This window comes from Paenibacillus diazotrophicus (genome assembly GCF_042610465.1).
In genome coordinates, this window is sequence record NZ_JBGJZN010000004.1 from 1 (window position 1) to 115,343 (window position 115,343).

Sequence of the window (115,343 nt, forward strand, 5' to 3'; positions counted from 1 at the left end):
TACAGTTACTCCCCATGCTCCAGGACTGCAGGCTCCATTAAATCTTTTTGGATCAGCAGGGAATAATCAGATTAATCTGACTTGGGAGGCTTCAATAGGTGCAACTAGTTATCATATAAAACGTGCAACTACTCCAGGCGGTCCTTATATAACAATTGCAAGCAGTGTTACTGGAACAACCTATACAGAAGCTACAACTGGAACCTATTACTATATAGTTACGGCTGCTGATTCTGTTAGTGAGAGTGCAGATTCCAACGAAATATCGGTTACGGCGTCAAATAGTCCCGGACCTGTCGTAACACCCGCACCGGCACCAAGTGCGGCACCGGTAACAAGCACTGCGCCGGCACCAAGCACCACACCAGCACCAAGCACTACGCCGGTACCAAGCACCACACCAGCACCAAGCACTACGCCGGCACCAAGCACCACACCAGCACCAAGCACAACACCGGCACCAAGTGCAACACCAGTAACAAGCAATACATCTGTACCTACCCTAGTGGTATTTGTAGATCTGGGCAAGGTATCCTGGGCCCAATCAGCAATCGAGAACCTGGTAGCCCAAGGTATTATACAAGGTAGAAGTGTATATAAATTCGCACCGACCCAAAATATATCACGGGCTGAATTTGTAACACTACTGGTACGTGCGTTGAATCTCACCAGTACTGGTTCATCTGCAACATTCAGTGATGTTAACTCAGGTGCATGGTACTCGGATGCCATATCAATAGCTGTGAATGCTGGTCTCGTCCAGGGTTCAGGAAGCGGAAAGTTTGAACCGGGCCGTGAGATCACTCGTGAAGAAATGGCGATTATGGTTGCAAATGCCCTGAGAACGAAAGGGCAACTGCAGTCAGTGGATAACAGTGCGGTGCTGCATAAATATGACGATCAAAGTAAAATTGCTTCCTACGCACAGGAGTCTGTAGCACAGCTGACTAACCTGGGGATCATTAATGGAATTAGTACTGATCAATTTGAGCCAAAAGGCAACACTAATCGTGCTCAAGCTGCAGTTATTATCTACCGCATTCTAAATCTGGCATCTTGATCATCTAGAAATGAGTCATGAAAAATTAGCAAAGCAGCGATTCTCCCGTTACTTGGGAAATCGCCGCTTTGCGTTACTGCTGATGTGATATGTATACGCATACCTGAATGTGAAATAATTCGGAGGCCCCGTAAGGATTTGCTTCCTCGGCTGAGCGTCCTCCAGGCAGCTGGAATGCCCGGGTCATCGCTGCAGCCGTCCGGCTGCTGGACAGCTCACCTGAGAGAACGCCAGAGCAATTGGCGGAAGAATCCGAGCTTCGGCTATTTCTCTATTATCATTTTGCAGACAAACAGGAACTGGATAAAGCTCTGTCATACATCAGGCCTATTGCTGTGTCTGGGCATCTATCCGGTCAAATACCAGCTACCCGTCATATGATTGACAGCTTCTACGCAGGGCATCTTCTCTTGCACTGCCCGTTCGATGACACTTCCTATATTGAAGCTGAGAAATTAATCAGGTCAATATCTAAGCAGGAGCCTTACAGCTACCACAAGGCTTGGGCAGTCCTGCTGACCAAGCAGGGCAAGAAAGCCGAAGCTGCACAACATTTGTCTCAATCCAGATTGTTGCTGGATCGCTGGTTCAGTCCATTCGGCACCTACCGGCTTGAACAAAGCGTATTATCACAAATTGAAAATCTGCTGCTATAACCCTCTTTAATGTTTTACGCAGTTTTATGCCAACTTTCTAATGGAATCCAACCATCCCAACTGTACTAAGAACGCCAGACGGGCTGGATTATTTCCTCTATCCTTGGAAACAACAAAAGACACCTCCAAGGGGTGTCTTTTGTGTCTAAAGCTCATCTGGATTTTAGGCTCAGCCGTTGTTACTCATTAACCCCTTCAGTCCATTGAAAAAAGGTCTAATGGTTTTGATCATCCCGTAGCCCATTTTCATCACCGGCATCGCTCTCCGGATCAGGCCCAGAAACCGTAAACCCCCGCTGAGCCCCGACGCCCCTGCACCGGAACCTCCTCCAAAAAGAGATCCCAGCAGCGGCATAAACGCAGAGACTTCTGCCTTTTGCCGGTGGCTGGGCCGTTTTTTACCGGATGTGCGGGTTGTACTGGTATAGGGTCTGGAGAGAATCAGAACGTCCTTTTGAACCCCGGTTATATAGCCTACATACGAACGTCCGTCATGAAGTGTAATGCAGACCGGCTTGCCCTTCAGCGCCTTGGCCCGCTTGCGGATTGTAGTTGGTTGTCCCATGGTATTCACCTCTTCGCTCTATTTACTCCTATATTACTCAGTGAATGGTGCGGGGCTTGTGCGAACGGGAAAATTTTATGGGAGTAAGTGATGGAGGACAGAAGAGGACTTCTATAGAATTAAGGGGTAAAGCACTGCAATTCAAGTCAAAACTACAGCAGCCGACTTTGCTAAGATCAATTGTGGAAGGAGGGAGCACCGCATGTACGAATGGAATGAGATGGTTCAGCTCATGGTGGATTGGGTCGACGGGGATATTGCCACCGTGCCTTCGCTTCTGGAAATGTCAGAGCAGCTTGGTTATTCGCCATATTACTGTACGAAGCAGTTTCACTCACTGACCGGAATGACGCTGCGGGATAACATCTGGCAGCGAAGAATCAGCCGCGCCGCTCTGGAGCTGCGGGACACGGATACCCGTATTCTGGACATTGCCGTGAAGTTCGGCTTTACGTCACAGGAAGCGTTCACACGGGCGTTCGTGAAAGCTTTTAAGATTACACCACATGTTTACCGGAAGGCACCGAGGCCTATTCCGCTCGCGATTCGCTCTGAAGTGTTCTCTCCTTATCATTATTTGATCAAGGAGCGGGGTAAGATGAGACAGGTGCATTTGCAGGAAGCGGATATCTTTATTGAGCGCATCCCGGCCCATAAGTTCATTGGGATCTGGGATGCTGAGGTGTCAGACTATGGACAGTTTTGGGGGAACGGCCACGATTGCGATGAGGTAGCGGGAACGCTGGAAAGTATGTCCCATCATACGCTGCCTGGACAGCTTGGCCAAACGGCAGGCTGGTTCTATCAGAATGGACACAAAGGATATCTGTACGGAATCCCTGTGACGGCGGACTACAGCGGGGAGATCCCTGAGGGAATGGAGGTCAAAGATATCCCGGAATCCGAGTACCTGGTCTTCTTCCACCCGCCGTTTGATTATCTGAAGGACAACGGTGAAGTAATGCGTACCGTCGAAGAGGTAGCCTGGAACTATATTCCGGAGAGTATGGGTTACCAATGGGATGAGGACACCAAGCAGGATTATCAGCGCCATTTCCCTGAGGGATACGGGTATGCGGTGCTGCGGCCGGTGAAGAAGCTGGGGTGAATTGCTTGAATAAAAAGAGAAGCGCTCCTGCGCTTCTCTTTAAGTACTCTATAATCTTTCGGTCTATGCTCCAAGTACTGCCTTGGCAAGGGTTCCCCCCCCCCCGGAAGTCCAAGAACATGGATTAACAGTTGGGTGGAGAGATTAAGATGCAGTATTATTCCATCTGTATCACAACAACAGCTCCAGCTTAATGGAGTTCCCCTTTTCAGGTCTCTTTTACTTTGCTTTCCTAGAAGAAGATCATAGTATTGGGGAGCTAAGCCAAATCCCGGACGGATCACGCTTATATTATCCACCGTCAACACTTCACCAGCCTGTATATCCTTGGCAACATACACCGATCGTCTGAATTGGAGGGAATGTTCTTCCTCCTTAGTAGGACCGATTGAAACCCAGCTACACCAAGGGTTTCTAAAAATTCAATGTTTTTCTACGGTATAATAAACATCTTTAATATGATCATAATTTGCTGCAATCTGCCGTAAAGTATCATTAGCGTTTAAATCAGCGGCAATTACTGTATCAAAATGCTGACTAATTCGAATCAATTCACTTTTATCTTCGTAAAACATAAAATGAACCGCTTGATGTGGATATATTTTTGTAAGATATTCTTTAAAATGAAAAGGTACAGCCAATTTTAGTAGTAAATTATCTCTATACATTCTTTTTGTTTCTTTTATCATCGTTTCAAGGTTGCTACTTTTTTCCGGTTCAGAGCAAAAAAGCAAAATAGCCCTATTGTAATCATACATACAACTGCTATTAATTAGCGCTAGATCAATTTCTTCCCTTATTCTTGCGAGTTCAATGTTATTTTTTATTTCAGTGTAATGATGTTTAACAATTGTTGGTGTATGTTTTTCCCGTAGAAGTCTTCCTGCATTTTTCCTTTTCTCGTTTTTTTCTTCTGTATTATAACTTTTGGATTTATAATGATAAATATAGCAGTCATCGGCAACCTTTAGTTTAAACCCTGCATTGACTGCCCGAATACAATAATCATCCTCTCCCCCATAGCAAGGAAAGTTTATTTCATCCTGAACACCTATTTTTTCAATGACGGAACGGTTAATCATATAACAAAACCCATTCACTTGATTAACAACTGGAAATATTCTTTTTGATTGTTGTTCTATAAAATAGGCCATTTGTTCAATGGTTAGCTCTTTACCGCCTAATTTTTCCAATTCGTTTACCGTGCCTCCATTTCCATTGACATCCTTAGGTACTGACTGATAGCTGGCCGAATTTGATAAAGGTCCAACAATCCCTGTACTGCTTTCAGATTCCATACAATCCATCAGTTTTTCTAACCAATGAATAGATACGATTGTGTCACTATTTAATAACACACAATATTTTGATGTGAACAATTTCAGTCCTTGATTTGATGCAATTGTGTAATCAGTCTTTGAGTGATTAGTTTTTAATATACAATCATATTTCCTTGCGAAAGAAGCTAAATAGTTTTTTGTTTCTTGTTCACTCCCACTATCCACAATGATTAAATTGAATGGAATGGTTTTTTTTGCTATTAAGGATTCTAAGCACAATTTGACATACTCCAACGCGTTATATACACAGACTACTACATCTATAGTATGTGATCTGTTTAAATTACCACTTTCCAATAACCTCACCTCTACCTCTATTTTTTCTCCCCTTTGAAGGCTAAAAGTTCATTCTATATAAGCGATTTCGCATTTTAATAATTTCTGGACGTCTTTTTGAAAGACTTAATGATTCAACAATAAAAGTTGAATTAGCAGTTGGAATTAGTTCATGCTTAAACCCCTGTGAATGAGTGCGTTTAAATATTTCTTGTGTTGCCCCACCATATTCATCAACACGCTCACAGAACATGCCAGCTCTGATTAGATCATTTCGGTAAACACAGGAGAAGTTCTCAACAAAGCCTTTTATTATTCCTTTTGTACCAAATAACCATTTTTTAGGCATTAGATTTTTGACAAATTCACTGATAGCATTGGAATGCATACTTATACGCTGATCGCAAAATACTAAAATATCACCACTTGCCTCTATTATCCCTACATTACGAGCTCTAGCTAGCCCGTAATCATTTTCCTTTCGGGATGTGTTTCGATATACAACTGGAAAAGAGACTGAACGTGCAAATTCCTCTATAACTGACTGATTTTCACTATTTGGATTGTCATCACAGATAATTAACTCTTTATTAACATAATCTTGAGCGGCAATAGATTGTAAACAATTAAGTATTGTATGATGATATTCATAAATTGTTACAATTACAGAGACTGGGGTTCCAGGAAAAAGGGACCTGTAAAGCTTTTGATAATTGTATGCTCTGCGTTCGTCTGCTTGTTTTGAGCCAATTTGCCAAGCTCTCTCGCGCATAACTAAGAGCTCTTGCTCGTTGCTCAGAAGATTCTCAATAGCATTCGTCAATGAAGCGACATCATTTAATGGAGACTCTAATAATCGCATACAATTCTTTTTGTTGAGTTCTGGCACATGTCCGACTAAACGGGAAAGAATTGGCACCCCAGAGTTCATGGCCTCTAATATTGAAACAGGTCCAATCTCACTTTCATCCGAGTTACACACGAATAAGGTGGATTGATAATACAATTGTTGAAGTTCTTCCTTACTCATCTCTTGCCGGTAAGTAACGCGTCCAGTTTCTAACACTTTAGTTAAATAACTTTCATCCGATTTTCGACCAACCAATAAAAGGTTTAGCCCAAGGTTACGGCATGCAACTGCTACTTCAAAGACTCCCTTTTCTTGCTTTATTTCATCGGTAACCATAATCAAATTTTTATTATTCGTCCACTTATCATTAAAAGTCCAGAAATTAGTATCCACTGTTAAAGAAATAAACACGCTGCCCGGTATTCTTCTTTGCATCGTTTTATTTGAAGAGACTACTTTATCAAACATGCTATATTGACTGTTATTTAGATAATCAGGAATATGGTTGGTTAATATTTTTTTCTTTTCTGAAAGCCAGGAATACCTGTTTAATAGCAAAAGCGCAATATGAGGATGTTGAAAATCAATAATGTCTGCATCCTTACCGTATTTTTCGAATCGCATAAGTTGAGAAGTACTTGGGGTTGTAGGATGTACATCGAAAACTTGGTAATCATAGCGATCCATATAGGGCAATAAACCATTAGCTAAATAATCTATATTTGAACCGATCTGGTCAATTACGCTAACTATTTTTAGCAAGATTATATCCCATCCTTTCCTCCCACTATAAAATAATAAATGCTCTGGATCCTTTCGTTCCTAGGATTTGCGCGAGTAGATTTTCCACTCACATCCTCAATTAACTTATGTCTCAAATTTAATCATTGTCACTTCATTTGAAAGAAAAGGCTACTGATTGTATTCCCCCCCCACCGGCCGCATCAGCGGGTATATCTTAAAAATTTTGATGGGTTACCAACAACTACATTGTTTTTCGGAACATCACGCAAAACAGCACTATTCATCCCAACATTCGAATTTTTCGATACCGACTTTCGTCTTTGCTATAATAGATTCTTTTTTTCAAAAATTTCGAGGACTTCCTATACCGTTCACAATAAAATGCGATGGAGGAAGATCTTTGGCAGTGGGAAGCGGGCCAAGAATGGGTAACCCTGCAATCCTTTGTCTCAATGATCTGGGTTATCATCAAGAAATCCGACACATTATTACACACTCCTTGAAAGTCTATTAGTTATATTAATGTATGAGACATTACAAATGTGTGTAATCGGAAGTTCCATTCATGTCTATGGAATGTTAAACATCCAATGCATAATATAGTTTTGAAACTTGTAGATGGATTTTTCATGAGTTGATTGTATGGACTAAATTGAAAGGAGTAACTTTTGGGAATCCGATTTCTTCTATTCGAAAACACCCGTCAAGGCTAAATGACCGCTTCGTGGCCCTGACGGGTTTACGGTCCTGGACAACTACTCCAGCTATTTTCGGACAACCCGTCCCATCCTCTTTTGGACATTATCTGGTACGTAGTTATCTTAAGCGATCATTCGCTAATAGACTCGAGGAGGGCATGCTATGAAGGTAGTTGTGTATACTTCTTTATTTGGTAATCATGATTCCGTTAAAGAACCCTTATGTATAGATAAAAGTGTGGATTATATTCTGTTTACGGATGACCCGAGCATAAAGTCTGAAAATTGGACGATTAAAGTATTGGAAAAACAATTTGAAAGCCCAAGAAAAATGGCTCGTTTAACCAAATTGTTATCTCATAAATTTCTACCAGAACATGACCTAAGCATTTATTTGGATGCAAATTTTAGATTAAAAGCAAAAGATATTTATGAAATGATAGTGGAATGTCTAGAGGGCCAAGATATTGCCTTATACAAGCATCCAAGACGAAACTGCACCTATCAAGAATTAGAACACTGTTTAAAGGTCAACAAAGTAAGCACCGAAATTGCGGACCGTGTAAAAATAAAGTATCTAAATGAAGGATTTCCTCGTGATTATGGATTATTTGAGAGTGGATTTATTATTAGAAAGAACACGGAAAAAATAAACCGATTGAATGAACTTTGGTGGAACGAAATCGCTACTGGAAGCGAACGAGATCAGTGTTCTCTAGTGTTTTGTCTGTGGAAAATGGGAATCACTGCAAATGAAATCAAAATTGGCCAACAAATTCGTATAAATCCCTATATCATTGGGTATAGACATAAAAATAATTCATAAAACTTTTGACACGGAGCCCCTGCGAGCACGATTTTCTTGCGATCGGACGATGCATTACCATTAGCTGAATGCATCCACTCGTCCCCCCCTACAAGATAAAAACGCACATCCTTCCTGCCTTTTTCTTGAATCTATTTTGCAGACCGTTTAGGCATTTTAATTAAGCATAAAAAAATTTAATGCATATTATGATATGAGACTATTTTGGAAGGGGAGTAAAAGTGGAAGAAAATCCGATTAAGATAACATTTATCCCCAAAAGAAGGCCTTTTATAAAAAATGCCACATCAAGACTTCGGGCTTTATATCTAATAGATCATCTTCAAAAGTTATTTCCCAACAAGTATATAGCTAATCTTGATGATCCGGAGAATGCTGACATTATTGTTGTGAATCAATCCGCTTCACAAGAAAATTTAATGAAAATTCTAGATCAAAAAAAGAAACGAAAGGTTTTTCTCATCTATGATGTGGTAGGACGGCAGTACGATGATGCCAGAGAATCATTTAACCAAGTTGCGCAGCAAGCTGATGTTATTACTGTTGCAAATGAAACTCAAAAAGCGCGGATAGAGGAATTGAAGCTAGGTAAACCTTGTTGCATTTTGAATGATGGTATCGATTATGTGGAACAATTGAACCCTTCCCTTTCACCGTTTAACGGAAAAGTAGTTTGGTTTGGTAATCACCAACTAGGTAATTTAGAATCAGCAATGTGGGCAATTGATTATATATCCGCACAACCTAAATATTCAGTAGGTGTTATAGGCAATAAAGAAATTAAATTAGACAATGTTGAGTTAATAGAATGGAAATATGAAGGATTTATTAATAATCTAAAACGTTATAGTCTATGCTTTTTGTCTCACGATAGTTTGGAAAAACAAAAGAGCAATAACAGATTGCTAGTGACGATTGCAAATGGTATTCCCACAATTGTATCAAATTCTGCTGCTTATTCTGAGTTACTTCGTAAGTTCAAGTTAGATTATGCCATTGTCGAAAATGAAAATGAATTACAAAGGGCTCTTTCCATCCTTAGTGATGAGGAACAAAGACAAAAGTATTTAAGTGAGATACAGCCTTATATTTTAGAGAACTACAATTATAATGCTGTAGCAAAAAAGTTTGATCAGATATTAAATCTCTACTACTTAAAAGGTATATAAGAGGTGTAATAAATGTCCAGAATTGCAGTAGTAGGTACAGGTTATGTTGGTTTAGTGTCGGGAGCAATCCTGTCAGACTTTGGACATAAAGTTACATGTGTTGATATTGATCAAAACAAAATTGCTCGTTTAAAACAAGGTATTATTCCAATATATGAGCCAGAATTAGAAACAATGGTCGAAAAAAATTATTATTATAAACGACTATGTTTTACAACTAATATCCAGGATGCTGTAGAAAAAAATGACATTATCATCATTGCGGTTGGAACACCGCCAGCAGATGACGGAAGTGCTGATCTTCAATATGTTCTTACTGTTGCCGAGAGTATAGCTACTTACATGAATGGATATAAGGTGATTGTCAATAAGTCGACTGTACCCGTAGGAACAGGACAAAAAGTCAAGTCACTGGTGCAAGATGCTCTAAACGAAAGAGGGGTGAACTATACTTTCGACGTAGTTTCAAACCCTGAATTTTTAAGAGAGGGATCTGCAGTTAGAGACTTTACTCATCCCGATAGAGTAGTTATCGGTGCTGAAAATGAAAAAGCCATCAATCTAATGAAAGAAGTATATCGAGTCCTATATATCAATGAAACTCCTTTTGTCATAACGAACATTGAAACGGCAGAAATCATTAAGTACGCATCAAATGCTTTTCTTGCCATGAAAATTACCTTTATTAATGAAGTAGCTAATCTTTGTGAAAAGGTGGGGGCTGACGTTCAAAAAGTAGCTAAAGCAATGGGAAAGGACGGACGCATCTCCCCCAAATTTTTACATGCAGGTCCTGGTTATGGAGGAAGCTGTTTTCCAAAGGATACCAGATCTCTCGTAAAAATTGCCCAAGATAGCGGTGAACCTCTCTCTTTAATAGAAGCTACTATAAAAGCTAATGAAAGACAAAAGCTTAAAATGGTAGATAAGATCGTGGATGCTCTGGGTGAAGTTGAAGGAAAAACTATAGCGGTTCTAGGGATTACTTTTAAACCTAATACAGATGATATGAGGGAAGCACCTTCATTGGTCATCTTACCAGAATTAGTAAGGTATGGTATAAAGCTAAAGGTATATGATCCAAAAGGACGTGAAGAAGGTACATGGCGTCTTCATGATATAAAAGATAACCTGATTTGGTGTGAAGAAACTTATGAGGCTATTACAAATACGGATGCTACTTTGATTCTCACTGAATGGAATGAATTCAGAAACCTGGATTTTGATAAATATGATGAACTAAATAGTGGAAAGTATTTCTTTGATTTTAGAAATATTTACGATAAACAAGAATTAACTGGAAAAGGATTTAAATACTATGGTGTAGGTGTGTAAAATGAATTTAAAACCTGTAGATAGCACAAAAACATATCTTGTTACAGGTGCAGCCGGCTTTATTGGTATGCACCTTTCCAAAAAGTTATTGAGCATGGGTTGCAAAGTAATAGGATATGACAACATGAACGATTATTATGACGTGAACCTTAAACTCAGCCGTTTAAACATATTGAAGAAATTTGATCATTTCACTTTCCATAAAGCAGATTTAATTGACAGGGACTATCTTGAAAACATATTTTCAAAAAACAATATTGATATAGTAATCAACCTGGCGGCACAAGCAGGCGTAAGATATAGCATCGAGAAACCAAATGTTTATATACAATCCAATGTTGTGGGATTCTTCAATATTCTCGAGATGTGTAGACACCACAGAGTAAGCCACCTGCTTTATGCTTCCTCAAGTTCTGTGTATGGTTCTAATCAAAAGATACCATTTTCAACAGAAGACATGGTTGATCAACCAGTTAGTTTATATGCAGCTACAAAAAAGTCTAATGAACTAATGGCACATACTTATAGTCACCTATATAAAATACCTGCAACCGGATTGCGTTTCTTCACAGTTTATGGTCCGTATGGAAGACCTGATATGGCATATTACTCTTTTACAAAGGCTATTATGGAAGATAAAATGATAAAAGTGTTTAATAATGGAGATATGTACCGGGATTTTACTTTTATTGATGATATTATTGAAGGTGTCACTAGACTTATAGAAAACTCTCCTGCAATAGTTAATAAAACCTTACCCTACAAGGTTTATAATATTGGGAATAATAAACCTGAAAGATTAACAGATTTAATTCAAGCGATTGAACATTCAACTGGTAAAAAAGCGATTAAAAAATATTATCCAATGCAAGCTGGGGATGTGTACCAAACCTATGCTGACATAAAAAATTTATTTGAAGATGTAGGCTTTAAACCAAATACATCAATTGACGACGGTATCAACAAATTTATAACCTGGTATAATCAATATTACAATCAAGTGGACATGAATTAGGGAATTGACTTATGTGTATTCTGTCAATTCCCTTTTTCTTTATTATTTAACAGTTTATCGAAAAATTGATATTGCGAAAGACTTGCTTTTTCTATTGAATAGTTTTTAGCGGTTTCTATTCCATTTAAGTGAAATTTATTTCTTATACTTTTATTTTCTACTAAGCAACTTATAAAATGAATAACCTCTTCGTTATTAGCAGTATCAACTAAAAAACTGTTGTATCCATGTACCGCATATTCATATATTCCGCCTATCTTTGGAAGGATAGTAGAGCAACCAATTGCCATTGCCTCTAATCCTGAACGTCCAAAAGCTTGATAAGTTGATAAATCAATAAAAATATTGGAGTCTTGTAAAAGCTTTGCAACTTGTTCCCTAAGGAGTATCCCCTGATTTTTAAAATCAAAATTCAAAGGAACATTTAAAGAGTTCAATTCATTATCAGAGCAACCAAATATAGAAATTTCTATTTTTGAATTATATTTTTCTTTTATCGCTTTCAACACATTCATTGTTTCTTTAGGCGATCTTCGAGGAGTTTTTGGCCTGACCATTGCCACAATATGAACAACATCTTTTTTACTATTATTTATTGTCACTGCAGGTTTAAAAAGCATGGTGTCTAAACTCGGAGCAATTTTATAAACCTCAATTCCATGATTTTCTTTTATTATATTACGGATCCAATTCGTTTTGGCAAAAGCATTATTATTTTGAATTAATGTATAAGATTCTATCGCTTCTTTATACCGATGATGATCTTTATCAAACATCAATGGTTCATAATCTTGTATATAGTAGGAGGGTTTTATATAGGGGTGACATTCGATGATGTTTTTTAACATTTTCACCGTTGTAAATACGGTAGCTACTACGATGTCAAAGTGTTGAGAAAGGCGAATTAATTCATCTTGATTTCTATAATAAACACAAAATTCATCAGAATTTAAGTATTTTTCAGAAAATGAAATCTTATAATTAAGGTTGTTGGCTATTTTTGCATTTACATTCAATGTACGAAGTCCCATTGTTTCCTGTACAACTGAGTGTGATCCCCCATCTCCTCCTTTTGTTGGCAAAATAAATAAAATCGAGATATTACTTCTTTTTAACTTTTCACCGTTTTCTATCGCATTTTCAACTTTTTTCCTCAAAGTGTTTAGTTCCTTATTTTCTTTTAAAACAGTCATACAATCTTTTATTTCTTTACTGGAATACTTTCTGCAAATTAGCTTATCTGCTTGTTTTTTTAACAATTTTTTTTGGTCACTCGTGTAACTGCTAGATTTATAATGATACACGTAACAATCGTCGGCTACTTTTAGTTTGAAGCCAGCATTTTTTGCTCGGATACAATAATCATTTTCTTCGCCATATCCTTCCGAAAAAGTCTCCTGATCAAAATAACCAATTTTATCTATAACCTCTCTTTTAACCATTAAACAAAATCCATTTAAAAGTGGAACTTCTGGATAACATTTATCTGACTGGTTTTCCACTAAATTTGAGATCTGTTCCAAGTTCATTTTTTCTGGGAGTGAATTTTTTGCCCAATCATTTTGTTCAAACAATTTTGGTACGGATTGCCAAGAAGCTGCATTGGAAAGAGGACCTGCTATACCTACAGCTTCCTCAGATTCTATACATGCAATTAGCTTTTCTAACCAGCGAAGTGTAACGATTGTATCACTATTAAGTAACACACAATGTTTAGAAGATGATGCCAGCAACCCTATATTAGCGGCAATTGTATAACCTTGTGCATAATCATTTCTAATAAGCTTACAATTATAGACTTCAGCATATGCCCTTAAGAATCTACTTGTTTCCTTGTTACTGCCATCATCAACTATAATAATATTAAAGGTTAATGTTCTCTTAGCAATTAATGACTCGAGACATACTTTTACTTCCTCTAAAGCATTATGCACACAAATGATTACATCAATTTCTTCAGTATTAGTTTCATTACGTTCATCATTACTTAATAGATTTTGCTTATTCAGTCTGTCTTCTTCTAAAATAAAACATATTAAGCCCGGTTTTTTTTCAGTCATTCCATTATTTATATTCTCGTAAATTTGTCTCCTTGTTCTGGCGTAATCCCAAATTCTGATATTAGTAATTTCACCAATAAAAAAACCGTAATTACTCAGACCCCCGATTATCCCTGAGGCAAAAACATTTGTTTTCAGGCTTTTCAAACCCATTTTTCTAATCTCACCATTAATAAAAAGATATGGGGTTTTATCACGATAAACAATTGCAATGTGAGTCCAGTCAGTAATACTTGTTTCATATACTAAAGTAGCTGGCAGATGATTTGCTGTATGTTCAAAAACTGAAACACCATTCGTCCCTACTGACACTCCTGTTCCAGCATACTCATGATCGCCCCCATAACCAGCCGCAATAACATACCTTTGATCTGAAATACCTGAAGCACCTATAACTGACTCTTTACTAATTTTATGAGCTGCTTCAGGCTTAACCCAGAATTCATATGTGAAGTTATTCTTTACTTCCTTAAATATGGATTGAATTGTTAATAAATCGCTACCACCGAACCTCATTTTAATATCACCCTTTTCTTTGAACATTAGCATTGTATCGAGCTGTCAATGTTCACGGAATACCGGAAAATACCACATGAATCGGCGTCTAGACCAAGCACAGATCCTACGGTTATCTACCTGCAGTTTATGCACGCCGTAACCTGTTCACCACCAAATATATCCGCTTACCTAGCTAAGTAACAGTCACTTTCGCTTAGAGAGCCCCCTCCCCGGGTGGCTCTCAATTATTACCTCAATGGCTCTATCCCACCGAAATATTCTTTCTTCGTGACTTTAATACTTCGTATTAACATTAGATCAAAGATTTTTTTTGATTTGTCTGATGATCGTGAATTCTCCATTTGAAGTATTTATTATCCCTAATATAATCATCGAGAATAGAAAAAGGGGTATTATACTTCCAAGCGATATAATTAAAGCTCATCTGATCTCTTTTACTGAAGTTTTCAACTTCATTCCACCAAGCGTCCATTGTTTCTATAATTTTTGGATCCTTGTGTCTCCTTAAAATTACTCCAGTAGAAATAAGGCCATTATTTTCTGGATATCTCTCTTTTTCATATCTTTCAGCTTGGGCAAGGATGACATTTTTATCATCTTTGTTTCTCCTTATACAAGCTTCTGCTTCTTGGTATATACAGTTTCTTCCATCGGAGTGCCTAAAAAAGACAAGTGAAGATTCCTTCAAATAACTTTGCAGCAACTCGTATAGATCTCCAACGATAGTAATATTTGCATCTACCCATACACTGTAGGTATAGTCTTGAAAAAACAAGTGAGGTAGTATTTTTACATATCTTGCCTTTCTTGTCGAATCAAGATTATTATGTGGTAGTGGTATTACTTTCCAAAAATTAGACTTTATATCCGGATTGTCAGTAAAGCATACATAATCAAATTTATCGGATTTATACCGGGGTTCATAAAGATTGTCATAATTAGCTGTGATAGCAGTATATACGACAACTTTATTTTTATTAATTTGACCGACTGAAGTACCTACATCAGATTGTATTATTTTGTTTTGCTCCATTAGTAAATACCTCCAGTGTAAAAGTTCTGAGCCAGGTACCTGTTATGCTGAATGAAGCTCAGCAACCTGGAGGAGAATCTCCGATCCTTACAATGTTAGGTGTATCTATATTTTTAAAGGCATTTCTTGTATCTATAATTAAGTTAGAATTTTCCGAGATCTCTTGGTAGTTATAAACATTATGGTTTGTTAATAAGATAATACAGTCAAAATTACGAAGATTAGGATGATCCAATTCAATTGAATGTACAATATTTCCTTCATTATCTGTAAACTGGGTTGCATAAGGATCATTGTATTGCACTAAAGCGCCCATTTCCTTTAATGTATGATAGATAGAAAGACTAGGAGATTCCCGTAAATCATCAATATTCGGCTTATACGCCATGCCTAGTAATAATATTTTAGAGTTTCTGACAGATCTATTAACATTATTAAGTGCTGTTTCAACTTTATTTAACACATACTCCGGCATATAATGATTTATTTCATGTGCTAATTCAATGAAACGGCTATAAAAGTTTAATTCTCTTGCTTTCCACGATAAGTACATAGGGTCAAGAGGAATGCAGTGTCCTCCAACACCAGGGCCAGGAGAAAATGGCATAAAACCAAAGGGTTTTGTACTCGCTGCTTTAATTACTTCCCATATATTTATTTCTAATTTTTCGCATAACATCGCCATTTCATTAATAAATGCAATATTCACACTGCGAAATGTATTTTCTAAAAGCTTACTCATTTCGGCTATCTTAGGGGAAGAAACAGTCACAAGTGATTGAATGGCATCCTTATATAACAAGGTTGCTATTTCAGTACATAATTGTGTTTTCCCTCCAATTACTTTTGGTATGTTTTTTGTAATATATTTTCCATTACCAGGATCTACTCTTTCTGGGGAAAAACAAAGAAAATAATCCTCACCAGCTTTATATCCTTTTTTTGTCAATTCATATTCGATCAATTCCTCTGTTGTACCCGGATAAGTAGTACTTTCTAAAATAATGAGTAATTCTTTATGCATATATTGTTTTATTTCTTCAACTACTGATTTTATATACGACATATCCGGGATGTAATCTTTTGTTAAAGGAGTAGGAACACAAATGTTAATAGAATCTAAAGATGAAATTACTGAAAAATCATTTGTAGGAATGAATTTTTTACTGTTTATCACTTCGTGTAAATCTTCTTTATTTACTCCTGTAATATAGAAATCCTTGTTCTTTAATCTACTGATTTTTTCTACATTAATATCAATTCCATAAACTTGGTAACCTTTTTTTGATAATTCAATTGCTAAAGGCATCCCTACATAGCCAAGTCCAATTACGCCAACTTTAGCCTTTAGAGAAATTAATTTTTCTTTTAAATTAGAATATGGTGAGTTCATCTCCAATTCTAAGACCTTCCTTCTTTCTGCATTTTTTACTTATAATTACATTATATTTCAGTAAAAATGGATTGAATGGACTTCGTGATATAACCCTTGTCAATCAATATCGCCCCCCAAGTGCTGTATACTTTCATACTATGTATTGATAATCAAAACGTAATAGGATATAAGACTAAATTTAGCGTGTGAATTAGTCTCATCTAATTCGCATGTTGTTTTTAATGTGGCAAATATCATCGGATCCCCGCTTAAATACCGCAAAGAAGGAAAGCTGGCATTTTACTCCCTGGTAGATGAACATGTGCGGCAGCTGATTCAGCTTGCTTCTAAACATAGTCAGGAGTTGATGGAAGTTGGAAAAGAATACACAAAACGAAGATGAAGAAGGACTGGCGGAAGTCAAAGTCACGGGGGGAGGTGGGGATTTTTGGAACTGGAAGAGGGAAAGCGTCCGCTCGAAAGCTTTCCGAAGGAAAGCTCGCATCGGAGCATATGCTGTCTCCGGATTTTATCCGCTAGAAGTGGTATAAATCAGGAAATCCGGAGACAACAGCGGCTGGATGTCCAAAACATTCGCCGTAGTTACGGCAATTTAAGATTGAACCTTCATCAGCAAATGATCGATTCGATGTTGAAAGGTGTGTGAAGTCAACACGCGTATTCTTGCTTGTATAGCCATTTGTCTGCGTTCCTCGCCGTGTGCCATATAATAATGAATCTTCTCAAGTAAATCATTCTTATCTTTGAAAGAAACCATTTCCTTGCCTTCCTCAAAATGTTTCCCCAGCTCTTCCTTATAATCCATAAGTTGAAAGGCTTCACAACTGGCAGCATCAAAGGTTCGATTGTTGATACTTTTGGCAATCACACCGATACGGTTTTTGTTGTATTTCTCATCAGAAGGACGATGGATATTTAGAACGATTTTTGAACCATTATAATAATTCACAACCGTTTCGGGCTTTACCCAGGCATTCACTACATGTAAATTCCGATTCCGATTTTTCCATTTATTATAATGTTGTGCCCATCCTCTCCCGACGATTTGGATACGGTAGTCTGTTCTCGTTAACAGGAATTCTATAAGTTCAATTCGATTGCTATAGGGTACTCCTACTAAACAGATATCACTTGTAAACTCTTCAGAGACGGGTGTGGAATGAAATACCTCCGGGTCTGTTCCTAGCGGAAGATGATAGACATATGGATGTCCAAGTCTTTGATATTGTTCTACTGCAGCTTGGTCGATGGTGAAAATGTAGTCGAAATAAGGGATAAGCGGTAAAGTCCAATCCATATAATATGGATCTTCCGTCATCCAAATGGCCGACTTTACGTCAGCTTGTTGCAAGAATTCCAATATGGGTCTGGAGATCTTCAATCCGGTCATGGCTACAATAAGATTAGGCTGCAAGGTTTGTGTCATGAGTTTTAATGCAGTTATATCATGGTTTAATGTAAATATTTCACAGTAGTGGCCTGCATTCTGAAATGCTGTTATAACACGTTGTTCGAAAAAGGAATAAATGGCTCTAAAACCTGAAGTAATAAAAATGATTTTCACATTTCTTCCTCCCTTGTACAGGTAAGAGTTTTTAGTTCATAGGACAATGTACAAACACTTAATAATTTATGCCATATGATGATTAATAAATAATTGGAGGTGAACAAATGTCACATGTCTTAGTTGAATTTGCTAGAAGCTCCCAGACAAACCTGGACAATGGGGTGAGTATTCCCATTAATGCATCCCCAACGTTGATATTAGAATTTGGTATTAATGTTCCGACTGCAACTAACATCATAGAACTTCATACGACAGTAGGTTGGGAGGTGATAAACGTTTTTACTACACCCCCGGATCAACCCAAGCTCTCTCTTCAAATCCGTTTGGATGGAGTCGTTGTCAGTAGTGCTGAGCAAGGGGCTATCTCAAACGATGAAGAAGCACCGCTGTCAATGACCACCTCGTTCCAGTCGATTCTTGCAAATTTATCTGTTGGATTTCATGTCATTCAAGTGTTTGCCTCAAACCCGGAGGATCTCCAAGGGGATGTAACAATAACCGGCCCAGCCCACATTTCTGCAAAAGTATACGCGCCTTAATAGAAAAAAACTCCTTTTGTAGAAGGCTTCCTTCTACGAGAGGAGTTTTTTCTAATATACTATTCATCTGTATGGCAGCATATGCTAAGTAGTTGAACATGAAAACATCATTTCATAAAAAAAATATTGCCCTCCCACCAGATTCATGATATATTACTTCTTGCGTTGCATTTCTTAATTTGCGGTCATGGCGGAATTGGCAGACGCGCTGGCTTCAGGTGCCAGTGGTAGCAATATCGTGGAGGTTCGAGTCCTCTTGACCGCATAACAACACAAAAGCTTCTGTACTGCTCATCCGGGCAGCGCAGAAGCTTTTTTGGTATGTTTTGTCTAGTAAGACAGCGCGGTTGAGGCTGAATGGGATGAGGTCTGCTGCTTGCGAAACCCGGAGGGAGATATGCCGCTCAGCTTATGGAATACCCGGTTAAACTGGGAGAAGCTGTTGAAGCCGCACTGTTCGGCGATTACGGAAATCTTCAGCCGGGTGCTGATCAACATCTGCTGGGCATTGCGGACACGTATCATTTGGATATACTCGGTCAGTGTAGAGCCGGTAACCGACTTGAACTGATGGGATAAATAATAAGAGCTGATGTAGAACTCCCTGGAGATCGAATCCAGAGACAGTTCGCTGCTGAAGTGACTGTGGATGTATGCAGTAACTGAATATATTTTTTGCATAGTGGAATTCCCTACTTCCTCCAGGACATAGCTGTTTCGCTCTCTTTGCTGGTACAGGGCACACAGAAATTGCTGAAACAAACTGTGAACCCATACAGGATTCAGGGGGGAGGCGCCGTGTGATAAGGTGAAGATCGAGTTCAGGGGATCAAACACAGCTCTCCGTGACTCGCCACTCAAACGGTAGATAGGCACTTCCTCTTCAAAAGAGAGAAACATATTTTTGTAAGCGGTTTCTAATCCAGGTATATTCTTGGGCATAGCGAAGTTAATGATCAGTCTCTTGTGGGGCGGACCTACCGGATATTGTGTCTTGTGCAGACGGTGCGGACGAAGCAGAACGATATCATATTGCTGAAGAGCATACGCATTCCCTTCGATCATATGGGTCGCTCTGGAATCCATTAAGATATGAATCTCATAAAAATCATGAAAATGCTGAAATTCCATATTGATGTCGTGGGACCGCTGGTCATAATCAAAGTAATAAAACAGCGAATCAGCCGGTGTATTAATGCTTACGCTATATCCTTGCTCATACAACAAGTCGCTATCGAGCATGTCCTGTCGCCGCCTTAGTCTGTAAGATGCCCTTATTATAAATCCAGAAAAGCAATATATGCAATATAAATGGGGGATAACAGCAAATATAACGTAGTTTTTGAGGGGAGGGATTTGCTATATTGACAGTATGAAAGCGGATACAAGGAGTGAAGATAATGTTTTTGACAGAAGAAAAGCTGATCCGGCGTCAGACGGAGATTGGAAAGTACAGATACCGCAGGCTGCTGGAGATTGAAGAACTGGAATTCGCAGAGGATGAAGACGGGGCTAACGGTGTGTATCCGGAGGCTGTCACCTTTGATGGCAAGATCAAGCTGCAGGAGCACTGGCGCGGGCGTGACCGTTATGTCTGGTTGCGTACGGTGGTCGAGATGCCTATAAGTAAACCGGGCTTCAAAATAGCCGGAAGATTTGATTTTGGCAAGTCGGGGAGCTTCAATAACTCCGGGTTTGAATCCCTGCTGTTTGTGAACGGGGAGCCTTATCAGGGTGTGGATAACAACCACAGGGAGGTTATCTTTGGGCCGGAGCTAAGCGGGCAGACCGTGGAGCTGGTTTTCCGGCTGTGGTCAGGCCTTGAGGGCGGAGGCCCTGCGGTTATTCAGGATCACCGGATTAGCGAGGCGATGATTGGTTACCTGGATGAAACGATTGATGATCTGTGCTATCTGTCGCAGGCGGCGCTGGACACGTACCGGTATCTGGGCAGTGACCAGCCGGAGAAGCAATGGCTCAAAAAAGCACTGAACGACGCCTTCCGTGAAATTGACTGGTCTGAACCTGGTTCAGAGGCCCATGAAATGTCGCTGTACCGTGCCGGGGCCAGCTTGAACCATGCTGTGGATGCTATGCCCAAAACCTTTGATGTGACGGTTACAGCCGTTGGCCATACCCATATTGATGTTGCATGGCTGTGGCAGCTCAAGCATACACGGGAGAAAATAGCCCGGTCCTTCTCTACCGTACTGCGGTTGATGGAGGAGTTCCCGGAATATCAGTTCCTGCAGACACAGCCGCAACTATACGACTATCTGAAACGTGATTACCCTGAACTGTTCGGGAAGATTTCAGACAAAATCAAGGAAGGCCGCTGGGAAGCTGAAGGAGCCATGTGGCTGGAGTCGGATTGTAACATCCCGTCCGGTGAATCACTGGTCCGCCAGATTGTGGCGGGCAAACGCTACTTCCGGGAAGAGTTCGGCATCGAGAGCAAGTATTTGTGGCTGCCGGATGTATTCGGATACAGCTGGGCTTTGCCGCAGATTTTACGCAAGTCGGGGATTTCGACCTTCATGACAACCAAAATTAGCTGGAACCAGTTCAACCGGATGCCGCATGATACGTTCTGGTGGCGCGGGCTGGACGGTTCCGAAATATTGACGCACTTCATTACCACCTCGGAGAAGAACGGAGATGCGTACACATACAACGGCCGGATGACAGCCGCAATGCTGCGCGGGATCTGGAATTCGTATCAGGACAAGGAGATCAATGATAATCTGCTGTTCACTTATGGCTGGGGTGATGGAGGCGGCGGGCCTACACGGGAAATGCTGGAGCTTCGGCGGCGGTTCGATAAGCTTCCAGGGATCCCCAAGCTGGAGATGGGGAGCGCAGGAGCGTATTTTGACGGGCTGCATGAACGGATCGAAAATTCGGATGCCTATGTGCATACCTGGAATGGCGAGTTATATTTTGAATGCCACAGGGGGACATATACCTCTCAGGCCAAGAACAAAAAATACAACCGGCGGCTGGAATTGCTGCTACGGGATGCAGAGTGGCTGCATACGCTCACCAGTGTCCGGCGAGGTGATCTTGCAACCGGTTACCCTGCGGAAGAGCTCAGAGGGATATGGGAAATCCTCCTCCGCAACCAATTCCATGATATTATCCCCGGCTCATCGATTAAAGAGGTATACGAGGATAGTGACCTTGAATATGCAGAAGGAGAGGCGCGGTCGCTGGCTTTAATTAACGGCTGCGGTGAAAAGGGAGAGCGGACGGAAGGACAAGGAAGTCTTACCCTGCTGAACAGCTCCATCTGGGATCGTCCACGGTATGCTGAGTTACCGGGTGGAACAGCGAGTAATGCTGTCATCTGTGATACGGCCGGGCAACCTCTGGAGCAGCAGCGTACAGCAGACGGGGGAAGGCTTGTGTATATTCCTTCTGTACCTGCTCTTGGTACGGCTGTTCTGCAATATGGCCAGGGGGAACTGGCTATTGCCCGCTCGGAGGAAGAATCACCGCTGGCTGATGCTGCCGGCAACCGCCTGACAACACCTCTGGTTGAGGTGGCCTGGAATGACCAGGGACATTTCACCTCGATCTATGATCGCCGGAACGGCCGTGAGCTCCTGGCACCTGGAAAGCGCGGCAATGTGCTTCAGGTGTTCGAGGACAAACCGCTGGATTTTGAAGCCTGGGATATTGATATTTTCTACCAGGAGAAAATGACAGAAATCTCGCAGCTTGAAGAATGCAAGCTGATCGAGAACGGTCCGCTAAGAGCGGTCCTGCGTATGGTCTGGACGTACCATCGCTCAACCATCACCCAGAGAATCGTGTTCTACCGCGACACGGCAAGAATTGACTTCTGCACAGAGATGGACTGGCATGGCCATAATCAATTACTGAAGGCAGCGTTTCCGGTGGATATCCATGCTGTGGAAGCTACCTACGATATTCAGTTCGGCAATGTGAAACGCCCGACGCACTGGAACACGAGCTGGGATTATGCCCGTTTCGAGACGGTAGCCCACCAGTGGGCGGATCTCAGCGAAAGGGGATATGGTGTAGCCCTGCTCAATGATTGCAAATACGGCTATGACATCAAGGACGGCGTGATGCGGCTGACGTTATTGAAATCGGCGGTCCATCCTAATCCCGATCAGGATCAGGGCCAGCATGCCTTCACTTATGCGCTCTATCCGCATACCGGTGATTTTGTGGATGGCGGGGTTGTCCAGGAGGCTTGGGAATTGAATAATCCTCTGCGGTCGATTCCGGGAGAGCTGGAGGGTGAGGCCCTGTTCTCGATTGAGGGCAAACATGTGCTGGCCGATGCTATTAAACGTTCGGAGGATGGCAGCCATGTTCTGTTGCGCCTGCATGAATACGCTGGTTCCCAGACCCGGGTCCGTGTGGAGAGTGCCTATCCTATTGAATCCTGGCAGGAATGTGATCTGATAGAGGAGCCGCAGGGGGATTGGCAGGATGGTGATTTCTCTTTTCTGATCAAGCCTTATGAGATCAAGACTTTTAGAATAAATATGGGATAAGAGCAAACTGAGGAAAGATCAATATACAGCAGAAAAGGGAGCGGAGTAGAAGATGGGGAACTACCGGGTGAACAAGGACGAAATCGTTGACAAGCTGAGTCTAGTGACAAATAAACTGCTGAAGCTGGAACGGCCAGATAACGAAGCGGAGCTGCAGAACTTAGGGGCGGATGCGGGGCGGCGGGGATATTTTGCCCGTGATTTCGGGATGGAGGAATGGGACTGGCCCCAGGGAGTAGGGCTATACGGCCTTCAAAAGCTGGAACGGTATTTCGGAGACGACCGTTATAGCAGTTACGCGAAGCCATGGATGGCACGTCAACTGGAGAAGGGGCTGCCCAGCCGGAACATTAATACCACTGCCCCGCTGTTGTCACTAATGGAACTGGAGGAAGCGGAGGGGCTAAGCCTTGAATGGGTCCGGTGGTTGATGAATGGTCTGCCGCGGACGAAGGAACTTGGTTATCAGCATGTCACAACGGGAGCAAGCAAGCATGAAATTACGCTCCATGACAATGAAATTTGGATTGATACGCTGTTTATGGCTATTTTGTTCACAGCCAAAATGGGTGTGAAGTATGATAACGCCGAGTGGAGGCAAGCATCGCTGCATCAGCTGCTGCTGCATATCAAATATTTGTATGACAAAAAGACGGGGCTGTTCTTCCACGGCTGGCATTTTGGTAGCCGCCATAACTTCAGTGAGGCCTTCTGGTGCCGCGGCAACGGGTGGTTCACGCTTGGCCTGCCGGAGTACCTTGAGCTGATGCGCCCGTATCTGGACAGTGGTGTATTCACTTATCTTCAACAGATTCTGCATGCACAGGCAGAGGCGTTATTGGCCTGCCAAAGCGGGGATGGACTGTGGCATACCCTGTTAGATGACACGGGCAGCTATACCGAAACTTCAGGGTCAGCAGCCATCGCGGCGGGTATTCTGCAAGGTGTCCGCAAGGGACTGCTGCCAGAGCAGTATGCGGATCAGGCCATGGGAGCAATCCGGGCTGTCCTTGGCAAAATTGACAGGGAAGGTACGGTGCTTGGTGTATCCGGCGGTACGCCGATTGGCGCGGCTAAGGAGGATTATAAGCAGATCCTTATTGCCCCTATGGCCTATGGCCAGGCGATGGCCATCGTCGCGTTGGGAGAAGCACTGCATTACTGCTGATAGTGTTCTGCATGCAAAAATAGACGAAGAAATTTTACTTGTAGTAGTGTCATTGCTTGGAGTATACTGATTTCGGGAAGGTTAAGCGCTTACCCTTGAGGAGGATAAGCGAAAATGGTACATCCGATCGTAGTAGGAATTATCGGCGCTGGCAGAATCGGTCGCCTTCATGCAGATAATCTGCGTGTAATGCCGTCGTTTAAACTGAAATCAATTGCTGAAGCTATGGTAAGTGAGGAGCTGCTGGATTGGGCAGAAAGCCGGAACCTGGGTTCTGTATTTACAAATGGGGAAGATCTGCTGAATGACCCCGAGATTGAAGCGGTGTTCATCTGTACGCCGACGGATACCCATGCTTACTGGATTGAGCAGGCTGCCCGCGCCCACAAGAATATTTTCTGTGAGAAACCGATCAGTCTCTCTTCGGAGCAGACCAGCCGGGCTCTGCAGATTGCAGAGGAAGAAGGGGTGCTGCTTCAAGTCGGCTTCAACCGCCGGATGGACCCGAGCTTCCGCAAGCTCAAGCAGCTGGTTCAGTCCGGACAACTGGGCACCCCCCATATCGTGAAGATTACTTCGCGTGACCCGCAGCCGCCCGGTGAGGCTTATGTTCTTTCTTCCGGCGGGATGTTCATGGATATGACGATTCACGATTTTGATATGGCCCGCTACCTGATGGGTGAGGAAGTGGCTGAAGTGTATACAAGGGGCGCCAATCTGGTCGACCCAATGTTCGGGCGCTGTGGTGATGTGGACACAGCCGTCATCACGCTGACCTTTGTAAGCGGCGCCATCTGTGTGATTGATAATAGCCGGAAGGCCGTCTACGGCTATGATCAGCGGGTAGAGGTGTTCGGTTCACACGGATCAGCCACGGCAGACAACTGCCGTCCGACTACGGTGGAAGTGTCTACCGCAAGCTCTGTTACACGCGATCAGCCAGAGCATTTCTTCCTGGAGCGGTATAATCAGGCGTTCACAGATGAGGTTGCCGCGTTTGCACAGGCGATACGCTTGCAAGAGCCGCTTATTTGCAGCGGCATAGACGGCCAACAAGCGGAACGGATTGCTGAAGCCGCGAAGAAGTCGCATCTGACCGGACTTCCGGTCAAGCTGTCACACCATGCAGGAGAGAGTATGACAGCAACGAGCCAGGCATTGTAAGCGGATGCACAACCTGAAAACAGAGGAGGCCGGTGAAGATGTCTGATTTGATCATTAAGGCTGGAGCCCCCGGCAAGGATGGACTGGTGGCGGCAGTAAGCAAGGAAAGCGCCGGGTGGAAATATGTAGGTTTTGAGGTGTACCAGCTGCAGGCTGGGGATACATTGAGCCGCAGTGCAGAGGACAACGAGATCTGCCTGGTACTGCTGTCAGGCAAGGCGGATGTTAAGGTGGATGGCATAGTGTTCTCCGGCATTGGCGAGCGCATGTCTGTGTTTGAGGATCTGCCGCCGTATGCGGTGTACGTTCCAGCAGGTGCGCATTATGAAGTTACCGCCCTGACAGAGCTGGAGCTTGCCGCCTGTCTGGCACCAGGGACGGGCAAATATGCCCCAAGGCTGATATCTCCTTCAGACGCTGTGGCCGAGAACCGGGGGTATGGCAGTATGTCGCGCCGGGTGGTCAACATCCTTCCGGAGCAGAGTGAAGCCGAGAGCCTGCTGGTGGTCGAGGTGCGTACGGGCGGCGGCAACTGGTCCAGCTATCCGCCGCATAAGCATGACCAGGACAATCTGCCGGCAGAGTCCTACCTGGAAGAAACGTACTACCACCGGGTTAATCCAGCGCATGGCTTTGTGGTGCAGCGGGTATATAATGACGACCGTAGCCTGGACGAGACACTGGCCGTGGCTGACCGCAGCATCGTACTGGTCCCTGAAGGCTACCATCCGGTGTCTGCGCCGCCGGGTTATGATTCCTATTATCTTAACGTGATGGCTGGCCCCATCCGTACCTGGGTTTTCCACAATGATCCGGATCATGAGTGGTTGTTCGAGGCGCAGCCGTAACCGACAGGCGGGAATAATTATTGATGGACTGTGCAAAGAGGGGCTTCCGCAGAGCGGAGGCTCCTCTTTGTGCAGGGCGTGGTGAAAGCGCAGGGCGTGTTGAAAACACAGTGCGTGGTGAAGGTGCAGGGTGCGGTTAAGGTGTGGTGGTGGTTAGGTGCCTTGTGTGGTTAAGGTCGGGGCATGGTCAACTAATCGGCTGCGGCAGATGAGCCTGGCACCGTGTAATAGACACCGTCAGGTGAGTTCCCTATAATCAATCGTATAAGATTGCAGAAGGTAGAGGCGGGCTTACTAATTATGAAACCTACGATATATGATGTGGCACGTGAAGCGGGAGTCTCCATCGCAACCGTGTCCAAGGTGCTGAATAAGAGCGGAAGGATCAGCGACAAGACAAGACAGAAGGTTAGTCTTATTATGGAGGAGCTCAATTACCAACCGAGTATGGTAGCTTCTGCGCTGACGAGTCGCCGGACAGGAACGATAGGGCTGATGATACCGGATATTGCCAATCCTTTTTTTGCCGAGGCTGCCCGCGGTATTGAGGATTACTCCCAGGGGCAGGGGAGCGACTTGATCGTCTGCAGTACGGACCGGGACGATGACAAGGCAGCAAGGTATATCTCGCTGCTCCTGCGCAAACGGGTCGATGGTCTGATCATCGCTTCTCACATCGGTAATCCGGACATGATCCGCCGTCTGCTGGCCGATCATGTGCCGCTTGTGCTGTTCTCGGCGGATATCCGTATGATGGAGAGTAACTCTGTCACGGTAGATGACTATAAGGGCGGCTATCAGGCAACGGAATATTTGTTGTCTCTGGGACACCGCAAGCTGGGGATCATCTCCGACAATCTGCCGGGGAGTAAACTGCGTGCGGAGGGTTTCCTGGATGCGCTGAAGGCAGCGGGTGTCCCCTTTGAGAATCCGGCTAATATTACACATACTTCGGCTACACTGGAGAATGGCCGGAAAGCAGCTGCAGCAATGCTGGGCCAGGCTGAGGAGGAGCGGCCGACAGCAGTGTTCGCCTGCAACGATCTGCTCGCAATCGGGGTGTTGAAAGAGGCTCGCGGTTTGGGGTTGTCCATTCCCCGCGACCTGTCTGTTGTGGGCTTTGACAATACCATGCTGGCTGAGATTTGCCATCCCTCGTTGACCAGTGTTGCCCAGCCCCTGCGTGAGATGACAGAGCAGGCGATGATCCTGCTGAACCAGTCCATCGACAATCCGGACAGCCCCAAGCGTAAAATTATGCTGATGCCGGAGCTGGTCATCCGTCATTCCACAGGGCCGGCGCCTGTTAAGAAGCAATAAAAGCTAGGTTGCGCCCGAAGTCAGGCGTTCGGAGTCAGTTCCACACATTATGCAGGCTTGTTCACCGCTAGGAAGCGGAGAACAGGCTTTTTTTGTTCCTTTGCAGGCAAGCGGGAACGCAGAATCAGCGGGCTGAAGGGAAGTAGCAGGAGAGTGTTGGAGTAGCATAGAAGTGCAAAGGAGTAATAGAGGAGTAGCAGGGATGGTAAAGAACCAGGAGTCGTCGGGGGGAATAGTTGGAAAAAGGAAACTTAATTCAAGCCAAATTAGCTTAAAGGGTGCAAATGGGTCGAATTAGAGATACCTTTTCCACCTAATGCTTGCTGGGTGGGAGAATTGAAAGATTTAAGTTCACTTTTTCCACTTGAGTTGCACTCTTCTGCTCATGACTCAACATTAGTGTATAGCCAAATGAGGCCGGTACGATTCCACGACGTGACCAGTGGACTAAAGAACAACGAACAACGAATTCGTGGAAACGCTTCAAATTTAGGATTGCCAAACCAACACTTCTAAATTATACTTAAGTAGAAAATTAGGTTAAGCGCTTACCCTTCCCCAACCCCTCAATCATTGAGTTTCAAAAAATGCTGGAATTTAATCGGATTTTTTTCATTTCATACTTTTCATTTCATTCTTTTCATTGTACTAAAGGCGAGCTCATGCAACCCAATACAGGCCAGATTCTACTCATGTATTCTTTCACTGAAGTTTTTTCAAGGAGGCGCCACTATGAACGGTTTACAGTTCGATCCCGACCGGCCGCTGGATTTAATTGCTGTCGGTAGGCTTTGTATTGACCTCAATGCCAATGAAACCGGAAGACCCATGGAAGAGACACTCACGTTCACCAAGTATGTCGGCGGCTCCCCGGCCAACATCGTGATTGGCACGGCGCGGCTGGGCATGCGTACGGGCTTTGTCGGCAAGATTGCCGATGACCAGATGGGCCGCTTTATCCGGACCTATCTGCAGAACAACGGAATTGACGACAGCCAGGTGACGGTTGACCGGACCGGAGCAGTGACCGGGCTTGCTTTTACGGAGATTAAGAGTCCGCAAGAGTGCAGTATTCTCATGTACCGCGACCATGTGGCAGATTTGCTGCTGAATACGGAGGAAATTTCGGAAGATTACATCCGGAGCTCCAAGGCGCTGCTGATCTCAGGTACCGCACTTGCACAGAGCCCCTCCCGCGAGGCGGTGTTTCTGGCGCTGGAATTTGCCCGTAAGCATAATGTCACTACATTCTTTGATCTGGATTACCGCCCTTACACATGGAAATCTGCCGCAGAGACGGCTGTCTACTATAATCTGGCTGCTGAGAAATGTGACTGCATCATCGGTACCCGTGAGGAATTCGACAGTATGGAGAACCTCTACAATGAGAAAGGCGCAGACGATGAGGCAACGGCCAGCCGCTGGTTCTCGCACCGGGCGAAGCTGGTTGTCATCAAGCATGGCGGAAGCGGATCTATCTCTTACACGGCTGATGGGGGGAAACACCGGAGCGGTATTTTTCCCGCTAAGGTATTAAAGACGTTTGGAGCTGGAGATTCATATGCTTCAGCCTTCATCCACAGTCTTATGCGGGGAGATACCGTCAGCGAGGCCATGCGCCGCGGCAGTGCGTCTGCATCCATCGTCATCTCCCGGCACAGCTGCTCGGACGCCATGCCAACCCTGGACGAATTGGAAGCGTTCTTACGTACCCATGAGGAAGTGGGTTCGGGCGTAGAGTAAGGGAGAGCACATATTCAAGTCATCATCTCGAAGCAAACATACTAGCAGGAACAGAACATCAGAGCCGAAGGAGTGAAGAAGTTGGAACAGCAAACCGCGCAAGTACTGAACAACTATATAGACGGGCAATGGGTAGCGGCAGATACGAAACAGATAGAGACGGTGTATAATCCGGCTTCTGGTGAAGAATTGGCCAGAGTTCCGCTGTCCGGAAGAGCAGACCTGGACCGCGCTGTAGCTGCGGCGAAGAAGGCTTTTGAAGGATGGTCCGCAACTCCGGTGCCGCGCAGAGCGCGAATATTGTTCAAATACCAGCAGCTTTTGGTAGAGAATTGGGATGAACTCGCAAAGACGATTACGCTGGAGAATGGAAAAAGCTTCAAAGAAGCGTACGGCGAGGTGCAGCGCGGGATTGAGTGTGTGGAGTTCGCTACTGGTGTCCCGACGCTGATGATGGGCCGGCAGCTGCCGGATATTGCAACAGGAATCGAGTCCGGGATGTACCGCTACCCCATCGGTGTGGTGGGCGGCATTACACCGTTTAATTTCCCGATGATGGTGCCCTGCTGGATGTTCCCGCTTGCCATCGCCTGTGGCAATACCTTTGTGCTGAAGCCCTCTGAACGCACACCGCTGCTGGCGGCGCGTCTTGCAGAACTGCTGGAGGAAGCTGGACTGCCAAAGGGTGTATTCAATCTGGTTAACGGTGCGCATGATGTCGTAAATGGCCTGCTGGAGCATCCTGATGTCAAAGCGATTTCCTTTGTGGGCTCGCAGCCGGTGGCGGAATATGTATTCAAGAAGGGTACTGCACATTTGAAAAGAGTACAGGCGCTGGCAGGCGCAAAGAATCATTCCATCGTACTGGCGGATGCGAATCTTGAGGCTTCGGCTAACCAGATTGTTAACGCAGCCTTCGGCTCTGCCGGAGAACGCTGTATGGCTTGCTCCGTGGTAACGGTGCAGGAAGAGGTGGCGGATGAGCTGATCTCCATCCTGCTGCGTGAATGTGACTTGATGAAGATAGGTAATGGAATGGATGACGGCACGTTTCTTGGGCCGGTGATCCGTCAGGGCCATAAGGAGAGAACCGTCTCTTATATTGAACAAGGCGTGGAGGAGGGTGCGAAACTGCTCCGGGACGGCCGGGAGGATGCAGCCGTGCAGGAGAAGGGTTATTTTATCGGGCCCACGGTGTTTGACGGGGTGACCCGGGACATGAAAATCTGGCAGGAGGAAATCTTCGCGCCAGTATTGTCGGTGATTCGTGTCAAGGATGTGGCCGAAGCAGTTGAGATCGCCAACGCGTCGCGGTTTGCCAACGGAGCTTGTATTTTTACGAATGACGGCGGGAAAGTGCGTTATTTCCGGGAACATATCGAGTCTGGCATGTTAGGTGTTAATGTCGGGGTACCGGCACCCATGGCTTTCTTCCCCTTCTCCGGCTGGAAGGATTCCTTCTATGGTGACCTTCATGCGAATGGAAGCGACGGAGTTGAATTCTATACACGCAAAAAAGTCGTCACTGCCCGCTGGCAGTAGAAGGGACGAAAGGAGGGATTCCTATGGAACGAATCAGATTAACGACAGCGCAAGCACTGGTGAAATTCCTGGACCAGCAATATGTGGACTTTGGCAGCGGGCCGGAGCGTTTCATACACGGGATATTCACCGTCTTCGGTCACGGTAATGTACTCGGCTTGGGGCAGGCGCTGCAGGAAGCACCCGGCGGACTGACCGTCTACCAGGGAAGAAACGAGCAGGGGATGGTTCATGCAGCAACTGCTTTCGCCAAGCAGAGCCGCAGACGGCGGATCATGGCCTGTACTGCTTCAGTAGGTCCTGGCTCGGCCAATATGCTGACTGCTGCCGCCACTGCGACAGCGAACCAGATTCCCGTTCTGTTGCTGCCTGGCGATACATTTGCTACCCGGCAGCCTGATCCGGTACTGCAGCAGATGGAACATACTCATAATCTCTCCATCACGGTCAACGATGCCTTTAAGGCCGTGAGCAAATATTGGGACCGGATCTGCCGGCCGGAACAGCTAATGACAGCACTGCTGAACGCGATGCGTGTACTGACGGATCAGGCTGACACCGGAGCAGTTACGATTGCGCTTCCGCAGGATGTGCAGGCTGAGGCTTGGGACTACCCGCTTGATTTCTTCCGTGAGCGTATTCACCGGGTCATTCCCCGCCTTCCTCATCCGGAAGAGGTTGCGGCGGCGGCAGATCTGATTGCCAGTAAACAAAGACCTCTCCTGGTCTGCGGAGGCGGGGTAAGATATGCGGATGCCGGACAGGAACTACGTGATTTCGCGGAAAAATTTGCGATCCCGTTCGGGGAAACACAAGCTGGAAAAAGTGCCGTGGAGAGCGATTGTGCCTATAATCTGGGCGGTATCGGCGTTACCGGCAACGGCTGCGCCAATGCCCTGGCTGCAAAAGCAGATCTGGTGATCGGTATAGGAACCCGGTTTACAGATTTCACCACAGGTTCAAAAAGTCTGTTCGCACATCCCGGGGTGGAATTTCTGACACTTAACGCTTCCCCTTATCATGCTGCCAAGCTGGATGCACTCGCGGTGGTCTGTGATGCAGCTGAAGGTCTGACTGCACTTTCTGCAGCTTTGGAGGAACGCGGCTACCGTTCCGCGTATACGGATGAGATCGCGTCCGCTAAAGAGGCATGGGAAGTAGAGCGGAATCGTCTGGTTGGCATAGAGTATACCCGGAATGAAGACACAGACAGCCTTGAAGGTTCCTTCGTACCTGAGATTGCCGGCCAGCTGGATGAGTTGCTCCCTGAGTATGCAGCGAAGCTGGAGACTTCACTTACGCAAACACGGGTGCTTGGGATCATTAATGAATGTATTCCCAAAGACGCTATTGTCATTGGAGCCGCAGGTAGCCTGCCTGGCGATATGCAGCGGATGTGGCATGCTGCGGTCCCGGATACTTACCATATGGAATACGGATTCTCATGCATGGGGTATGAAATCTCCGGCGCACTGGGTGTGAAGCTGGCGGAACCAGACCGGGAGGTGTACGCACTGGTAGGTGACGGCAGCTACCAAATGCTGCATTCGGAGCTGGTGACAAGTCTTCAGGAGAACAAGAAAATCAATATTATTCTGTTCGACAATGCGGGCTTCGGCTGTATTAACAATCTGCAGATGGAACAAGGCCTGGACAGTATGGGCACTGAGTTCCGCCACCGTGGCCCGGACGGCCGCTTAAGCGGTGAATTGATGCAGATTGACTATGCAGCCAGTGCAGCAGGCTATGGTGTCAAGACCTTCCGTGCGGCAACGGCTGAGCAGCTGCGCAGCGCCCTGGAGGAAGCCGGGAAACAGGAGCGGTCCACGCTGATCGACATCAAGGTGCTGCCAAAGACCATGACCCATGGCTACGGCGCCTGGTGGCATGTCGGGGTACCGGAAGTGTCCGGCAGCGAAGCGGTGCAGTCGGCCTACGAGCAGAATCGCAGACAACTGGATAAAGTGCGCAGCTACTGAAAGAGCCTAAGCCCTGTATATTCCTGATACCTCCTGAAAGTAATGAAAGAATCATACGGCGGGCCTACACCCGTCCTATTACGGATAACGGAAGGGATAGACGCGATGATGTTCAAAGAACATACAGTGAAGCTGGGGATTGCCCCCATTGCCTGGACCAATGATGACATGCCTGAGCTCGGACGGGATAATACCTTTGAGCAGTGCATTAGTGAGATGGCACTTGCGGGGTTTCAGGGAAGCGAGGTGGGCAACAAATATCCTCGCGACCCGGAGCGGCTGCATCGGGCGCTTGCGCTCCGTGGACTTCAGATCGCCAGTGCCTGGTTCAGTGCGTATCTGACGGTGCGTCCATATGAGGAGACGGCTGCAGCCTTTTGTGCACACCGTGACTTTTTGCATGAGATGGGGGCCAAGGTGATCGTTGTCTCCGAACAGGGACGGAGTATTCAGGGGCAGATGGATACGCCATTGTTTGCTGCTAAGCCTGTATTCACAGAAACGGAATGGTCACTACTCGCGGAGGGGCTAGGCCGTCTGGGACGTCTCGCGGCTGAGAAGGATATGACACTTGTGTATCACCATCATATGGGGACCGGAGTGCAGACCGCGATTGAAATCGCCAGGCTGATGGAGCTAACGGAGCCGAATGAGGTATCCCTGCTGTTCGATACCGGGCATTTAGCCTTCGCCGGAGAGAATCCGCTGGAGGTGCTGCGTTTTCATTTACCCCGGATTAAACATGTACACTTGAAGGATATCCGGCCCGGAATTGTCGAGCGTGTCAAACAGGAGGAGCTCAGCTTTCTGCAGGCGGTAAAAGAAGGTGCGTTCACCGTGCCAGGCGATGGCTGCATCGCGTTTGCAGAGATTTTCGCCGAATTGGACCGTTCCGGTTATTCGGGATGGTTCGTGGTGGAGGCAGAGCAGGACCCGGCACTTGCTGATCCTCTGGAATATGCGGTGAAGGCACGACGTTATATTAGGGAAGTCAGCGGTTTATAAAGCATAAAGAGCGAGAAGTTCCCGCTTGGCAGGTGCTTGGGCGGATATGAATGCGGGGTTGCACGGTCCAGTGCACTCCGCCTTTTTGATTGTTTTATAGCAAAAAGATAGGACGGGGATTTCCGGATACAGCAATACGGACTCTCTGGGTCATTCCTGTATTTACCATGTCCCACAGGATTGGCCGGGTCTACACAGCATGTGCTATAATGGCAGAAATTCAAACAAAACTCGTTATTGAATGCGCTTCCAATTATTGGGGCTGAGTATATATTAGTGACTGAAACACGGCCTATATTCATAGGGCTGTTTAGAGGGGGTTATCCATTGTTCCGTACCTGGTATCGCCGGTTGCTGCTGTCGTACTTTCCTATTTTTCTGCTTACGGTGACCATACTTATTTTCGCCTCCTTTGTTTTTATTAATGATATTTCACGCATGGAGACCCAGAAAGCAGACCGTATCGCTGCCAACTATCTCGTGGATAATGTAGAGCGGACCATCAAGGAAGTTGAGCTGTCGGTGCTCGAATCTGCTGAACGCAGTGATGCTTACAAACGCTACTTCAACAGTGAGGGCCAGGCGGATACCGGGGCAATCTATGCGGTGGCCCAGAACCTGCGCATCCTGACAGATGAATCATCTTACATTCAATCCATTTATTTATATGACAAGAAAAATGAAAGCGTTATTACAGAAACTGGGTTAAAGAATCTGACAGGATTCATAGATGAAGACTGGATTCGCCGCGTGACCTCCGGAACGGTGAAGGAGGGGTGGCAGCCCGTCAGGGAATATAAGGATGAGTTCGTTCAGCGCACGAGTGTGCGTGTGCTTACTATAAATAAAGGAATGCCGCTGCCCTTTGGCTCGGAGGGTCTGCTGGTCATTAATATCAAAATGAGTGGAATTGAACAGATTGTAGACAGTATGGTTAACGAGCAATTGTCTTTCCTTACGATCTATGGAAGCGATGGACAGTTGTTGTACCAAGCACATTCAGACAGTGAAGGAGCCAAGAACGGCAAGCTGCTGAACACTCTTCATATGGAGAACACGGGATGGAAATTCTCTAGCGGGATCAAGGCGGGTAATCTGTTCAGCTGGGTTTCTGTGATCTCCTATCTCTGGGTAGCGATTGCGTTCGGAACAGTGGTATGCGCGGTTCTATATCTGATCTATGTTACCCGGCGCAACTATAAGCCGATTCAGGTGATCATGAACCGGATTGAAGGACATCAGATCCGGACGATGGATCAATCCGCTTCAAAGCCGGATGAAATGATGCTCATTGACGGAGTGCTCGAAGATCTGATCAACCATATGACGGATTATGATAAAAAGAGCAGAGAAAATCTGCTGCTGCAGCGGAGCAAGCTATTCACCGATCTGCTGCACAGTGAGCGGCTGGACAATGCCGTCCAGCGGATGGAGGAGCTGTCACCGCTCTCTGGTGCGGATTCTTCTTCCCGTTTCACAGTGGTACTCAGCGAAATTAACCGCTATGAGAAGGTTTTTCAGGATCGATATACCCGGGGCGACCAGAACACGCTGAAGTTTGCCTTGATGAATGTTTTTCAGGAATTGGCGCGTGGTGCAGATTTGCAGGGCTGGGCGGAGTGGATCAGCACTGACCGGGCGGCAATTCTCTTCCTGGCAACCGGAAATGATGAGGAGATGACCGAGAAAATCCGTCTGTTCGCCGAGCAATGCCGCTCCTGGGTGGAACAGAATTTGCGTATCTCGCTCAGCTTTGGGATTGGACCGGCAGTAACCGGTCCGGGTACGATCCGGGACTCCTATGTGGCAGCAGAGAATGTCATGCAGCATAAGCTTCTGATGCACGAAGATATCATTTTGGCGGAAGGTATAGATTCGCGTCAGCCCCTTCTGGAAACTTATAAATATCTGCAGATGATTGCGGAGTTCGTCAAGCAGTTTCGAATGTCGAGCGGCCAGTGGCGGCAGCGGTTGGAAGGGATATTTGAAGCATTCGAACAGGACTTTCTGCAGGACGACGATATTCGTTCCCTGATTCAGGCCATGCTGCAGATGCTGAACCGGGAAGTAGCTGTGATGTCAGAGCAACTACAGGATGAACTGTCGGCGGAGACTGCGGCGGAGCAGTTGAAGCTGCTGGAAAAGGCGGAATATATTCAAGAAGTGAAGGGGATTCTGTTCGAGTACTTAACCGATGTATTCCGCACCTATGTTTCTGTCAGCGAGACCAAAAGTTACAAAGCGATGGTCAATGAGATGAAGAAATATATAGAAGAGAATTTTGCCAATCCGGATCTTTCCCTGAAGCATTTAAGCGACCGGTTTCAGATATCCGGGAAATATGGCAGTTATCTTTTTAAAATGGAATTCGATATGAAGTTTGTTGATTTCCTTACGCAGCTGCGGATGGAGGAAGCTGAAAAGCTGCTGCTGGAGACGGAATGTTCATTGCAGGATATAGCACTTAAGGTGGGGTATGCGAATGCGATCACCTTCGGGAGGGTATTCAAGCGGGTGATTGGAATTACGCCAGGTGATTACCGCTCTTTGAAGCGTGGACACAAAGCCACAAACACTTGAATGGTAAGCCGTATTCGTTGTACCGATGAAAGGTGAACAGCCCGGACCGGAATATGCCTGCAACCTTTGTGAAGAAGGGTGCAAGCGGTGTTCCGGTCTTTATTTTCAGAAACCTTGAAAGCGCTTTATTACACGAAAATAGTTGTTTGGATAAACAGGAAGGCCGAATTCACGGCAAAGTGCAGTTCCGAAACGGGTTTATTGTCAAAGCGGTGAAGCCTGTGAAATACTGTGGGCATCCCAAACAACAGGCGGCAAGGCAGAGCGCGATAATATGCGAAGCGATTCCGCTTAAGGGATATTATTGGATCAAGGCTTGGGGGAACATAAAGTCACCATTACGGCCTGCAGAGGCGAAGGAGATGGAAAGATGACAGTGAACACAAACCAGGGATTTTGGAAAAAGGCAACGGGGATTACCTTAACCGCAGTAATGGGGGCTACCCTGCTGGCGGGATGCTCGTCCGATTCTAAGGAGAATGCAGCAAACGGAGCGACAGCAACGGAGGGAAGCAGCGCTAAGCGCGTTACCTTAAAGGTGGAAGTGTTCGACCGGGGCAACAGCCCGGCACCTCAAACTATTACTAACAACTATTTATCCAAGCTGGTTCAAGAAAGATTTGGTGATCCGAACAACATTGATGTTCAATATGTACCGATTCAGCGCTCTGAGGAAGTCACGAAGCTGAACGTGCTGATGGCGAGTGACAGTGATGTACCCGATATCGTATTTACGTATGACTCGAGTGTATTTTACCGCTATGCCCAGCAGGGCGGTCTGACGGATGTCGGCAAACTGCTCGATGAATATGGTCCAAACCTGAAGAAGTTTATTGGCGACGAAACGCTGGCATTCGGTCAGCTGGACGGCAAGCAGTTCTCCATTCCGGGTAAGCGTGCCATCACGGGCCGTTACAGCTCCTACATCCGTCAGGATTGGCTGGATAAACTGGGGTTGCCTGTTCCAAAGACGACGGATGAGCTGTACACTACTTTGAAAGCGTTTAAAGAGAAGGACCCGGGCAAACTTGGCAGCAAAAACATCCCAATGGGTATGGCACTTGCTCCGGCCCAGTTTGAAACATTGATCTATTCCTTCATTAAGCCAATCAGTGGCGATCTGACTTACAGCCAGCGGTACGAGCTTCCACTCCATGAGGGCTTCAAGGATGCAATGCAGTTTATGAACAAGCTCTATAACGAAGGGCTGATCAGCAAGGACTTCGGTCTGGATAAAGATAAAACGCAATTGGCCAAAGATATTCAGAACGGCAATACCGGCTACTGGTCGGAAGATGTGGATGCGCAGTTCTACAAGGACGGCACCATGGATAACCTCTACAAAAATGTACCGGGAAGCAAGGTCACTCCGGTAGATGTATATACCAACGCCAAAGTTGACAACAAGTATATTAAATCCCGCTATGCTTCTAACGGTATGTACATCATGATTCCTAAGAGCAGCAAGCGCGCCGTGGAAGCAGTTAAATACCTGGACTGGATGTCTACAGGCACCAACCTCAACGATATATACAACGGGGTTGAAGGTGAAAACTATGATATGGTGGACGGCATTCCGGTGGTCAAGGAAAATGTCTCTCAAGAATTTGCCGATCGCCTGTTCAATGGCGGCGACATGGCTATCATCTCCAACGGTAAGAACCTCGGTGATCAGGCAACCAATGAAAAAGCATGGGTGATGGGCTTCCCGAAAAACAACCAGGAATTGTTGAAGCAGTCAATCACTATCGCTAACACGGACACCGTAGGCCCAATTGTGTTCGGCAAACCGATTGAAGCGGAAGCACAATATGGCACCACACTCACCGATAAGCTCGATGTAATTATTGTAAAATCAACGATGGCTAAACCGGATCAATTTGAATCCGTGTATGAGCAGGAAATGAAGGATTTCATGTCCTTGGGCGGAACGAAGCTGAAGGCAGAACTGGAGCAGGCTGTGAAGGAACTTCCTGCTAAATAGACAAATACAAAGGTGAAAGCTGGGGGGAGAGGAGTGCCGCTCCACCCCGGTTTTTCTCCATAGGAGGAAACCCCATTGAGCAAAGCGTCATATTTAAGACGGTATTGGCAACTATATGCGCTGCTTGCACTGCCGATTGCCTATTTTGTGATCTTTCGCTACGGTCCGATGTATGGTGTGCAGATTGCGTTCAAAGATTTCAACCTGTTTCAGGGCATCGGAGGCAGTGAATGGATAGGATTGGACGCCTTCCGCGAAGTTTTTGGCATGAGAGAGTTCTATACTACCCTTCGCAATACCTTTATGCTGAATTTTCTTGATTTGCTTGTCTCTTTCCCGGCTCCGATCCTGCTGGCTATTATGCTGTATGAGATCCGGTCGGTATGGTTCAAAAAAATATCACAGACCCTTCTGTATATTCCCCACTTTATTTCCTGGGTGATCATCGGGGGGATCGTATACCAATTGTTCGGCAACCAGTCCGGGATGGTGAACGAGGTTCTTGTAAGCCTGGGGCTGAACCCTGTACCGTTTCTAACAGAAAAAAACCCGTGGCTCATCACCTATCTCTTCACAGGGGTGTGGCAAAGCGCCGGCTGGGGAACCATTCTATATCTGGCGGCATTAACGGGTGTCAACAGGGAGCTATTTGAAGCAGCTGAAGTGGATGGCGCGACAAGACTTAAGAAGATCCGTTACATTACGCTTCCGAGCATCAAGCCAACCATCGTCACCCTGCTTATCCTCAACCTCGGGAAAATGGTCAGCATCGGCTTTGACCGCCCCTACGTTATCGGGAATACAACAGTCCGTGAATACTCTGATGTGCTTAGCACCTTCGTGTACCGGATTGGTCTGGAATCCGGCCAATATACGCAGGCTACTGTAATTGGATTGTTCCAGGCTGTGGTAGGGCTGGTGTTCATTCTGGGCTCCAACTATATTTCGAAAAAAACGACCGGCGACGGCATTATATGATAAGGAAGGAGGCGGAGTGCTATGAGTGAACGCACCTCAAACCGGATATTTGATATCGTAAATATTACATTGGTTACGCTGTTCGTGTTGTTCTGTCTGGCTCCGTTTTTACACATCATTGCGGTATCCCTTAGTTCTAACCGGGCGATTACTTCCGGCGAAGTGACCCTGTTCCCCATTGAAGTGAACTGGAATGCATACGTCCAGGTGTTTTCGAACAATGCTATGATTCATTCTCTGATCTTTACCGTTTTTCTCACAGTAGCCACAACAGTGCTGTGCATGCTTTTCACCATCGCAGCGGCCTATCCGCTGACCAAGAAAAATCTGAAGGGCCGCAAGTTCTTTATGTATCTTATCGTCGTTACCATGTTTTTCAGCGGCGGTATTATCCCTGAATATTTGCTTATCCGTGATTTGAAAATGATTGATACGGTCTGGTCGCTTATTCTTCCCGGACTGGTCAGCCCTTTTAATCTTATTATTCTGATTTCCTTTTTCAATAACATTCCTCCCAGCCTGGAGGAGTCGGCTGAAATCGATGGAAGCTCCCATTTTCACACACTGATGCGTATTGTACTGCCGTTATCGATGCCGGTGATGGCTACGCTTGCTCTCTTTTATGCAGTGGGACGGTGGAATGGCTTCCAGGACTCCCTGATGTATATCAACAGCCCGGACCTGTACCCGCTTCAGCTTAAGCTGTTCCAAATGGTGCAGAACAACATGGTTTCTGAACTGACGCAGCTGGAGGGTTCGAACAGGACTGCACTGACACCGGAGAGCCTTAAGGCGGCCACTGTTATTTTTGCCACGGTCCCAATCCTTGTTGTGTATCCGTGGCTCCAGAAATACTTTGTTAGCGGGGTCATGCTGGGTGCTGTCAAAGGCTGAGCCGTTAACGTTAAGGAAAGGAGAACATCATTATGGAGGACAAAGGAGCCTTTTCTTTCTCAACATGCTGGAACATTCGGCGCCATACTATAGGCAGTGAAATGATCCGTGAGATCAGCTCGCTTGGCTTTCGCCGCGTGGAGTTGAACTATAATGTGACCCGGGAAATGCTCACTACGATCGAGCCGATGATCGAACGGGGAGAGATCGGCATATCCAGTGTCCACAACACTTTCCCTCACGTTCCGGACCCTGATTATGGCACGGATTCTGTGCTGCTTGGCTTCAGGGATGAGGAAAAGCGGCAGCGTGCGATAGAACTGCTGGTCGGCTCAGCCGAATACGCCCAGCGCTACGGAGGCGAAGCAGTTGTTGTGCATCCCGGCGAAGTGCCCTTTCCGAATGATATCAGCAAAGAGCTGGAGCAGATCTATAACGGACAGGGCAGAGATTCGGAAGCTTACCGCAGCAAATGGGCGGAGCTGATGGAGCGGCGAGAGGCCTACAGCGCCGGTTATGTGCAGAAGATAATCGAAAGTCTGGATGAGGTATGCAACCGGGCGGTGTCGAAGGGTCTTAAGATCCGCTTTGGCATCGAAACCCGCTCCAGACCGCAGCAGATTCCGACGCTTGCGGAAGCAAGGACGATTATTCAGGCATTAAGGGGAGCTCCTGTAGGTATCTGGTACGATACTGGTCATGCCATTATGATGGATCGCTTGGGTCTGTACGATAGTGTGGGGGAAATGGAAGGCCTGATGGATGATATTGTAGGGGTTCATATTCATGAAACCCTTGGCCTGTCCGATCACTGGTGCCCTTATGTGAACAGCAAAGATATGGAGTTCTATGATGCCTATTTACCGATGATTGAGCGGGCGCAGGTCAAGGTGTATGAGCTGAAGGCAGCCTGCCAGCCGGAAGAAATCGATGACAGTCACCGGCTCCTTACGGCCAAGCTTGCGGCCAGAGGCCAGGCTAAATGCTGAGTGATGCCGACCGGTTGCTTGCTGTCAAATATGCCCCTTGTTTATTATTCGATCAGAATGAGCCGTTCTTTCCAGTTCGCTTCGGCATAACAGTGCTGCGGGAGGATGGGGATTCTCCCTCCTTCCGGCGGCGGCTAAGCGTACAACGCCACGATGTGCAGGCAGTTGTGGAATACGCCATTTATTACGATTATGATATTCAGCACCTATATGATCTGGAGCATGTGTGGGTATACATAGGCAGGAACGGAGAGGTGGCGGACGTCGAAGTCAGCTTTCATGGCAAATACCTGAAAGGGCTGCTGCGCGGACAGACCAACCTGAGTGGAACGCAGGCTGCCCTCTACGTCCAACCCGGCAAACATGCCCTTTCTCCGCTTCCTGAGCTATTTGAGCTGCTACCGGGATTCGTGTCCTGTACGCAGGAGGAGGCAGGCGCAGACGGTCTGATCTACGGCCATTTCTATAGTGGAAATCTGGCATCGGATGAAGAGATTGACCGCCGCGTCCGCGCGTATCTGCAGACCTTTCGGTTCACTCCCACCCAGCTCTACAGCAGCTGGGAATACGCGGATCGGAGGGAACTGTTCGTTTCCTGGAGCCAATTATTCGCCGAGATTCCTGAGCGTATTCGGAAAGAGCTGGAACGGATTTAGAACTCTGGCATCGCCCGGGCATGAAGCAGAATGCATAATTTGGAGGGAATTACAATGTACAAGCAACTGGTGGAGAGTAATGACAGAGAGGTAAAGGAAGGGTTATCCCGGCAGGTGCTTGATCCACAGAGCCGCTATTACGGGGGGACAATTGATCCGGGCACGGGTATTGCGTGGGTCAACCACACGACCGGAACACCGACTGACATGTGTTATTGGGGGGCGGCTCTGGTCAATCCCGATTCTGAGTACTACCTGGATGAGACATTACTCGGGCGCCTGCTGCTGGCCACGGAGTTCGTGCTGCGCTTTCAACATGAAGACGGTACGATTTCTCCGGGCTGGACGAACTATCATTCCCCGCCGGATACGGCTTTTGTCATTGTCGGTTACGCCCAGTTGTACCAGCTGCTGACCCGCAAGGAATGGCAGCCGCTGCAGCCGGTGCTGGACAATATGCGGCTGTTTCTTGAACGGTCGGTGCCAGCCATGATTACGGGAGGATGCCATACACCGAATCATCGATGGGTGCTGTGCGCAGCACTGGGCTTTCTGCACGAGCTGTTTGGGCTCGAAGAGACCGCTTTGCGGGCGGATCAGTGGCTTGCGGAAGGGATGGACATTACGCCGGATGGGGAATGGACGGAGAGAAGCAATGGGATTTACAGCGCAGTCAGCGACATCATGCTGATTCATGCCGCCCGTCTGCTGAACCGGCCGCAGCTGCTGGAGCCGGTTCGTCAGAATCTGCGCATGATGGTATACCTGGTCCATCCTTCGGGCGAGGTCGTTACCGATTATTCCGGCCGGCAGGATCTGGGCAGTGTTCATGACCTGTCCCCCTATTATTTGCCTTATGCGATTCTGGCCCGTTCTGACAAGGATGAGTTATTCGCGGGCATGGCAGAATGGGCTGGCCAGTCACTTACAGATCCGGGCGTGTGTTCGGTCAATACGCTCGTGCGTATGCTGCTGGAGCCGGAGCTTCAACAGCCGCTTAAGGCAGCGGCTCCCCTTCCTGTGAAATATGAGCAAATGTTGAATGGTGATTTCCTACGCCATGGCTATTTGCAGCAGATGGAGGATGCCGGTCATGGGGGACAGATCACCCACAGCCGTCTGCATACTGACTTTGGTGCACCCGTAGCCCGTTACAGGGATGGCAGTACCAGTGTGACGCTGATTACAGAGACTCCGTCATTCTTTGCGCTTCGTCACGGTTCCGTGAGGCTGCTTGCTGTTCAGGTGGCATCCTACTTCTATCCGGGATATGTGCCTATGCAGGAAATGACTAAGGTGTCCGAAGGATACCGTCTGGCAGGAGAACAGAAGAAAGGTTACTACGGTCCTGTCGAGGCATCGCTGCTTCCGCCAACCTCCGTAACGCCGGTCAGTCCCTGGTATTTGCTCCCGCATCAGAGCCGGCCTCTTACGCATGAGCAGACGCTCCGGGTGCAGGCGGAGGTACATCGGACGGATGAGGCTTGGACCATCCGGTTGCACTGTGATGAACCGGCGGAGGTCATGACGCAGATGTCCTTCATTTTCGGAAGCGAAGGAAACTTCATCTCAGGAGAGCTGCAGGCTGCAGACGAGGACGTCTATCTCTGGAGCGGCGGCAACCTCCGCTATGCAAGCGGTGAGGACTGGATTGAATTGACGGGGGGCGAGAGGGAACATCTGGCGACCGGGGTGCGGGAGGCCAAGCTGCAGGCGAACTGCAAAGCGGTGCTGGTTAACGTAGTGACCCCTTTCGATAAGACATTCACGATTACATTATCTCCTTCCTTGAACGGGAAGTAATACCGGCCAGACACGCGCTTCGCCTTGACTTATGCAGCTCATATGTTAGAATAGCGGGGCCCTAATTCTAATATAAAGAAGTGAGCTTATGCTAGAGCCCAAGGTGAAATTGAAGCAGGGCCGCCTGTTTCTCGATAAGTATTTTTCCGGAGAATCTATTGACTACCGTCAAATCATATCGTTATTCCTGCCTATATTGGTAGACCAGGCCTTTGTGGTAGGGCTGAACGTCGTGAATACTGCGATGATCAGCTCTTCCGGAGTGGCGGCGATCAGTGCGGTAAATATGATCGACTCGCTGAATATCTTTCTGATCAGTGTGTTCATTGCGGTTTCGACTGGCGGAACTGTTGTAGTTGCACAATATAAAGGCAGTGGAAATGACCTGATGGTCTCCAAAGCTGCCGCCGGAGCGGTATCCTCCGTATCGCTGATGGCATTTGCCATCGGCTTGTTTGGCATTGTGTTCCATGGACCGCTGCTGCATCTGCTGTTCGGCGCGGCTTCACCGGAAGTCATGTCAAATGCCCGCACCTATCTGATCGGCAGCAGCCTGTCTTACCTGGGGATTGCTGTGATGGAGGCGGTGTGCGGTGCGCTTCGAGGGATCGGGAGGACGCGTGTATCCCTCGTACTTTCGCTGATTATGAACTTTTCTTATGTGCTGTTAAATTTGGTGTTCATCAACGGACTGCATATGGGCGTGTTCGGAATGACGATTGCGATCAATGTCTCTCGGTATCTGGCGGCGGTCTGCTCGCTGATCTATCTGTTCCGGCTCGACAGCAGCCTGCGGGTGAAGATCCGGGACCTGCTGGTTCCGAGCTGGACCATGCTCCGCAGAATCATGTTCATCGGCCTGCCGTTTGCGGCCGAGCAGATGTTCTTCAATGGCGGTAAGATTCTGACGCAGGTCTTTATTGTCAGTCTCGGCACCTATGCCATTGCCACCAATGCGATCACCTCCTCGCTCGCCGGGGTTATGCAGATTCCCGCCAATGCGTTGTCCCTGACATTGATTACTGTCGTTGGCCAATGTATGGGCAGCCGGAATATCCAGGATGCGCGCAAATTCGTCAAGTCATTTCTGTGGCTGTCCTCGGCCTCCTTTGTCCTGATGGCGCTGTTGATCTTCCCGTTATTCCATCCGCTGGTGTCGCTGTTTCATCCGCCGCAGGAGATTGTCCGGGATATCTTCATTGTGTTTCTGATCAATTCGATTGCCCAGATCCCGCTGTGGTCGGTCAGCTTCATTACCCCTTCTGCGCTCCGGGCCGCCGGCGATTCCAAGTTCACATCGATCGTGTCGATGCTGTCCATGTGGCTGTTCCGTGTAGTGCTCGGCTACATCCTCGGGATCGTGCTGCATATGGGTATTATCGGGGTATGGCTTGCTATGAACTGCGAGTGGGGCGTGCGCGGCTTCATCTTCCTGCGGCGTTTTCTCGGAGACAAGTGGGTTCAGCATAAGGTGATTTGATCCCTACGGTCATAAGAATATACAAGAAGAACCCATTGTCCACGGTCAGGTGGAGGATGGGTTCTTTGTTATGGAAGGAGGAGATTTAGCCTCCTGTACTGCTATAGAGAGCGAAATATCAACTTGCTGTAATCTTTACTTTGGCATAAGATCGTCCACCTTGACTGGCTGCCCTGTGCGTATGGAACGGTTAGCAGCGATTCCGGTCATGATCGACATGGCGCCATCCTTGTGTGAGGCTGCACGGTTGAAGCGGTCCTCCTGTTTCTTGTCAAAAATGTCGCTCAGCAGCACCGGATCACCGCCGCCGTGTCCACCTGCACCACTTGTGAATTCGACGCGGTAAGGCTCCTTGAAGTGTGGATAGATGGTAATGTTCACACCCTCCAGTGCGCCCTCGTTTTCTTTTTTGCCGCCGGAATTGACGTAGGATTGTTCGGTGATCCGAACCTCCATGCGGCCTTCCGTGCCGTTGAAGACAATAATAAAACCCTCCCAAGGCATATAAGCGTTCAGTGAATAGTTCATGACCGTCTTGTTCTTGTATTTGACCATTACACTCATCGTATCTTCGATGCTGATATTGTCCCCGAATACACTTTGGTCGCGTTGATACCCATCTTCATGCTCGGCGTCGAGGTACATGCTCTTCAGGTGTTCATTGCGGTCCAGATGGAGCGCAAAGGGATCATTCTCGGCAGCTTTGCTGCCATAGGCGCGTTGATAGAATTCGGTGATGCCGCGTTTCTCAGCATTCTCCTTGCCATAGTAACGCAGGTCGCCCATGGCGAAGACCGTATCCGGCTGCGAAGCCAGCCAGAAGTTCATCAGGTCGAAGTGATGCGTTGATTTGTGCACCAGCAGGCCGCCGCTGTTCCGCTTATCCCTATGCCATCTGCGAAAATAATCCGCTCCATGCTGGGTGTTCAGCAGCCACTCGAAATTGACGGACAGAATTTCACCCAGCACACCGTCCATGATTATCTCGCGGATCTTCGTGTTATGCGGCGCATAACGGTAGTTGAAGGTCATACGCAGATTCTTGCCGGTACGCTCGATGGCATCAAAAATCTGCTGGCATTTCTCTTCATCAATGGTCATCGGCTTCTCGGAGATGACATCACAGCCCAGCTCCATGGCGCGGATAATATACTTGTGATGCGTGCGGTCAATCGTGGTCACCAGTACGAAGTCAGGCCGGGTCTCGGATATCATATGGTCAAAGTCCTCAGCTTTGTAGGTGGGAACCTCATGGTAGCCGTATTTATCTGTCAGCATATGGTTGGCAAAGTTCATCCGTGTCTGATTGACATCACAGAAGGCTACCAGTTCGGAAGTTTCGTTGTAAGCGGTAACAAGGGCACCGTAAAAAAACTCGGCCCGGCCGCCGGTACCGACGATCGCATATTTCTTTTTGGACAAGGGGATCACTCCATTTACTTGGTTTTGATATTATTTTATAGTATAGAAAATGCAAGAAGTGAACGTTTTTTAGTACAATAGAGAAGAAAATATGCATATTTTATCCTCGAAGAGGGGTGCGGAAGTGGAGCCTTTTTTTCAGGTGGAACAAATCAGAAGAAGCGGTAATTTCAATATGGATACCGATCACTTCCATGATTTCTATGAAATCTATTATTTACTGTCGGGGGAGCGGCATTATTATATCCATAACCGGATTTATGCCCTGCAGGCAGGTGATCTGGTCTTTATCAACAAAAACCAGCTGCACCGCACGACCAGCCGTAACCGCTCGCGGCATGAGCGGATCTTGGTGAGCTTTGACGATCTGTTCCTGGAGCCTGCGGCGGGCTATGCACTGAACTTGGCGGAGATGTTCCAGGGGGAGAGCTTCCTGCTGCGGTCCACTGCCCATGAGCAGGGGGAGATTGCCGACCTGCTCCAGGCGATGCTGCGGGAGCAGCGGGACGGGGCTCTGTGGAGCAAGCCGTATCTGCAGACTCTGCTGCTGCAGCTGCTGATCCGGCTGGACCGCATCCGGGGGGCGAAGCCGCCGGTTGTGGTGCCAGAACAGAACGAGGGGCAGCGCAGGGTCTATGACATCATCGAATATCTCGATGTGCATTATGGCGATAAGCTGACGCTGGGAGGGATTGCGGAGCATTTCTTCATCAGCTCCACATATTTATGCCGGACGTTCAAACAGACAACGGGGTTTACGCTTATCGAGTACCTGAATTATGTACGCATCCGTGAGACGAAGGCTCTGCTCAAGGAGACGGAGTGGAGGGTCGCCCGGATCGCTCAAGAGACAGGCTTCGAGAGCATTGCCCATTTTGGGCGGGTATTCAAAGGCATCACCGGACGCTCGCCGCTGCAGTACCGCAAGCAGCACCGGGGAGAATGAGAACATAACATATACAGCGATGGCGGCCTCCTTCACACTTTGGGTGAAGACTGGGAGTTATGGAGATGATGGCATTGCCAGAACCATTCCCGCGCATTGCTGAAGGCAGGGCCAAGAAGTACATTGCAATTTGGAAATACACCAAGTATTATAGACATTATAGATCTGTAATAGTAAGAATAGTGTCTTTGTGAAGAGGGAGGGGATTTTGCAATTCTCTAAAAGTACAGATTATGCGCTGCACGCCTTAATCCATTTGGGACTCTCTGAGAGAAGTCATCCTGTTGGAATAAAGGAACTATCGGGATCCCTTGGCGTATCCGAAAGTTATTTATCTAAAATCATGTCCAAGCTAGGCAGGACGGAATTGTACGTGCCGTACCAGGAGTGAATGGCGGTTATGAATTAGCCAGACCGGCGGAACAGATCTCGTTTCTTGATGTGATTCAAGTGATTGAAGGAAGGCAGCGACTATTCGAATGCTCGAATTCGAGCTCACAGCAGCATCGGCTGTTAGTAGATAAGGGGTCCGCACCGGACGAACAGAGAAATTCTGAAAGGAAGGATTGTCTGGTCGAGAAAGTGATGTGGGGAGCAGAACAGCAAATGCACCAGTACATGCGGGAACACACAATCCAGTCGGTACTGGATGAAGCTGTAGAACGCGGTAGTCATGAGGCAAACAAGAAGTGATATACTTCTTGCGTTTTAATTATGGATATTATAGATCGGTTATAGGGGTGTTTATATATGGACAATCAAGTTTACGATGTGGTTATTATTGGCGGCGGACCAGCTGGACTGAACGCTGCCCTGATGCTTGGAAGGGCAAGAAAATATGTAGCTTTAATTGATGAGGGCCGCCCCCGCAATGCTGTAACTCACGAAATGCACGGTTTTCTTACCCGTGACGGGATCTCGCCGAGTGAGTTTCGGCGGCTTGCAAATGAAGAGATCGCTGCTTATCCCTCCGTATCATTTTTTACAGAACTAGCAGTGAACATTACCGGAGCCGACGGCAGATTTGAAATTGAGACTATGCAAGGAAAACGTTTGGTAACCAAAAAAGTATTGTTTGCCGTGGGCATGAAGGATCGGCCGCTCGATATCCCAGGACTGAAGGAAGTGTACGGAAAAAGTGCATTTGTCTGTCCGTATTGTGACGGCTGGGAATTAAGGGATCAGCCGCTTGTCATCATAAACAAAGGGGCCGAGCTTATGCATTTTGTTCCACTCCTATCCGGATGGACGAATCGTATTACGGTTTGCACGAATGGTCCTGATGAATTAACAGAAACCGAGCGAGAGGAACTTAGACAGCATCAAGTGCTGTTGTATGATTCACTGATTCGGCAAATTGATTCTCATGACGGAATCACGCAGCAAGTTGTTCTTGAAGATGGCTCCTCCATAGCATGCAGAGGTATCTTCTTCAAGCCGGAACTGGTTACGGGATCGCATCTGCCGAGGTCGATCGGATGCGAGATGACAGAATCGGGAGAAGTTGTTGTCGATGATTTTGGAAAAACGAACATCCCGGGTGTGTACAGCGTTGGGGATGTGACATCCCGATTTCACCAAGCTGTAGCAGCAGCTTCAAAGGGGGCAATAGCCGCTGCGATGATCAACAATGAGCTTAATGGAATAGCCTGGAGGGAAAATTTATGATCGGTGAAGCAGCGTAAAGCACGGCCTCGATATGCAGGAGCAGGCAGCATTAGGGTTCATGGCAAAGTCCTGATTCGTTTGCAGGATCAGCACACCTTGCGCAATGATCTGCTCGTGCTATTGAAGCAGCAATCGATCGAAGAAGGTGAACGCAAACTTCGGGTACTCGCAGGCCTGGGCTCCTTTTTTTCGCAGAATCCGGAATCAATTAACGGAGGGATTTTCGAACCGTGGGCTGTGGTAAATCGTGAGCTCATGCGCCGGGCCGTCGGCCGCGGTGAAATCTCCACCCGTGCGGACATTGAGATGGCTTGCCAGGTTATTACTTCAATGGCTTCTTATCGCGGACTCGTACAGCGCAAAACATTCGACAAGCATTTCTACACTTCGCTAATCGACGGCGTCCTACTCCCTGCCCTCAAAAATCCGTTAACATCACCAAATGAAACGGAATAAGGAAGGCGACCTGGTCGTTATTTTTGTTACAATAAGACCTACTGTACAATTAGGGATGGTGATTAACATTGGGAAGAAAGTAGGCTTTTACAAAATCGGAGTTGCTTGACCAAACCAAGAAAGTGCTTCTCGAACATGGTTATGAGGGGTTTCAGCTTAAATTGTTATCGAGAAGTCTGGTTGGGGCAAGAAGTACGATTTACCAATATTATGCCAACAAAGAAGAGATTGTTGCTGCGGTATGAAGCGGGCAATAGAGGAGATACTAGTAAAAGCGTCAGCTACGGATGAGACGGATTGTATGAATGCCCTTCAGCAGCTGCTTACTGTATATCTGGAAGAGACGGATTTTCATCAACTGCTTGGAGATGCACATAAAATTAATAAGTCTAATTCTGCTGCGGCGGCCGATGATCTTGAATTCGTTGATCAAGCCCATGCTACTTTGAAAAATCAGCTTGAACGGTTGTTCGTCCGTACGCAGGAAGAAAGAGCTAAAAATTATATTTGACACAAGTGTCATAAATAGTGCATACTAAATGTAAGCCGGATAGCAATTTCATAAATGCGCATACGAAAAAATTAGTGGGGTAGATATCAGGTAATTGACACTTGTGTCATTTATATTTTATATGGAGGAGAGGAAGCAACTATGTTTTTGGCATTGAAGGAATTGAAACACAACAAAAAAAGGTTTTTGATGATTGCGATTATCTTTGTACTTATTTCTTGGTTGGTGTTCATATTATCAGGATTGGGAAATGGGTTATCTACACTAGCGGCTTCGACGTTCAAGAATATGAAGACTGATTATGTAGTTTTTGAACAAGGATCGAAAGCTTCGATGAGTAAATCATTATTGTCTAATGAACTATCCCAACAATTAACAGAGATGCAAGGTGTAACTGCCGTTTCACCCATGGGAACCATCATGGCATCAGCAATCAAGGGAAAGAGCGCGGTGAATGAAGATAAAGTAGATATAGCTATTATTGGGATTGACCCCGGGAGTTTTTTAGAACCAAAGAGTATTGAAGGTACCCGGTTAACATCCGATAACATGACACAAGTTATAGTAAATGACACCATGAAAAAAGATGAGGGCTTTAAACTGGGGGATACCTTCCAATTGGATGGCTCGACGGAATCATTGACTATCGTCGGTTTTGTCAAGGATCAGACGTATAACCACGTAGCAGCTGTTTTTACACCCATTGCAGAGTGGCGAAAGATTGCGTTTGCGGCACCTGGTTCGGACAAAGGGGTCACAGAACCAGTGAATGCAATCATGCTTCAAGGTAGTGATATCGATCCTAGTGTCATTAATAAGCAGCTGTCAGGAACCGATACGGTTACCCGTTCGGCAGCAGTACAGGGAATGCCTGGGTACAAGGAAGAGAATGGTACGATCATGATGATGCTTGCGTTCCTGCTTGCGATTTCAGCATTCGTACTTGGCGTGTTCTTCTATGTATTTACGATGCAGAAGACCAACCAGTTCGGGATTATGAAAGCAATCGGAGCCAAAAATGGGTTCTTGGGTAAAGCGGTCGTCTCTCAAGTGTTCGTCTTGTCGCTCTCTAGCATTATCGTTGGCATAATCCTGACTTATGGGACAGCGGCAATCATGCCCAAAGGCATGCCGTTCATGCTTGATCCGAAGCTAGTGGTGACCTATTCCATCGTTTTGCTGGTGATCTCATTGCTCAGTTCGTTGGTATCGGTTCGTACGATTTCGAAGATTGATCCGCTTAAAGCGCTTGGGAGGGTTGAATAATGACTACAGGATTGCAAATTACGGCGGCATCAAAGTATTACAATGAAGGTTCAAACCGTATTTCAGCATTAGATAATGTGTCTATTACAGTGGAACCGGGTGAGTTCGTCGCGGTCGTAGGACCGTCTGGTTCGGGCAAAAGTACCTTCTTATCCATTGCAGGCGCATTGCTAAAAGCCTCTAAGGGAGAGGTTAAGCTGAATGGGCAAGACATATCGAAGCTGACCGGAAATCAACTATCCGACATTCGATTGTATGAGATTGGATTCATAATGCAGTCTTCGAATTTGGTGCCGTATTTGAATGTTCTTGACCAGTTGCTTGTCGTGAAGCGGATGTCGGGAAAGGTAACCGCAGCTGATAAAGCTTTTGCCGTAAAATTGCTTGAAGAATTAGGTCTTGGCACAAAGTTGAAGAGTTATCCGGAGGAACTGTCTGGTGGCGAGAAACAACGTACGGCGATTGCCCGGGCATTGATTAACGAGCCCAATGTTATATTGGCAGATGAGCCTACAGCAAGTCTTGACACGAAGCGCGCCCATGAGGTGGTCTCCTTGATTGCCCATGAGGTGAGAACACGTAATAAGGCAGCCATAATGGTGACCCATGACGAACGGTTGCTTGCTTACTGCGATAAGGTATACCGGATGGAAGATGGCAAATTATCATTAGCTGAAGTGGAGTCCGTCCACTAGCAGAATAATACTTAGCGTAGAGAACGATCGCCTTCATCTGATGCGAGTTTGATCTAATTTGGTGAACCATTAAATTAAAATAGTTAAGGAGATGGTAAGAATGATCGTTGTGACGAACAGAATTAAAGTGAAAAAAGGAATGGGTGCGGTAATGGCACCGGGTTTTACAGCGCCAGGCCCGCTTGACAGTTCTGAAGGCTTTGTGAAAGTAGAAGTATTGTTAACACAGAACTTAAATGAATACGATGAGTTAAATGTAAATATGTACTGGGAGACTATGGATTCCTTTACAGCTTGGAGAAATAGCGATGCCTTTAAAGCGGCACACAAACGCCCAGAACCGGGTTCAGAGGAAGCAAGTAAAGAATCTCCAATTCTCGGAAGTGAGATCATAACTTATGAAGTGGCATCTGTAAAAGAAATATAAATAATAAGAACGCCAGAACAGCGATACAAGACTAAGCTCTTGTATCGCTGTTTTGTCCTGTCTAAACTAATAAATCTGGATGCTTCTCCAGCTTTTTAATTGCGGCTGAGGGTTGAGATCCTCTCTCACTCTCTCTCATCAAATAGTTTGAAGTATTGCTTGAGGTTCTTAAGATTGAAGCGCGGCGCAAGCAAGAATATCCTCGGTCGAGCGGATTCTGCCAATACGCGGGAAAATGAGCTTAATTACGTGTTCATGTTCCTCCTGGCTGAAGCCGGTCATGGCATCTGTCGCAAAAACTACCTGATACCCATGGGCGAAGGCTTCACGCGCAGTGGTATCCACGCCGATACCAGAAGCAATGCCGCAAAGCACGATCGTCGTGATGCCCCGCCGGCGCAACTGCAGATCCAAGTCCGTTCCATAAAATGCTCCCCATTGACGCTTGGTAATTAAATAATCGGTGTCAGTGACTCCGATCTCAGGTACAATTTCATCCCATCCAGGCACCAGATTTAAGGTTGGGGGCGCCTGATCCAGCAACGGACGAGGCATATCTTTGAAGTCTTTCGTGGATACGCGAACAAGCCCAACGAATGCACCTGCCTCACGGAAGGCTTGAACCATAGTGGCAGCGCGGCTGACGACTTGCTCGGCCGAGTGAGGGGCATACTGGGTTCCAAGCCAATTTTGCAAGTCGATTACGATTAATGCCGTCTTAGGAAATTGAAACAAAAGTTCTTCCATGATCAATCACACTCCAACTATGAAATCGAGTTTGACCCATCTTGACCTGAAGTTCTATATTTTGAATAGTGGGTCATTTGACTCTATGTTCATAATTTTGTACTATGAGTTTAAAATTGTCAAGCGGGGGATTACGTAAGGATGAGTGTAACCAAACAGGATATCATACGTTCGGCTTCTAAGATGTTTAAAGAAAAAGGGTTTCTGGCGACTTCAATTCAGGAAATTGCTCAGGATTGTTCCATTGCAAAGGGCTCGGTGTACAAATACTTTCCGTCCAAAGAGGACTTATTGTGTGTGGTTTTCGACGAGTGCCAGACGGTTTATTTTGATCGGGCTGAGCACCTGAAACAAACCGCGACGGGTACTCCCAAGGAGCGGCTCGTCCATCAAATCGTATTTCGTTTTCAGTATTTTATTGAATACAGTCACATTATGGTAGACTTCATAGATCTTCCTATTACGCAGTACGCAACTTTCCGTTCACTAAGGAATCATGTTCGCGCCCGTATGATGGAGTGGCATAGATACTGGCTACTTGAAGTTTATGGTGAGAGAATCGAGTCGTTTCTCTGGGATCTGATTTTTATATACCGTGCGATCCTGAAGGACTATCTGCAGCGCATCATCTTCGAGGAGAAGCAGCTTTCGATAGAGGATACAGCTTGGTTCATCGTCGATAAAATGGATGCGCTAGTCGAACATATGTCTAAGTCAGGCTCGAAGGGGCTACTTGGACAAAGCGCCTTCACCAAATTTATTCATTCAGATTCAAAGGACTGGAATAACGAAAAAGAAAGAATTACCGAAGAATTGTTCGGCAGAGTGAACGCGCTGCTTGAGGCTTGGCCTGGCGGGCTCGCCCGGCAGAGGGAACTGCAAGAGATTGTTCAATTGCTGGGGACGGAGATCTCTCAGACTCAGCCCAAGAGATCGCTCATTCAAGCGCTTTGCACCTACCTGGAACAAGAACAGGAGCTGAGAAGTTCGGTCATTCAATTGAAGCAAATTGTCCTGGAAGAGCGTGCGCAGGATGGCGGGTTACAATGATCCGACATCCAGTCGGGCAAGGGTGGAAGAGTGGTTGGCCAGAATCAACAAAAATGAACTAAAGATAAAGGAGAATAAGATGAATACCAAGCAACGTAAAATTATTTTTGCCATTACCTTAGCTTATACCGTGTTCATTCTTTATTTTATGTTTTTTGGTTTCGGTAGAGTAGATACCCTAGATCGGGAGACGGGTTACACCTTTCTATTTTTACCTGATGTTTTTTTTAAGCTGCCAAGTCTATCGGATCTTCTACATCCTTCGCTGATGGATGTTGTGGGTTTTGGAAACATCGTGGCCTTCATCCCTTTTGGTATCTTGATTCTGTTGTTATATCGGATCGGCTTCCTTCGTTTCATGATCTTATTCATCCTGTCTATTCTTGTACTGGAAACCATTCAGGCACTCACTTTGCTAGGCAGCTTTGATATAAACGACGTTATTCAAAACTCATCAGGCGCAGCGATCGGATTCGGGGCGTATAGATTAGGATTTCGTACAGAAAAGGTCTGGACAAACATAGCGGCTACGGGCATCTCTGCTGTTGTCCTGATCATCGGGGTTTGGGGGATCTTCGGGGTTGTCGACAAAGCGTTCACTAAAGAACTGGGCCCCTTTGTCGCGTTAAACGAGCTCAATAACAGCAGTATAAATTCATCAGACGGAACAATGCGAGACAGCTTCCAAATTGGCGGACAAAACGTAGAACCCCAGTATAATGCGTATAGCACCGAAGACAAAAATATGGTGACGTACACGTACACGCTAGGCAAAAAGGAGCTTTATTTCTACTTGAATTATGGGATTCCAGATCAAGAGGCTTCTCATGGGAGTCTACGCATATCCGCCGACGGACAGGAGTATCTGTCCACGTCCGCAGAAGTTCAAAGCCATGAACTTGGGATGTCCTCCATTTATCTTCAAGGGGCCAAGGAGCTTACGATCACCCTGGAGGGAAATATGAAAATATGGGATGTTGGATTTAGTGAGATGAAATACATCTGGGATTAGTAAAGGGGAAAGATCGAGTTTCAAGTTCAATCAAACTATATAAATTTATTTTAGGGGTGCTTTTAATGAAATTTCATGAATTTTATGTCGGACAAGTCTTCAGAACCAAGTCCATCGTAATGACGAAAGAGAGTATTACGAGATTTGCAGCGGAGTTTGACCCGCAATATATGCATCTCGATGAGGAGAAAGCTAAGCAGGGAAGATTTAACGGAATTATTGCTTCAGGCATACAAACCCTGGCGGTCTCCTTCAAACTTTGGGTGGAGACAGGGAGTTATGGGGATGATGTTATTGCCGGAACCGCAATGAATAATCTTAAATTTATGAAGCCCGTGTATCCGGAGGATGAATTGTACACCCTTGTGGAAGTGACCGAAGTGAAAGAGAAGAAGAATGAGACGGGAAGTGTTACTGTATTGTTGTCCACGTTCAACCACAAAGACGAGAAGGTTTTTGAGGGGGATTTAACCGTATTAATTAAGCGGTAAACTTCTCTGTACCCCAGCCAAAGGGTTCCCTGAATCTTGTACGAAGAATGCTATTAGAGTGTCTTGGTCATTATGAAATCTATTTGTTCCTCCTCCCCCATATAGAAGGAGTGGGCTCCGGTTCGGACAAACCCTGATTTTTGATAAAAGGTAATTGCGCGCTCGTTTTTTTCCCAAACTCCGAGCCAGATCTTTTCTTTATTCTGTTCCTTCGCTATGTCTATAGCTTTCTTCATTAGATGGCTGCCAAGCCCCTGGGTATGGAATCTTTTGCTGATATAAATCCTCTCGATCTCAAGCGAATGGTTGTCCATGATTTCAGTCTAATTGTACTGGGTTAAATGCTCTGTCCAAGTAGGCCTGCATAAGTTCAGGTGAATTTTGGCATAACAAAAACCCCCTTCCACCGGTTTGGCGGAAAGGGGCCTGTTCCTTGACCAGTGCTCAAGGCGGAGAGACTTTACCAGAGGAGGATGAATTTGTTTTTGTTCTTTCGGCCAGCTGGGTGATTGACTCCATGTCCAGATCGGTTAATTGATCCAGAAAATGCCGGCGTATCGCCTTTGAGACTATAGGGAGGGCCTCACCCAAGGCGGACCTTCCGGCAGAGGTAATGATGACTTGAACTCCGCGATCTGTGTCGATAGGTTTCCTCTGAACAAGCCCGCGTTTCTCCATCCGTGTCAGGTGGTGGGACAATCGGGTTTTATCCCAGTCCATCGAGTTGGCTAATTCCTGTTGGCGAAGCTTACCATCCCCGAATTGGACCAGACGATCTAATACCCCAAAATCCCCCTCTGAAAGTCCGGTATGTTCGGACATGTCTTTTACAACACGACCGAAGATTCTTTTATAGGAGCCTTTCCACATGTTCCATAGTTGCATTTCCTGTTCATTTAGTTCGTTCTTATCCATAGACACATAATATCATGGTTGACGTATCAACCGCAAGGTGATACATTGTTATCGAGTTGATATGTCAACCTAAATCCCGGGAAGACTTCCCAAACTACTTAAGGAGAGTGTACTGGAATGGATTATGTAAAACTTGGACGCAGTGGTCTGGATGTCTCAAGACTAAGCCTTGGAGGGATGAGCTTCGGAGTGCCTGAACGGGGCAATGCTCCATGGTCGCTGAATGAAGAACAGAGCAGAGCGATTATTCAAAAAGCACTTGAGTTGGGGATCAATTTTATCAGTACTGCCAATATGTATTCTGACGGAACGAGTGAAGAAATCATCGGACGTGCATTAAAGGATCTAGCCCGGCGTGACGAAGTTGTTGTTGCTACCAAGGTATTCGTTCCGATGCGCAAAGGTCCGAATGCCATGGGACTTTCCCGTAAAACCATCATGACCGAAATTGATAACAGTCTAAGACGGCTCGGTACAGATTACGTCGATTTGTACCAGATCCATCGTTGGGATGCTAACACGCCCATTGAAGAGACGATGGAGGCTCTTCATGATGTAGTAAAGGCGGGCAAGGTAAGATACATCGGAGCTTCCTCCATGCTGGCATGGCAGTTCTCGAAAGCTCAGCATGTCGCGGAGCGTAATGGTTGGACACGGTTCGTGTCCATGGAGAATAGACTTAACTTACTCTACCGGGAAGAGGAGAGGGAAATGCTCCCCCTTTGCAAAGATGAGGGAGTTGGCGTTACTCCGTATTTGCCTTTGGCGGCAGGCCGGTTAACCCGGGATTGGAAGGCACAGACCCCTCGTTCTGAGAATGACCAGGTAGCAGGTGCGTTGTTTACACAAACGGAAGAAGCTGATCGCAAAGTTGCGGAGAGAGTTGCGGAAGTTGCAGCTAACCGGGGCGTTCCGCGCGCTCAAATCGCACTTGCATGGCTGTTGCAAAAAGAAGAGGTCACAGCGCCGATTATCGGTTCGACCCAGATCAGCCATCTCGAAGATGCGGTTTCGGCCTTGTCGGTTAATCTGACGCCAGAAGAAATCACGAGTCTTGAAGAGCTTTATGTACCGCATGCCCTGGTATGAATTGAAGGACAGTATGTAGAATGAAAGAAAAAAAGAAAGGGCCCTCCTGCAAAGGATGGCCCTTAAATTTGCGGTTCGAGATTACTTCATGGTCCACTGATGGTCGCCTGACAGATATTTCTCAGTAAGTACGGACAGCAGCTGGATGCCTACTTCATTCTGTCCGCCCTCAGGGATGATCAGGTCGGCGTATTTCTTGGACGGCTCGATGAATGCTTCGTGCATCGGCTTGACTGTAGTCAGATACTGGGTATGGATGGAACGGATCGTCCGTCCGCGCTCCTCGATATCCCGCAGCACACGGCGGAGGATACGTACATCCGGGTCGGTATCGACAAAAACCTTAATATTAAGCTGCTCGCGGAGCTTCTCATCGGAGAGCACATGCAGACCCTCTACTATAACGATGTTGTTCGGCAGCAGTTCAACGGTCTTGTCGGTAGAGCGGGCGTGAATCGTAAAATCATACACCGGAGCATACGCAGCCTGTCCGGCTTTGAGGCATTCCAAATGCTCGATCAGCAGCTCCGTATCAAAGGCAAGCGGATGATCATAATTGATCGCACCGCGTTCCTCGAAGCTGAGGTAAGAATGGTCTTTATAGTAGTTATCCTGAGATATGAACGTTACTTTGTCTGTTCCCAAACGGTCAATGACGGAGCGCGCTACCGTCGTTTTGCCGGAGCCGGTCCCGCCGGCGATACCAATAATGAGCATGGTGTTGTAATAAACCTCCCTAAGCGATTGCCTTTGCAATTCCAATATTGTAGCACAGCGCTACATTAATTTCACCTGAAGAGCAGGGAACAAACCGTGAACTTTTGAAAAAAAGGGGATTTCCCGCAGGAAATGATATAATTTGGTCAGATTGTTTAGGCGCAAGTCAGTGGAAGGAGAGTTATGAGTATGGATATTAGCAAAAGAACAAGCGATAACAGCCAATCCTTGCTGGAGGTTTATAATGCGGCTCCGCTGCAGCTGGCAGGCCACGGCAAACGGGAGGTCCGGGTGCTGAAGGAGGCTTTTGCCGGGATTGAGGATAGTGTAATCAGTGATATGTACGGTACAGGTGAGCTGATCGAGGTATTTCAGGCGGAGATGGCGGAGGTGCTGGGTAAGGAAACGGCTGTGTTTTTCCCGAGCGGTACGATGGCGCAGCAGATTGCACTAAGAATCTGGAGCGACCGTAAAGGCAGCAAGTCCGTAGCGTATCATCCGCTCTGCCACTTGGAGATTCATGAGCAGGATGGGTTAAAAGAGCTGCATCACCTGAAGCCGCTGCTGCTTGCGGATAAGGATCGTCTGATTACACTTGAAGATGTAATGAAGATGGGCGAGGGGGTAGCCTGCCTCCTGCTGGAGCTGCCGCAGCGCGAGATTGGCGGACAGCTTCCGGACTACGCAGAGCTTGAAGCAATATCCGGGTATTGCCGTGAGCAGGGAATTATGCTGCATCTGGACGGGGCGCGTTTGTTTGAGGTGCTGCCGTATTACGGTAAAACCGCCGCTGAAGTCTGCAGCTTGTTCGACAGCGTATATATCTCTTTTTATAAAGGTATTGGCGGGATCGCCGGGGCCATTCTTGCGGGTAATGCGGACTTTACGGAAGAATCGAAAATCTGGAAGCGGCGGCATGGCGGCGACCTGATCAGCTTGTATCCATACATTATCCCTTCAAGGCATTATTACCGGCAGAGAGTGGACAAGATGGCCCAATACTATAAGGAGGCCAAAGAGCTTGCGGCTCTGTTCAACGGCTGCCATAACGTAAGTACTCTGCCGGAAGTGCCGGTGTCGAACATGTTCCATGTGTATTTTTCCCTGGCTAAGGCAGAGGTTGAGCCGATTCTGACCCAGGTCAGCGAAGCAACCGGTGTGGGCTTTACTCCTCGTCTGAGGGAGAGCGGCGAATCATCGTGTTTCTATGAATTGAGCATTGGAGATTTGTACGGCGGTATCCCTAAGGCGAAGCTGGAAGAGGCGTTCGGGCTGCTGGATCGGCTGCTGGGGGAAGGGTGAGGATCACCGGGGCAGGCAACAAAAAAAGGATGATAGTCTGTGCCTATGCACACTATCATCCTTTTATTTTCGCCGCGGCAAGAAAATCTAACGGTTCAGCAATGCCCGGACGAATGACACGCGCAGCAGCTGTTTTTTCATCAGCTTGGTGCGGAATTGACGCTTTAATTGGCTGTAGGCCTTAGGGCAATGTTCGCTGGCCCAGCTGTACATCGACTTGAAGTCGGTGTGGCTTTTGGCGGAATTCATGAGATAGTAGGAGATGGTGTCATACACATTGTGATTGAACCATTCGTTCATTTCCGTCTTGCTGTAGCCGTAGCGTTCGATGGCCATATTGCGGATCAGGCGTTTTTCCTCCAAATTCTCGATCAGAAAGGATTGGCTAAGGTTAAAAGTAATATTATTGCCATGAATCCGGTACACTCCGGCAAGAGTGTCGATAAATCCGGCATCCCCGATCAGCAGGGCACGCAGGTAAATTGAAGCGTCGTTGACCATGTTCATGTTCAGAATATCCATTTTCATCAGCACTTCCCGCTTGAAGACTGCCGTCAGGGTAGAGGCTGGTTTGGGATACCCTTTTTGTTCGAAATTTCTGAAGTAGGCTTCCTTCGGGGTAATCCGGCTTAGCTGCAGGCTGGACGGCTTCAGTTCTTCGGACTTAGAATACTCCAGGAACACATTCGCGGCCACAAAAGCAATCTCCGGTTGCTGCTGGTGGAAATGGACGGCTCTGCTGAAGTAGCTGCGATCAATCAAATAGTCGTCGTCATCCAGGAACAGAATATACTCACCGTCACCATGGGCGGCAAGCGCCTTGCGCCGGTTATTACCCGGGCCTTGGTTAGTCTCATTCTGCATGAAGATTACACGCGGGTCATCGCCGAAATTCCGGCTCATGAGTTCTGCCGTACCGTCGCTGGAGCAGTCGTCAATCACTGTAATCTCCTTATGGGGGTAGTCTTGCCGCAGAATGCTCTGAATAGCCTGGTTCAGGAAGTCTTTTCTATTATAAGTTGTAATAATTACACTGACCTTGGGAAGGGTATAGGGATCCGCAGGTGAAGGAAAAAGAATCTCCTGCGCTCCGCGATCCGCCCTCAGCTCTGTAAGACCTTTCATGAGTTCCAGGATATTCACAGCCTGAATATTGAATTGCTGGGACAAGTAAAAATCCAGCGCATCGGCTGAAGCCCGCTGCGACAGATAGGCCTCGATCACCCCGGCCAGATTCTCAAGATTCCCCCGTACTCCCCCGTCGGCTTCGCTGCCAATGCTGTCTCTGCATCTTCGCACTAGCTCTTCGCTGGACAGCGCCCCGGCAGGCGGATGCTGTATATCTTCGTTGAGCTGGTTCAGCAGGCGGTATCCGGCCTGGTGCAATTCCTCGCTGTGAGCCATAGTTGGACCTCCTCAAAGTTTGTTAGCCTCTGCTTCGTTTTATGGGACGAAGCCTTCTGTAATTGCTGCGTCAGGCAGCCTTATCGTGGACACACGCCTAATCAGGTGAATCCCCCGTCAGGGCAAGTGCAGCTCGGGCTGCCCAGGCAGTATTCCCTCCAGCACAGCTGAAGAACAGCCGCCTCACGTCTGGCTGGCTGTTACCTTGCTGCGCTTCAGCTTGATCTTGGTTATGAAGCGTCTGGCATAGCCCCAGGCGTAGAGGAACACCTCGCGTTCCATCAGGGAGCCGGCGATGTAATAGATGGGCAGGATGACCAGACCGAGCACTACTCCCCATAGGATTATGCTGGTATAGGAGGTCATGGTAAGGTCCAGTTTGGTGTTGATGAAGACAATAGCCACGAACACCGCAACATTGATCAGCCATCTGCGGAAGGTGACCCAAGGGCTGCGTTCCAGCAGGACCCGGTTGGCGTACACTACGATATCGATAGAACGGTAGAGCAGTGCGGCGATGGTTCCCATGAGCACCCCGTAGATCCCGAAGAACAGGACGAAGATGATCGAAGCTCCCAGGTTGATGGCCGACTCCATAATTGAACGGAACTGGGTATTGCGGAAATGTCCGGCAATCGTGATCAGATTATTGGATGAGGTGCGGGCATTGGTCAGTAGCTTGATCACCACGAACAGGACCGGCAGCCAGAAATTAATATAGTTCACATCGTTGACCCCTGCTGTATAGAGCCGCATGAACGGCAGAATTAGAAGGTATACAACGGTCAGGATCGAGAAGATCAGGCCCATGAAATAGACCTCGTACGCATCATAGAATTTGACAAAAGCCTCTTTGCCCTCATGATAGCTCTGTCCCAGCGCCGACTTCACGCTTCCGTTAACGGTCTGGACGATATTGTCGACAATCGTGAAGATCATATTGTACATCACATAGATACTGACTACCTTCAGATTGGTGAAGATCGTCAGGATCAGCACATCCGTGTTGCGGAAGATCATATAGGAAATCTCATGCACCATCACTGAATTTTTCTGCCCGATGGCTTCAAAGTCCGGTTTCTGTCCAAGATCCATCCACTTGTAATAACGCTTAGAATAGATATAGAAAGCAATCATCTGCAGGACTGTCAGCACGAAGAAGGACGCCTGTACGGCAATAATGTCCACCCCCTGCAGCAGCAGGACAATCCGCACCACGTTGTTCAGAATGTTCGCAATCGTGACGATGGAGGTTTCGATATAGCTTTTGCCCTCCGCGATTAGCAGAACCCTGAATTTACCCTGGTAATAATAATTGATCGCTCCGCCCAGGCCGGAGAATAGGATGATTGCCATGATGCTCAGCTTGCTGATCTCTGAATGGATCACCAGCGGGTAGATAACCGCCAGCAGCACGACCGAGATGAAATAGTAGATCCCGGTTTTTTTGTAGTAGCTGGAGGTAGCGGCGAGAATCGAATTGATATGATTGTAGTCATTTTTGGCTACTGGTTTATACAGTGCCTGTAGCGAAGCTGCACCGACACCTGCTTCAAGCAGAGCGAAATAGCTGATGATCTGCACGATGGAGGCGATCAGTCCGTTAGCTTCAGACCCGTAATTGACCATGATCAGCCGGGGGATGAAGAAGCCGAGAATAATGGTGATGACCTGGCTCGTGAGTCCGAAGCCGAGGTTCAGCATGCTGCGTTTAGCTTTCATAACTTCTTCTCCCTTCCACAAGCGGTGCCGGTGAGAGGTACGCGTCAAGCTGCTCGAAATGCTTCTCCGCCTGGTTCGCCTGGAGTGTCACGTCCAGACGATTAAGCGCCATGCTCTCGTACACCTGCTCCGGAGTAACCTCGGCCAGATGTGCAAAATCTGTGTACCGTCCGCCGAAATGAGCGTCCTGCATGACATTGATCATTTTGCTGCTATAGGCGACAGGAAACACCGGTTTGCCAAATACCCAGCCGAGAATCATAGCGTGGAAGCGGGAAGCGACAATGAAACTTGCCCCTGCCAGGGCGGCAAGAATCTCATCGATGTCTGTCTTATAGAAGTGAACCTGTGTCTCACGCTGCAGCTCTGCCGGAATAAGGCCGAGAATCTGCCCGATTGCTTCCTGGTCGCCTTCATGCTGGCAGAACGACAGAAAATGCACGGCATAGCCCTGCTGAATGAAATGGATTGCAACATCTTTCATTTTTTCATAATAGAGGTTGTCAAAACCGCTCAAGGCTTTGGAGGAAGGCTTGATTACCGAAATGGCGATATACCGCCCCTCCGGAGCTTTTCCTGCGGCCTGATCATACTGGAGCTGAAATATAATATCCGGGGCCATTCTGACATTGCCCAAATCCTTGAACAAATCATAGGAATACTGCTCTCTGAACGAGACGTCGGCATATTCCTGGAAGATCCGCCGATGCTCCTCCACATAGGCGTTGTCGGTAAAGGGGCCAAAGTTGGCGCCCATCAGATAATACGGTTTGCTTTTATTGCGCAGGCTCTCGTTATTCGCCACATATTCGGACCAATGCTCGCCCTGCATGAAAATAGACCCGCCAATATGGACTGTGCCTTCTCCCTGCTCCGCCAGAAACTTCTGCAAGAAACTCGGATGCAGCTTCAGCTTGCGGAAGAGGTAGTTGATCCCCCGGAACAGGACGGAGTCTGATGCATAGACCTTGAGATTGCGGAGATCCTTGAAGACCACTTTGTATAGCCGCGGGGCGATGAGCATGAACTGGGTATCGGGATAGCGTTCGCACAGCACCTTGATAAACAGATCATCACCGAGATTGAATTCTGTGTAGGCGTTGATCATCATTTTCTTCTTCATATCTTAATTTCCTTTCTGCTGATCGCGGCTTTGAGCTTTTGTTTGAACTGCAGCCAGCTGCGGTCCAGATGAATCAACCGCCCGTACAGGGACGGGGAAATTAAGAAGACCCGGATTCTAAAAGCAAGCTGGCGGTCATCCCCCTGATAATTGCGCATGATCGCAAGCATCTCCTGATTCACACCGGGGTAGGCGAGGTCAATATCATGAAGCAGCTTGCGGGTACTGATGCCGGTTGTTCCATTCAGACAAGTCTTAAGATTATAAAAGTAGTTCTCGGTCATCTCGCGGTTCAGCAGGAGGCCGGATATCGTATGAACCTCATTGAAGGGATGGTCCCTGAAATATTCATCCACCCGTTTGAAGGCGGCAACCACATCGAATTTGTTCACATTGTAGGTTCCCGTGATGGAAGATGTCCGCTGCAGATAATAGGACAGCACATCGGGGATTGAGATCACCCGTGAGGCCCTGGACAACGCTTTATAGATGAACTCCTGATCCTCTCCGTTCACACAGCGCTCGGTATACGAGATGCCATTCTCCAGCAGAAAGGTGCGTCTGAAGGCAATGCTGCCGGTCCAGATTCTCAGGCTTTTATGCACAAAAATATTCTTCAGCGCTTCGCTTCCTGTGGTGTCTTCAGCGTCTGAAGTAAAGCTCACAATGGTTGATCTGTCCTCGCGGACCAGATTATAGCCCCAGCAGAGAATATCCGTTTCCCCGTCCGCCGTACAGGAATCTACACGCTGCACCAGATTGCTGTCCGCATAATCATCACCGTCCAGGAACAGGACGTAGTCACCGCTCGCTGCGGCCAGGCCTGTATTTCTGGCGGCACTGACTCCGCCATTGGGTGTGCGGATCAGCTTGGCCTGCAGAATCGGATGGCGGGAGAGCATTTCCTCGGCAACCTGAGCCGTGCGGTCCTTGGAGCCGTCATCCACCAGGATCAGCTCGAACCGCTTCTCGGTCTGATCCAGAAGCGAGTTCAGCAAGGGCTCAACATAATGTTCTAAATTGTACATGGGAACTACAATGCTTAAGCTCATGCGTCCACTCCCTTCCTGTAGTAGTGATGGATTACCTGGCGGCCTGCCTGGAGAAAATCTCTTTCAGGCCTTTTTTGTAGCCATTGATGGCGGCGACATTCTTCTTGGGTTGTTCCCGGAGAATGAGATAGAGTGTGGTCCAGACGAGAGCGAGATATCCGACAGGACCTGATTTTTTATCTTTTAGCAGATGCACATGATTGAGCACCCGGGTATAGGCCACATCTTCAAGGTTGTCTCTGGAGGCTGGCGACTCATGATGCAGGAGCTTCAGTTCGGGATTGATATAGAGGGGGCCGGATTTCCGGGCAATGCGTGACATGAGAATGTCTTCACCGACACTGTAGCTTTTGAGCCAGGGCACAGGTCCCAGATCCTTGATAGCCTCCTTCTTGAACGACATGTTACAGCCGTGCTGGAATTCGGTCTTGAAGATCTTCCTCGCCTTATGCCAATTGTACATGGAGCCTGCCTGCCCGCTTAGAGAGAGTCTGCCGCTCGATAGAGATTGCTGAAAGGACAACAGGCAGCGGATCGTACCCAGGAAGCTGTTGCGCATCCCGATGGCAATGCCGCCAACCCCTGCGCAGTTGGGATAGTCGAGGTAGGTTTGTATCAGCGTGGACAAGTAATGACCGGGGATTTCGACATCGTCGTCAAGGAAGAGAATTTTATCCATGGTGGAGAGCTCCACGGCCTTGATCCGGGACAGCCATAATCCCCGGTCTGTCTTGCTGTGATAGATAAAGGGGTAACCGCATCCGGTAAGTAACGCTTTGAATTCGCTTAGGACTTGTTCAGGTATGGCGCCGTCATCTATAACGATAACCTCTATGGGGTAAGTCCGGCCTATGTCCTGATTAGTTATAGAATGAATGCACCGTGTCAGGTCCTGTACCCGATTCCTCGTGCAGATAACCACTGACAATCCTTGCATATACTCCACTCCCTTATCCATTTATCCCATTCTATGTTCGATAATATCACTTGGGATTATAAGCTAACTTAAGCTTACTATTGGCAGAGAAAGGTTGTATATACTACTTTAGTTTACTTATTGGATGGCAGAGAACAGTGAATACGGGCAAAAAAGTACTTGGAAAAATTATTTTGAAATTAACAATAAATTCTATTAATTCGACATAAACTGCGCTGCTTAAAAATCCGATATATAAAATTATGGATATTTTTGATACGGAGGAGGGTAGGTTAGGGCACGGGTTACAAACGTTGACATCTTAGATAAATGGGGCTGAATTTGTGAAAATAAAGAATAGATCAAAATATTTGATCGTGGCATTGGTTTTTATCCTGATCATCAGTAATTTCTACGGTGTACCATACGTTGCCCGGGCACAGGCTTCTGGCCCACTGGATACAATCATGGAGGATACGCTTGAGCCTGCCGGGAAATCCGTTTCACTCATAAATAGCAACGGGATTGGCATTTCTGAAGTCGATAATGTTAATGGGCAATGGCAGTATAATGCCGGGACGATGTGGTTGTCTATCGTTGCGCCCGATCCTGGCAAGATTGCCGTCTTCGGTAGAGATGTGATGATCCGTTTTGTTCCGAAGAAGGACTGGAATGGGACAACGCAGATCAAGTATCGCAGCTGGCTTGCTTCAGCAGGGTATAGCAGTAATTATGTAAATGTAAATGCTGAATATGCCGGGGACCCGGGAAGTTACAATCAAGTGGAAGAGTCTGCGCAGATAACGGTTACACCTGTGAATGACGCTCCCTTTATTTCGGAGTCCAGCGGAAGTACTTATCTTGATTTTGACGGTAAAGGGTATGTGACCCTTCCGGATTTGAATATATACTCCAATTCGCTAACCATCGAAACCTGGGTAAATGCCAGCAGTGCCCCTACGTGGGCCCGTATTTTCGATACTTCGTATGGACCTGATAACTATAATTTGCACCTTACGTTTGAAGGAAGTACGGGAAGAATAGCCCTTGAAGCTTTACCGCAAAAGGGTGCCAGAATTAAATCCTACATGGTAAAAACCTCGGAGCAACTGCCTCTGAACCAATGGGTTCATGTGGCTGCCGTATACAATGCTGCAGAGAAAAAGGCCTATATCTATTGGAATGGGATTCTGAAAGGCAGCGGCTTCATGGATCTTACCGATATGGCCAACGCCAGCGCCCAGAACTCCGGTTTGCCGAGACCCAATAACTATATTGGTGAGAGTACATGGTCCCAGGATGCCAATTATGTGGGTGGCATGAGGGATTACCGGATATGGAAAAAGGCCAAAACCCAGTCGGAGATTGAAAGCCAGATGAACACCAGCCTTACCGGTTCTGAAGCCGACCTGATGGTCAATTATAAGTTCAATAATTCTAATGATGGAGCTGTAGCCAAGGACTCTTCTGCAGGTGCAAGAAACGGCAATATCATCAGCGGTAAATGGCAGACCAGCATAGGATTTAACTCCAATGTGGTGACAGCGGCCAATACCCCTGTGTCTAAGCCGTTTAAATTGACAGATGTGGATGCTGGTGACGTGCTTACGCTTACTGCAACCTCGTCGAATACGTCTCTTATAGCGAATAGCAATATCACATTTTCAGGTACAGGCGCGGACAGGATTATCAATCTTACTCCGTCAGCCAACATGACAGGTACCTCTACCATCACAGTCACAGTAAATGATGGAACTACTTCAAGCTCCAGCAGCTTTTTGCTGAGCGTTGTGGCCGGGAAATTTGATCTTGCCTTCATTACGCCTTCTGTAGGTGTGATGACACCTGCTTTTAGCCGGGGAATTATCTACAATAAAGTGCATGTTCCCAACAAAAGCGGAAACAACCCGAACAACAGTATCGATATTAATGTAGGAGCAATAAATCCTGCTGATGTTAATGTGACTGCCTACGCAGACAATGGCTCTGGGGTAACCGTGTCGGGAACCTATCCGAAGTTCACTGTGAGCGGCCTGGCAGTGGGTGTATATAAGCTGGTGAAAATCAAAGTGGCTGATAAATTCTCAAGTAACTTTAAGGAATATCAGCTCGATTTGATCCGCTACCCTGGAAATGATGCCAATCTGGCTGCAGCAAACGGGCTTGCATTATCTAACTTAAGCGGCGGTCAACCTATTGCCCTGTCTCCGGTCTATAGCAGCAATACAGGAAGCTATACCGCGACAGTCGAAAATGATGTGAGTTCGGTCAAAGTAGATGTGATCAAGTCCAGTCTCTTTGCGGCAGCAACTTTGAACGGAACAAACATAGGTTCAACTAGTTCGGCTAATGCTACCGGAAATGTAAGCTTAACCTACGGAAAGAATGTGATATCCGTGGTGGTTACTGCAGAGGACGGCAGGACCCAAAAAACCTATACAGTTACGATTATCAGAAAGCTGTCAGGTGATGCCAGTCTGACGGATCTGACTGCTTCACCGGTTGGATTATCACCGGCTTTCAATACCAATCAGTCCGACTACACGATGAAAGTAGCGAATACGGTAACTACTGCAGAGTTCACACCGACAGCTGCAGCGGGTGCAGTCGTTAAAGTGAACGGCAGGGTTCATGCAAGCGGCACACCTTTTGCCATTACCGATCTTGCCGCAGGAAACAATAAGTACCTGATCGAAGTAACAGCGCAAGACGGATTGACGAAGAAGATCTACAATCTGTTTATTCTGCGTGCACCTTCGGACGTGGCGGATCTTTCGGGACTGAGCGTTTCTTCAGGAACTTTATCGCCTGTATTTAATAATAATGATACCGGGTATTCGGTTGAAGTATCGAATCAGGTTTCTTCGCTGGACATTACCCCCAAGCTGCTGGACCCTGCGGCAAGTCTGGCTGTGGACGGAAGTGTACACCAAGATGATACAGCCTACACCAAACAGTTGAGTGTCGGACTGAATACCGTCAAAATCGTGGTTACCTCACAGAGTGGCGCCCGTGAGAAAACAACGCTGATCAATATTATCAGACAGGCTTCCTCCAATGCGGATCTGTCCAATCTGGTTCTATCGGAGGGCGTACTGGAGCCTGTGTTTGACAAGAATCAAACCCGGTATGCCGTTACTGTAGCGAATCAGGTATCTGAGCTTGCGATAACGCCAACTCCTGAGGACGCCGGGGCAACAGTGAGCCTGAATGGTAACGTGACCGCCAGTGCTCAGCCTAGGCTTGTCAATCTGCAAGTGGGAGTTAACGAATTCAATGTTCAGGTCAAAGCTGAGGATGGCGTAACTTCTAAGAATTATGTCTTAACGATTGTTCGTGAAGCCTCATCCGATGCGGATTTAACCAGCATCACCCTGTCCGGCAAACCGTTGTCGGGTGGATTCGACCGTACCACTTCGACCTATTATGAATATGTAGCCAACAATATTTCCAGTATGACAGTTGCCGCGGTTACAAGCGACGCGCAGGCTACCTATACCATCAACGGGATTCAGTCTGCTGGAGGTGTGCCCGTTCAGCTGAATGTTGGTGAAAATGTAGTTAAAGTTGTTGTTACGGCTGCTGATAAAGTAACTACCAAGGAATACACGGTCATCATCGTTCGGGCGGCTTCGTCCAATGCAAGTTTACTGGAGTTGACGATGAGTGACTTAGCGGGCGGTGCGATTGATCTAACGCCGGTTCCGGGTACTTTAAGCTATACCGGGACAGTCATGGATGCAGTTTCCGTTGCAAAGCTTAATGCGGTTGTGGATGACGCCAATGCAAGCACAGCTGTATTTGTGAATGGGATGTGGATCGAAGACCTGAATGCTGTGCCTTTGGCTACAGGACTGAATGTGATTGAAGTCAAAGTCACGGCTCAAGACGGAAGTATGAACATGTATACCATTAATCTGGTACGGAATCCAAGCACAGATGCTACGCTCTATGATCTGTTGACTTCTCCGGTCGGATTAACACCCGAATTCCAGCAAGGAACCAGTGATTATTCTGTACAAGTGGATAATAGTGTGAGCAGCATGGATTTCTCGATTGTCACTAATAACTGGCAAGCAAGCTACATCCTGAAAAAGAATGGAACTACCACGGATGTATCTGGAAGCACTGTGACACTGGATGAAGGAACGAATCAAATTACAGTAGAGGTTACCGCTGCAGATGCCAGCACTACAAAAACCTATACAGTGACTGTGAATCGTGCCGTGCTGCCGAAGGATTCTTCTCTAACGGATCTGAGCGTTAGTTCTGTCAGAGGAACGGAGGCACTCAATCCTGTTTTTTCAGAGGCAGTCTTCAAGTATTTCTTGTCAGTACCTTATGAAGTAGATCAGGTAGAACTGGACGCGGTAAAAGGAGACATGAATGCACGGATTACCATAAATGGTGTCACTGCAGATCAAGCGATGTCTATCCGGTTAGCAGAAGGGCTTAACATCGTGAAGCTGACAGTTACAGCTCAGGATGGAAAGACAGAAAGTGTCTATGAGCTGGATATCAGCCGGGAATCGCGTTCTTCCAATGCTGATTTGAGTAATATCAGCGTAGATAGAGGAACCTTGGACCCTGCTTTTGATCCTGCGGTTACGGACTATACGGTTGAGGTAGAAAGTGATGTGGACTCCATCGTCCTGAACCCGGCCGTAGCAGATGCCAAAGCGGAAAGCCAGATCACGGGAAGAAATGGAGCCCAACTGGCTAATCTGGTTGAGGGCGATAATAGTTTTGACATTAAGGTTACTGCGGAGGATGGGACTGTAAAGACCTATACTGTCCATATTATTAAGGCTGCGCCTATAGCTACGCCAACACTAGCGCCAACACCGACACCAACGGCAGATCCGTCAGCAGCTCCTTCGGCAGATCCGTCAGTTGCGCCAACGGTAGAGCCATCGGTAGAACCGTCAGTAGCTCCTTCAGCAGATCCGTCAGTAGAACCAACCGCAGAGCCGACGGTAATACCAACGCCGGCGCCATCTACACCTGAGATGCCGACGCCAATAACGGTGCCTGCAGCATCAGCTGTACCCGTTGCGACACCGTTGACGCAGGAGATTACCGTAAAGGTTGAATCAGGACTACTGGGTCAAGGTTCTGTACTGGCAGAAACGGTCATCAAGCGTACTCAGGATACAAGTGGAATTCTGCATGATCTAGTCAACTTCACAACAGATCGTGTGGCGGAGGCTGTCCTGAAGATCGCCGAATCTTCAGATCATACGGCCCGGATTATGATCCCGGATGAGAAGGATCAGGTTGCGGATGTGAATGTGAACGTTCCTAAGGATGCAATCAAGACACTGGGTGACTCCGACGTGAATATGGAGATTTTCACGGAGAACGTAAGAATTCTCATCCCGCAATCCTCATTGGATAATTTTACGGAAGATTTGTATTTCCGTGTAATACCGATCAAAGACCAGACTCTGCGCAAAGCGGTTGAAGACCGGGCAAGAATTGAACGGATTGTCAGAGAGATAGCAGCAGATAAGAAAATTGATGTGGTTGCCCGTCCAATGACAATTGAGACCAATATGCAGAGCAGACCGGTTACCTTAACCCTTCCTCTGCGTGATGTTCAGTTACCAAGTGATCCTGCGGCAAGGCAGAATTTCCTGGCGAATCTGGTGATCTTCGTTGAGCATAGTGACGGTGACAAGGAACTGATAAAGGCGAACGTAGTTGATTACAAAACGGGTGAACTGGGTTTACAGTTTGAAGTTAACAAATTCAGTACGTTCACTATTCTGAACATGGAAGGTTGGGAGAAGTATGTGGCCGCAGCTGAGGCAGCGCAACAACAGCTGACCCATCACAAGGCGTTCATCAACGGCTTTACCGATGGAACCTTTAAGCCGAACCATTCCATTACCCGTGCAGAAATGGCAGCCATTCTGGCCAGAAACCTCGGTTATGACGCTTCCGCACCGCTGAACGTCTCCTCCTACCCGGATGTGAAGGAAGGTCACTGGGCAAAAGGTGTCATTGAATTCGTCAAAACGGCTGGATTAATGCAGGGTAACGACAAAGGCCAGTTCCTGCCAGATGCTCCTATTACCCGCGGAGAGATTGCCGCCATTGCATCCAGATATAAGAAGCTGGATACTGCGGCTATTCCATCAAGCGGATTCAAGGATGCCGATAGCCATTGGGCTGCCAAGGAGATTGCGGCAGCAAGCAAGGCTAACCTCATTAATGGCTATGGAGATGGCACCTATCGTCCAACGGGGAACCTTACACGCGCTGAAGCCGTGAAGGTCGTCAACCGACTGTTCGGACGAGGTCCGCTATACGGTGTTTCCACACCAAGCTGGCCCGATGTTCCAGCAACACACTGGGCGTATAATGAGATTGAGGAAGCTTCAATCGACCACACATTCACCATGCGGAATGAAGGTGGAGAAACGTTTAGCCAATAAATCATATCAACAGAAAAAGGCCGTAAGCACCTGTTAGGTGACTTACGGCCTTTTTTTGGCTCTTTAATTAATTTCGATGGTTAGCGAGCTGGCGAAATTCGCTCCTGGTTCCAGGCCAATCACACCTTCTTTGTCCTGCAGTTCACCGTCGAACGTATCGCTGTCTGCAAATCCCTGCCAAGGCTCGATGCAGAGAAAAGGCGCATTCAGCTTTTGCCAGATGCCGAGATCCGGGAAGCCTTCGAAGGATACGGCGACACTTTTTTCAGTAAGCTTGCTCTTCAGTGTAATAGTCCTTGAGGCTACATTCTGGAAAACCAGCGCATCGTCCTTGAACATCTCATGGGTTAACGGAAGGATGCGTTCTCCTCTCAGCACAGGTTCTGAATGGCCACTGATCCGCAGGCCCGCACTATTCAGGAACTCCCGGTCCAGCGTTTCGTTCTCGGAGAACTCCAGTACATAGTCGCTGAAGCTTCCGTTCTCATCCAGCGGGCAATTGAAGGCAGGGTGTGTACCCAGCTGGAAGAAGATATCCTGCTGATCTATGTTCTCTACCCGGTAGTCCAGCTTAAGCGTATTCTCATTCAGCGTGTACGTGATAAACAGGTTGAATTGGAACGGATAGCTGGCCAGGGTATGCTCACTGCTGGTGAGCCGGAAGACCGCGCGGGACTCACTTGCTTCCACGACGGTGAACTCGCTGCGTCTGGCGAAGCCGTGATTGGCAAGCTTGTAGGCTTCCCCGCGTACCTTGATCTCTCCGTTCCGGACAGCCCCAATGATGGGGAACAATACAGGAGAACGGCCTGTCCAATAGGCGGCATCCCCGCTCCAGATATATTCAGTGCCTGTGTCCTTTCGAGTGAAGCTGACAAGCTCCGCCCCCAGGGTGCTAATCTCAGCCTGTGCTGAACTGCTGCGCAAAATGGTGTTCATATGTTGACTCCCCTTTCACAATGGTTAGCCAGCCCTGTCTGCTGCTGACTGCTGTTCATATTTTATCAGACTTCAGCGGGACCGATGTAACACATCGTGAAAATTCCAAAAAATAATTATTACACTGTGTAAAATGACAATCAGGCGGAATGGTATAACATATATACAAAGCAAAGTTTCTGTATAACTAAGCGTTCGAAGCGGAGGGATAGGGCCATGCAGCAGAAGCAGATATTCGTGAACGGTGAAAGATTGAAGAATACGATTGAGGCCTTTGCCGATTTTGGGCGTACGGAGAATAATGGGGTGACCCGGCTGTCGCTGTCGGAGCAGGATGTGATGGTGCGGAATTACTTCGCTGCGTGCTGTGAAGAGCTGGGAATGACGGCCAAAGTTGATGATATGGGAACCATGTATGCGACGCTCAAAGGGACAGAAGCAGGACCGCCTGTGGTGATCGGCTCACATCTGGACACGGTCAAGAAGGGCGGACGTTTCGATGGCGTGCTTGGGGTAATTGCCGGTCTGGAAGTGGTGCGTACTCTGTTTGACCATGGGATTAAGCCACGGCTGCCGGTGACGGTCATGAATTTCACGAATGAGGAAGGTGCGCGGTTTGAGCCTTCGATGATGGCTTCAGGCGTGCTCTCCGGCAAGTTCGATAAGGCCGAGATGCTGAAGAAAAGGGACCCGGAAGGGACCACCTTTGCCGAAGCACTGGAGGCGAGCGGGTATGCAGGGGATGCCGCGAACCGGATCAAGGAAGCAACCGCTTATCTGGAGCTGCATATTGAACAGGGGCCCGTACTGGAAAAAGAAAACCTCACCATCGGCCTCGTCGACTGCGTTGTCGGTATGGTCTGCTATGAGATTGAAGTGACCGGCGAATCCGATCATGCAGGGACCACGCCGATGGATATGCGTAAGGATGCACTGTTCGCTGCCACCGACCTGATAACCGAGCTGCGCAGCAAGCTGGGAGTGCTCGATTCCGAACTGGTCTTCACCATGGGCCGTATGAATGTGCTGCCTAATATCCATACGGTGATCCCGAACAAGGTGATCTTCACTGTTGAAGCCAGACATAAGGACATGGACATTGTCCGCACGGTAGAGGATATGATTAACGGCCTGCCTGAAGAGCAACTGGGCTGTATCGTCTCGAAGACCAAGCTATGGGGCCGCGATACCGTGTGGTTCGACCCTGAAATCTGTGCCTTGGTGGAGCAGGCAGCATCGACCCTGGGCTACTCCAGCAAAAAAATGGCCAGCGGCGCAGGACATGACGCCCAGTTCGTGGCTGGTTTCCTTCCGTCAGCCATGATCTTTGTACCGAGTGTAAACGGAAAAAGCCACTGCGAGGAGGAGCTGACCTCCTATGAGGAATGCGAGCAGGGGGTAAATGTTGTACTGGAGACGGTGCTTTCTATATTGGACAACTGAACCGTGTCATTAAACATAACGCGGTTATCCGGACCGATAAGCCAACCTTATGTGAATGACTGCGTCTATTTCCATATTTGTTTCATAAGTTTCAGTACCTTAAGACACCGGTGAAGGTGTCTTTTTTCATGATTGAATATCTCTTTGTCAGATATACCAACGGTTACAGAGTTCATCTATAGGGTTTTCACCCCCTGCATTGTGTTAAAACACAATCATGGCAGATAATGTTTTTCTTTTTACCCAAATTGCGAGAATAATTCCTGTGTTATCATTCTTTACATAAGAGAAACATAACAGACGGGAGCGATGAACAATGATTATTGGAGTGCCTAAGGAAATCAAAAATAACGAAAACCGTGTCGCCATTACCCCTGCAGGAGTCGTAAGTCTGGTAGCTGAGGGACATCAGGTGCTGGTGGAAGCCGGAGCTGGATTGGGCAGCGGATTCCTGAACGAAGAGTACGCCGCAGCCGGTGCTGAACTGATCGCTGAAGCTGCTGCAGTATGGGCTGCCGCTGAAATGGTCATGAAGGTTAAAGAGCCGCTGGAAAGCGAATATGGCTACTTCCGTCCGGGCCTCATCCTCTTCACTTATCTGCATCTGGCTCCAGAGCCTGCTCTGGCTACCGCCCTGAAGGACAAAGGTGTATTCGCTATCGGGTACGAAACGGTTGTTGACGGACGCACATTGCCCTTGCTGACACCGATGAGTGAAGTAGCCGGAAGGATGTCCGTACAGCTCGGCGCACAGTTCCTGCAGAAGAATTACGGCGGACAAGGCATTCTGCTCTCCGGTGTTCCGGGTGTCAGCAGAGGCAAGGTTAGCATTATCGGCGGGGGTGTAGTGGGTACCAACGCAGCGAAGATGGCGATCGGCCTCGGCGCCGAAGTAACAATTGTGGACCTCAGCGCGGACAGACTCCGTCAGCTGGATGATATTTTTGGCGCACAGATTAATACGCTGATCTCAAATCCTTACAACATTGCCAAAGCCGTAGCCGAAGCGGACCTGCTGGTAGGTGCGGTATTGATCCCTGGTGCGAAAGCGCCAAAGCTGGTTACGGAAGAAATGGTCAAGACGATGAAGCCGGGCTCTGTCATTGTAGACGTAGCGATTGACCAGGGCGGGATCGTAGAAACAATTGACCGGGTAACTACCCACGATAACCCGGTATTTGAGAAATACGGCGTACTGCATTACTCCGTAGCCAATATGCCGGGCGCTGTAGCCAAAACATCGACCATGGCTTTAACTAACGTTACGGTTCCATATGCACTGCAAATTGCAAATAAAGGTGTGTTCAAGGCGATTGAAGACGATGCCGGCTTGAAGAGCGGCGTCAACGTAGCCAACGGCAAGATCACCTGCCAGGCCGTGGCAGAGGCTCTTGGGGAAGAGTACTACACGGTAGAAAAAGCAGTAGGGCAAGAGTTCACTCTGATCTAGAGCAGGAGAGAACTAGCCATAGGGCAGAATAGACAGAACTGAGGGGTAACAACAATGAGTACAGTCCGGTGAGCAATCGCCGGGCTGTTTTTTGATATAGGGTTGTGAGAGGAGAATTTGTTGAAGCGCAGAAGGCAGGCCGGTTTGTTCTGCCTGCCAGCCTGGGGCAGCAGCCAGGATACCGCTCCCTATAGTCAGCCGCAAAGCACCAAGCTATAATGAAATCACTTATAGTACAAGGCTATTCTTCAGGTTGGGGTGGGGACAATGACAGATTCAGAGCCATCATTTGATCGTTTTTTTGACAGTATGGAATCCCTGGCGGATACCCTCAGCGAATCGCTTCAGTCGCAGGTGACGATCGAGGATAGCAATCATCACGTGATCGGATACAGCTCCCATCAGTTTGAGAGCGATCCGGCGCGCATCTCCACCATTATCGGCAAGCGTGTGCCGAACACGGTCATCATTGGCCTGCGCAAAAAAGGCGTGATGCATCAGCTTGAGAACACCGCGCATCCGATCCGCATTCCGGCAGTCATGGAGGTGGGGCTCGGACCCAGGCTTGCGATGTGCATCCGGCATCAACAGGAGATTCTCGGCTATATCTGGGTGGTGGACCGAGGCAATCTGGCCGAGGGGCAAGCGGAGCTCATTGTGGAGAAGGCTGCCGGGATTGCCGGACGTTACCTGCTGAAGCAGCGCGGCTGGAAGACCAGACAGGAAAAGGCGCACGAGGACTTCTTCTGGAAGCTGCTGACCTCACATTACGAGACGGAATCGCGTATCCGCCAGGAGGCGGAAGGCTCATCAATTCTATTGCCGGAGAGCTATTATATCGGGGTGGTGGAGAGTGACAAGGCGATCGATGACCGCTTTGTGCAGCGGTTGCGCCAGCTTATGGAGGCGGGTGCCAATCAGCGCCTGCTGTTTCTGACGGCTGAGCATAACCGGCTGATTATCCTGTTTTCCTTTCTGTTTCCCGTGGAGGGGACAGAGCTGTTGTCTTCATTTGTGCAGAAGCTGCTGCAGGAGCTGGGCCGAAGCGAAAGCTGCGCTCTGACAGCAGGCTGCAGTCCATGCTACCGGGAATATACCTCAGCTGCCACTGCTTACCGGGAAGCACTCACCATCCTGGAGCTTAAAAAACTGCTGCCCTATCATGCCCGCCACCTGCTGCTGTATGAGGATATCGGCTTCTGGGCGTACATTCCGGCCATTCTGGAGCAGAAGCGCAGCCGGACGCGCAAGAGCCCGCTGCTCTCTCCGCTGAAGGCGCATGACCGTGAGCACAAAAGCGATTTTGTCAAAACCATCGCCGTCTATTTGACGCTGAACGGGAATCTTAAGGAATCTGCATCCTTTCTGCATATCCACACCAATACCCTGATGTACCGGCTGAACCGGATCGCTGAGATTACGGGCCGGAGCCTTAAGGAGACGGATTACCGAACTTCCATTTATCTGGATATTCTGACAGAGGAGACCGCTCAGGTTAACAGCTGGTTTCAGGAGAGTTAGACTGCCGTGCACCAACCGGAGGCCCGACACGTACAATAACCTATCTATACAAGATGAACTTGTGACAGGAAAGGGGAAATGGATAGTGGCCTTTGGATATGATAATCCCGGTTCGGGATTCGAACAGACTATGAGGGGACGCATTATTGAAACAGCCAGAGCGATGAGTGCGGGCGGCACAGACTTTTCCACATTTAAGAATTCACGCTGCAACCCAAGATATTGGATCCGTACAGAGAATGGGGGCTTCCAGCTGCGAAGTGATGTCACCCCTTCGGCGGCCATCAAAGATATTTTTATTAATGGACACTTGTACGCTTTCGAATGTGCTATGGCGATGGTGATGATTCTTTATAAGGCGACTATTGATATGATCGGGGAAAATGCGTTTAACCAGTATTTTACCGACCTGTTCCTGTGGGATTGGAATTATGACAGTAATCTGCGGATGATCACTACGTTCGATCCGTCAGAAATGCAGCCGGGGGATGTTGCGTATTTCAAGAATCCGGATCATGACCCGGATAAGCCGGAATGGCAGGGTGAAAATACGATACTGCTCGGCAATGACAGCTACTATGGGCATGGGCTGGGGATTAAGAGTGCGGACAGCATCATTGCCTCACTTAACCGTGAAAGAGTGCCAGGCAGCCGGATCTCGGCCTATCTTACGGATGAAGCACTTCACCCGGATTTTGCCTATCTGCAGACCTTGTCCAGCCGGTCGGTGCGGAGTTCGAAGGGCAGCGGCGATACGCGGAATAGAATATTCTCCAGAATTGGAGTCAAATCCTACATTACGAAATAGAAAAGGACGGGGCATCTGCCCCGCCCTGGAAAGGTTTACTTGTTCTGCTGATCTGTGTTCGCGAGCTGTTCTTGAGCAAGACGGATCATTTCCCGGACCATGGACCCGCCAATTTTGCCGCCGATCTGACCCGCCGATTCCGTAGTCAATGCTCCGTTGTTGCCGTGCTGCAGAGGGACACTCAGCTCTTTGGCTACTTCATATTTCACGTCATCCGGCCGTTCCGGATTCACGGTATACCCTTCCTGCTTCATCACATTTGCTTTTAAAGTCTGCATTCCCTGTTCTACTCCGGGCACCGCATATCTTCTGTTCCTTCTTGCCATCCTGACTCACTCCCCTGCTGTCTTTGCCCTTAATCTGCCCGGAAGGCCAGCTGTTCATTCCATCGGGGTGGATGCGTTTACTTGTCAGAACGGTATTTGAGCGGATGTTTGCCGACAATTTTTTTGAATACTGTACTGAAATAATGGGGATTCTCATAGCCGACACGTTCAGCGATTTCCATGACCTTCAGATCTGTGGAATGCAGCAGCTCCTTGGCCTTGTCAATGCGGATTCTGGTGATGTAGTCGGTAAGGGTTTCTCCGGTTTCTTTTTTGAAGATAAGGCTGATGTAGTTGGGGGTCAGGAACACCTCTTCGGCAATTCGTGCAATGGACAGCTCGTGGGCGTAGCCCTCTTGAACAATTGTTCTGATGCGGTTGATGGTTTTGCTGTTTCTGGAGCTGTTTTTCCCGGCCACATAGGTGCTGAGATCATAAAAAAGAGAGAGCATATACGCTTTGAGCCCGGATATATTCTTCTGCTTGTAGAGGGTGTCCATAATGGTCAGCCGGTCCTGCAGCACCTGCTCGATGTCCTCATCCAGCTCATAGAGGGCTCTTGCAGACGTAAAAATCATCTCGGCGCAGATGCTCTGCACATAGTCAATTTGCAGCTTGGGGGCGGCCAGCTTGCCGAAGAGCTTCTCCAGCAGTTCCATGACTTCTTCGGTGTGTCCCGCTTTCAGCTCATTCATTAGCCGGGCATGAAATTTATAAAAAAAAGTGCTCTGCAGAGTCTCCGTAGCGGACTGTATATCCTTGATATTCAGAATGGAACCATGGCCGGTATAAAAGGTATGCACCAGTGCGGCCAGCGCATCTTTATAGGAGTCTTCAAGTTCACTTACGCTGGAGCAAGCCCGGCCAATCCCAATGGATGCGTCCAGCCGCAGATATTGCTTAATGCTGCCGATGATCTTGTCACAGAGGCTTGTGATGCCGCTGGTGCCGGGTGAGGCAGACTGATCCGGACAGAAGATGATGATGAATTCATTCTCACTGGTGACAAAAGAGATTCCCCCGGGCGGACGCTCCAGACATTCGGTGATGATGTTCTGGATCGTAAAATACAACAGCTGCTTATGTTCCTCCGAGAATTTGTCGACCGCGATATCGTAATCATCCAGCTGGAGCACGCCTGCCGTCAGGACATCCCCCTGTTCAAAGGGAAGCTGGAAATATCTGATCTTCTCCCAGAGTTCCCGTTCATCCCCGTATAGTCCCGCTACCCAGTTCTGGAGGAACTTCTCGCGGATTAGCGGCATGTGAGTCTCTACCTGTTTCTTCAGCTGCTCAACATTCATCTGGTGGTCTCTCTCCTGACGCAGCTTGTTGACGACTTCCTGAAAGACCTCGCGCAATTCAGGTAATTTGACGGGCTTCAGTATATACCCCTCGGCATTGACCTTCAGTGCACTCTGGGCGTAGGAGAAATCCTGGGCGCCGCTGATGATAATGATTCGGGTCCGGCAATTCCCGGCCTTCAGCTTCTCAGCTACCTCAAGTCCTCCCAGCATGGGCATCATAATATCCGTGAACAAAATATCAGGCTGAAGCTCCATACATAACTCATATGCCTCCTGCCCATCCGAGGCCTCCCCGATGATCTCGATGCCGAACTCCTCCTGCCAATTGAACACATGGATCAGACTCTTACGGATAAACGGCTCATCATCCGCTACGATCATCGTCAACATCTTCCATCACCTCGTTCCATGTAGTCACCACCGGAAACCGGACGACGGCCAAGAGGCCGCTCTGGTCTTCGGGATTGGCATAATACCGGATGCCGTAAGATTCACCAAAAAACTGCTGGATCCGGGTATGCACATTGCGGATGCCATAGGATTGGTTCCCCGGATGCGGATCTGTCAGCAACTGATTCAGCCGCTCTGGATCTACACCTGCCCCATCGTCAAAGACGGACACACAGAGAAGGTCCCCCGACCGTTCCACCCGGATGCGGATTCGGCCTTTGCCCCGCCGCTTCTGTATTCCGTGAATAATGGAGTTCTCCACCAGAGGCTGAAGACTGAGCTTGACCACCAGACATTCCTCTAGTACCCGGGGGTCCGTCTCCTCCAGCTCATACTCCAGCTTATCCCGGAAGCGGAACTGCTGGATCTGCAGGTAGCTGTCCACCTGCCGCAGTTCATCGCGCAGCGGGATAATATTCCGGCCTTTACTCAAGCTGTAGCGGAAGAAATCGGACAGTGAGGTTACCATGTTGCTGATCTCGGGAATATCGTGATTGATCGCAATCCAGTTGATGGAATCCAGCGTGTTATAGAGAAAATGCGGATTGATCTGAGCCTGAAGGGTTTTGAGTTCGGCTTCTTTTTTGCGCAATTCGGTGACATAGAGCTTATCGATCAGCGCTTTGATCTGCTGTAGCAGCTTATTGTAGCGGTTGAACAAATAGGAAAATTCGTCTTTGCGCCGATAGCGGATAATGATATTGAAGTTGCCGCTCTCGGCATGGGACATGGACTGGATAAATTTGCGGATCGGTGCCGAGATATTCTCTGACAGCAGCAGAGCCATCATGAGTGATATGAGCATACAGATGCCGATTACGATGTACATGACCCGCTGAAAAGAGGCCAGCTCCCCGTTAAGCTCGCTTACAGGTGAGAACGAAAGAATCGTCCATCCGGTTTCCGGGATTCGGGTATAGGAGACCAGCATCTTCTCCCCGCCGATCACCTGACGGAAGGAATGGAGGGTGCCGCTGCCTTCTCCGGTGAACTGCATGTGGCTGTAATAGTCCTGGGTGCTGATGTTCTGTCCAAGGAGTGACGCATCCGGGCTGACCGCAATCGTTCCGGTCTGGTCAGCGATGTAAATCCGGCTGCCTGCCGTAGGTTTATAGTGTTCCAGCAGATTATCGAATTCCGTTACAGGAATATCGATGGTAAGCAGGCCTACATAGGGCAACTGAGCATGACGGATGCCGAACAGGCGTTTCGCAAATTTAAGGGTGAACTTCGAATCCAACGAGCTGAGCCCAACCACCGTGAAATCGGACCTGGGTGGAATGCTGAGATACCACGGCTTCAGTGAAATGAGATCAAGGTTAAAGACACGTCTGGAGAAATTGTACTGCGTATATTCCGGACGGTTCAGCATATATAGCATAGGGACGAAGCTATTTCCGGAAGTTCCGCTGCCGGGGAAGCTCTCCAGGATTCTGTTCAGCGCGGCGAGCTCATTGATAATTCCTGTGCTGTCTGTCGGACGGTTGGAGGAGATCAGGTCAGCGAACTCTGTATTAAGATATAGCGAGATCATGGCTTGATCCGCAGCGGCAAAACGCTGGGCCAGATTATCCTGAACCAGATTCAGGTTATTTTCAATGGATGTATTGACGTTGCGGGTGATGATATCCGCCGATTTGTTATATACGGTTACAGAGATAATGGTGGTAGGTAGAAGGACGAGAAAGAGGAAGTAGAGGATAAGTCTGCTGCGGATGCTGAAGTTGTATAAGAAGAGGGTTTTGGACAGAGTATCGAATAACTTCTTCATCTGGACCCCCCTGTAGCGCTGCGGATAATCTTCGCTTGCCATTTAACGGGTATTATTGGAAAATATCAATCAATAGATGGTATTCATTGTAAAACGGCTGCGTCACGCTGTCAACGCAGGAGGTGAAGGATGAAGCGGCTGTTGCTCTATATCGTCTGCCTGGCATTATGCGGACTTATCGTCTATGCCATTGCCTATGACCGTCCGCTGCTGGTGGAGTTCAATTCGGAGCCGGTTCCCGAGGGGGCTCCTCCGGTTCAAGTGCGAATTGCGCTATATGATTGGACGGAGAATCTGGAAGTGAAGAACGCGATCCGGCAATATAATCAGAGCAATCCTGACCATATTGAAATTGTAATGATGAATTTGTCTACCGATGCCTACGAGGATACCCTCAACATGCTGATGACTTCGGGCCAGGGACCGGATGTGTTCAGCGTGGATAACAGCTGGCTGGCTACCTATGTGAACAAGGGGTATCTGGCCAATCTGAGCGCTGATCTGGACCCTCTGGATCTCAACAGATTTCCGAAGTGGGCCAGAGATTACGCCCGCAGCTCTCTGTTTAAGGGGGGAATCTACTTCCTGCCCTCCAGTATTGAGACGGTGCGCCTGATCTATAATAAGCGGCTATTCCAGAGCGCCGGACTGGATACGGCGCGTCCACCGGTCACCTTCGATGAAGTGAGGCAGGCTGCAGCCAAGATCAGCCGGGCCGGGGTCGGCGTGAACAAATACGGCTTCGCGCTGGCTGCGGGAGACAGCCAGGACAGTCTGCAGACCGGTCTTGAGATGTCCAATACCTATAGCGGGGTATACCTCTATAATTACCGGACCGGACGTTATGATCTGAGTGTATATGCCCCCTGGCTGCAAATGCTGCTGGATATGAAGGCTGAGGGAAGCCTGTATCCCGGAGAGACGCTGCTCAAGCGGAACAGTGCGCTCAGGGAATTCGCCGATGGCAACATCGGCATGATGTACGCAACCAGCAAAGACTATGTGAAATTGCAGGAATATATGCCTAAGGATGACTGGGGTGCAGCTTTACCGCCGGTAACTTCAATGGATAGAAAGGGCAGCGGGGCGCTCATGATGATTCCGCAATCACCGCTGGCGGTAAATAGCAGCGCACCGAACCGGGAAGCGGCGGTGAAGGTGTGGAAATTCCTGCAGTCTGAAGACTTCCTGACCATGCTGTTCCAGCAGGCATTGGCGCTGCCGGTGGTAGACGGCATAACGGATAAGGAGGGCCAGGTTCCGGGACTGGGACATTTTAAGGAATTTTACCCGACCGCAGAGGAGTCCATTTACCCGTTGTCCCCGCAGATTATGGACCAGTACGATCCGAACACAGTTTCGGTGGAACCACGTGACTCAGGTGATCGCCCCCGCATGCAGCTCTACCTGCAGATTCTTTCCGGCGGCATACCCATGGGCGGAGGCCTGCGCGCGGAAAGTGAGCGGTTGAATCAGATGCTGGATATTGCGGCAACCGGGTATTCCTTTAAGCGGGAGGAGTATATTTATCCGGGGTTTGATGCGAAGAATCCTTTGGGTCATGTAAGTGCGGAATAATGGTTTGACATTTGATAGGTATCAGTAATATTGTTACATGGAAAATAAAGTTATTAAAATAAACAATTTGTAAAAAAGGTCCCTTAATGCTGTCTAGCGATCTATATTAGACCTATTAGTATGAAGGATGAATGCCATGAATGCATTAGAAATGAGAAAGGTCAGTAAGAAGTACAAGCTGAATGCAAACCAGAGTACGCCAGCTTTGGATAACATCGACATCACCCTGGAAGATAATGAATTTGTAGGGATTATGGGCACCTCGGGAAGCGGGAAAACAACTTTATTAAATGTGGCGTCGGGTATCGACAAGTGTGATCAAGGGGAAATTCGCATATCGGGTCACAATATTTGTGAGATGAAGAAAAATGAATTATCTTTATTTCGAAGAAATCATATTGGAATGGTATTTCAGGATTATAACCTACTAAACAGTTTGACAGTGAAGGAAAACATTATACTCCCTTTAATTTTAGAGAAAAATTTTGAAAAGATGGAGAGTGATGTTGTCGATCGGCTAGCTCAAATGCTGAATATCGATTCGCTATTGGACAGATATCCTTATGAGATATCGGGTGGGCAACAACAGAGAGCAGCCATATGCCGCGCTATCATTAACGAACCCAAAATTTTGTTTGCTGATGAACCTACGGGTAATTTGGATTCCCAATCCTCTGAAAAAGTTCTCTCTTATTTTGATATGATCCACAAGGAGTATAAAACAAGTATTCTTATGGTCACGCATGATCCATTTTCCGCTCAGTATTGTCAGAGGGTTATTTTTCTTAAGGATGGCTTTGTATTGGGAGAGATCAAGAAGAAGGGTGATAAAGGAACTTTCATGAATGAAATCATGGAAGTCTTGCAGAAAGGAAGCGTATGAGGTTACGATGACATTCCGGGCGATCGCCTTCAAGATGTTCAGATCAAATATAGGGCAGTACCGGCTATTTATCTGGTGCAATCTAGCATCAGTCGCGATTTTATACAGTTTTATTTCGATTTCTGTCAATAAGTCGTTTAAAGATCCATCCATTGTCAATCCGATGATCTCCAGCAATATTTATGCTCCAACTGTGCTTGTTATTCTGTTTAGCTGCTTGTTTATTCCTTATACTCATAAAGTGTTCATGAAAGTCAGATCTAAGGATTTTGGAATATTACTTACTTTAGGGATGACTGAAAATGAGGCTAGAAATCATTTTTTACTAGAGAATATGGTATTGTGCATCCTATTCTTAGTGGGTGGGTTGGGATTAGGTACCCTATTGTCTTTGTTCTTCTGGGGAATCATCCGATATGGTATCGGGATTCATGGCATCCCTATTTCCGTCTCTATTATCTCTTATAAAGTGACCGCACTGTATGTTACGGGGGTATTTGTACTTTCCTTATTAATCAATTTGTTGGGAATGTTGAAGAGTACAATTCTGGATAAGATCAAGTATACACAGAAGGCAGAAAGCGGGAGATATTCCAAAGTCTCCTTATGCGTAGTCGGCTTAGGCTTCACGATTCTATCCATTGTGATCGTGATGCTCTTTTATCAGAACAGCAGCAATATCTGGTTTTTGAGTTTATTCTTTTGTGTATTAGGCTCATTTTTTATTATATTCAACGGTGAAGCACTGATCGAATATTATAAGCAAAAGCACCCTCAGTCCTATACCAAACATCTGTTTCTGATTTCAGATATGAAATATTATTATCGAAAAAACAGGGCGATTTTCTTTGTGACAACTTGGATTTTTTTTGCGATCCTTTTCTTTATGATGATTAGCCTAGTTACATATCCTAACTTTAAAAATAACGCAGTCACGTATCACCCAGCTCATATGGCCTATGCTGAAGTGAGTGGCAGCTATCAACCTTTGAAAGACGATGATATCAAGCAAATTGCAGAGCATCACAGCAATTCAATCATACGAAATGATCGCGTGAAATTTGTGAGGAACAATACGTACACGCTATTTGATGTTAAGGATATCAATAAAATATTTAAGAAGGACTATAAGATCGAACAAGGTTCCTTGATTTATGTGTATCCATACGATGCCAATGACGGATATGAGCATGTTCTAGATATGAACCTTACCGGTATTAAGATTAATTCCCGTACAGGCGCAGAATCTTTCGATATTCAGAGAATCCTGATAGATCCCCTGTTCGGCCAAATTAACTGCATCTCTGACAGGATCCTTATAGTCAACTCACAGGATTACGGATGGATTGTGACCCGCAGCGATGACTATAAAATAAATGGAATCCTGCATTTATATGATTTTGCGGATTGGCGGCATTCGGAAGGGATTATAAATGAGGTATCGAATAAGCTTCAGGGGATTAATGTAATCGATAAAGGAGACCGTTTCTATCAAGTCAGTTCCAGAATTGAGGCCTACCGTACCGCGCTTCAAAGTTCAAACTTTCTAACGTTTATAGTAGTGTATGCTTGTATACTGTTGTATTGTTCTGCCGTCACTATGGTTCACTTCAAATTGAAGATGGAGTCCCAGGATGATATCAAGAAATACCTTGGTCTGTATAGAATCGGCTTTCTTGAGGATGAGATGAGAACGATGGTCCGCCAAAAGATCCGCGTTATATTTTTCACTCCTTTTGCATATGCGGGGATTATCACCTTGATTTTTAGCTACTACATCAACAGCACCTATGGATATGGTATTACCGGTATTTTGTCTGCGCTTATAACTACAATGGCTTTTCTGTTCCTTCATTTATGTGTTTATCGTGGTTACGTCTTCGTCTCCTATAAGCAAGCAAACGCGAGAATGTCTGTCTCCAGGTGACTGAATAAAAATCTGTGCCTGATAGTGACAGTTGAAGTTGAAAAGGGAAGGCAAATGCAAAGGACTGTTCCAAAAGCCTATGTGCTTTTTGGAGCGGTCCTTTATGCTTTCGTCATCAGCTATAGATGAAAACTCTGTAGATTATCGAACTTTTATTATAGATGGCCTTATTTAGCCTTTGCCGTTCACCAGGTACACTTAAGGCATGGAAGAGAGAGTGCTGAAGGAATCAGGAGGCGTAGGCGATGATCACTCATGAGAAAAGACGTGCGCTGGACACCGGGCAGCGGTTGCCCGTGCGGATCCATCCGAAAAGAAGCTCCATGCTGGGGCATTTGCTGAAGCACAAGGTGCTGCTGCTGATGCTGCTGCCGGGTGTGATTTTCCTGCTCATTAACAACTACCTGCCGATGTTCGGGATCATCATTGCCTTCAAAAATATTAACTACGTAGACGGGATTCTCGGAAGCCCATGGGTGGGGATGGATAATTTCAAATTCCTGTTCGCCACATCGGATGCCTGGATTATCACCCGCAATACGGTGCTATACAACTTCGTGTTCATCATTCTCAACCTGGTGATTGCCGTATCTATTGCCATTGCCCTGAATGAGCTGAGGAACAAACTGGCCGCAAAATTTTATCAGAGTATCATGTTCTTTCCGTATTTCCTGTCGATGGTGGTGGTGAGCTACCTCGTGTTCGCTTTTCTGAATGTTGAATACGGTTTCATGAACAAAGGTATTCTGGCGATGTTTGGGCTGAATGAGCTGAATTGGTATTCCGAGCCGAAGTACTGGCCGTTTATTCTGCCGCTGATCAACCTCTGGAAAGGGGTCGGTTATGGCTGCGTCATTTATCTTGCGGCGATTATCGGCATTGACAACGAATATTACGAGGCAGCGCTGATCGACGGGGCCAGCAAATGGAAGCAGATTCTCCACATTACGATCCCGCTCATCCGCCCGGTCATCATCATCACTACCATTCTCGCCATCGGCGGTATTTTCCGCTCCGACTTCGGGCTGTTCTACCAGACCACACTCAACTCCGGGGCGTTGTATCCGACGACACTCGTCATTGATACCTACGTCTATAACGCCTTGATCAATATGGGCAACCTGGGCATGTCCGCCGCAGCGGGTCTATACCAATCCATCGTCGGCTTCTTCCTCGTCCTGGGCTCGAACTGGATCGTACGCAAGGTCGACAAGGACCAGGCCGTTTTCTAAAAAATGACCAAAGGTGAGAGTAACGGCCGGAAGTCCAACATTCACTGTAGTTACGAGCAACACCTTTGGAATGACAATTTAGAAAGGAGGATGGAAGCGGTGACCAACAATGAAATATCCCGGCCGGCGAATGTGATACTCCATATGATTTTCATCATCCTATCGATCACCTGTCTGCTGCCGATTGTGCTGGTGTTCATGATCTCAATTACGGACTACGATTCCATTGTGCTGAACGGGTATCAGTTTTTCCCGGAGAAGTTCAGTCTGGAGGCCTATGCCTATATCTTCAAAGATTATACCGTCATTGTAAAAGCCTACGGCGTGTCCTTTTTTGTAACCATTGTCGGCACGCTGCTCAGCGTATTTATCTCTTCCCTGTATGCGTACCCGATCTCGCGGACGGACTTCAGGTACAGAGGTTTCTTCGCCTTCCTGATCTTCTTCACCATGCTGTTCGGCGGCGGGCTGGTGCCCTGGTATATGGTCTACACCCAGGTGCTGGATCTGAAGAACTCCATCTGGTCCCTGATCGTTCCCATGCTGCTGTCCCCGTTCAATGTGCTGATTATGAAGACTTATTTCCAGATGAGTGTGCCGCCCGCTCTGATTGAAGCCTCCAAGATTGACGGTGCTGGTGAGCTGCGGACGTTCTTCCGGATTGTGTTCCCGCTGTCGCTGCCGGTGTTCGCTACGATCGGGCTATTCAACACCCTGCATTACTGGAACGACTGGTTCAACAGCATGATCTTCATTACGGACACAGACCTCTATTCCCTGCAGTACCTGATGTACAAAATGATCTCCCAGGCGGACTACCTGAGCCGCAACGGGGCTTTGATTCAAGGCTCGGCGACGGAGCTTGCAAAACTTCCGGGTGAAACCATCCGTATGGCTATGGCATTGATCGGTATTGGTCCGATTGTGCTGGCCTATCCATTCTTCCAGCGGTATTTTATCAAAGGGTTGACGCTGGGCTCCATTAAAGGCTAACCTCGGATTCATCCGATTAGCATATATTGACCATCAAGGGGGAGGAAACAAGAAATGGCAGGAAAAAAAGGCACGGGTCTACTGCTTTCACTTGTACTGCTGATTGGACTTTCACTAAGCGGGTGCGGCGGCAATAACAGCAACAACGGTGCTGAGCCAACCGGGACAAAGGTGGATAGCACCACCGCACCGGCCGCCTCGGATACAGCTACAGCCACAGCCACTGAAAAGGCGAATGAGCTTGAGCAGGTGGAACTGTCACTCTATCTGCCTGGCGGACCGGATAAGGATGTGGCTTCCGTCGAACAGGCGATCAATGAATATCTGAAGGATAAGATTAACGCCACAATTAAGATCAATCAGCTCAGCTGGGATAAACCGGCAGACAAGGTGAATCTGATGATCCAGTCCGGCGAAGTGTTCGATATGGTCTATACCTGGAACTTTATGACCAACGCTGCGAAGGGTGCTTATCTGCCGCTCGAAGAGCTGCTGGACACCTATGCCAAGGAAACCAAGGCACAGATTAATCCAGCTTACCTGCAAGCCGCTACCGTAAACGGACATTTGTATGCGATTCCAACCGAGAAGGAGCTGGGCCAGTCGGTAGGCTTTGCTTTTGACAAGGCGATTGTCGACAAGTATGGGTTCGATGTGAACAGTATCCAGAAGCTTGAGGATATAGAACCGATGCTGAAGACGATTAAGGAAAAAGAACCGGGTATCACCCCATTGTTCATGAACCATACCGACAGCCTGAACTGGTTCACCGTGTACCCGGACAGCGAGGACCTCGATGGTAGCAATGAAATTCCGACACTGCTCGATTACAAGACGATGAAGGTTTTTAATGAATATGACACTCCTGAGATTCTGGCACGTCTGAAGCTGATCCGGGAATGGTACAAAGCGGGATATATCAACAAGAATGGCGCTACTGACAAAACAGAGCTGAAGGATGCCGTGAAAAGCGGCAAGGCCTGGTTCACCTACGGCAATATGAATCCAACATCCACCAACGACTGGACCCGTCTCGCCGAGAAACCCATGATTATCAAAACTCTGCTGCCGGTACAGGTTAGCACTAAAAGTCTGCAGGGCTCCATGCTCGCCATCTCCAGAACCTCCAAAAACCCTGAGCGGGCCATGATGTTCATGAACCTGATTCATACCGATCCCGTCCTGTATAACCTGTTAACCTTCGGCATTGAAGGCAAGCATTATAACAAGGTAGGCGAGAATACGGTCGAATTCATTCCGGACAGCGGCTATAACTCCGTATCTTCATGGATGATCGGAAATGTGCTGCTGAACTACCTGAACAAGGATGAAGATCCAAAGCGGGTTCAGCTCTATACTGACTGGAATAAAAACTCCAAGGTATCCCCGGTAATCGGATTTGTCTTTGACTCGACCAAGGTGCAGTCGCAGATCGGAGCGCTGATCAATATTACGAAGCAATATAAGAATACCTTGTATTCCGGGGAAAAAGATCCTGAGCCGATCCTGAAGGAAATGAACAGCAAGCTGAAGGCCGCTGGACTGGATGCCGTGATAAGCGAAATTCAGTCGCAAATGGATGCATTTATGGCCGCCAAATAAGTTGTTGAATGATTAGCAGACCCGATATCCGGTAAAGTTCGGCCACCCCTCTGATTTCTTACTGTCAGCTTGCAGCGGCCGCTTGCCAGGATGTCGGGTATTCCTATTCGCAAAAGTTAGCAGTTGGGGGCCCTGTTTCTATTCTAAATAGAAGAGGGTGTTAATGTGCGAATGTATAAAAAGATAGCGTTATGGTTTCTGATGTTCTGTATGCTGATGGCGGTTGTGCTTCCAAATGATCGTAAGGTATCCGCTGCTCCTTCAGGGCTTGATGTTATAGAGCAGGAACAGGAAAATTCGGATTTTCCGAGTGCAGCTGAACTAGATACTGACGCCAGCGGGGCTTCTGATGTTTCGATGCCGGTGGATGCCACAACCGCCACCTATAATCCTTCGGGCCTGCTGTGGCAGGTAGGCGAACCCGACGACAGTTCGGCCGAATTTACAGTGTACAATAATGTGTTCAGCAATGTGTTCCTGCCAATGCCTTCGTACAGATGGAATAAGATCTCCAAAGGAATGAAGGCCGATGTCAATGGAACGATGAATTTTTCGTTTATGCTGGCGGCGGTTCCCCGGTACGGAGTGGAGTTCAGCTTCAAAGTGATTGATGCAAGCACCGCGATACCCCAGCTTGCCGTATTCACCAATGGCCTCATGAGCGGTTTGATTCAGATCACAGGTCTGAATAATGGGGAAACTCCTCTGGAGTATACCTGGAAACAAACTTACAAGCTGTATATTCCCAAAGAGCAGCTGCATGTTGGCTTAAATGTGCTTAAGCTGGTGGTTGACCGCGGGTTGTATGCAGACCCTCAGGCTCCCGGGTATGCTGGAGACTCCTATTTATGGTTCGAATGGGACTATTTCAAGCTGAAATCCCTGTCTCAGCAGGCGGAAGAGCCGATTCATGGACGGTATGTGCATCTGGGGACCACGCTTGCCGCGAATACCTTTAGGTATGATGAGAACGCCATCCGCCATCTGGCGCCCATGACCAAATGGATGGGCATCGCCTATAGCGGCAATTGGATGCGGGCTTCCTTCTGGTCGGATACGAGTGCGGGCTGGGACCCGCAGGGGCGGAACTATCTGGAGACGATGCGTGACCTGAATCTTACGCCAATGGTCAACATTATCGGAGGCAACTGGAAGAACAATGCGGATCTGGTGGCCGGGACGATCAGCACGGCTTTGAGGAGCTACTATACGGCTTTTGTCAGTAAATTCGGGGATTTGTACCAATACGCGGAGACAGGTAACGAGCCCGGATTGTTCGGCTGGTCCCGCTCATCAATCTTGGCGATTCATGAGCTGATGGATGAGGAACGGCAGACCAACAGCCAGCCCTATCTGAAAATTGTGGCACCCGGCTGGGCTTATTGGCCATATAACGGCATTCCGGACGGGTGGGAGCGGGATGCTGCCCAGCGCGAAGAGATTGAAGCGCTTTCAGATGTGACGAATGGACACAGCTATGGCGGAACCGGCGTCCAGCCGCTGCCCGGCGGCAGCCTGTATGAGAATTTGCAGGTGTACCATGAAGCGGATGAGGGATTCGGCAAAGAGATGGCCATGAGTGAAACCGGGAGCAATGACAATCATTCCGACAGTACGAAATACGGCACGTATGCGTATAGGTTCGCTTCCGCTTTTGACCGGGAGCTTCGCGGAGATATCGGCTATGTTGACCACATTATGCAGCATGCAGCCTTCTTCAATGACGGGACCGAGTTCGGATTATTCAACTCTGCGATCAACTGGAATACACACCGCTTCGAGGATACGGCGGCTGTAGCCGCCAATCCGAATGAGCAAGGTGAAACGCGGCTGAAGACATTCCGCAGGCTGGCCGCTGCGTATGCTACCCACGGGCGCCCGCTCAGCTATAAGATCCTGAATCCCTCTGCGCTGAATGGTAAAAAGGCGTATTTCCGCGCAGTAGATACCTCAGCGCTGGGCACTTCGGCTATAGGGGCTTCGGCAGATAAAATTCTGCTGAATTTTGTGAATTTCGAGACGCAGCCGGTGACGATGCAGGTGCGGGTAACCATGCCCGGCAGCGGGCAGTATGCCGGAGAGCGGTTTGGACCGGGCGATACCTATGCCGCCGCCCACTCTAATGTCCAGCTTGCGGCAACGCCGAACCTTACGCTCTCGGTTACCCTGGGTGCAGGCGAGACAGTTCAGTACATCCTGGATGAACTGGAGACTATCGCGCCAACTGCTCCAGTAAGCCCGGCCGCAGTGGCGGTAAGCCATGAGCAGGTAAAAGTGACCTGGAATGCCTCAACAGATAACGATAGGGTCGTCAGCTACAAGGTATACCGGGATGGAGGAACAGAACCGGTAATGACTATTCCGGGCCGGATTACCTTTTACAATGACTATACTGTAGCCCCTGAGACCGTATACAGCTACAGCATTCAGGCCGTGGATGACTTTGGCAATGTCTCGCCGCTGACCGAAGCCGTATCAGCAACCACACTGCCGATGCCGATTACGCCGCATGTACCTGGAGATCCGACCAAATTCGAAGCGGAAGCCACGTCTTTTGCTCCACCGCTCAAAATCGGCTACTACAGCATCGCTTCCGGGGGAAGGGTTGTGGAGCAGACCCATGCCGGGGGATTGACGATTCAGGGATTCTATTCTGAGAGCGGCGGAAGCTACACTTTAACTATTGCATACGCTTCCAATCAGGAGTCGAAGAAGAATATTCTTGTCAACGGACAGAAGGTAACAACCGTAACGCTCCCATCCACCGGAAGCTGGAACAGCAACTTTACCGCGAGGCAGTATGGGATTACCCTGCAGCCGGGATATAACATGATCAGCTTCACCTCTGCCGGGAATGGCGCCAATATTGATTATTTCAAGCTTGTGGAAGGCGCCTATGTGCCGGTCTCGGCCTGGTATACCGTAGAACATGATCATCCTTATATCGACTATGCCGGATTTGCGGCTGCTTCCAACAGTGTCTCTCACGTGACCTATGCGCCTGACGCTACAGCATTGTTCAATTTCAAGGGGATTGGAGTCCGCTGGAGATCGGATATCAAAAGTGACATGGGCAGTGCCGACGTGTACGTCGATGGGCAATTTATGCAGAGGGTAGTTCTTCCCCAAGCGGGCATTGAAGGAGAGAACCGGATTGTCTATGAGCTTACCGGTCTGGAGTACGGGCTGCACCAGATTGAGATCAAGGGGACCGACGGGCTGGTCATGGTCCATGGGTTTGAGTTCGAGAGCTACGAGTCTACACTTCCAGCACCACTCGCGGATCTGACTGTTACCGATATTGGCTGGAATATTGTGAACAGCGATGGCTCTCCATCCGCCCACACCACACCGCAGCTCGGCGATTCCTTAATCTTTTGGGCCAAGGTGAAGAATATCGGCGTACGCCCGACCCCGCTGAATCCCTCTACGGGACTCGGGCAGATTACCGGCGGCGCCTTCTCCGTCAACGGCGGTGTCGTCTCCTGGTCGGATACCAACCATACAGTAATTCAGCCAGGGGAAGAAATCACGCTGACCGCCAACAGCAGCGCCCAAGGTACGCCAAGGTGGACGGTCCCGGCCCTCGGCGATTTCACGGTCAGCTTCTTCGTGAATGATATCTGGAGATATGAGGAGATGAATAAGGAGAATAACAAGCTGAGCGAGTCGCTAAGTATTGGCTTGAATTGAAGTCAGGTGAAATCAGATGAAGATGCTGCAGAGCCTAGCTTCATCTTCCTGATTAACTTGTGGAAATCCATGCTGGTGCGAGTGCTGAGTGGAATTTGTATCAATTATTATGCCGAAAACGCAATGAAACGCCAGTTGGCCAGAAATCCTGCAGAATGTGCAACAATAAGGCTCTCCGAGCCGCCAAACGGCTGGAAATCCTGCAAATGTGCAATCCTCGAATATAGACTGGAAACCGAGAATTAGTGATACTTCTTCCACATTGTTGGGTTGCTACTCTAGCGCTGCAATGGTTGGATACTGTATTTAAAGGTTTTACATTACATGTATTAGATGTTTATCCCTCTAGAGACTTTGTAGGATTTCGAACTTTTATTATAGATGGTCTTATTTAGTCTCTGCCGTTCTCGGACTACACTTAAGGCAGTGAAGAAATCACGCAGGGTCAGAACGATCTGGCACCTGCGTGATTTGAATCTGGAGATTTAGGGGCAGCGGAGCGTACCCTTGCCGTTATCGGGTTAGGGGCAGCGGAGCGAACCCATGCTGTTAGCGGGTTAGGGGGCAGCGAAGTGTACCCTTGCACTTGCGCAGGTGAGCTGCAGCCAAAGCGTCCCCGCAGGGGTGAAGCGCTCTAAGCACGCTGCAGCCCGGGAGCGCAATCCCTCCGCCCACGCCAGCCATCCGGGTGTCCAGAGGGCCGGGGCCCTTGGGGTCCCCCTTGGCTAAGGGGGATTTAGGGGGATCGAAATTAGTTAGGGGGATCGAAATCAGTCAGAAGGGAGTGTAACCATGTTAAGGCCGCTAACAAAGGAAGAGCAGGAGTGGGTGGAGCGGATGCTTGCATCCATGAGCCTGCGGGAGAAGATTGGGCAGACGATGCAGGATCATGCAGGGCGGCTGCCCTTCAAGGGGAATGATGCCGAGGCGCTTGCAGCCTACCTGAAGATGTACCCGGTGGGCAGCTTTTTTATCGGCGGTGAGGTTATTCAGAAGGCGGCGGGCAAGGCGGAGGAGTACCGGGAATGGACGGAGCAGCTGCAGCGGATCAGCACATATCCGCTGCTGTTCTCCGGTGATCTGGAATTTGGTGCGGGATCGGCAGTCAAAAGCTTAACCGCATTCCCGCCGCTCCTCGCGCTGGCTGCTGCGGATGATGATGGCTTGGCCTATGAGTATGGCAAATTCACAGCGCTGGAAGGGCGGGCGGCGGGCTTTACCTGGGCGCTGGCACCTGGCACAGATCTTTTGCTGAACTGGATGAATCCAGTCATAACTACGCGTTGTCTGGGGGATGATCCCAAGCGGGCGGCAAGGCTGGCTGTTGCAGTCATGCGGGGGATGCAGGATCATGGCCTGGCCGCATGTGCGAAGCATTTTCCGGGAGATGGGGTGGATTACCGCGATCAGCATATCGTGACTACCATTAACGGCTTGACCGAGGAAGAGTGGTTCGCCACTTACGGGCAGGTGTCGCAATCTATGATTGATCAGGGTGTGCTGTCATATATGACCGGGCATATTGCACTTCCCTGGATGGAGGGTGATCCAGGGGAGAAGCCCGTACCGGCAACGGTATCGGAGCGGATCACCACGGAGCTGCTGCGGGAGCGTATGGGCTTTGAAGGTGTAGTGCTGTCGGATGCGCTGGATATGGGCGGATTCCTGGCCTGGGGTAGCTATGAGAAGCGGATAATTGACTGCTTCAACGCTGGAACAGATGTGCTGTTATGGCCGGGTACGGATTATTTCGGGGTGATGGAGCGTGCCGTCAGGGAAGGGATCGTCCGCATGGAACGTCTGGATGCGAGTGTCCGCCGTATTCTGGGGCTTAAGGCCAGGCTGGGTCTGCAGCATACTGACGAAGAGGGACGAGACCCGAAGGGACTTCCGCTGCTGAACGACAAGTTGCCGCCGCAGCTGGATCTGGAAGCAAGAGGGCTGAGCCGCACCCTGGCAGAACGCAGTATTACGCTTGTCCGCAACCGTGGCGGGATTCTGCCGCTTAATCCTCAGACTACCCGGCGGGTGCTGGTCATCATGTTGAACAAAGTGACGGAAGGGCGCAAGTATGAGCGGATGAATATCTTTGTGGATCTTTTAAGAAACAGAGGTCTTCAGGTCGATATTCTCGATGAATTCGAGCCGCTGAGCACGATCCGGAAATGGGAGTTGTCGGGGATTCGCTGGGATGCTGCTTTTGCACCCTATTTTCTGCCTCTGCACGGCATGATGAACACGGCCCGTCCGGTAGGCGAGGCAGCCAAAGCGATATGGGCGATGCAGCATGCGGAGACGGTCAGTCCGATTGGAATATCTTTTGCTACCCCCTATTTGCTGCAGGATATGCCGTTTCTGGATGCGCTGGTAAATGCCTATTCACTGCATGAAGAAACAGTGGAGCTTACGGTCAAGGCGCTGTTCGGGGAGGTTCCTTTTCAGGGACAGTCTCCGGTGAAGGCGGACTGCCAGGGAGATTATATCCGTTTAAGGGGGCTTCATCATCTTGAACACTGAGCGGAAGCTTGCGGAGACACTGGACCTTCTGTTTCAATATATGACCTCGGAGGAGCATCAGGGCCACTGGGGGATGGACATCGAACACTGGGATTGGGTTCCGGGCGTTGGCGTGATTTCTTTGATGGAGTATGCGGCAGTCTCCGGGGAGGAGAAGGTTCTAGATTACTTACTGCTGTGGGTGAACCGGAATAAACGCAAGGCTGATGGAGTAAAAGTCATCAATTCCCTCGCTCCCTTCGCGATTTTTCCAGAGCTGTACCGTCTGACCGAAGACCCCTGGTTACTGCAACAGGCGTTATCCACCGCCGGCTGGATGCTGAACACTGCGCCGGTCACACGGGAAGGGGCGCTGGAGCATACCGTAACCGAGAATGTGGATTTCCCGGAACAGGTATGGGCGGATACGGTCTATATGGCCGTCTTGTTCCTGGCTCGCCTGGGCGGGATAACCGGAGATTCCCGGCTGGCCGATGCTGCATTGCAGCAGACACTACTGCATATGCAGCTGCTGCAGGACCCGGCTACGGGTCTGATGTATCATGGCTGGAACAGTCGTGAGGGCCATCATATGTCTGCGGTCCGCTGGGCGCGGGCTAATGCCTGGATCACCTTGGCAGTTCCGCAGATTGTGACGGAGCTTCAAGGCGTGACTGACATTCCGGAAGAGCTGAACCACCGGTACCGCTTGCTTGCAGAGGGTCTCCGGTCTTGTCAGGCCGTGAACGGATTGTGGCATACGGTCCTGAACAGAGCCGATTACGTTCAGGAGACTTCAGGCAGCGCGGGTATTGCCTGCGGCTTCTTCAAAGGCGTGAAGAATGGCATGCTGGATTCCTCTTATTTGGACTCCGCCAGGCTGGCCGTGAGCGGCATTCTTCCGCTGATTGCGGAAAACGGTGAAGTGCAGGGAGTATCCGGTGGCACGCCAGTCATGCCTTCCGAAGAAGCCTACAATGCAATTGAAGTGTATCCTTCACTCTACGGGCAGGGGCTTGTAATGCAGCTGCTGGCTCAGGCACTGGATCAGGGACTAGATCAGGAACTGGAAAGGAAGGTCATTGTGAAGAAAACTGCAGAGGGAAGCATGGCTCCTAAGATACCGGGTAAGGAGGCTACAGCTAATAAGCATGAGACCATCGATCAGCAGCGCCTGCTGATCCGTAAAATACAGACGCTGGAGTCCCGGTATAACCCCGAGCTTCACCTGCTGCGCTCCCCGTTCAGCAGTCCGGGTTACCATACCACGCTGCGTGAAGCCGAGTTCATCCATTCTACGCGGGATTCGCTGTCATATGCGCTGGGACTGCTGGATACGGAGCTGCCAGAGTATGAGCAACGGGCCTTCGATATTATCACTCAGGTCGTATCTCTTCAGGACACCGACCGCAGCCATGATACCTTCGGTATCTGGTCCTGGTTCTACGAAGAACCGCTGGCACAGATGGCCCCGCCGGACTGGAACTGGGCAGATTTCTGCGGCAGCCGGCTGGTCCAGGCGCTCTCGCGCCATGGATACAGGTTTCCCCAGCCGTTGCGGGCGGCGGTGGCCCAATCCATTGAGTATGCCTGTGAGGCAATCATCAAGCGGAATGTCGGGCCTGACTATACGAATATCGCAATCCTGGGAGCTTTCGTCACCCGAGTCGCCGGAGAACAGCTGGGCCGCGAGGATTACGCAGAATATGGACTGAAGCGTCTGCAGAAGCTGTATGACTATACGATGGAACGCGGCGCTTTTCAGGAATACAACAGTCCGGTCTATACGTACATTGCCATTCTGGAGCTGTCCAAGCTGCGTGCCGAGACTATGGATGACAGCGTGCGGGCGCTCAGCGGTGAACTGATTGACCTGAGCTGGAGGACAGTGGCTGGCTATTACCACCCGGCGACTGCACAATGGTCCGGGCCGCATTCACGTTGTTACGAGACGCTCCTGAATAGTCAGGGTAAGGCTTTTTTGCAGCTGGCGACCCGGGGAGAAGTGATGTTTTTTGATTGGGATCAGCTTCCTTACGAAGAAGAATGGTATCGAAGCGGGTTCGAATGCCCGGCTGCTTATCTGGAACTTTTCACTGTTCCGGCCACAAGGGAAATCCGGCAGCTGTATGAAGGGAGTAAGAAGGATGCTGGCAGCGGGAAATGGGCCGTTACTTTTATGACCCCTCAAGTGAGTGTGGGTTCATTTACCAATAGTGATTTGTGGAATCAGAGACGGCCGCTGCTGGTCTATGCGGATAATAACGGCTATCCATCCTATATACAGCTGCGCTGCCTGCATGACGGCTATGATTTTTGTTCGGCCCGCTTCAAGTCGAAGCAGGAACAAGGGCAGGTGCTGTTCGGTATTGATTTTATCACCGATGGCGGGGATACCCATCCCAACCTGGACCCTACCGGGGGTGCCATAGAGGCTGAAGATTTACGGCTGCGGCTGGAGATCGGGGGGCGGATGGAAGACGTGCTGGCTGAGTCTACGGAAGAAGGGGCGGTCATCCGGATTGGAGAAATAGAATGTGTGCTGACGACTTGGTTTGCAGCCTTTACCGGACATGAAGGTTCGAGACGTGACTGGTCTTGGGAGGTTCAGAAGAGTGCGGAACACCTTCTGGTGGAGCTGGTTCTATACGCCGGCCCGCGCAAGCGCATAGATCTTACTGTTCTCCGGCAGGCGGCTATGGTCTTTTCACTGGATATTCAGCAGGCACCACAAGGCTCCAACCCGCAGATTACGGTTGCAGACGGGAAGCTGCGGGTAAGCTGCGGCGGGGATGAAGCAGAAGCCTTTTCCCTCTGCCTTAACCCAGGTCCCGCAGAGGCGGGGGCTGCCTGTTAAACTGCTCAAAAACACAGAAGAAGACAGGAACATTCCTTCCTGCCTTCTTTGTTGTGTCTGCGATAAAGCGAAATCAATGAAATTCCGACTGCAGCCGTTGAATGAATCTTTTAGATACCTGCGAAGGATGTCTACCCTTATGAAGAACCCAACCATATTGAACAGGAGTTAAGCTGGGCATTTCAAACGCTATAGGGACCATCTCAGGCAGGATATCTGTGAAGGAGTACTCTAGTCCGATGGTAATGGCGAGCCCGCGATTCACTGCATTTTGAATGGCTTTCGTGTTATTTGTTGTGAAAAGAATGTTTGCTTGGCCGAACATGGAGATTAATGCTTGGGTATGGTCCCAAAGATCCTCATCATCATATAACACCAACGTTTGTCCAACTAATTGTTCGGGCGTGATTTTCTTTTCAAGGGCCAGCGGCGAATTTTTACTTACACCTACAACCATTTTCCCCTCTAAAAGCTTTTCAAAGGTCAAATGCTCACTTTTTTCGATAAACTCCTCCGCTAACACGATTAATCCAATATCAATGTTGCTGTGCTCCAGATCATGTAGGATCTCCTTCGGCCCTTTTTCGAAAATTTCAATCTTGACCTGGGGATAATCCTCCTTAAATTTTGAAACAACGTCTACGAGTAAATGCATAGGACCGGGTATGGTAGCTATCTTCAATTCCCCACTCAAAGTGTTGCTGCAGCTTTTAGCCTCGTCCTTTAGTTCATTCACTTTTACCAGGACTTCACTTGCCTTTTTGATGATTTGTTTTCCTTCTATGGTAGGCAGGGCACCTAGACCACGGGAACGGGTGAATAAGGTGACGCCTAATTCGGTTTCTAGTAAGGAGATGGATTGGCTGATTGCCGATAAAGTGACATGTAAATCTTGAGCAGCTTTGGTATAAGACCCCTTGTTCGCAACCTTTACAATGTATTCAATCTGTTCAAGATTCATCGTCAGCTCTCCTTATTAAGTATGGATTAACTATTAGTAAATATAATTAAATTTTATTTAAATTTAGAGAGAGTTACACTGTATATGAAAGTACTTTCAATAAAAGATGATTTATTGCCCATTACTATTTTAGTCTATTACATCACCGTAGAGGAGGAGAATTTGATGAGCAGCACAAGAGTAGCAGTGATCACAGGCGGGGCAAGCGGAATAGGGAGAGCTACAGCCTTGAAATTTGCAAGTAAAGGCGATCAAGTGGTTGTCGCTGACTTTAATGAAGAGGGCGGCAAGAAGACGGTTGAAATGATTGAGGCAGCGGGCGGCGAAGCTATTTTCGTCAGAACCGATGTGTCAAAATATGAAGAGGTCGAGGCGCTCATCGGACAAGCAGTTGCAGCCTTTGGCAGAATCGATGTGATGTTTAATAATGCAGGCATCGGGCGGAATACGCCTGTCCTGGATCAAAACCTGAATGACTATCATAGTGTAATCAATGTCAACCAGCATGGTGTAGTACATGGCATCATTGCTGCTGGCAAAAAAATGAGGGAGCTCGGCATTAAAGGTGTGATTATCAATGCAGCATCTGTTTTCGGCTTTCTGGCATCCCCAGGTACCTTTGCCTATCATGCTTCCAAAGGCGCTGTCATCATGATGACGAAATCAGCCGCATTAGAATTGTCCCCCTATGGAATACGGGTAGTGGCGGTTGCGCCGGGTGCAGTGGATACACCTATTATCCAGGGTTATAAAGATCAGGGCTTGCTCGAATCCATGAAGGCCAAAGTCATCGGAAATAAACTGACAACACCTGAACAGGTAGCCGATTCAGTCTATTTGCTTACCTTGGAAGAGGCAAGTGCAATCAACGGCAGCGTGGTTATGGCTGATGAAGGATATGCTTCGTTTAAATAAGGGATTCTCAAACACAAAGACTCCGCAGCAGCTAAGTACTGCAGCTGCGGAGTCTTTGTCTGTTTAACGAGTCATTTAAGCAGGTCTGCTTCTACTGCGAAATGGTAATAAAATCGTCCTTGAACCGTTCATAATCGGCAGTCCGGCATTCCAGCTTCAGGCGTGTGCCCTCTTCTTCATAGCTGACCGACTGCACATCGGCATGGTCATTGAAGTAGGACACCACGCTGCCGCGATCGAACGGAACGAGAATTTCACACTGGATATAATCATTAAATACCTGACCCCGGATCAGCCCGATCAGCTCGGCGATTCCGCTGTTTTGCTTAGCGGACAAGGTAACGGAATTCTCGGCAACCACTGGGTATGGCAGTTCCGTCAGGTCGGCTTTGTTATAAGCGATTACGGTCGGGATTCCATCTGCACCCAGTGCCTTCAGGGTCTCTTCCGTTACGGCCATATGCTGGCTGACCTGCGGATCGGAAATGTCGGCTACATGAATCAGGAGGTCAGCCTCGGTCACTTCTTCGAGCGTAGAACGGAAGGCCTTGACCAGATGATGGGGTAGCTGGCTGACAAAGCCGACCGTGTCGGTCAGCAGGAACGTCTTATGGTCCGGCAGCTCAATACTGCGTACCGAGGTCTCCAGTGTGGCGAACAGCATATCCTTGGCCAAAACCCCTTTTTCCGAGCCGGGGTGAAAGGTATCCACCAGTGTATTCATAAGACTGGATTTACCGGTATTGGTATAACCGACAAGACAGACTACGGGCACCTCATTTTTGCGCCGCTGCTTGCGCTGGATCTGCCGCCGGGCTACCTGTGTCTGCAGCTCAAGCTGCAGCGCCGTGATCCGCTCCTCGATTCTGCGCCGGTCCAGCTCCAGCTTGGTTTCTCCGGCGCCGCGGTTCTTCAGTCCAGAGCCGCCGCCTTGTCTGCCCAAGGACTCACGCATCCCGGTCAGCCGGGGGAGCATATACTGCAGCTGTGCCACCTCCACCTGGAGCTGGGCTTCCTTCGTCTTGGCGCGTTCGGCAAAAATATTCAGGATCAGCACGGTCCGGTCGATAACCTGGCGATCCAGCGCCGATTCCAGATTACGGATCTGGGAAGGGGATAATTCATCATTAAAAATAACCACCGGTGCATCGTACGCCTCCAAGAGGGCATTCAGTTCAAGGATTTTACCTGTCCCGATATAATGCGACGGGTTAACGCGGCTGGATTTCTGGCTCAGCTCGCCGACCACCTCAAGCTCACAGGCGGCTGCCAGATTGCGCAGCTCTTCCATGGAATAGGCGAAATCCTTGTCATTCTGCAGCTGAACACCAACGATTACTGCCTTTTGCTGTATAGTTTCAGTTTCCATATATTTATTCAACCTCCATTAGTAAAATAAAAAAGCACAGGCAGGCTGCCTGTGCTAACAGTATCAATAGAGGACAACAGAATAGGATGGAGGGAAGGGGGGATCTCCCGGGTCCCTCCGTCAGCATCTCCCATAGCAACAATGAATGTACTGAAAAAGCAGCGGCCAGAAGGAACAGCTAGCTGCTCCACCTGTATGCCGCGGCGGTTCATTGATATGGTGTATGAAGATGCAATTATTCCTAAAGGCGTGTGCCGGCTTCCGTTCCTGTCTGCCGGACCAAAGTTCAAGCTGTGGGTTGCCTTCAAAAATGGATAGACCTATCCTGAGTCCTCTGCACGGGGCAGAGCTTTCGCGCTATATAATTAGCTTAGCCGCGTAAAGTACGAATCCGGATATAGTCTATCACACGCAACCCTCCGTTCTACAAAAGTTACGTTGATTCTAACACATCAGCTGAAAGCTGGCAACTTACTCCAATTCAGGGAGTGCCAGAGTGACAGCCTGACAAACGGTGTTTCGGAAGGTCCGGTTAACCAACCCATTCCCGGCGTAACGTGAACAAGTCCTTCAGCGCATCAGTGGACAGCTCGGTAATCCAGCCTTCCGAGCTTGCGATTACATCATCGCTGAGCTGCTGCTTGCTCTCCAGCATTTCATCGATTTTCTCCTCCAGCGTCCCCAGCGAGATGAACTTATGCACTTGCACATCCTTAGTCTGGCCCATGCGGTAGGCACGGTCCGTGGCCTGGTTCTCGACAGCCGGATTCCACCAGCGGTCGAAATGAAAGACATGATTGGCTGCGGTCAGGTTCAGGCCAACGCCTCCAGCCTTCAGCGAGAGGATGAAGACATTCGGCTGGTCAGACTGCAGCTGGCCGTCTGCCGGCAAGGATTCTCCCTCCGGAAGCGGGGGGGCCTGAAACCGTTCAATCATATGGTCGCGGGTGCTTTTGGGCGTACTTCCGTTCAGATACAGCACCGGCTCTTGCAGCTCCTGTGACAGTACGGCCTGAAGCATCTTGCCCATACCTACATATTGGGTGAAGATCAGACAGCGTTCATTCTCCTCACGCAGTTCCCGCACCATGGCCAGCAGCCGCTCCAGCTTCGCTGACCGTTCAATCAAGGGAGCCGTGTCGAGGCGGCCCCCGGAATCGGCCTCAGGCAATGCCTCCTTGCTCAGCAGCATCGGATGATCGCACAGCTGCTTGAGGCTGGTCAGCGCGGCCAGTATGGCCCCTTTGCGCTCCATGCCTTCCAGCTTTTGCATCCGTTCCAGGAGCCCGTTGACGTTCTGGTCATACAAGGCCGCCTGTTCAGCGGTGAGGTGAACATAGGTTTTCATCTCGTTTTTGTCAGGAAGATCCAGCTGGATGGCCGGGTCTTTTTTCTTGCGGCGAAGCATGAACGGCTTGACCATCCGCTGCAGATCGGCCGTACGCTTCGGGTCCCGTTCCTTCTCTATAGCGTTGGCGAACCGATCCTGGAAGGACTTGGCGCTGCCCAGGTAACCCGGTGTGATAAAGTCGTAGATTGACCACAGCTCGGAGAGCCTATTCTCGATAGGTGTTCCCGTCAGCGCGATCCGGTGCAGTGCGGGAAAGCTGCGTACGGCTGCGGATTGCTTGGTCCCGGCATTTTTGATGTTCTGCGCTTCATCCAGGCAGACTGCGGCCCAGGTGAATTGCTTCAGCAGCTCCTGGTCGAGAGCAGCCGTGGCGTAAGAGGTCAGGACCACATCGGCCTGCGAAGCAGCGCCGTAGAAGTAGCCCGCATCCAGCCGTTTGCCTCCATAATGCAGCATCACATTCAGGGAAGGGGCGAAGCGCTGCAGCTCTTTCTGCCAGTTGCCGAGTACTGACGTCGGGCAGATGATCAGGGAAGGCCAGCCGGGCGGGTCCGTCTGCCGCAATCGTCCTGCTGAAGGGTCCGCTTCAGCAGCTTCCTGCTGATCCTTCAGATGGAGCAGGTAGGCAATGAGCTGCACGGTTTTGCCGAGGCCCATATCATCGGCCAGAACGGCTCCGAGGCCGAATCGGCGCAGGAAGGCCAGCCAGGCATACCCTTCGTGCTGGTAGCTGCGAAGCTCTGCGTGCAGCCCGGCAGGTACTGCGGGCTGCGGCCACTGCTCACGCTGCCCAAGCTGGCCGATCAGCTTCACCAGATGCGCGTTCAGCTCGACCTCCAGCCGGAAGCGTGCGGCCTCTTCCTCGGCCTGTTCCGCGGCGGCTTCAGCCGCATCGTCTTCGCTGCTGCCGAGCAGATGCAGCTGAAGCACATCCTGGAAGGACAAGCCCTGCGACTTGTCCATTCCAGCCATGGCCCGCTGAATCTGGGCCAGCAGGGCCGGGTCCAGGGGAATCCACTGGCCCCTGAACTTCACGAGCCGTTCGCCGCGCGCGACCAGCTCCGCGAACTCCGCCTCGGAGAGGTCGGCGTCGCCGATGGAGATGCGCCAGTCGAAGTCGACCAGCGCATCCAGCCCAAAGAGCGATCCGCCGCCGCGCTTGCCCTCGCCGGAGCTGATCTTGGCGCGCAGGCGCGGTTTCTTCCGGCTGGCGGCCTCCCACCACGCCGGCAGCAGCACCTGCCAGCCGGCCTCCAGCAGGCGCCGGCTGTTGACCGTGAGGAACCGCCACGCGACCTCGTCGCTAAGCGGCTCCCCCAGCACATCGCGCCCGCGGCCGATGTGCTCGCCGGGCAGGCTGTCCCGCAGGCGCGACAGCCACCCGGCCGCCCGCTCGTGGACGTGCTCCGTCCACGGTGCGGGCCAGCGGCCATGCGGCTCTCCGTCATCGGAGAGCCGCAGCGGCACAAGCGCGGATTCGTCGCGCTTGTCCTGGAGCAGCAGCTGCAGCCGCCAAGAGGACGAGTCCTCGTCCGGCTCCAGCAGCTGCAGGGCAGGGCGGAACGGCGCGCTGTCCGCCTTCCAGCCGATGGACATGAGCCAGCTGTCCGCGTCCATCCCGGCGGCCTGGGGCCCGCTGCGGCTGAACAGCAGCGGGAATTCGCTCCGCAGGTCGCCGGCTTCGGCTTCCGTGCGGTAATACCGCTGAAAGACCGCCGCAGAGAAGGCGGCCTGCAGCCCTACCGCAAGTGGGCTGCGCTCCTGCAGCCCGCGCAGCGCCTCCGCTGCGGCTGGATTGCCTGCAGCCGAGCGCGCAAGCGCCTGGCCGTCCCAGTCCCAGCGCAGCTGGCCTTCGCGGAAGGCGGAGAAGCTGGGAACGTACTGCCTGTCGTCCAGTAGTACGGCCAGAACCGGGGCAAGTGCGGTTAGCAGCTCCGCGTTGCCTGCCCAGCTCCAGTCGATATGCTGAAGCACCTTAAGTTCCGCGAAGAATGGAATCACCTGCTCAGCGGGAAGTATGACCAGCTCGACGCCGTCGGCGCTCTGGGTCGTCAATTCCGTGCCATAGAAGGAGTCCTCATGCCAGGCGAACAATTGCTGCTTGAGCAGTAGGCCTGGGACGTAGTCATTCCTCTCATTGACGCCATAGATCAGGGCATCGCCATATTGGCTCAAGGCCAGCTGAACGGTAATATTTCGCATTTGTGTATTCATGGGATCAGCTTTCCTTTCCGCAGCTCCTCCTGCAAGGCGCGAAGCCGGCTGTGCCGGGCGGTGAAAGCATCCAGGAATTCCTCCCACCGCGCCTCGCGCTTCAATTTCTTGTACAGCTTGGCGAGCCGCTTCAATAGCTTCACGGCTGCCTTATAGCTGTGCCGGTTCTTCTCCAGCACGAACCGCTCTACCGCCTGATGGTAGAAGGGCAGCAGCAGCTCCGGCGCGTTCTTCTCTACCGGCTGCAGGTCGCTGACCCGGAAGTCGGAGGGTTCTTTACCAGAGGCTAACTGATAATCCATCCATTCCTGCCACTTGCCGGAGGCCAGCAGCTTCTCTTCGTAGATATCCTGGGAGAGCGGAAGCATCCCCGACAGGGTGCTCCACATTTGAGGCTCCGTTTCCGGGAGATGACGAACAGCGTCCTCCCAATAACCGGCATAGCCTTGCAGATTATAGAGGCGGCTGTTCAGCAGCGGGCCTGTGACTTCGAGCCAGGCTGCCAGGCGGGACCAATGCCCGGCCTCAGCGAGCTGCGCGAGAAAGCCCATCAGCTCGTCCGGGTGAAGGCCGGGCCGCTCCGATGCGGCAGCCAGCCGTTCCCAGGCCGCTTTATCGTCGCTTAGGTAGAAGTACATCCGGCTCTCCGCCAGTTGCAGGGCGGAGCGGTTCACTGCGGCGCCCAGTCCGCTTGCACGCTCCCGAAGTGCATCAAGCTCCTCCAGATACAGCTTGGAGCCGCTGGTGTTCGGGGCAATCCAGCTCGTCCAGAGCCGGTCGTAGCAGAAAGAGAAATAAGGCTGCTCCCGCAGCCGGTCGCGCGATTCCGTCAGCATCTCCAGCCGGATGTAATCCAGGGTTTCCTTCACCCGTGGCCACTCCTCCTGCTCTGAAACTAGCGGCAGGCCGGACTTCATTAGGTTCGCAACAGACCCCTTAAGCTCCGAGACTGCAATAGCCGTGTAATATCCCAGCGAATAACTCGAAGAGGAGAGGGGACCTGCGTTATACGTGGTGCTGATCGGCTGGATGAGGCTCTCCAGGATGAATAGACGGGCATTGAGCTGGAACAGCAATTCAGCGGCAGGGGCCAGATCTGCCTTTGCTTCCATTATGGCGGACAGTGCTCTGTCGGAATACTGCGGATTGCGCACGGCCTGTGCCAGCGGCGCAGTGAGCAGTGCCATGTATTCGCGCCACTGCCCCACCGTTGCTGCCGGAATCAGTCCGGCGAGCTTCTTCGCCTGTTCCCGGCGGCTGCCGGACACACCGGTAACCGCAGAAGCCTCTAAGGCCTCTGTCTTCTTGCGGTCGATGATAGCCTTGGCATTGGCAAGCATATTCACAGACCGCTCCTGTGATTCGGCAACACTCATCAGCACCGCCGCCATATGCTTGCAGGGCTCCTGCACCGGGCAATCACAATGGCTTTCCGTCAAGTTGTCCAGCTCAAGGCTGACAGCATAATCCTCTCTGCCCTCGACTACGGCCATAACTCTCCGGGGCGAGATCATCCGGAGAGCCTTGACACGGTTTTGCTTATAATATTGAAATCCCCGCTTGAGATTCAGATCCTCAAAATAATAGGCCACATCCGAAATGAGCTTGTCCCATTCGGCGTCGTTGATCATCAAATTAGGCTGCATTAGGTAATCTCCTGTACAAAATTCTTTGTGAACCCGCGTGTTTATCACGAGTAGAAACGGCGCCGTCCCTTTACAGGAATGGCAAATCCGTTTCCCCATGGCTTCTACTATTATATCATTGTTCATGTTCTTCACTCTAAACGTTTAAAATCTTAAAGAGTATGATATGCTCCATATTGAAGTATAGAAAAAACATGCTACTCTATGGTCTGGGTCAAAAGACCCGCGGAAGGATGAAGCAACGCCAATGCTGCGATTCAAGTTAAAATATTTGCTGAACAACAAACAAAACCGGCTGATCCTGATGTTGACCGTCAGTGTATCGCTGCTGATTATACTGATCGGCCTGTTCTCTTACAGGGAATACCGGAACGCACTGGATACCGAGCTGAACACGCCGAATATAGAGCTGCTGCAGATCAATCTGGATGTGACGAACCGGGCATTCCGGGAGTCGGACAATAAAGCGGTGGATCTGTCGTTTCACCCTGTAATCCTACAATATATTGACTCCGCCTCAGCAGATCAGGCAGGCATCGCCGCCGGGCCGCAGGATTATCTGATAACGCTCGCGACAGAGCCAGACATTCACACCATCAGCGTGATCAAATTCAAGGATCATTCCGTGATTTCCAGCGGCTACGGCTACAAAGCCTCCTGGGATGAGGCGCCGGAGCATGCCTGGACCTCATGGATTGAGGAGATTAAGGAGAAGCCTCTGCTCATCAAGAGAAGGGTATATACTGGCACCGACCCCCAGCTCAGCAACACGGAACTGCTGTCCTTAGCCCGCCCGATTGTCCAGAAGGGTGAGGTGACGGGAGCTGTGCTGATTGATCTGGATTACGACATGCTGTTCTCCAAAATGTACAGTCATCTGTCGAGCTATCAATTGGTGTACGATCTTGAAGGCGAGCTGATCTATCCGAAGCTGAACGTGCCGTTTCCCCTTGCGGAAATGAACAAGATGCTGAAAGACATTGATGTAAGCCCGTTCGCCCATGTGAAGATTGAGGGCAAGGCCTATATGGCCAACCAGACCTTCTCCAATGTGACCGGCTGGCGGCTGGTTTCACTCGTTCCCATGGAGCAGCTGCTAAAAAATGTGACAACGGCACGCAACATGATGATTATGCTGTCACTGATCTCCATCGCTGTGGGCTGCTGCGCGATCTACTATTATAACTTTGCAGCCTTCCGGCCTCTGAAGCGGATCAACAAGCTGCTGGCACCGGATATGGAGTCCGCCGGGCATGGCAATCTGTATGATCTGGAGCCGGTAATCGGCAAGCTGGTCGGTGATTTCCAGAGCAAATCGCTGGTAGCGGATTGGAGCCTGCCGGAGCTGCGTTCCAAATATGTGAATGATCTGATTGCCCGCAGCATGGGCACACAGGAAATACAGACGAAGTGGGAGCATTATTTTGCCGATTGGCTGGAGGGTCCCTTTGAGCTGGTGATGATATCGATCGACCGCCATTCACAGTGGGCAGCGGCATTTATGGAAGAGGACCAGATGCTGCTGAAATATGCGATGAATAACATTATCCTGGAGTATTTTGAGCCCTCCTGGAGAGCTGTAACTGCGGCTCCGCAGAAGGATAGTATAGCCGTGCTGCTTCAGCCCATAGCGCAGGAAGACCGTGATCTTAAGTCGGAAGCGGTCAGACTGGTTGGGATTCTGGAGGAGGTTCTGAAATTATCCGTATCCATCGGGATCGGCAGTACCGCATCCGGTATTTCACAGGTAGCCCATTCGTATAACGAATCCATGTTGGCCTTATCCTGCCGGCTGTATGAAGGTTACGGACTTGTACATGCATACACGGAAATGGAGAACCAATATACAGAGGGCGTCGGACCATCCGATGATGCCTGGAGGCAGCAGGTGCTGCACGCGCTGAATTCATCCGATGCCGAGACGGGACAGGAGTGGGTCCGCAGAGGAGCAGCCGATACCCGAAAGAAAGGCATTCAACCGCAAAAGGTATTCCGGTCCATTAATGATCTGTTAGAGGAAATCATGAGTATAGCTGCGGCTGGGGGTCATCCGCTTCCTGCCGAGCTTGCGGATTACACTTGGCATCAGGTAACGACTATGGATCTTACCGAGCTTGAAGATATGTTGTGCCGTATCGTCGTTCATATGGCTAATGTGCTGGGCGCACACCGGCAATCGAAGGAATATCTGCTGGTGCAGAGCCTAATCGCGTATATGGAGAGTCATTTACAGGAGAATATCGGACTTCAGGATATCGCAGCCCATATCAATATGGGTGTATCCTCGGTCAGTACCCTCTTCAAAGAAGAGACGGGAACAACCGTGTATGACTACCTCACCAACCTGAGAATTGATAAAGCCTGTGAGCTTTTGCTGGACAGCGGTCTGAAAATTGCCGATATTGCCCTCCAGGTAGGATACCAGAATGAGAACAGCTTCATCCGGGCCTTCCGTAAAATCAAATCGACGACACCCGGCAAGTTCCGGGAGAGTAACAAATATGCCAGCGAGTATGCAGATCGGCCAAAACCGCGCCATTCCAGCGTTTCTGAGGATTCCGAATAAGATAATACGATTGTAGGACACCCCCGAATAGGATAAAGTTCTATTTGAGAAAACTTTCACAGCTACGAAATACACTAGCTGATGCTTGAGAATTCGGGGGTGAGGCGAGAGAGCAACCGGCAGGAATGTAGGTTCCGGCCAACCGCTCGATATCCTTTAATAAGAGAAGAGGGATGCTTTTGAAACGGGGAATACAAATAGGAATCTGGGCGGCATCGCTGCTCGCTGTGGTCATCCTCCTTCTTATTGGAAACCGCGTAACGGACGATCGCAGCAACAAGGGAGATCACGATTTTCCCAAGAAGCCGATCACATTAATTGTGCCGTACGCTGCAGGCGGAGGAACGGATACAACAGCAAGGGCATTAGCCAAAGCGACAGAGAAGTTTCTGGGGCAGCCGGTTATCGTTATCAACCGTACAGGCGGCGGAGGTTCCGTCGGACTGATGGAGGGCGCGAGTGCCAAGGGTGACGGATATACGGTGACTTTTTTGCCGGCCGAATTAACCATCCTTCCACATCTGGGCCTGTTGCCGATTACCTATGAGAAGTTCAAACCCATCGCTCAAACCAATTTTGATCCTTCCGCCATTACCGTAAGGCAAGGCGCGCCGTGGCAAACCGTTAATGAATTTCTCGACTTTGCGAAAGCGCATCCAGGTGAATTGAAAATGGGGAACGCAGGAACGGGAAGCATTTGGCATTTAGCTGCCATAACGTTGGAACGGGAAACAGGTGTGAAGTTTGCACATATTCCCTTTGAAGGTGCTGGGCCCGCCGTCTCCGCTTTGATGGACGGTTTTGTAGATGCGGTGCCTGTGAGTCCCGCCGAAGTGAAAAAGTATGTGGATGAAGGAAAGCTGCGGACACTGGCGATTAACGCCGACAAGCGCTCTGAAGCGCTGCCGGGCGTTCCCACTCTGGAGGAGCAGACCGGAATACATGTGAATTTCACCAGTACATGGAGAGGACTTGCTGTACCAAAGGACACACCGGACGCGATTGCGGATATACTCGCCGGGGCATTTATCAAAGGAACCGAAGACAAGGCATTCCGCGAGTATATGAATGAAAATGGACTTGGACTGCTGGTTAAGGACGGCAAAGAATTCTCCAGGCAATTAAAAGAAAGCGACGATTTGTTCGCCAAAATGATCCCGGAGCTCGGACTTAGCCGTAAGTAACGTGAAAGCGTAGTCAAGCAAATTTTCCCTCAGAGCCAGCTGATCACAGGTTTGCGTACTGTAACGGACAGTTAGGCTGGGGGGACTGATTTGCTGCGCCTATGCAAGACAAAATTATCAAGATTTGCAAAATTTTAAGGCATATTAAGAGAAGGGTATGATCAATCACATGAAAATCAAACAGACGATCGACAAAGTTCCTGGCGGCATGATGCTGATTCCTTTGTTCCTTGGCGCCATTATCCACACCGCTTTTCCGAATGCAGGCGAATATTTCGGAGGCTTCACCAAAGGCCTGATGACAGGTACTGTACCTATTTTGGCAGTTTGGTTCTTCTGTATGGGTGCTGCTATTGATGTAAGAGCAACCGGAACGGTACTCCGCAAATCCGGTACCCTCGTATTGACCAAAATCGCTGTAGCTTGGGTTGTAGCCCTGATTGCTATTCAGTTCCTGCCTGAGGGCGGCGTTCAAACCGGATTTTTTGCCGGACTATCCGTTCTGGCGATCATCTCCGCAATGGATATGACCAATGGCGGCTTGTACGCTTCCATTATGCAGCAGTATGGCACCAAAGAAGAATCGGGCGCCTTTGTATTGATGTCGCTGGAATCCGGCCCGCTTGTTACTATGCTGATCCTGGGAAGCACCGGGGTAGCCGTATTCGAACCGCATGTATTTGTAGGCGCTGTGCTTCCTTTCCTGATTGGATTCCTGCTGGGTAACCTGGACCATGATCTTCGCGCTTACTTCGGCAAAGCTACACAGACTCTTATTCCGTTCTTTGGTTTCGCACTGGGTAGCTCCATTGACCTGGGTGTCATTGTAGATACAGGCCTGCTTGGTATTCTCCTTGGTATTGTTGTTATCATTATTACAGGTGTTCCATTGATTCTGGCTGACAAGTACATTGGTCGTGGTAACGGGACTGCCGGACTTGCCGCTTCCAGTACTGCCGGTGCCGCTGTAGCCAATCCTATGCTGGTTGCCAACATGAAACCTGAGTTTCTGCCAGCCGCTGAGACAGCAACCGCACTCGTGGCAGCATCGGTTATCGTAACCTCCATACTCGTTCCAATCATTACTGCTTACTATTCTGGTTACATGAAAAAGAAGAATCCGCCGGCAACAGATGCTTCAGTGGATCTTCAGGCCCCTAAAGCTGCAATATAATATATTCCTGTAACAACGTAAAATATACAGTATATAGAAAAAGGAATATACACATATAGCCCCTCCAAGCGCCGTTTATGGCGGTCACGGAGGGGCGTTTTTTTTGCGATAACCGATGATTAGTTGATCAGCTTGTTGAACGCGGCTTGGTCAAAACGGTCGCCCTGCACAAGCCATTGTCCGTTCACATTGAACATAGTCAATATTCCCTCCATAGACACACGCTGGTTTTCCTTGCCCTCCTGATCCAGCAAGACCAGGTCTACGTTGTATTTCAGTTCGATGATATCTTTTTTTGTTCCATCCGTCAGTGTGAACTTTAAATTTTCAGGCTGCACAGACATGTGCTGCTTCTGGACAACCATTAAAGGCAGGGCAGTGTAACGGGTATTGACTGCTTTTTGATAAAAGTCTTCTGTCAGATAGGATCGCATCGCTTCGTTTCGCTGCTCGATGCTCTCTTCAGACAGGACATCTGCGTAATCCTTGACCGTGTACTCGGAATTTTTATACTCCGTGGCGGCTTGAACGGCTGCCGTTTCGGCTGTGCTGTCCTGCGGAGAAGTATTGTTCTCCGGTGCTGGAGCCGCAGTTTCAGAGGGCGGGGGACTGGGTTCGGGTACGTTATTAGATGCGGACTGGCTGCAGCCTGCAACTAACACAAAGGAAAGAAAGAGAGTGCTTAATAACCATATGTGCTTTTGCATAAGGATCCTCCTGAATGTTCAATAATGGAAATTTTTATATTAATATTACCATATTATGTTCTTTGTGGCACGTTACTGGTCCTAATGATTCCCTGTATTATCTGCTCAGATGAGTTGACGAGGGCGTAGAATGCTGCTTTTATTGCACTGTCGTAATCTTGCTCTCCTGTTCCAAAGGGCTGATAAGGCAAATGGAATCGTATATACTGGCGGTATGAGGTGATTGACAATGGAACAGGCGTTATTCGAGCAGATCTATGAATCCGTTGTGCGGCGCGAGCCAACCTATGATGGTGTGTATTATACAGCGGTGCTGACAACACATATTCTATGCCGCCCTTCCTGCCGGGCAAGAACGCCTAAGGCGGGGAATGTCGTGTTTTATGATTCATTGGAGCAGGCGGTAGCCGCCGGGTTCCGGCCCTGCAAAAGATGCCGCCCGGAAGAAGGCGGCGTGCTGCGTCCGGATGCGGTGCTTGCGGCCGAGACGGATAAGCTGATGGAGGCAAAGCTGGGGCAGAAGGTCACTCTGCAGACCCTTGCCGGAGCGCTGAAGGTCAGTCCTTTCCATCTGCAGCGTACCTACAAGCGGGTCACCGGGCGGTCGCCCGCGGAGAGGCTAGATCAACTGCGTGTGGAGAAAGCCTGTGCACTGCTTACCGACACAGAGCTTGCGGTTGCCGAGGTGGGACAAGCGGTGAGCTTTCGCGGGCCTTCGCACTTTGCCGCGTGGTTCACGCGGAAGACCGGTCTGCCACCGACCGAATACCGCAGCCAAAACCGAGGAGGGATTCATCATGAGTGAGATCACGATTTATCATCATACCCTGAACCTGGGGAACAGAGATTGGACTCTATGGGCCAGTGACAAAGGTTTAATCCGCCTGTCCTTTGGGAGAGAGGAGAGGCTGCCTGAGGGGAAATGGCTGCAAACCTATGCTCCAAAGCACCGTTATCAGGAGGATCAGGCCGTATTCGCGCAGCTGGGAATGATCCGGGAGCTGGAAAATTATTTTGCGGGAGTACCAGTCAGCTTCAAGGATATTCCTCTGGATATCTGGGGAACTCCGTTTCAGCAGGAGGTGTGGAAGGGGCTTGCGACCATCCCATTTGGTGAGGTCATTACTTACCGGGAGCTTGCCGGGAGGATTGGCAGGCCGCAGGCCATGCGCGCGGTAGGCACGGCCAACG

90 protein-coding genes, 1 tRNA gene and 2 pseudogenes (1 of these 93 running past the window's edge) are annotated in these 115,343 nt (G+C 48.7%); 64 read left to right on the forward strand and 29 right to left on the reverse strand.

Going from position 1 to position 115,343, the window contains the following annotated elements:
- Positions 1-210: 210 nt before the first annotated feature.
- The gene (locus tag ACAN54_RS16950; protein WP_379157571.1) at positions 211-486 is read right to left on the reverse strand and encodes a hypothetical protein; all 276 of its coding nucleotides are present in this window, start codon (positions 484-486) and stop codon (positions 211-213) included.
- A 19-nt stretch (positions 487-505) separates the two neighbouring features.
- On the opposite strand from ACAN54_RS16950, the gene ACAN54_RS16955 reads away from it, so the two are divergent.
- Both ACAN54_RS16955 and ACAN54_RS16960 read left to right on the forward strand, forming a co-directional pair.
- A complete protein-coding gene (locus tag ACAN54_RS16955; protein ID WP_379157574.1) occupies positions 506-1,060 on the forward strand; it encodes an S-layer homology domain-containing protein in 555 nt (184 codons plus the stop codon).
- A 239-nt stretch (positions 1,061-1,299) separates the two neighbouring features.
- Positions 1,300-1,716, forward strand: a complete 417-nt coding sequence (locus ACAN54_RS16960; RefSeq protein WP_379157577.1) for a hypothetical protein — start codon at positions 1,300-1,302, stop codon at positions 1,714-1,716.
- Positions 1,717-1,885: 169 nt separating this feature from the next.
- Here ACAN54_RS16960 and ACAN54_RS16965 read toward each other — a convergent pair whose 3' ends face one another.
- Positions 1,886-2,281 carry a hypothetical protein gene (locus ACAN54_RS16965; RefSeq protein WP_379157580.1) on the reverse strand — a complete coding sequence of 132 codons (396 nt, stop codon included), beginning with the start codon at positions 2,279-2,281 and terminating at the stop codon, positions 1,886-1,888.
- A gap of 202 nt (positions 2,282-2,483) precedes the next feature.
- On the opposite strand from ACAN54_RS16965, the gene ACAN54_RS16970 reads away from it, so the two are divergent.
- Positions 2,484-3,389: a helix-turn-helix domain-containing protein gene (locus ACAN54_RS16970; RefSeq protein ID WP_379157583.1), complete on the forward strand. Its 906-nt coding sequence runs from the start codon at positions 2,484-2,486 to the stop codon at positions 3,387-3,389.
- Here ACAN54_RS16970 and ACAN54_RS16975 read toward each other — a convergent pair.
- From ACAN54_RS16975 to ACAN54_RS16985, 3 genes are all read right to left on the reverse strand, one after another.
- Entirely contained in the window at positions 3,326-3,730 is a 405-nt protein-coding gene (locus ACAN54_RS16975) for an SAF domain-containing protein (RefSeq protein ID WP_379157586.1), read from the reverse strand. The two genes, ACAN54_RS16970 and ACAN54_RS16975, sit on opposite strands and share 64 nt — an antisense overlap.
- Positions 3,731-3,811: 81 nt before the next feature.
- Entirely contained in the window at positions 3,812-5,026 is a 1,215-nt protein-coding gene (locus ACAN54_RS16980) for a glycosyltransferase family 2 protein (protein ID WP_379157589.1), read from the reverse strand.
- A 40-nt stretch (positions 5,027-5,066) separates the two neighbouring features.
- The gene (locus ACAN54_RS16985) at positions 5,067-6,617 is read right to left on the reverse strand and encodes a glycosyltransferase (RefSeq protein WP_379157592.1); all 1,551 of its coding nucleotides are present in this window, start codon (positions 6,615-6,617) and stop codon (positions 5,067-5,069) included.
- 843 nt (positions 6,618-7,460) lie between these two features.
- Here ACAN54_RS16985 and ACAN54_RS16990 point away from each other — a divergent pair.
- From ACAN54_RS16990 to ACAN54_RS17005, 4 genes are all read left to right on the forward strand, one after another.
- Positions 7,461-8,123 (forward strand): glycosyltransferase domain-containing protein, encoded by a 663-nt coding sequence (locus tag ACAN54_RS16990; RefSeq protein WP_379157596.1) that lies wholly within the window; start codon positions 7,461-7,463, stop codon positions 8,121-8,123.
- A 221-nt stretch (positions 8,124-8,344) separates the two neighbouring features.
- Positions 8,345-9,292, forward strand: a complete 948-nt coding sequence (locus ACAN54_RS16995; RefSeq protein WP_379157599.1) for a glycosyltransferase — start codon at positions 8,345-8,347, stop codon at positions 9,290-9,292.
- A gap of 12 nt (positions 9,293-9,304) precedes the next feature.
- On the forward strand, positions 9,305-10,627 hold the full coding sequence (locus tag ACAN54_RS17000) for a UDP-glucose dehydrogenase family protein (RefSeq protein WP_379157602.1): 1,323 nt from the start codon (positions 9,305-9,307) through the stop codon (positions 10,625-10,627).
- A 1-nt stretch (position 10,628) separates the two neighbouring features.
- A complete protein-coding gene (locus ACAN54_RS17005; protein WP_379157605.1) occupies positions 10,629-11,642 on the forward strand; it encodes a GDP-mannose 4,6-dehydratase in 1,014 nt (337 codons plus the stop codon).
- A 23-nt stretch (positions 11,643-11,665) separates the two neighbouring features.
- Here ACAN54_RS17005 and ACAN54_RS17010 read toward each other — a convergent pair whose 3' ends face one another.
- The 3 genes from ACAN54_RS17010 to ACAN54_RS17020 form a co-directional block, all read right to left on the reverse strand.
- Entirely contained in the window at positions 11,666-14,251 is a 2,586-nt protein-coding gene (locus tag ACAN54_RS17010) for a glycosyltransferase (RefSeq protein WP_379157608.1), read from the reverse strand.
- A 262-nt stretch (positions 14,252-14,513) separates the two neighbouring features.
- A complete protein-coding gene (locus ACAN54_RS17015; protein WP_379157611.1) occupies positions 14,514-15,254 on the reverse strand; it encodes a glycosyltransferase domain-containing protein in 741 nt (246 codons plus the stop codon).
- A gap of 58 nt (positions 15,255-15,312) precedes the next feature.
- Positions 15,313-16,647: a nucleotide sugar dehydrogenase gene (locus ACAN54_RS17020; protein WP_379158719.1), complete on the reverse strand. Its 1,335-nt coding sequence runs from the start codon at positions 16,645-16,647 to the stop codon at positions 15,313-15,315.
- A gap of 356 nt (positions 16,648-17,003) precedes the next feature.
- On the opposite strand from ACAN54_RS17020, the gene ACAN54_RS17025 reads away from it, so the two are divergent.
- On the forward strand, positions 17,004-17,180 hold the full coding sequence (locus ACAN54_RS17025; protein WP_379157614.1) for a hypothetical protein: 177 nt from the start codon (positions 17,004-17,006) through the stop codon (positions 17,178-17,180).
- A 62-nt stretch (positions 17,181-17,242) separates the two neighbouring features.
- Here ACAN54_RS17025 and ACAN54_RS17030 read toward each other — a convergent pair whose 3' ends face one another.
- Entirely contained in the window at positions 17,243-18,214 is a 972-nt protein-coding gene (locus tag ACAN54_RS17030; protein WP_379157617.1) for a CgeB family protein, read from the reverse strand.
- Between the two features lie 107 nt (positions 18,215-18,321).
- On the opposite strand from ACAN54_RS17030, the gene ACAN54_RS17035 reads away from it, so the two are divergent.
- Together ACAN54_RS17035 and ACAN54_RS17040 are read left to right on the forward strand one after the other, a co-directional pair.
- Positions 18,322-18,756 carry a hypothetical protein gene (locus ACAN54_RS17035; RefSeq protein ID WP_379157620.1) on the forward strand — a complete coding sequence of 145 codons (435 nt, stop codon included), beginning with the start codon at positions 18,322-18,324 and terminating at the stop codon, positions 18,754-18,756.
- 181 nt (positions 18,757-18,937) lie between these two features.
- A tRNA-Leu gene (locus ACAN54_RS17040) sits at positions 18,938-19,021 on the forward strand.
- Between the two features lie 65 nt (positions 19,022-19,086).
- Here the strand turns inward: ACAN54_RS17040 and ACAN54_RS17045 are convergent.
- Positions 19,087-19,998 (reverse strand): helix-turn-helix transcriptional regulator, encoded by a 912-nt coding sequence (locus ACAN54_RS17045; protein WP_379157623.1) that lies wholly within the window; start codon positions 19,996-19,998, stop codon positions 19,087-19,089.
- A gap of 158 nt (positions 19,999-20,156) precedes the next feature.
- On the opposite strand from ACAN54_RS17045, the gene ACAN54_RS17050 reads away from it, so the two are divergent.
- The 18 genes from ACAN54_RS17050 to ACAN54_RS17135 all read left to right on the forward strand — a co-directional run bounded on the left by ACAN54_RS17050 (position 20,157) and on the right by ACAN54_RS17135 (position 45,418).
- The gene (locus ACAN54_RS17050) at positions 20,157-23,285 is read left to right on the forward strand and encodes an alpha-mannosidase (protein ID WP_379157626.1); all 3,129 of its coding nucleotides are present in this window, start codon (positions 20,157-20,159) and stop codon (positions 23,283-23,285) included.
- A gap of 52 nt (positions 23,286-23,337) precedes the next feature.
- The gene (locus ACAN54_RS17055) at positions 23,338-24,453 is read left to right on the forward strand and encodes a glycoside hydrolase family 88/105 protein (protein ID WP_379157629.1); all 1,116 of its coding nucleotides are present in this window, start codon (positions 23,338-23,340) and stop codon (positions 24,451-24,453) included.
- A 114-nt stretch (positions 24,454-24,567) separates the two neighbouring features.
- Complete coding sequence (gene iolG / locus ACAN54_RS17060; RefSeq protein WP_379157632.1) at positions 24,568-25,617, forward strand: inositol 2-dehydrogenase; 1,050 nt, start codon at positions 24,568-24,570, stop codon at positions 25,615-25,617.
- A 38-nt stretch (positions 25,618-25,655) separates the two neighbouring features.
- On the forward strand, positions 25,656-26,465 hold the full coding sequence (gene iolB, locus ACAN54_RS17065) for a 5-deoxy-glucuronate isomerase (RefSeq protein WP_379157635.1): 810 nt from the start codon (positions 25,656-25,658) through the stop codon (positions 26,463-26,465).
- A 300-nt stretch (positions 26,466-26,765) separates the two neighbouring features.
- A complete protein-coding gene (locus ACAN54_RS17070) occupies positions 26,766-27,785 on the forward strand; it encodes a LacI family DNA-binding transcriptional regulator (protein ID WP_379157638.1) in 1,020 nt (339 codons plus the stop codon).
- 732 nt (positions 27,786-28,517) lie between these two features.
- Entirely contained in the window at positions 28,518-29,528 is a 1,011-nt protein-coding gene (gene iolC / locus ACAN54_RS17075; protein ID WP_379157641.1) for a 5-dehydro-2-deoxygluconokinase, read from the forward strand.
- 81 nt (positions 29,529-29,609) lie between these two features.
- Positions 29,610-31,070 carry a CoA-acylating methylmalonate-semialdehyde dehydrogenase gene (locus ACAN54_RS17080; protein WP_379157644.1) on the forward strand — a complete coding sequence of 487 codons (1,461 nt, stop codon included), beginning with the start codon at positions 29,610-29,612 and terminating at the stop codon, positions 31,068-31,070.
- A gap of 23 nt (positions 31,071-31,093) precedes the next feature.
- On the forward strand, positions 31,094-33,049 hold the full coding sequence (gene iolD, locus ACAN54_RS17085) for a 3D-(3,5/4)-trihydroxycyclohexane-1,2-dione acylhydrolase (decyclizing) (RefSeq protein ID WP_379157647.1): 1,956 nt from the start codon (positions 31,094-31,096) through the stop codon (positions 33,047-33,049).
- Positions 33,050-33,157: 108 nt separating this feature from the next.
- Positions 33,158-34,054: a myo-inosose-2 dehydratase gene (gene iolE / locus ACAN54_RS17090; RefSeq protein ID WP_379158722.1), complete on the forward strand. Its 897-nt coding sequence runs from the start codon at positions 33,158-33,160 to the stop codon at positions 34,052-34,054.
- A gap of 327 nt (positions 34,055-34,381) precedes the next feature.
- Positions 34,382-36,634 carry a helix-turn-helix domain-containing protein gene (locus ACAN54_RS17095; protein WP_379157650.1) on the forward strand — a complete coding sequence of 751 codons (2,253 nt, stop codon included), beginning with the start codon at positions 34,382-34,384 and terminating at the stop codon, positions 36,632-36,634.
- Between the two features lie 68 nt (positions 36,635-36,702).
- Positions 36,703-37,008: a hypothetical protein gene (locus ACAN54_RS17100; protein ID WP_379157653.1), complete on the forward strand. Its 306-nt coding sequence runs from the start codon at positions 36,703-36,705 to the stop codon at positions 37,006-37,008.
- The gene (locus tag ACAN54_RS17105) at positions 37,005-38,618 is read left to right on the forward strand and encodes an extracellular solute-binding protein (protein WP_379157656.1); all 1,614 of its coding nucleotides are present in this window, start codon (positions 37,005-37,007) and stop codon (positions 38,616-38,618) included. The genes ACAN54_RS17100 and ACAN54_RS17105 overlap by 4 nt, the downstream gene beginning before the upstream one ends.
- 75 nt (positions 38,619-38,693) lie before the next feature.
- The gene (locus ACAN54_RS17110) at positions 38,694-39,596 is read left to right on the forward strand and encodes an ABC transporter permease (RefSeq protein ID WP_379157659.1); all 903 of its coding nucleotides are present in this window, start codon (positions 38,694-38,696) and stop codon (positions 39,594-39,596) included.
- Between the two features lie 21 nt (positions 39,597-39,617).
- On the forward strand, positions 39,618-40,490 hold the full coding sequence (locus tag ACAN54_RS17115) for a carbohydrate ABC transporter permease (RefSeq protein ID WP_379157662.1): 873 nt from the start codon (positions 39,618-39,620) through the stop codon (positions 40,488-40,490).
- A gap of 32 nt (positions 40,491-40,522) precedes the next feature.
- Positions 40,523-41,479: a sugar phosphate isomerase/epimerase family protein gene (locus tag ACAN54_RS17120; RefSeq protein ID WP_379157665.1), complete on the forward strand. Its 957-nt coding sequence runs from the start codon at positions 40,523-40,525 to the stop codon at positions 41,477-41,479.
- Complete coding sequence (locus ACAN54_RS17125; RefSeq protein WP_379157668.1) at positions 41,473-42,135, forward strand: hypothetical protein; 663 nt, start codon at positions 41,473-41,475, stop codon at positions 42,133-42,135. Before ACAN54_RS17120 ends, ACAN54_RS17125 begins: the two co-directional genes overlap by 7 nt.
- 54 nt (positions 42,136-42,189) lie before the next feature.
- Positions 42,190-43,938 (forward strand): hypothetical protein, encoded by a 1,749-nt coding sequence (locus tag ACAN54_RS17130; protein ID WP_379157670.1) that lies wholly within the window; start codon positions 42,190-42,192, stop codon positions 43,936-43,938.
- 88 nt (positions 43,939-44,026) lie between these two features.
- Positions 44,027-45,418: an MATE family efflux transporter gene (locus ACAN54_RS17135; protein WP_379157673.1), complete on the forward strand. Its 1,392-nt coding sequence runs from the start codon at positions 44,027-44,029 to the stop codon at positions 45,416-45,418.
- Between the two features lie 135 nt (positions 45,419-45,553).
- Here ACAN54_RS17135 and ACAN54_RS17140 read toward each other — a convergent pair whose 3' ends face one another.
- A complete protein-coding gene (locus ACAN54_RS17140) occupies positions 45,554-46,840 on the reverse strand; it encodes a Gfo/Idh/MocA family protein (protein WP_379157676.1) in 1,287 nt (428 codons plus the stop codon).
- A gap of 175 nt (positions 46,841-47,015) precedes the next feature.
- Here ACAN54_RS17140 and ACAN54_RS17145 point away from each other — a divergent pair, with 175 nt between their 5' ends.
- From ACAN54_RS17145 to ACAN54_RS17185, 9 genes and pseudogenes are all read left to right on the forward strand, one after another.
- Positions 47,016-47,786 carry a helix-turn-helix transcriptional regulator gene (locus ACAN54_RS17145; RefSeq protein ID WP_379158725.1) on the forward strand — a complete coding sequence of 257 codons (771 nt, stop codon included), beginning with the start codon at positions 47,016-47,018 and terminating at the stop codon, positions 47,784-47,786.
- Between the two features lie 208 nt (positions 47,787-47,994).
- Positions 47,995-48,479 (forward strand): annotated as a pseudogene (locus tag ACAN54_RS17150) (RrF2 family transcriptional regulator).
- Positions 48,480-48,536: 57 nt separating this feature from the next.
- A complete protein-coding gene (locus tag ACAN54_RS17155; RefSeq protein WP_379157679.1) occupies positions 48,537-49,454 on the forward strand; it encodes an NAD(P)/FAD-dependent oxidoreductase in 918 nt (305 codons plus the stop codon).
- Between the two features lie 3 nt (positions 49,455-49,457).
- Positions 49,458-49,910, forward strand: a complete 453-nt coding sequence (locus ACAN54_RS17160) for a TetR-like C-terminal domain-containing protein (RefSeq protein WP_379157683.1) — start codon at positions 49,458-49,460, stop codon at positions 49,908-49,910.
- Positions 49,911-50,032: 122 nt separating this feature from the next.
- The gene (locus tag ACAN54_RS17165) at positions 50,033-50,155 is read left to right on the forward strand and encodes a TetR family transcriptional regulator (RefSeq protein WP_379157686.1); all 123 of its coding nucleotides are present in this window, start codon (positions 50,033-50,035) and stop codon (positions 50,153-50,155) included.
- Entirely contained in the window at positions 50,152-50,421 is a 270-nt protein-coding gene (locus ACAN54_RS17170) for a hypothetical protein (protein ID WP_379157689.1), read from the forward strand. The genes ACAN54_RS17165 and ACAN54_RS17170 overlap by 4 nt, the downstream gene beginning before the upstream one ends.
- A gap of 141 nt (positions 50,422-50,562) precedes the next feature.
- Positions 50,563-51,687, forward strand: a complete 1,125-nt coding sequence (locus ACAN54_RS17175) for an ABC transporter permease (protein ID WP_379157692.1) — start codon at positions 50,563-50,565, stop codon at positions 51,685-51,687.
- Complete coding sequence (locus ACAN54_RS17180) at positions 51,687-52,382, forward strand: ABC transporter ATP-binding protein (RefSeq protein WP_379157695.1); 696 nt, start codon at positions 51,687-51,689, stop codon at positions 52,380-52,382. The genes ACAN54_RS17175 and ACAN54_RS17180 overlap by 1 nt, the downstream gene beginning before the upstream one ends.
- Before the next feature lie 100 nt (positions 52,383-52,482).
- On the forward strand, positions 52,483-52,809 hold the full coding sequence (locus ACAN54_RS17185) for a heme oxygenase (RefSeq protein WP_379157698.1): 327 nt from the start codon (positions 52,483-52,485) through the stop codon (positions 52,807-52,809).
- A gap of 168 nt (positions 52,810-52,977) precedes the next feature.
- Here the strand turns inward: ACAN54_RS17185 and ACAN54_RS17190 are convergent, their stop codons facing one another.
- Positions 52,978-53,556 carry a hydrolase gene (locus ACAN54_RS17190; protein WP_379157700.1) on the reverse strand — a complete coding sequence of 193 codons (579 nt, stop codon included), beginning with the start codon at positions 53,554-53,556 and terminating at the stop codon, positions 52,978-52,980.
- 141 nt (positions 53,557-53,697) lie between these two features.
- On the opposite strand from ACAN54_RS17190, the gene ACAN54_RS17195 reads away from it, so the two are divergent.
- The 3 genes from ACAN54_RS17195 to ACAN54_RS17205 all read left to right on the forward strand — a co-directional run bounded on the left by ACAN54_RS17195 (position 53,698) and on the right by ACAN54_RS17205 (position 56,109).
- Entirely contained in the window at positions 53,698-54,606 is a 909-nt protein-coding gene (locus ACAN54_RS17195; RefSeq protein WP_379157703.1) for a TetR/AcrR family transcriptional regulator, read from the forward strand.
- Positions 54,607-54,685: 79 nt separating this feature from the next.
- On the forward strand, positions 54,686-55,618 hold the full coding sequence (locus ACAN54_RS17200) for a VanZ family protein (protein ID WP_379157706.1): 933 nt from the start codon (positions 54,686-54,688) through the stop codon (positions 55,616-55,618).
- A gap of 65 nt (positions 55,619-55,683) precedes the next feature.
- Positions 55,684-56,109: a MaoC family dehydratase gene (locus ACAN54_RS17205; protein ID WP_379157709.1), complete on the forward strand. Its 426-nt coding sequence runs from the start codon at positions 55,684-55,686 to the stop codon at positions 56,107-56,109.
- Between the two features lie 53 nt (positions 56,110-56,162).
- Here the strand turns inward: ACAN54_RS17205 and ACAN54_RS17210 are convergent.
- Positions 56,163-56,493, reverse strand: a pseudogene (locus tag ACAN54_RS17210) (GNAT family N-acetyltransferase); the annotation flags it as partial.
- Between the two features lie 60 nt (positions 56,494-56,553).
- A complete protein-coding gene (locus ACAN54_RS17215; RefSeq protein ID WP_379157712.1) occupies positions 56,554-57,024 on the reverse strand; it encodes a MarR family winged helix-turn-helix transcriptional regulator in 471 nt (156 codons plus the stop codon).
- 117 nt (positions 57,025-57,141) lie between these two features.
- Here ACAN54_RS17215 and ACAN54_RS17220 point away from each other — a divergent pair, with 117 nt between their 5' ends.
- Complete coding sequence (locus ACAN54_RS17220) at positions 57,142-58,113, forward strand: aldo/keto reductase (protein ID WP_379157715.1); 972 nt, start codon at positions 57,142-57,144, stop codon at positions 58,111-58,113.
- Between the two features lie 81 nt (positions 58,114-58,194).
- Here ACAN54_RS17220 and udk read toward each other — a convergent pair whose 3' ends face one another.
- Entirely contained in the window at positions 58,195-58,830 is a 636-nt protein-coding gene (gene udk / locus ACAN54_RS17225) for a uridine kinase (RefSeq protein ID WP_379157718.1), read from the reverse strand.
- 189 nt (positions 58,831-59,019) lie between these two features.
- Here udk and ACAN54_RS17230 point away from each other — a divergent pair, with 189 nt between their 5' ends.
- A complete protein-coding gene (locus tag ACAN54_RS17230) occupies positions 59,020-60,132 on the forward strand; it encodes a threonine aldolase family protein (protein WP_379157721.1) in 1,113 nt (370 codons plus the stop codon).
- An 87-nt stretch (positions 60,133-60,219) separates the two neighbouring features.
- On the opposite strand, the gene ACAN54_RS17235 is transcribed toward ACAN54_RS17230, so the two are convergent.
- The 5 genes from ACAN54_RS17235 to ACAN54_RS17255 form a co-directional block, all read right to left on the reverse strand.
- On the reverse strand, positions 60,220-61,536 hold the full coding sequence (locus ACAN54_RS17235) for a glycosyltransferase family 2 protein (protein WP_379157725.1): 1,317 nt from the start codon (positions 61,534-61,536) through the stop codon (positions 60,220-60,222).
- 183 nt (positions 61,537-61,719) lie between these two features.
- Complete coding sequence (locus ACAN54_RS17240; RefSeq protein WP_379157728.1) at positions 61,720-63,258, reverse strand: lipopolysaccharide biosynthesis protein; 1,539 nt, start codon at positions 63,256-63,258, stop codon at positions 61,720-61,722.
- On the reverse strand, positions 63,248-64,381 hold the full coding sequence (locus ACAN54_RS17245; protein ID WP_379157731.1) for a polysaccharide pyruvyl transferase family protein: 1,134 nt from the start codon (positions 64,379-64,381) through the stop codon (positions 63,248-63,250). The genes ACAN54_RS17240 and ACAN54_RS17245 overlap by 11 nt, the downstream gene beginning before the upstream one ends.
- Complete coding sequence (locus ACAN54_RS17250; RefSeq protein WP_379157734.1) at positions 64,378-65,433, reverse strand: glycosyltransferase family 2 protein; 1,056 nt, start codon at positions 65,431-65,433, stop codon at positions 64,378-64,380. Before ACAN54_RS17250 ends, ACAN54_RS17245 begins: the two co-directional genes overlap by 4 nt.
- 31 nt (positions 65,434-65,464) lie before the next feature.
- Positions 65,465-66,370 carry a glycosyltransferase family A protein gene (locus tag ACAN54_RS17255; protein ID WP_379157737.1) on the reverse strand — a complete coding sequence of 302 codons (906 nt, stop codon included), beginning with the start codon at positions 66,368-66,370 and terminating at the stop codon, positions 65,465-65,467.
- Positions 66,371-66,693: 323 nt separating this feature from the next.
- Here ACAN54_RS17255 and ACAN54_RS17260 point away from each other — a divergent pair, with 323 nt between their 5' ends.
- Complete coding sequence (locus tag ACAN54_RS17260) at positions 66,694-72,789, forward strand: cadherin-like beta sandwich domain-containing protein (protein ID WP_379157740.1); 6,096 nt, start codon at positions 66,694-66,696, stop codon at positions 72,787-72,789.
- Positions 72,790-72,852: 63 nt separating this feature from the next.
- Here ACAN54_RS17260 and ACAN54_RS17265 read toward each other — a convergent pair whose 3' ends face one another.
- Positions 72,853-73,728, reverse strand: a complete 876-nt coding sequence (locus ACAN54_RS17265; RefSeq protein WP_379157743.1) for an aldose 1-epimerase family protein — start codon at positions 73,726-73,728, stop codon at positions 72,853-72,855.
- A 216-nt stretch (positions 73,729-73,944) separates the two neighbouring features.
- Between ACAN54_RS17265 and ACAN54_RS17270 the strand changes: the two genes are divergently transcribed.
- The 4 genes from ACAN54_RS17270 to ACAN54_RS17285 all read left to right on the forward strand — a co-directional run bounded on the left by ACAN54_RS17270 (position 73,945) and on the right by ACAN54_RS17285 (position 78,950).
- The gene (locus tag ACAN54_RS17270; RefSeq protein WP_379157746.1) at positions 73,945-75,171 is read left to right on the forward strand and encodes a Zn-dependent hydrolase; all 1,227 of its coding nucleotides are present in this window, start codon (positions 73,945-73,947) and stop codon (positions 75,169-75,171) included.
- Positions 75,172-75,487: 316 nt separating this feature from the next.
- A complete protein-coding gene (ald, locus tag ACAN54_RS17275; protein ID WP_379157749.1) occupies positions 75,488-76,621 on the forward strand; it encodes an alanine dehydrogenase in 1,134 nt (377 codons plus the stop codon).
- Positions 76,622-76,888: 267 nt separating this feature from the next.
- Positions 76,889-78,142 (forward strand): PucR family transcriptional regulator, encoded by a 1,254-nt coding sequence (locus ACAN54_RS17280; RefSeq protein ID WP_379157752.1) that lies wholly within the window; start codon positions 76,889-76,891, stop codon positions 78,140-78,142.
- Position 78,143: 1 nt separating this feature from the next.
- Positions 78,144-78,950 (forward strand): protein-glutamine gamma-glutamyltransferase, encoded by an 807-nt coding sequence (locus ACAN54_RS17285; protein ID WP_379158728.1) that lies wholly within the window; start codon positions 78,144-78,146, stop codon positions 78,948-78,950.
- A gap of 35 nt (positions 78,951-78,985) precedes the next feature.
- On the opposite strand, the gene ACAN54_RS17290 is transcribed toward ACAN54_RS17285, so the two are convergent.
- The 3 genes from ACAN54_RS17290 to ACAN54_RS17300 form a co-directional block, all read right to left on the reverse strand.
- Positions 78,986-79,276: an alpha/beta-type small acid-soluble spore protein gene (locus ACAN54_RS17290; RefSeq protein ID WP_379157755.1), complete on the reverse strand. Its 291-nt coding sequence runs from the start codon at positions 79,274-79,276 to the stop codon at positions 78,986-78,988.
- A 77-nt stretch (positions 79,277-79,353) separates the two neighbouring features.
- Positions 79,354-80,973 (reverse strand): response regulator, encoded by a 1,620-nt coding sequence (locus ACAN54_RS17295; protein WP_379157759.1) that lies wholly within the window; start codon positions 80,971-80,973, stop codon positions 79,354-79,356.
- The gene (locus ACAN54_RS17300) at positions 80,948-82,804 is read right to left on the reverse strand and encodes a cache domain-containing sensor histidine kinase (RefSeq protein ID WP_379157762.1); all 1,857 of its coding nucleotides are present in this window, start codon (positions 82,802-82,804) and stop codon (positions 80,948-80,950) included. The genes ACAN54_RS17295 and ACAN54_RS17300 overlap by 26 nt, the downstream gene beginning before the upstream one ends.
- Positions 82,805-82,933: 129 nt before the next feature.
- On the opposite strand from ACAN54_RS17300, the gene ACAN54_RS17305 reads away from it, so the two are divergent.
- The 10 genes from ACAN54_RS17305 (at position 82,934) to ACAN54_RS17350 (ending at position 100,065) form a co-directional block, all read left to right on the forward strand.
- Positions 82,934-84,382 carry an ABC transporter substrate-binding protein gene (locus ACAN54_RS17305; RefSeq protein WP_379157764.1) on the forward strand — a complete coding sequence of 483 codons (1,449 nt, stop codon included), beginning with the start codon at positions 82,934-82,936 and terminating at the stop codon, positions 84,380-84,382.
- Positions 84,383-84,518: 136 nt separating this feature from the next.
- Positions 84,519-85,265, forward strand: a complete 747-nt coding sequence (locus ACAN54_RS17310; protein WP_379157767.1) for an ABC transporter ATP-binding protein — start codon at positions 84,519-84,521, stop codon at positions 85,263-85,265.
- On the forward strand, positions 85,228-87,192 hold the full coding sequence (locus ACAN54_RS17315; RefSeq protein WP_379157770.1) for an FtsX-like permease family protein: 1,965 nt from the start codon (positions 85,228-85,230) through the stop codon (positions 87,190-87,192). Before ACAN54_RS17310 ends, ACAN54_RS17315 begins: the two co-directional genes overlap by 38 nt.
- Positions 87,193-87,437: 245 nt before the next feature.
- A complete protein-coding gene (locus ACAN54_RS17320) occupies positions 87,438-88,424 on the forward strand; it encodes an ABC transporter permease (RefSeq protein ID WP_379157773.1) in 987 nt (328 codons plus the stop codon).
- Between the two features lie 90 nt (positions 88,425-88,514).
- Positions 88,515-89,417: a carbohydrate ABC transporter permease gene (locus tag ACAN54_RS17325; protein ID WP_379157776.1), complete on the forward strand. Its 903-nt coding sequence runs from the start codon at positions 88,515-88,517 to the stop codon at positions 89,415-89,417.
- A 54-nt stretch (positions 89,418-89,471) separates the two neighbouring features.
- Complete coding sequence (locus ACAN54_RS17330; RefSeq protein ID WP_379157779.1) at positions 89,472-91,019, forward strand: ABC transporter substrate-binding protein; 1,548 nt, start codon at positions 89,472-89,474, stop codon at positions 91,017-91,019.
- 171 nt (positions 91,020-91,190) lie between these two features.
- Positions 91,191-94,712 (forward strand): fibronectin type III domain-containing protein, encoded by a 3,522-nt coding sequence (locus ACAN54_RS17335; protein WP_379157782.1) that lies wholly within the window; start codon positions 91,191-91,193, stop codon positions 94,710-94,712.
- Between the two features lie 6 nt (positions 94,713-94,718).
- Complete coding sequence (locus ACAN54_RS17340; protein WP_379157785.1) at positions 94,719-94,958, forward strand: hypothetical protein; 240 nt, start codon at positions 94,719-94,721, stop codon at positions 94,956-94,958.
- Between the two features lie 546 nt (positions 94,959-95,504).
- The gene (locus tag ACAN54_RS17345; protein WP_379157788.1) at positions 95,505-97,229 is read left to right on the forward strand and encodes a glycoside hydrolase family 3 protein; all 1,725 of its coding nucleotides are present in this window, start codon (positions 95,505-95,507) and stop codon (positions 97,227-97,229) included.
- A complete protein-coding gene (locus ACAN54_RS17350) occupies positions 97,219-100,065 on the forward strand; it encodes a glycoside hydrolase family 88/105 protein (protein WP_379157791.1) in 2,847 nt (948 codons plus the stop codon). The genes ACAN54_RS17345 and ACAN54_RS17350 overlap by 11 nt, the downstream gene beginning before the upstream one ends.
- Before the next feature lie 73 nt (positions 100,066-100,138).
- On the opposite strand, the gene ACAN54_RS17355 is transcribed toward ACAN54_RS17350, so the two are convergent.
- Positions 100,139-101,026 carry a LysR family transcriptional regulator gene (locus ACAN54_RS17355; protein ID WP_379157794.1) on the reverse strand — a complete coding sequence of 296 codons (888 nt, stop codon included), beginning with the start codon at positions 101,024-101,026 and terminating at the stop codon, positions 100,139-100,141.
- 165 nt (positions 101,027-101,191) lie between these two features.
- Here ACAN54_RS17355 and ACAN54_RS17360 point away from each other — a divergent pair, with 165 nt between their 5' ends.
- A complete protein-coding gene (locus ACAN54_RS17360) occupies positions 101,192-101,941 on the forward strand; it encodes an SDR family NAD(P)-dependent oxidoreductase (RefSeq protein ID WP_379157797.1) in 750 nt (249 codons plus the stop codon).
- A 91-nt stretch (positions 101,942-102,032) separates the two neighbouring features.
- Here ACAN54_RS17360 and hflX read toward each other — a convergent pair whose 3' ends face one another.
- Positions 102,033-103,310 carry a GTPase HflX gene (hflX, locus tag ACAN54_RS17365; protein ID WP_379157801.1) on the reverse strand — a complete coding sequence of 426 codons (1,278 nt, stop codon included), beginning with the start codon at positions 103,308-103,310 and terminating at the stop codon, positions 102,033-102,035.
- 141 nt (positions 103,311-103,451) lie between these two features.
- On the opposite strand from hflX, the gene ACAN54_RS17370 reads away from it, so the two are divergent.
- Complete coding sequence (locus ACAN54_RS17370; RefSeq protein WP_379157804.1) at positions 103,452-103,628, forward strand: hypothetical protein; 177 nt, start codon at positions 103,452-103,454, stop codon at positions 103,626-103,628.
- 214 nt (positions 103,629-103,842) lie between these two features.
- Here ACAN54_RS17370 and ACAN54_RS17375 read toward each other — a convergent pair whose 3' ends face one another.
- Together ACAN54_RS17375 and ACAN54_RS17380 are read right to left on the reverse strand one after the other, a co-directional pair.
- A complete protein-coding gene (locus tag ACAN54_RS17375) occupies positions 103,843-106,875 on the reverse strand; it encodes a DEAD/DEAH box helicase (protein ID WP_379157807.1) in 3,033 nt (1,010 codons plus the stop codon).
- The gene (locus ACAN54_RS17380) at positions 106,872-108,521 is read right to left on the reverse strand and encodes an SWIM zinc finger family protein (protein ID WP_379157810.1); all 1,650 of its coding nucleotides are present in this window, start codon (positions 108,519-108,521) and stop codon (positions 106,872-106,874) included. The genes ACAN54_RS17375 and ACAN54_RS17380 overlap by 4 nt, the downstream gene beginning before the upstream one ends.
- 247 nt (positions 108,522-108,768) lie before the next feature.
- Between ACAN54_RS17380 and ACAN54_RS17385 the strand changes: the two genes are divergently transcribed.
- From ACAN54_RS17385 to kdgT, 3 genes are all read left to right on the forward strand, one after another.
- On the forward strand, positions 108,769-111,087 hold the full coding sequence (locus ACAN54_RS17385; protein WP_379157814.1) for a helix-turn-helix domain-containing protein: 2,319 nt from the start codon (positions 108,769-108,771) through the stop codon (positions 111,085-111,087).
- Positions 111,088-111,260: 173 nt separating this feature from the next.
- Complete coding sequence (locus ACAN54_RS17390) at positions 111,261-112,271, forward strand: tripartite tricarboxylate transporter substrate binding protein (RefSeq protein ID WP_379157817.1); 1,011 nt, start codon at positions 111,261-111,263, stop codon at positions 112,269-112,271.
- A 169-nt stretch (positions 112,272-112,440) separates the two neighbouring features.
- Complete coding sequence (gene kdgT, locus ACAN54_RS17395; protein WP_379158731.1) at positions 112,441-113,445, forward strand: 2-keto-3-deoxygluconate transporter; 1,005 nt, start codon at positions 112,441-112,443, stop codon at positions 113,443-113,445.
- Between the two features lie 119 nt (positions 113,446-113,564).
- On the opposite strand, the gene ACAN54_RS17400 is transcribed toward kdgT, so the two are convergent.
- Entirely contained in the window at positions 113,565-114,152 is a 588-nt protein-coding gene (locus ACAN54_RS17400; protein ID WP_379157820.1) for a hypothetical protein, read from the reverse strand.
- A gap of 229 nt (positions 114,153-114,381) precedes the next feature.
- Between ACAN54_RS17400 and ACAN54_RS17405 the strand changes: the two genes are divergently transcribed.
- Positions 114,382-114,957 carry a bifunctional transcriptional activator/DNA repair enzyme AdaA gene (locus tag ACAN54_RS17405; protein ID WP_379157823.1) on the forward strand — a complete coding sequence of 192 codons (576 nt, stop codon included), beginning with the start codon at positions 114,382-114,384 and terminating at the stop codon, positions 114,955-114,957.
- A protein-coding gene (locus ACAN54_RS17410; protein ID WP_379157826.1) for a methylated-DNA--[protein]-cysteine S-methyltransferase crosses the window boundary here: on the forward strand, positions 114,950-115,343 show its 5' portion. Its footprint extends 161 nt past the window's final position; the window shows 394 of its 555 coding nt (coding positions 1-394); it begins with the start codon at positions 114,950-114,952; its stop codon lies beyond the right edge, outside the window. The genes ACAN54_RS17405 and ACAN54_RS17410 overlap by 8 nt, the downstream gene beginning before the upstream one ends.

Excerpts from the sequence above, each read along its gene's own strand:
- ACAN54_RS17250 (WP_379157734.1), bottom strand. The coding sequence starts at position 65,433 with ATGAGCTTAAGCATTGTAGTTCCCATGTACAATTTAGAACATTATGTT.
- ACAN54_RS17295 (WP_379157759.1), bottom strand. The coding sequence starts at position 80,973 with ATGTTGACGATGATCGTAGCGGATGATGAGCCGTTTATCCGTAAGAGT.
- ACAN54_RS17045 (WP_379157623.1), bottom strand. The coding sequence starts at position 19,998 with ATGCTCGATAGCGACTTGTTGTATGAGCAAGGATATAGCGTAAGCATT.
- ACAN54_RS17130 (WP_379157670.1), top strand. The coding sequence starts at position 42,190 with ATGTACAAGCAACTGGTGGAGAGTAATGACAGAGAGGTAAAGGAAGGG.
- ACAN54_RS17280 (WP_379157752.1), top strand. The coding sequence starts at position 76,889 with ATGACAGATTCAGAGCCATCATTTGATCGTTTTTTTGACAGTATGGAA.
- ACAN54_RS17115 (WP_379157662.1), top strand. The coding sequence starts at position 39,618 with ATGAGTGAACGCACCTCAAACCGGATATTTGATATCGTAAATATTACA.
- udk (WP_379157718.1), bottom strand. The coding sequence starts at position 58,830 with ATGCTCATTATTGGTATCGCCGGCGGGACCGGCTCCGGCAAAACGACG.
- ACAN54_RS17300 (WP_379157762.1), bottom strand. The coding sequence starts at position 82,804 with ATGAAGAAGTTATTCGATACTCTGTCCAAAACCCTCTTCTTATACAAC.
- ACAN54_RS17175 (WP_379157692.1), top strand. The coding sequence starts at position 50,563 with ATGTTTTTGGCATTGAAGGAATTGAAACACAACAAAAAAAGGTTTTTG.
- ACAN54_RS17265 (WP_379157743.1), bottom strand. The coding sequence starts at position 73,728 with ATGAACACCATTTTGCGCAGCAGTTCAGCACAGGCTGAGATTAGCACC.
- ACAN54_RS17245 (WP_379157731.1), bottom strand. The coding sequence starts at position 64,381 with ATGAAGAAGAAAATGATGATCAACGCCTACACAGAATTCAATCTCGGT.
- ACAN54_RS17010 (WP_379157608.1), bottom strand. The coding sequence starts at position 14,251 with ATGCTAATGTTCAAAGAAAAGGGTGATATTAAAATGAGGTTCGGTGGT.
- ACAN54_RS17195 (WP_379157703.1), top strand. The coding sequence starts at position 53,698 with ATGAGTGTAACCAAACAGGATATCATACGTTCGGCTTCTAAGATGTTT.
- ACAN54_RS17180 (WP_379157695.1), top strand. The coding sequence starts at position 51,687 with ATGACTACAGGATTGCAAATTACGGCGGCATCAAAGTATTACAATGAA.
- ACAN54_RS17390 (WP_379157817.1), top strand. The coding sequence starts at position 111,261 with ATGCTTTTGAAACGGGGAATACAAATAGGAATCTGGGCGGCATCGCTG.
- iolC (WP_379157641.1), top strand. The coding sequence starts at position 28,518 with ATGAACGGTTTACAGTTCGATCCCGACCGGCCGCTGGATTTAATTGCT.
- iolG (WP_379157632.1), top strand. The coding sequence starts at position 24,568 with ATGGTACATCCGATCGTAGTAGGAATTATCGGCGCTGGCAGAATCGGT.
- ACAN54_RS17370 (WP_379157804.1), top strand. The coding sequence starts at position 103,452 with ATGAATGTACTGAAAAAGCAGCGGCCAGAAGGAACAGCTAGCTGCTCC.
- ACAN54_RS17145 (WP_379158725.1), top strand. The coding sequence starts at position 47,016 with ATGGATACCGATCACTTCCATGATTTCTATGAAATCTATTATTTACTG.
- iolB (WP_379157635.1), top strand. The coding sequence starts at position 25,656 with ATGTCTGATTTGATCATTAAGGCTGGAGCCCCCGGCAAGGATGGACTG.
- ACAN54_RS17185 (WP_379157698.1), top strand. The coding sequence starts at position 52,483 with ATGATCGTTGTGACGAACAGAATTAAAGTGAAAAAAGGAATGGGTGCG.
- ACAN54_RS17155 (WP_379157679.1), top strand. The coding sequence starts at position 48,537 with ATGGACAATCAAGTTTACGATGTGGTTATTATTGGCGGCGGACCAGCT.
- ACAN54_RS17305 (WP_379157764.1), top strand. The coding sequence starts at position 82,934 with ATGAAGCGGCTGTTGCTCTATATCGTCTGCCTGGCATTATGCGGACTT.
- ACAN54_RS17120 (WP_379157665.1), top strand. The coding sequence starts at position 40,523 with ATGGAGGACAAAGGAGCCTTTTCTTTCTCAACATGCTGGAACATTCGG.
- ACAN54_RS17345 (WP_379157788.1), top strand. The coding sequence starts at position 95,505 with ATGTTAAGGCCGCTAACAAAGGAAGAGCAGGAGTGGGTGGAGCGGATG.
- hflX (WP_379157801.1), bottom strand. The coding sequence starts at position 103,310 with ATGGAAACTGAAACTATACAGCAAAAGGCAGTAATCGTTGGTGTTCAG.
- ACAN54_RS17405 (WP_379157823.1), top strand. The coding sequence starts at position 114,382 with ATGGAACAGGCGTTATTCGAGCAGATCTATGAATCCGTTGTGCGGCGC.
- ACAN54_RS17360 (WP_379157797.1), top strand. The coding sequence starts at position 101,192 with ATGAGCAGCACAAGAGTAGCAGTGATCACAGGCGGGGCAAGCGGAATA.
- ACAN54_RS17190 (WP_379157700.1), bottom strand. The coding sequence starts at position 53,556 with ATGGAAGAACTTTTGTTTCAATTTCCTAAGACGGCATTAATCGTAATC.
- ACAN54_RS17000 (WP_379157602.1), top strand. The coding sequence starts at position 9,305 with ATGTCCAGAATTGCAGTAGTAGGTACAGGTTATGTTGGTTTAGTGTCG.
- iolD (WP_379157647.1), top strand. The coding sequence starts at position 31,094 with ATGGAACGAATCAGATTAACGACAGCGCAAGCACTGGTGAAATTCCTG.
- ACAN54_RS17240 (WP_379157728.1), bottom strand. The coding sequence starts at position 63,258 with ATGAAAGCTAAACGCAGCATGCTGAACCTCGGCTTCGGACTCACGAGC.
- ACAN54_RS17320 (WP_379157773.1), top strand. The coding sequence starts at position 87,438 with ATGATCACTCATGAGAAAAGACGTGCGCTGGACACCGGGCAGCGGTTG.
- ACAN54_RS16965 (WP_379157580.1), bottom strand. The coding sequence starts at position 2,281 with ATGGGACAACCAACTACAATCCGCAAGCGGGCCAAGGCGCTGAAGGGC.
- ACAN54_RS17355 (WP_379157794.1), bottom strand. The coding sequence starts at position 101,026 with ATGAATCTTGAACAGATTGAATACATTGTAAAGGTTGCGAACAAGGGG.
- ACAN54_RS17380 (WP_379157810.1), bottom strand. The coding sequence starts at position 108,521 with ATGCAGCCTAATTTGATGATCAACGACGCCGAATGGGACAAGCTCATT.
- ACAN54_RS17020 (WP_379158719.1), bottom strand. The coding sequence starts at position 16,647 with ATGAACTCACCATATTCTAATTTAAAAGAAAAATTAATTTCTCTAAAG.
- ACAN54_RS17050 (WP_379157626.1), top strand. The coding sequence starts at position 20,157 with ATGTTTTTGACAGAAGAAAAGCTGATCCGGCGTCAGACGGAGATTGGA.
- ACAN54_RS17310 (WP_379157767.1), top strand. The coding sequence starts at position 84,519 with ATGAATGCATTAGAAATGAGAAAGGTCAGTAAGAAGTACAAGCTGAAT.
- ACAN54_RS17335 (WP_379157782.1), top strand. The coding sequence starts at position 91,191 with ATGTATAAAAAGATAGCGTTATGGTTTCTGATGTTCTGTATGCTGATG.
- ACAN54_RS17385 (WP_379157814.1), top strand. The coding sequence starts at position 108,769 with ATGCTGCGATTCAAGTTAAAATATTTGCTGAACAACAAACAAAACCGG.
- ACAN54_RS17070 (WP_379157638.1), top strand. The coding sequence starts at position 26,766 with ATGAAACCTACGATATATGATGTGGCACGTGAAGCGGGAGTCTCCATC.
- ACAN54_RS17255 (WP_379157737.1), bottom strand. The coding sequence starts at position 66,370 with ATGCAAGGATTGTCAGTGGTTATCTGCACGAGGAATCGGGTACAGGAC.
- ACAN54_RS17055 (WP_379157629.1), top strand. The coding sequence starts at position 23,338 with ATGGGGAACTACCGGGTGAACAAGGACGAAATCGTTGACAAGCTGAGT.
- ACAN54_RS17315 (WP_379157770.1), top strand. The coding sequence starts at position 85,228 with ATGAAATCATGGAAGTCTTGCAGAAAGGAAGCGTATGAGGTTACGATG.
- ACAN54_RS17235 (WP_379157725.1), bottom strand. The coding sequence starts at position 61,536 with ATGGCTCACAGCGAGGAATTGCACCAGGCCGGATACCGCCTGCTGAAC.
- ACAN54_RS17205 (WP_379157709.1), top strand. The coding sequence starts at position 55,684 with ATGAAATTTCATGAATTTTATGTCGGACAAGTCTTCAGAACCAAGTCC.
- ACAN54_RS17005 (WP_379157605.1), top strand. The coding sequence starts at position 10,629 with ATGAATTTAAAACCTGTAGATAGCACAAAAACATATCTTGTTACAGGT.
- ACAN54_RS16970 (WP_379157583.1), top strand. The coding sequence starts at position 2,484 with ATGTACGAATGGAATGAGATGGTTCAGCTCATGGTGGATTGGGTCGAC.
- ACAN54_RS17125 (WP_379157668.1), top strand. The coding sequence starts at position 41,473 with ATGCTGAGTGATGCCGACCGGTTGCTTGCTGTCAAATATGCCCCTTGT.
- ald (WP_379157749.1), top strand. The coding sequence starts at position 75,488 with ATGATTATTGGAGTGCCTAAGGAAATCAAAAATAACGAAAACCGTGTC.
- ACAN54_RS17015 (WP_379157611.1), bottom strand. The coding sequence starts at position 15,254 with ATGGAGCAAAACAAAATAATACAATCTGATGTAGGTACTTCAGTCGGT.
- ACAN54_RS17135 (WP_379157673.1), top strand. The coding sequence starts at position 44,027 with ATGCTAGAGCCCAAGGTGAAATTGAAGCAGGGCCGCCTGTTTCTCGAT.
- ACAN54_RS17200 (WP_379157706.1), top strand. The coding sequence starts at position 54,686 with ATGAATACCAAGCAACGTAAAATTATTTTTGCCATTACCTTAGCTTAT.
- ACAN54_RS17170 (WP_379157689.1), top strand. The coding sequence starts at position 50,152 with ATGAAGCGGGCAATAGAGGAGATACTAGTAAAAGCGTCAGCTACGGAT.
- ACAN54_RS17400 (WP_379157820.1), bottom strand. The coding sequence starts at position 114,152 with ATGCAAAAGCACATATGGTTATTAAGCACTCTCTTTCTTTCCTTTGTG.
- ACAN54_RS17035 (WP_379157620.1), top strand. The coding sequence starts at position 18,322 with ATGTCACATGTCTTAGTTGAATTTGCTAGAAGCTCCCAGACAAACCTG.
- iolE (WP_379158722.1), top strand. The coding sequence starts at position 33,158 with ATGTTCAAAGAACATACAGTGAAGCTGGGGATTGCCCCCATTGCCTGG.
- ACAN54_RS17325 (WP_379157776.1), top strand. The coding sequence starts at position 88,515 with ATGGAAGCGGTGACCAACAATGAAATATCCCGGCCGGCGAATGTGATA.
- ACAN54_RS17220 (WP_379157715.1), top strand. The coding sequence starts at position 57,142 with ATGGATTATGTAAAACTTGGACGCAGTGGTCTGGATGTCTCAAGACTA.
- ACAN54_RS17270 (WP_379157746.1), top strand. The coding sequence starts at position 73,945 with ATGCAGCAGAAGCAGATATTCGTGAACGGTGAAAGATTGAAGAATACG.
- ACAN54_RS17215 (WP_379157712.1), bottom strand. The coding sequence starts at position 57,024 with ATGGATAAGAACGAACTAAATGAACAGGAAATGCAACTATGGAACATG.
- ACAN54_RS16990 (WP_379157596.1), top strand. The coding sequence starts at position 7,461 with ATGAAGGTAGTTGTGTATACTTCTTTATTTGGTAATCATGATTCCGTT.
- kdgT (WP_379158731.1), top strand. The coding sequence starts at position 112,441 with ATGAAAATCAAACAGACGATCGACAAAGTTCCTGGCGGCATGATGCTG.
- ACAN54_RS17105 (WP_379157656.1), top strand. The coding sequence starts at position 37,005 with ATGACAGTGAACACAAACCAGGGATTTTGGAAAAAGGCAACGGGGATT.
- ACAN54_RS17330 (WP_379157779.1), top strand. The coding sequence starts at position 89,472 with ATGGCAGGAAAAAAAGGCACGGGTCTACTGCTTTCACTTGTACTGCTG.
- ACAN54_RS17230 (WP_379157721.1), top strand. The coding sequence starts at position 59,020 with ATGGATATTAGCAAAAGAACAAGCGATAACAGCCAATCCTTGCTGGAG.
- ACAN54_RS17375 (WP_379157807.1), bottom strand. The coding sequence starts at position 106,875 with ATGAATACACAAATGCGAAATATTACCGTTCAGCTGGCCTTGAGCCAA.
- ACAN54_RS17290 (WP_379157755.1), bottom strand. The coding sequence starts at position 79,276 with ATGGCAAGAAGGAACAGAAGATATGCGGTGCCCGGAGTAGAACAGGGA.